Below are 81,718 nucleotides of genomic sequence, written 5' to 3' on the forward strand. Positions count from 1 at the left end.
ACGGCATCAGCGTGTCGACCCAAAGGCTGAACTGATGGGCGGCCAGGTAGATCAATCCGACGAACAGCACCAGGTTGATCACCAATGGCAACAGCACAAACAAGCGCAGACCCGGGCTTAGGACCAGTTTGAGTCCTTCTCGCAAATATTGCGGGCCGGACAGGACGGGGGCGGGCATAAGAGGCTCCGAGCGAAGATTAACGCGCCGACCATACCGGCTTTGCCTGGCTCGGGAAAGCATCGACATGGCGTGTAACAACGTTTGCCGAGTTTATTGAACTGACCGATCTGGATAGAGCTCACCTATGAGCTGGATTGTTAAACCGTATTTCCTTAATCTTCGCTCCCTCGATACGCTGCACCCATTCTTTTCAGGACTGTCGAACCCAAGCCTTCCCCAAGTGCGTCGACAGTCCCTTTTATTCGCGCCGCTCACCCGGCGTTCCGGCCCGCAAGGGCCGGTCAACAGGAGCAGGTCATGTCTGAAGTGCGTCATTCGCGAGTGATTATTCTCGGTTCCGGCCCTGCCGGTTACAGCGCTGCGGTTTATGCCGCCCGTGCCAACCTCAAGCCGTTGCTGATTACCGGCATGCAAGCCGGTGGTCAATTGACCACCACCACCGAAGTCGACAACTGGCCGGGCGATGTCCACGGTCTGACCGGCCCGGTGTTGATGGAGCGTATGAAAGAGCACGCCGAGCGCTTCGAGACCGAGATCGTTTTCGACCACATCAATGCCGTGGACTTCGCCGCCAAGCCGTACACCCTGACCGGTGACAGCGCGACCTACACCTGTGATGCCCTGATCATCGCCACCGGCGCCAGCGCTCGTTACCTGGGTCTGCCATCGGAAGAAGCCTTCATGGGCAAAGGCGTTTCCGCCTGCGCCACCTGCGACGGTTTCTTCTACCGCAACAAGCCTGTGGCTGTGGTGGGTGGTGGTAACACCGCCGTTGAGGAAGCCCTGTACCTGGCCAACATCGCCAGCACGGTCACTCTGATCCACCGTCGCGAAACCTTCCGCGCCGAGAAGATCCTGATCGACAAGCTCAATGCCCGTGTGGCTGAAGGCAAGATCATCCTCAAGCTCAACGCCACCCTGGATGAAGTGCTGGGCGACAATATGGGCGTGACCGGTGCCCGTCTGAAGAACAACGACGGCAGCTTTGACGAGATCAAAGTCGACGGCGTATTCATCGCCATCGGCCACACCCCGAACACTTCGTTGTTCGAGGGTCAGTTGGAACTCAAGGACGGTTACCTGGTGGTCAAGGGCGGCCGCGACGGCAACGCCACCGCCACCAGCGTCGAAGGTATCTTCGCGGCCGGCGACGTGGCGGACCACGTCTACCGTCAGGCGATTACCTCGGCGGGTGCCGGTTGCATGGCAGCCCTGGACACCGAGCGTTACCTGGACGGTCTGCAGAACGCTTCGTTCTGATTCAACAGGCATAAAAAAACCGGCTTCGGCCGGTTTTTTTGTACTTAGGCTCCACGCAAACCCTGTGGGAGCGGGCTTGCTCGCGAAGGCGGTGGGTCAGTCAACACTGTGCTGGCTGATCCACCGCATTCGCGAGCAAGCCCGCTCCCACAGGTTTTTTGTGTGGTCAGGAGAATCTGTATTTCAAGGCAGCTTCGCCAGGCAAGCTTCCAGAATATCCAGCCCTTCTTCCAACACCGTCGCCTCAGTCGTCAATGGCGCCAGTAGCCGAATGATGTGCCGTGATTTACCGCTGGGCATCAGCAACAAGCCAGACTCTCGCGCCAGGGCCAACAATTGGGTCAGTTGCGCCGATGCCGGGCTGCCGTCGGCATGGGCCAATTCGATGCCGCGCATCGCCCCGACGCCGGTCAGGCGGCCTAGGTAAGGTGACAGCCCGCGGCTGCGCCATGACTCATAGCGGCTGACAATTGCCTCTTCCTGTTGTGTGCCCCAAGCCTGCAGGTTCGCATCGGTCATTGCCTCCAGGGTTGCCAATGCGGCGGCGCAGGCGATGGGGTTGCCGGAATAAGTGCCGCCCAGGCCGCCTTTGGGCAGATTGTCCAGCAGCGCCTTGCGTCCCACCACGGCTCCCAGGGGGACGCCGCCGGCAATGCTTTTACCCAGCAGTATCAGGTCCGGCTCGATGCCCAGTCGCGAGAACGCAAAGCGCTGGCCGGTGCGGCCGAAGCCGGACTGGATTTCATCGATGATCAGCACGATACCCTTCTCGTCGCAGAACCGCCGCAGGGCCTGGGCAAAGGCAATATCCATCGGCAGGAAACCGGCTTCGCCCTGCACCGGTTCGACGATGAAACACGCCACGTCATTCACGTCGATCTCGACGCTGAACAACCGCTCCATGGCCTTCAGCGCCTCTTCGCAGGTGACGCCGTTGTCCTTGCTGGGGTAGGGCAGGTGATAGACCGGTCCGGGCAGTACGCCGACTTTCTGTTTGTAGGGCGCGACCTTGCCGTTGAGATTGAGAGTGGCCAGGGTTCTGCCGTGGAAAGCGCCATCAAAGGCGATGACGGCTGTGCGGCCGGTGGCGCCGCGTACGATCTTCAAGGCGTTTTCCGCGGCTTCGGCGCCGCTGTTGGTGAGCATGCCGCTGACCGGGTAATCCACCGGGACAAACGCTGCCAGGCGCTCCATCAATTCGATGTAGGGCGCGTGTGGGACAGCGTTGAAGGCGTAGTGCGTCAGCCGGGTTGCCTGTTCGCGGATAGCTTCGACGACACGGGGATGGCAGTGCCCGAGGTTCAACACGCCGATGCCGCCCACGAAATCGATGTAGCGTTTGCCGTCGGTGTCCCAGACCTCGGCATTTTTGCCGTGGCTGAGGCTGACGGGGTGCACGATTGAAATCGATTGGCTGATGGTTTCGCTGCTCATGGATGACGGCTCGGAAGAAGGAAAGATTCCCTTTATCTAAGCCGCGAGCAGAGGCGCCCGGCAAACGAAATAAAGTTGCCGGGTCAATCTTAAAAGTCGGGATGTGGGAATGTGTTGGTCAGCCAGGAGGAGCGCGGCCCTTGTGGTGAGGGGATTTATCCCCGCTGGGCTGCGCAGCAGCCCTAAGACCTGCTGCCTCGGTGTGTCAGACTGATGGGGTAACTGCTTTGGGGCTGCTACGCAGCCCAGCGGGGATAAATCCCCTCGCCACAAAAGCGGATCTCACCACACAGGTAGGGGCGATCAGCGCCGTTGCAGCGGCGGCGCCTCGAACTTCACCCCGGCCAACCCATGGGCCATCAGCGCCCGGATATTACCGTGGTCGCTGCCCTCAGGCGTGGCCAGTACTGAGCGGTAATGTTCGCCGAACGCCAGCAGCGCTTCTTCATCGCTCAAGCCTTCGAGCAGGGCCAGGCCCAGGGTCTTGCAGGAACCTTCGTTTTGCCCGGCGGCGTTGTCGACGTCACCGTTTCTGAAAGCCTGAGGCTGATAGTCGTAGCCATTGGCGATAAAGGCCAGGGTGTCGGCAAAAATATGTTCGCCGCTGTTGAGGCTGGCGCGCAGGGTGTTCAGGTCAGGCATCGGGTTTTCCTTTGGCGAACGCCGCTTGCTGTTCGGCGCTGGCTTCTTTCTGGTATTGGGCTTTCCACTCGGCGTAGGGCATGCCGTACACCACTTCGCGGGCGTCATCGAGGCTGACCTCGATCTGGCGTTCATCGGCCGCAGCCTTGTACCACTTGGACAGGCAGTTGCGGCAGAAGCCGGCGAGGTTCATCAGGTCGATGTTCTGCACATCCTTGCGGCTGTCCAGGTGGGCAACCAGCCGACGGAAAGCGGCGGCTTCAAGTTCGAGGCGTTGTTGATCGTTCATGGGCGTCTCTGCGAGACAGCTTCAAGGGGCGAGCTTCAAGCTGCAAGTTTGGATTACGGTGTCAGGCTTGAAGCTTACAGCTTGAGGCTTGTAGCTGCTACGAAGCAGCCCGGCTTGCAGCTAAAGTAATCGACACCGATTCGGCAAATCGCAAGGCGTGGGGCTTGTCGACTTCGACTTCGGCATACAGCACCGATTCGTTGGCCATGACCAGATCGAGCAGCTCCTGGGTCAGACGTTCGAGCAGGGCGAAACGGTTACCTTCCACGTGGGCGATGATCGCCTTGGTGATGGTGCGGTAGTTCAGTGCGTGGTCGATGTCGTTGTCACGCACCGCGTCCTGGGCCGCATAGAGGATGGTCAGGTTGATCAACACATCCTGTTTGTTGAGGATTTCGTCCTCGTTGATGCCAATGAACGTGCGCAAGCGCAAGTCCTTGACCTTGATGCGCGCCATGGCGGGTTGAAGTTGTGGCATTTATTTGCTCCGTCGAATCAATTGCAGGAACTCCTGGCGGGTGGTGCTGGATTCGCGAAAGACGCCGAGCATCACCGAGGTGTTCATGGTCGAGTTCTGTTTTTCGACACCGCGCATCATCATGCACATGTGCTGGGCCTCAATCACCACTGCAACGCCGGCGGCCTGGGTGACCTGCTGCACCGCGTCGGCAATTTGCCGGGTGAGGTTTTCCTGAATTTGCAGGCGGCGGGCGAACATGTCCACCAGCCGGGCGATCTTTGACAGCCCCAGGACCTTGCCCGTAGGAATATAAGCCACATGAGCCTTGCCGATGAAGGGCAACAGATGATGTTCGCACAGGGAATAGAGTTCGATGTCGGCGACGATCACCATTTCATCGCTGTCGGAGGCGAACAGGGCGCCGTTGACAATCTGATCGACGCTTTGTGCATAGCCGTGACAAAGGTACTGCATGGCCTTGGCCGCACGCACCGGAGTATCCAGCAGGCCTTCGCGTTCCGGGTCTTCACCCAGGCCGATGAGGATCTCGCGATAGTTCTTGGACGATAACGCCATGGTGCATCCTCGAAGCAAGGCTATTTGACGTGCCGGCCGCCGTTGACGGTCAGGGTCGTGCCGGTGACGTAGGGGTTGTCCAGCAGATAACGCAGGCTCTGATAGATCACTTCGCTGCCGGGCTCGATGCCCAGCGCGGACTTGGCCAGGGCCTTGGCACGGTAGGCCGCGTCGTCTTCGGGATTGAACAGTAGCAGGGCCGGGGCAATTGCGTTGACCTTGATGTGTGGCGCGTATTTCGCCGCGAACGACAGAGTCAGGCTTTCGAGCCCGGCCTTGGTGGCGCAATAGGCGATATGCCGGCTGCTGCCCTTGCGCGTGACGTCATCGCTGATGTGCACGATATCTGCCGGGGTTGAGCGTTGCAGCAGCTCGGCACACTGCAGGTTGATCAGGTAGGGGGCGAGCATGTGCACGGTGAACATGGCGTTGAACGCGGCTGCTTCGTGGCCGGGCGTCTCGGTCAGCCATGCCGAGGCGTTGTGGACAATCGCGCGCAATCGGTCGGTGTGCTGCTTGAGCTGATCAATGAAGGCCAAAATCCCGGTCTCACTGGAAAAGTCAGCAAACAGCACGATCGCTCCCATATCCCGCAACGCCTGCACGCCCGGGCGCTCGGTGCGGAAAGTGGCGATGACCGGATGACCGTCTTCGAGCAGTCGACGGGCGCAGTGCAAACCGACGCGCTGGGCTGCGCCAGTGATCAGGATCGGAGCGATGGCGCTGGGCATAGGAAGGCTCGGTTCACGGCAATCGCAAAACTATAACAGCGACGCAAGGTGGCGACGACTCTGTGGGAGCAAGCCCGCTCCCACAGTGGCCCTTGTTGAACGCGAACGCTGCGGCCGACGAGAGCGGCCCGGCCTCACTGATTCTGCGTAGCCGGCTTGGCTGGCAGTGCTTTGGGCGCTGCACCGTTCAACCAACCCGCCAGCAGGTGAGTCGACATCGGAATAAACAGATAGACCATCAGTGGCGTCAGAATGAGCGTGCTGATCAGCACGCGGCTCATCATTCCCAGCTCACTGAGCAATGGCCCCAGCAGAAAGTTGAACAGTAGCGACACCGGAAAGAACGCGAGCCAGATGGCCACGGCCTGTTTCCAGCGTGGTGGACGTTGATCGCTGGCGCCAAACCAACCGTCGATACCGCGCACCCTGTGTTCCGAAGGGTGGGCAAACAGCTCGCTGCCTCGCGCCAGCCAGGCCGTGCGCGAGGCTGAGTGTTCCCAGGCGTGCAGGGTCTGCTCGTCGGCAAAGCGGAAAATAATCTGGAATTCATCGCTCTGAGGCGGTGGCGCGAGTACACCGGAACCCAGGTAGCCGGGAAAGTCGGTGGCCAATTGTTCGCCTTCACGCAACCAGGCGATCAGGTCCTGATAGCGCCCATTGGCGACACGACGGGCAACCATCAAGGTGACAGGTGAGGTAGACATTATGTATCTCCGTAAAACAGGTGCGGTACTCCGGGTAGGAGATTCGCGGGAACACCCCAGGGTGGTGGGGCGCGTCCGTTCGCCAAAAAGCACGCAAGGTTTATTCCTTCTTGAGTGAAAAGCAACAAAATCGCGCATCAGTTGTGTTGTTATTGTCATCCTATGACTCAGAGGGAGTACACTGGGATCCAATTTGCCAGCCGGAACTGTCTGCCAAAATGAGCGTAATCACTGAGGAAAACTTCGTTTTCCAGGCAACCACTGCCTTGAGGCAGGAGGAACTGTTCCCCATCCGCGAAGTCGCGCGACTGACCGGCGTGAATCCCGTGACCTTGCGCGCGTGGGAGCGTCGCTACGGTCTGATCCAGCCCACACGCACCGAAAGCGGGCATCGCTTGTACTCCTTGGGCGACATCGAAAAGGTGCGCAGCATCCTCGCCTGGATTGAGCGCGGGGTGGCCGTGAGCAAAGTGGGAAAGATCCTGACCAAGACCGAATCGGTGCAACCGGTTTCCGCGCTTATTTCCTCGGATCTGGTGAGAGCCGATTATGCCCAATGGCAACAGCAGGTGGCTGGCGCGGTTGGCAACTTTGACGACATAGAGCTGGATCGTCTCTACGGGCAGATATTTTCCACCTACGCTGTGCCGATCGTATTTCAGGACATCCTGATGCCGGTCTGGCGACAGTTGCAGCAACGCCAGCAAGAGTTCGGACAAACCAGCGAATGGGTGTTTTTCGATGGGTTCCTGCGATCACGTATCATCCAGCGACTCTTGCTCAAGCGCGAAGCCCATTCGCGGCGCGTGTTGGTTGTGGGCATTGTCGGTCAATGTCGAGAGCTGGAGTTGCTGGTCACAGCGCTGTTCGTCTCCAAGGCGGAAGTCGGCGTCAGGGTGTTGACCATTGGGTTGCCATTCGACGAACTGACCCTGGTGTGCCAGAAAATCCAGCCGTTGGCGTTGGTGCTGGTTTCCAACCATGCACCGCCTCCGGAGTTACCCAAACGCCTGAACAAGTTGGCGATGGGCCTGGACTGCCCGCTGATGCTGGCCGGTGATGCGTCCGATCTGCTTCAGGACAGCCTCGCCGGGTCGTCGATCGGTTGCCTGGGCAATGAAGGGACCTTGATGCACCAGCGGTTGCGACAGCTATTGGCGGGTAATCTGGATACCTGATAACCGGCAGGTCAAGCCGTGCACTAGATGTGCATGGCCGGATGGGTCAGGCGGTGTTGCTGAAGGATGTATTGACGCAGGCGCTCGGTCTCATCCTCGTCATTCTGGCTCAGGTGGTAGGCGTACAGGCCCTGAGCGGTTTCCCGTTCCAGTGTGCCGCGCAAGGAAATCCTTTCATAACCTGACGGGCTGAACCACAAGGCGAATTGCTTTGGCGGCTTGGTCCGACTGCGGTTCTGCAACAGGATTCCTTTGCAGGACACCTCATGGACCCAGAGCGGTCCGGGCTGGCCCTTGGCATTTTCCAGCGCCACCGGCTCGTCAAGTGTGAGGCGCCATGGCCGAATTTTCGGCCCGTCTTCGTAGATGCTGGGCACACCCAGACGCAGGTGCATTGCGTGGAACTCGTCTTCCACCAGGTGCAACGGAAAAGTCATTTGCTGGTTTTCGAAGTTGGCTTGCAGCGTGACCTGTTCGTTGGCCGCCAGGCGCGTCAGCAAGTCACGAATTTGCGACCCGCCGTTTACCAGCAAGCTCGACGTGACATCCCGCTCGTTGAGTTGCGGGTTGTGCTGCATGGTCCGGATGAAATCCAATTCATCCTGCGTCAGTAGGGCGTCGCGCTGCATGATGTGCTCGAAAAGAGGATTTACACTTTCACTGGTGATTGTAGTGACTGACCGCTAATTCGCCGGTTTGTTTGCGCCGTTCGTCGCTTCGAGTCGGGCAATGGTTGCTCGTGCTTCAGCCAGCTCCTTCTCCAGTTGGGCGACGCGTTGCTGAGCCTTGACCTGAGCGGTCACGTCTTTTTGCACACCCACGAAATAGGTGCGTCCGTCAGCCTCGTTTTTCACCGTCGACAGAGACAACTCATTCCAGAAAGGGCTGCCGTCCTTGCGGTAGTTGCGCAGTATCTCCCGGCAGGCACCGTCCTGCTTCAGGGCCGTGCGAATCTGCTCCAGGGCCGGCTGATCGCGATCACCGGACTGCAGGAAACGGCAATCCTGATAAAGAATCTCTTCACTGCTGTAACCGGTCAGGCGTTCGAATGCCGGATTTACGTAGATCAGGATATTGTCTTCGTCGCCTTCTTTTTCTGCGATGACGATGCCGTCGTTCGAGGCGTTGATGACCAGTTGCATCAGTTGAGCGTTAATCATGGGCGACATCCCTTGAACATCCCTGTATGCGCTGCATTTTAGAAGAACCTACCGCGATGTCTACTGGCCATTATTGGTTGTTGAGAGTCAATCGCAGCATTGCGTCTGAGCCTGCTACTATCGCCGCTCTTTTTATTCAGATTCAGGATCAGATTGATGAAAGTCGCCATCCTTTCGGGTTCCGTTTACGGGACCGCCGAAGAAGTTGCTCGGCACGCCGCCAAACTGCTCGGTGAAGCGGGTTTTGAAACGCTGCACAACCCGCGCGCAAGCCTTGCGGACATTCAGGCATTTGGCCCGGCGGCCTTGCTGGCCGTGACTTCCACGACGGGTATGGGAGAGTTGCCGGACAACTTGATGCCATTATATTCGACGATTTGCGACCAATTGCCAGCCTCCTTTCGTGACCTGCCTGGTGCCGTGATAGGCCTGGGCGACGCCAGCTATGGTGATACCTTCTGCGGCGGTGGCGAGCAGATGCGCGAGTTGTTCTCCGAGTTGGGCGTGCGCGAGGTGTTGCCCATGTTGCGTCTGGATGCCAGCGAAAGCGTCACCCCGGAAACCGATGCCGAACCTTGGCTGGAGGCGTTGATCGAGGCGCTGCGTCGCTAACGTAATGTGAGGTGAACGGCCACCCTCGGATGACTCGCTCGGCCAGTAAGCTGGCTGCCAATGCAACTACCGACCCCGCTGGAGCTGACTAGACTTGGTTAGCTTGTTCATGACTGTTCTGGAACAAGTACCTATAACTAGAAAGCAGAGGTCAGAGCCGTGAGCGTAGCGCCCGTCCCATCGACACTCAGCATCAAAGATCAGGTCAGTGCCGCCGAATGGCAAACCCGCGTCGATCTGGCCGCCTGCTACCGGCTTGTCGCCTTGCATGGCTGGGATGACCTGATATTCACGCATATCTCCGCCAAGGTTCCCGGTACTGATGATTTTTTGATCAATCCGTTCGGGTTGATGTTTCATGAGGTCACCGCCTCGAGCCTGGTCAAGGTCGATCAGGCCGGCAACAAGCTGATGGACAGCCCCTACGAGATCAATCCGGCCGGTTATACCATCCACAGCGCGGTGCATGAGGTGCGGCACGATGTGGTGTGTGTGCTGCATACCCACACGGCAGCCGGCGTTGCTGTGTCGGCACAGAAGCAGGGTATGTTGCCCATCAGCCAGCAGTCGTTGTTCGTATTGTCGAGTCTGGCGTATCACGCCTATGAAGGCGTGGCCCTCAATCACGAAGAGAAGGCCCGCCTGCAGGCGGATCTGGGCGACAATAATTTCCTGATGCTGCACAACCACGGTCTGCTGACCTGCGGCGGCACCATTGCCGACACCTTCCTGATGATGTTCACCTTTCAGCGAGCCTGTGACATCCAGGTCCTGGCGCTCAACGGTGGGGCGGAACTGATCGCCATTGAGCCGCAGATACTGGCCGGCGCCCGGGCGATGATTGCCGGGGTGACCAAAAGCGCTCAAGGCATGGGAGGCGCGCTGGCATGGCCGGCGTTGCTGCGTAAGCTGGATCAACAAGATTCGGGTTATAGATGCTGATGCCTCTGGTCCAGATTCCCCTGCGTATTTGGCGCCAGCGCGGCCAGACCTTGATGTTCCGCGGCCACGCTATTCGGTATTGGGTGGCGGGGCACGGCGAGCCGTTGTTGCTGATCCATGGTTTCCCCACCGCCAGTTGGGACTGGCATTACCTGTGGCAGCCGCTGGCACAGCGTTATCGGGTGATCGCCTGCGACATGCTCGGTTTTGGCGACTCGGCCAAGCCGACGGATCATGTCTACAGCCTGTTGGAACAGGCTGACCTGCAGCAGGCTTTGCTGGCTCATTTGAATGTGAAGCAAGCCGTGCATGTACTGGCCCATGATTATGGTGACAGCGTGGCCCAGGAGCTGCTCGCCCGTCACTACGAAGCGCGCATCGAACTTGCCAGTTGTGTCTTTCTCAACGGTGGTCTGTTTCCGGAAACCCATCGCCCGGTGCTGATGCAAAAACTGTTGCTCAGCCCCTTGGGCTGGCTATTGGGTCGGGCTTTTTCCCGAGAGGGTCTGGTCAAGAGCTTTCGCCAGATATTCGGCCCCAGGACCGGCCCGACCGAAAGCGAGCTGGACGATTACTGGAGTCTCGTCGAAACCCATCACGGACCGCGGATCATGCACAAACTCATCGCCTATATTCCTGAGCGGCGGGTGCAGCGTGACCGCTGGGTGCAGGCCATGCAGCGCGGCGAGGTGGCGCTGCGGGTGATCGACGGCGCGGTTGATCCGATTTCCGGCGAGCATATGGTGGCGCGCTACGAGGCGCTGATCCCCAACCCTGACACCGTACTGCTGCCCGACATCGGCCACTACCCACACACCGAAGCCCCGGTGCAGGTACTCAAACATTACCTGGAGTTTCGCGAAAACAGGACCGCGCCGGTCAGGCAGGTGGTCTGCTCATAAGTGCTGAAGGTTGGCGCACTGTCGCGAGCAGGTTCGCCCCCTGATGAGGGCCGCGGCTCCCACAGCAGAACCGACGCTCATCATCCCCTCACCTTATTGCCCACCATTCACTCCCAACCCTGATGATTGTGACGGGTCGCCCTGTGCCCGACACTCGGGGCATTGTCCTATTGCCTGCTGGAGTTCTGCTCATGAATGAGTCTGTACGCTTCGAAGATAAAGTCGTGATCGTCACGGGTGCCGGTGGTGGTCTGGGGCGAGCCCATGCCCTGTTGTTCGCCAGGCAGGGGGCCAAAGTGCTGGTCAACGACCTCGGCGGCTCTGCCCAGGGAGAAGGAGCCAACGCCTCGGCGGCGGATCGGGTGGTCGCTGAAATTCGCCAGGCCGGTGGCATTGCCGAAGCGAACCACGACTCCGTCACCGATGGTGACAAGCTTGTTCAAAATGCGCTCGACGTGTTTGGCCGGGTCGATGTCGTGGTCAACAACGCCGGGATTCTGCGGGACAAGACCTTCCACAAAATGGAGGACGCCGACTGGGACCTGGTCTACCGCGTCCATGTCGAGGGTGCCTACAAGGTCACCCGCGCCGCCTGGCCACACCTGCGTGAGCAGAATTACGGACGGGTGATCTTTACGGCCTCCACGTCCGGCATCTACGGCAACTTCGGTCAATCCAACTACGGCATGGCCAAGCTTGGCCTTTATGGCCTGACGCGCACCCTGGCCATCGAAGGTCGCAAGAACAATATTCTGGTCAACGCCATCGCGCCCACCGGTGGTACCCGCATGACCGAAGGCCTGATCCCGCCACAGATGTTCGAACAGCTCAAGCCGGAACTCGTCAGCCCATTGGTGGTGTACCTGGCCAGCGAGGCCTGCCAGGAAACCTCCGGGCTGTTCGAAGTGGGCGGCGGCTGGATGGGCAAGGTGCGTTGGGAGCGCAGCCTGGGGGCCGGCTTCGATCCAAGCAAAGGTTTCTCACCCGAAGACGTCGCGGCCCACTGGCAGCAGATCTGTGATTTCGAGGGCGCGGTACACCCCAATGACAACCTTGAAGCGTTGAAGGAAATGATGGCGAACTTGCAGCGCTACACCGTTTGACCTTGCGGCCTCGACCCGTTGCCGTCACACGCGGCAACGGTGCTCAGGGGACGTATTTCTTCACCAGCGCCGCCAGATTCGCGGCAGTCTCGATGTCCATCACACCGTCGTATTTCGCTGGACGAAAGTGCAACTGAAAAGCTCGCACCAAACGCTGAAAACCCACACTTGTGGCAGCTGCCGACGTGTCATACCCATATTTGCGGAACAAGCCAAGCAGTTGCTCGCGCGTCGGCAGGCCGTTGCATTGGTAGGCGCGGGTGTAAGCCTTCTGCGTGGGTTCATCGAACCAGGCGCCGATGCCCTTCAGATACAGCGCGTGCCAGGGGAACATCGGGCCGGGATCGCTTTTCCTGCCCGCCGCAATATCCGAGTGTCCCACCACATTGACCGGGCTGATGTCCGGATAGCGCTTGAGGATGTTCAACGCCAGGTATTCGATCGCCTCGACTTGCTGAGGCGGATAAGGCGGGAAGGTAAATTGCCCGTGGTTATCGGTGGCCAGGTTGACGATTTCAACACCGATTGAGGTGTCGTTCAGATTCGTGCGACCACCCCAACTGCTGACTCCTGCGTGCCAGGCACGTTGGTTCTCGTCCACCAGGTTGAAAATCTGCGGTTCCTGGAAACCGGCTTTCAAGTAACTCGGGTCGGTGAAGTCCGGGATGAGGTAGTGGGCGCTGACAGAGGAACCGGTCAGTGCGTTGATGGAGGATGAAAAGTTCGCGGCGGTGTAATGAAAGACTAGGAAGCGAATTCTATTGTTGTAGCCTTTTACCGAGCGATAGCTATTGTAGTTGATAAGTGTCATAAAAACTCACTGAGGTTTAAAGTCAAAACAGAATGCTGTGACTGATATTCAGCCTAACAGTGAGTTTTTGATGCGGCCGTAGTGGGATTCTTGCTTTGTTGTAGGAATAGGCCTTAGAAGGTTTGGGAGTCTACTGTTGGTAAGAGTAAGGCACAAAAATAATCTTGTGGCATTTAAAAAAAGTGTCGCTGAAATTTCAGCGGCCAAGTTGCTTGGGTACGGTATGGATCAGGTGTATCTCTTCTCTAACATGAATTTAGGTGCTTTCCAGTTTGGACCTTTGATGCATAGCCCTTTTTCACCGCGTGCCAGCACTCCTGCGTCGAAAAGTTTTATGTAAGTTTTTTCAAGTTCTCCATGCTGGATAAGCTCACGATTGTGGCGTCTGATCAGCATGTCTAAATGTGGGTTTGCTTTCAGTAACGCAAATACCGTGACGATCTCTTCCAATGGCTCGTTCTTGACTATTTGCTCAACAGTGTTCATTGCGACATCTCCTTCAGAAGCTGCTGGTAATCTCTTTCGTCCTGTAGGTTTGCTTTGGCTAAGGCCTCCGGCGTGTAGAGCAATGTCTCGCGATCTTGGATCTGATAATCTTCGAGCGTTGCGGTATGGGCATTAATTCAGTCGGGTGTAGAAACTGGCGATGAATCGAGGAGATGTTTGGTGCGTTAGTGAACTCTCAGAGGGATGGCTAAGTAGAAGCCGCGGCAAAGGCAGCGGCTAGCAAAGTCGGTTTGCGAGATCAGGTATATTTTTTTCGAGCACGAATGTTGGGGGTTTCCAGTTTGGACCTTTGATGGCAACGGGGCCTTCACCGTTTGCCAATACGCCTTCCTCAAACAGTCTTGCATAGGTCCTTAGTAACTCTCCATTTGCGACTGCTTCAAATCTATAGCGACCGATCATTCGGTCGAGCGATGGATAAGCCAAGCTGATACCGAAAGCAGAAACAATATCTGTGATCGACTCGTTTTTTACAATTTGCTCGATGCTACTCATTAATATTCTCCTTTCAAAAGGCGCTTGTATATCTGATGCATTTGTTTCTTTCCTGCCTCAAGCGCTTCCGGGGAATACAGCAATGATTCGCTGCTGCTCAGTTTATAGTCTTCCAATGTCGCAGTATGGGCGTTGTTCCATTCGGGGGAACCGCTGCTCGGATTAAAGTCGTGTCCACTGTGTTCATCGATTTCCTTTTCGACAAGTGCATTTCAAATGTCCCTGTCGGCATTCACTGTTTGCCGCCGTTCATGTTCATTTGTCTCATCGCCATCAAGACGTGAAGAAGACTATAAGTTTGATTGCACAAACTGGGCAGGTGAGAGATTCCGACCATGTTGTAGGAAACGAGAAGTTTCACGCAGGAAATAAACCCACATAAAAAAGGCCGCTGCAAAAAGCGGCGGCCTGAAAATGACGTTGCAAAGGAGCAAAAAACCAACGTCAGTGAACACGGGAGGTGATGGACCGATGCGCCAATCCATCCGAATGACGGTGCGCCGGTCGCGAGGGACGCGATGGCGGCTTGTACCTGCAGGCCCGTTGCCCTGAAAGTCCGGCCAGCATAGGGATTGGGCAGCAGGGGAAACAGCCCGGATCCGGACATGCACCGTTGCAGGGCATGCAACAGTTGAAAAGACCTGATGGGTATGCGCGGCGTTGATAACCCATCATCCAGTGCGTCCATGCGCGGCGCAAAGCCCCGTATTTCATGGGCTGTAATCCTTTCGGGGTACAGCGCGAATACCTCCTTGGTGCGCTTATCGCCCATGTCGTGCGGCAGTAGGGTGAAGGCTCTGTCACTCACCGGGGAAGACGCATGACAACAATAACAATGCGCGCCATCTTCAAGCCGCAGGCGCTGGCCGTCGCGGTGGCCTTGGGCTGCTCTGCCCAGGCCCAGGCCGTTTCATTCAACATTGGCGAGATCGAGGGGCAGTTCGACTCCTCGTTGTCCGTGGGCGCGAGCTGGGGCATGCGCGATGCCGACAGGGACTTGGTCGGCAGCGTCAACGGCGGTACCGGGCAATCCTCCACCGGTGACGATGGGCGGCTGAACTTCAAGAAGGGCGAGACCTTTTCCAAGATATTCAAAGGCCTGCACGATCTCGAGCTCAAGTATGGTGATACGGGTGTGTTCGTGCGCGGCAAGTATTGGTATGACTTCGAACTCAAGGACGAAAGCCGCCCGTTCAAGGACATCAGCGACAGCAACCGCAAGGAAGGCTCCAAGTCGTCAGGGGCGCAGCTTCTCGATGCGTTTGTCTATCACAATTACTCCATCGCCGACTTGCCGGGTACGGTGCGTGCGGGCAAGCAGGTGGTCAGTTGGGGTGAAAGCACCTTCATCGGTAACTCCATCAACAGCATCAACCCGGTGGACGTCTCCGCGTTTCGCCGTCCGGGTGCCGAGATCAAGGAAGGCCTGATCCCGGTGAACATGTTGTTCGCCTCCCAGGGCTTGACCGACAAACTCACCATCGAAGGTTTCTACCAACTGGAGTGGGACCAGACCGTGGTGGATAACTGCGGCACGTTCTTCGGCAACGACGTGGTGGCCGATGGCTGCACCAGCGGCTACACCGTGGGCAGTCCGGCGATTGCGCCGTTCGTGCCCTTGACCCAGGCATTTGGCCAGGAGATCCAGGTGTCCAGCGAAGGGGTGATCATTCCCCGTGGTGGCGACCGCGACGCTCGCGACTCCGGCCAATGGGGCACGGCGCTGCGCTGGCTCGGCGATGACACCGAGTACGGCCTGTACTTCATGAACTACCACAGCCGCACGCCGACTGTAGGCACCACCACCGCCGGCCTGTCTACGTTGTCTGCACTGCCGGGAATGGTCGCGATTGCAGAAGGGCTTGCTCCTGGCAGCGGTGCGGGGCTGGCGCAAAGCGTGATGCTGGGCCGCGGTGGGTACTACCTTGAATACCCGGAAGACATCCGCCTGTACGGCGCCAGTTTCTCCACGACGTTGCCCACCGGCACCGCCTGGACCGGGGAAATCAGCTACCGTCCCAATGCGCCGGTGCAGGTCAACACCAACGACCTGACCCTGGCTCTGGTCAATCCGATTGCCGGTGGTGCGGCTTCGCCCATCGCGACGTCACCCGGTGCGGACAATACCGGTTATCGCCGCAAGGAAGTGACCCAGATCCAGAGTACCATGACGCACTTCTTCGACCAGGTGCTGGGCGCTGATCGCCTGACCGTGGTGGGCGAGGCGGCGGTGGTGCATGTGGGTGGGCTGGAATCCAAGGACAAGCTGCGTTATGGCCGTGACTCGGTTTACGGCCAGTACGGGTTCGGCGGTGACACCGACGGCTTCGTCACCTCGACCTCCTGGGGCTATCGCGCCCGGGCAATTCTTGACTACTCCAACGTCGTTGCCGGTATCAACTTCAAGCCCAACGTCTCCTGGTCCCATGACGTCGCCGGCTACGGCCCCAACGGCTTGTTCAACGAAGGCGCCAAGGCCATCAGCCTGGGTGTCGATGCCGACTACCGCAACACCTATACCGCCAGCCTGAGTTACACCGACTTTTTCGGCGGCGACTACAACGTCCTCGAAGACCGCGACTTCCTCGCGTTGAGCTTTGGCGTGAACTTCTGATCCGGCTGACAAGGAAAAACCAATGCGCAAGATGATTCTGCAGTGCGGTGCCCTGGCCCTGAGCCTGCTGGCCGCGAACGTGATGGCGGCGGTTTCGCCGGATGAAGCGAACAAACTGGGCACCAGCCTCACACCGCTGGGCGCGGAAAAGGCAGGCAATGCCGACGGCTCGATTCCGGCCTGGACCGGTGGCATCGCCAAAGACGCTGGGGCGGTGGACAGCAAAGGCTTTTTGGCCGATCCCTTTGCCAGTGAAAAACCGCTGTTCACCATCACCGCCGAGACCGTGGACAAGTACAAGGACAAGCTTTCCGAAGGCCAGATCGCGATGTTCAAGCGCTATCCGCAAACCTACAAGATTCCGGTCTATCCGACCCATCGCAGCGTCTCACTACCGCCAGAGATCTACGAGTCGGCCAAGCGCAGCGCCCTCAACGTCACCACCATCAATGACGGCAACGGCCTGGCCAATTTCACCGGCAACCGTTACTACGCGTTCCCGATTCCCAAGAGCGGCGTAGAAGTGCTGTGGAACCACGTCACCCGTTATCACGGCGGCAACGTGCGGCGCATCATCACCCAGGCCACTCCGCAAACCAACGGCAGCTTCACACCGATCCGCTTCGAAGAAGAGATCGCTGTGCCGTTTTTGATCAAAGACGCCGATCCGGATAAGGCCAGCAACGTGCTGACCTATTTCAAACAGTCGGTCACCGCGCCGGCGCGTCTGGCCGGTAACGTGCTGCTGGTGCATGAAACCCTTGACCAGGTGAAGGAGCCGCGCCTGGCCTGGATCTACAACGCCGGCCAGCGCCGTGTGCGTCGTGCCCCGCAAGTGGCCTACGACGGCCCAGGCACCGCCGCCGACGGGTTGCGTACCTCCGATAACTTCGACCTGTTCTCCGGCGCGCCGGACCGCTACGACTGGAAATTGGTGGGGAAGAAGGAAATGTACATCCCCTACAACAGCTACAAACTGGATTCCCCCAGCCTCAAGTACGACGACGTGATCAAGGCCGGCCACATCAATCAGGATCTGACCCGCTATGAATTGCATCGGGTCTGGGAAGTGGTCGGTACGGTCAAGCCAAACGAACGTCACATCTACGCCAAGCGCCACATGTACTTCGACGAGGATAGCTGGCAGGCGGCGCTGGTGGATCACTACGACGGTCGCGGTCAACTGTGGCGGGTGGCCGAAGGTCATGCCCAGTTCTACTACGCCAACCAGAACCCGGGCTACACCCTTGAGGCGCTCTACGACATCATCGCCGGCCGCTACATTGCACTGGGGATGAAGAACGAAGAGAAGCGCAGCTACGAGTACGGTTTCGAAGCCAGGGCTGCGGACTTCACGCCCGCGGCGCTGCGCTCGACGGGGGTTCGTTAGGGCGAAGTAAGTTGTCGCATTGTTGACGTCAAGCGTACCCCCCGTAGGAGCTGCCGCAGGCTGCGATCCTTTGATCTTCAAGCATCAGGAAAAAGATCGCAGCCTTCGGCAGCTCCTACAAAATAATCGGGATGACCGGCAATCGATTTGCCGGTCTTTTTTTATGGGCGCCAATCAGCGCGCTGAATACTTCTCCAAAGGTGAGCGCCACAGGGCTAGGGTGATGAAACAATAATAAACAGGACTTCGCACATGACCGCCATGACCCCGTGTCCGGACCGTCCTGGATTGCGGCCCCGCCTGTCTTCGACCCATGTGCCGCGCAGGTCCTTGAGCGAGCCCTTGCTGGCCTCCGAGGCGCGGGTAAAACTGCTTTGCGCGCCGGCGGGCAGTGGCAAGAGTGCGTTGTTCGCTGAGTGTTTCCTGCAGGCCCCCGCCGGTTGCCGGTTGCATTGGTTGCCGCTTGGGGGCGCGACGTTGGACGCGGCGCAAATGTGCGAGCGTCTGGCGCAGACCCTCGGGCTGCCGCTGCTGGATGAAGGCGGACTGTTGGCGCACCTGGCGGGCTTGCAAGCGCCGACCTGGCTGTTCCTGGATGATTATTGTCGGGTATCCAATCCCGAACTGGACCAGTTTCTCGATCGTCTGTTGAGCATCAGCAGTCCGGCGCTTCACCTTTGGTTGAATGGTCGCCGCCGTCCTCACTGCAACTGGCCGCGCCTGTTGCTTGATGATGAACTGCATGAGTTCGATGCGCAGGCGCTGGTCTTCACCCATGACGATGTCCAGCAGTTGCTCAAACATCTGCCCAGCCCCCAGGGCGCTCGCACCGCGCGCGAGGTGATACAGCGCAGCGGCGGTTGGTGCGCCGGGGTGCGCATCGCCCTGCTTGAACGTTGTGAATGGGCGCGCAGCCACGCGTCGCCGGGGCGGCCCGGGACCCTGCATGACTACCTTGAATATGAGTTGTTCAGTACGCTGACCCCGGATCTGGCGCAGGCCTGGCGAGTGTTGGCGCATCTGCCTCGCTTCAATGCCCGGCTCTGCGAGCATCTGTTTGGCGACACGGTGGGTGCCGAATGCCTGCCCTTGTTGCTGGACCTGGGCTGTTTCATCGAGCCGTGGGAGCAATCTTCGGACTGGCTGCAGATTTTCCCGGCCCTGGCCCGACTGGTGCGTGACGAGCCCTGGCCGCAGGGACGCTCCTGGCATCGGCGGGCTTGCCAGTGGTTTGCCGCCGAGCAGGATTGGCAAATGGCATTCGAGCAGGCCATGCAAGCGCAAGAGTTCGAGGCTGCCGTCAGTTTCCTGCAGCATTTGAATTTTGAACACGTATTGCAGCGCAGCAACGTGACGCTGCTGCTCAAGCTGCATGATCAACAAGGTGAAGCGCTGACACTCGGCACGCCGCAATCGGTGGGGTTGGTCACGGCTGCGTTGCTGTTCGCCGGGCGCTTCGATCAGGCATCGGCGTGCATCGAACAACTGGCCAGGTTCATGCCGCAACCTTCGGCCTGCCTGCAGCGACAACTGCTGGCCCGGTGGCAGGTTCTGCAGGGCTGGCTGCTGCACCTTTCGGGCGATGGCGAGCCGTCCCGCGAGCACTTGCTCCAAGCCCAGGCGAGTCTGGACCGAGAGGCCTGGGCCTTGCGCCTGCTGTGCCAGTTGGGGCTGACACAGCAGGCGCTGCTCAAGGGGGAACTGGCCTCTGCGCAATGGATCAACCGCCAGGCACTGTGCCTGGCGCGTGCCCAAGGCTCCTTGGTCTTCGAGGGCTTGCTGGAACTGGATCACGCCCAAGTCCTGGAGCAACGCGGCGCCCCTCACCGGGCCGACCATCTGTTGAGCGCAGTTCAGGCGTTGCTCGATAAGCCGGGCCAGGACTTTTCTGCCTTGCTGGGACGTATTGCCCTACGCCGTGGCCGTCTGGCTTTGCGCATGGGGTTGGCCGAGCGGGCTGCCGAGCAGTTCCAGGCGGGCCTGGAAACGGGCCTGCATTGCCAGGACAAACAAGTGCTTTATGGTTTTCTCGGCAAGGCCACCCTGGCGGCCAATGGCGGCGACTATGGCGAGGCTTTCCTGCAACTGCGCGATGCCGAGCGGATCATGCAGCAGCGGCACATCCCCGACACGGTGTACCGGGGCGTGCTGTTGCAAACCAGTTGCCAGTTCTGGCTGCAACAGGGACGCCCGGAACTGGCCCACGAAGCCCTGACCCGAGTCTTGCGTCACTTTCGCGGACCGCAGGCCAAGCATGCCCCACCTGCGACCCTTGAGTTGATCCCTCGGCTTGAGTACTTGTTGGTGCTGACCGAGGTTTATCTGCATCGGGCGCAAGACCCGCAAGCGCAACTCAAGGCAATGATCGCCCGGGCACAGCACGGTGAAATGCATGGCCTGGAGACCGAACTGTATCTGGCGCTGGCTGAAGTTGTCTGGCTGTCCGCTGATCGTTCCCAGGCACGTTCGCTCGTGCAAGAGGGGCTCAAGCGAGTGGCCTGTTGGCGGGCTGAACAAGCCTTGTGCGAGTTACGCGCGCGCCAGCCCGATCTGTTGGGCTGGGCGCAATCGGCTGAGCACATCGAGCAGCCGGCAGTGGCAGTCGAAGACACGTTGCTAAGTCATCGGGAACTGGAAGTGCTGGAGCTCATTGCCCAGGGTTATTCAAATCAGCAGATTGCCGAACGTTTGTTCATATCCTTGCACACGGTAAAAACCCATTCGCGGCGGATACACAGCAAGTTAGGCGTCCAGCGGCGCACGCAGGCGGTGGCCAAGGCCAAAGTCATGGGTGTGATGAGATAAGGAATTCGCAGGTGCAAGACGATACCGGCCTGCCCAGCCTGCCCTTGCTCACGGCAATAAGTCAGTGATCAGGATTGTCCCGGATTTGCTGATCTGATCCTGCCCCCGCCTCATACCCCATTCGCCAACTCACGGCCCGGGTCGCCGCCAGCAGTCGTTGCGCCGCCGGGCCGTTCTCGTCGGCATGAAACAGGGAGGTCGGGCCGACAATGGTCATCACCGCCGTCACCTGGCCGACGGCATTGAATACCGGGGCTGACAGGGCATCCACGCCGGGCATCAGCAAGCCATGCACATGGTGCAGGCCACGACTGCGAATCTGCTGACACAGAGCCGCATAGGCCTTGTCGTCGGCCAGGGCATGGGCGGTGGAGGCGCTCACTTCCTGCTCGCGCAGGCCGATCGTCTCGCGCGCTGGCAGATAAGCGCTGAACACCAGCCCCGTGGACGAGCTGAGCAGCGGCAATACCGACCCCAGTTGCGTCACCACGGTGACTGCCCGTATGGCGGGTTCGATCCGAACGACGGTGGCACCGTGATTGCCCCACACCGCCAGGAAACAGGTTTCGTTCAAGTCGTCGCGCAGTTCGGCCAAGGGCAGGGCGGCCACTTGCAATACGTCCATGCCATTCAATGCCGCCAGGCCCACGCGCAAGGCTTCGCGCCCGAGGCCGTAGTGGTTGGTGGAGGTGTTCTGTTCAGCGAAACCGCTGGCGATCAAGGCCTGCAGGTATCGATGAACCTTGCTTGCCGGCATTTGCACGTGTTCGGCCAGGCGCGACAGCGACGTGGAGGGCGACAGCTCGGCCAGGGCCTTGAGGATGTCGGTGCCGACTTCGGCCGAGCGGACTTTCTGTTTACCGTTGCTGAGCGGGGTTTCCATGGAGGCGCGGAGTCCAGAGGCGAATGGGCGTCTTTATAGCTTGACGGTCGCTGTCGAGCAAATTACGTTATGCGTAATTGAATTACGATAAAAATAACCTGTGCGCCTGACGTTTCTTCGTGGAACGACGAGGTCGTACCCAGTCCTGTGTTCAGGAGGCTCCATGACCCTCGATTCCACAGTGTCGGACCTGGCTTATCAGTCAGGCTTTGGCAATGAATTTGCCAGCGAAGCGCTGCCCGGCGCCTTGCCCGTTGGCCAGAACTCCCCGCAAAAAGCCCCTTACGGTCTCTATGCCGAATTGTTCTCCGGCACGGCCTTCACCATGGTTCGCAGCGAAGCGCGGCGTACCTGGATGTATCGCATCCGGCCGTCGGCCAATCATCCGGCCTTCGTCAAGCTTGAACATCAGATAGCGGGCGGTCCTCTGGGTGAGGTCACGCCCAATCGCCTGCGCTGGAACCCGTTGGATATTCCCGTTGAACCGACCGATTTCATCGATGGGCTGGTGCGCATGGCGGCCAATGCCGGCTCGGACAAACCGGCCGGCATCAGCCTCTACCATTACCGCGCCAACCGTTCCATGGAGCGGGTGTTTTTCAATGCCGACGGGGAATGGTTGATCGTGCCGCAACTGGGACGGCTGCGCATCGCCACCGAACTGGGCCTGCTGGAACTGGCACCGCTGGAAATCGCCGTCATCCCCCGGGGCCTGAAATTTCGCGTCGAGCTGCTTGATCCAAACGCCCGCGGCTATATCGCCGAAAACCATGGTGCGCCGTTGCGCCTGCCGGACCTTGGGCCGATCGGCAGTAACGGCCTGGCCAACCCACGGGATTTTCTGGCGCCGGTTGCTCATTACGAAAACCTCGCCCGACCGACTGCGCTGGTGCAGAAATTCCTCGGTGAGTTGTGGGGTTGCGAGCTGGATCATTCGCCCTTTGATGTGGTGGCTTGGCATGGCAACAACGTGCCATACAAATATGACCTGCGCCGTTTCAACACTATCGGCACGGTCAGTTTCGACCATCCGGACCCCTCGATTTTCACCGTGCTGACGTCACCCACCAGCGTCCATGGGCTGGCCAATCTCGACTTCGTGATCTTCCCGCCGCGCTGGATGGTCGCTGAAAACACCTTCCGTCCGCCGTGGTTTCACCGCAACCTGATGAACGAGTTCATGGGGTTGATCCAGGGCGCCTACGATGCAAAGGCCGAAGGTTTCCTGCCGGGTGGTGCGTCCTTGCACAGTTGCATGAGTGCCCATGGCCCGGACGGCGAAACCTGCACCAGGGCGATCAATGCCGCGCTTGAACCGGTGAAAATCGACAACACCATGGCCTTCATGTTCGAGACCAGCCAAGTGCTGCGCCCGAGCCGTTTCGCCCTGGATTGCCCACAATTGCAAACTGACTACGACGCCTGCTGGGCCTCGCTGCCGGTCACTTTCGACCCGACCCGGAGATAACCCATGACTCACGTTTCCCCTACCCGTAGTTGGGTTGCCTGCGCCAACGGCCATGCCGACTTCCCCCTGCAAAACCTGCCGTTGGGCGTTTTCAGCGTTCAAGGCGACAGCCCTCGTAGCGGCGTGGCTATTGGCGAGCGGATTTTCGATTTACAGGCCGCGCTGCAGGCGGGCCTGTTTGACGGCGCTGCGCGCGACGCTGTTGAAGCCATGAGTGGCGGCCAGTTGAATGCGTTCTTCGAGCTGGGGCGTGGTGCTCGGGTGGCCTTGCGTGAACGGCTGCTGGACCTGCTGCGCGAAGACAGCCCGTTGCGGGGCAAGATCGAAGCCCAGGGCTCGAAGCTGCTGGTTCTCGCCGCTGACTGCCAGATGCACCTGCCGGCAAAAATCAACGACTACACCGACTTCTACGTAGGCATCGAACACGCGCAAAACGTCGGTAAGTTGTTCCGTCCCGACAATCCGCTGTTGCCCAACTACAAGTACGTGCCCATTGGTTATCACGGGCGTGCCTCGACCATTCGCCCGTCCGGCACCGACGTGCGCCGGCCCAAGGGCCAGACGCTGCCCGCCGGCCAGAGCGAGCCGACCTTTGGCCCGTGCGCGCGGCTGGACTATGAACTGGAACTGGGCATCTGGATCGGCAAGGGCAATGCACTGGGCGAAGCCATTGCCATCGGCGATGCCGCCGAGCACATTGGCGGCTTCTGCCTGCTCAACGATTGGTCGGCCCGGGATATCCAGGCCTGGGAATATCAGCCGCTGGGGCCCTTTCTGTCCAAAAGTTTCCTGACCAGTATCTCGCCATGGGTGGTGACGGCCGAAGCCCTCGAACCCTTCCGCCGCCCGCAACCGGCGCGTCCGGCAGGCGATCCACAGCCATTGCCGTACCTGCTGGACAAGCGTGACCAGGCCGGTGGGGCCTTTGACATCGAGCTGGAAGTCCTGCTGCTGACCGAAGCCATGCGCGAGCAGAACCTGCCGGCCCATCGCCTGACGTTGAGCAACACCCAGTACATGTACTGGACCGTCGCGCAGATGGTCGCCCACCACAGCGTCAATGGTTGCCAGTTGCAGGCCGGTGACCTGTTCGGTTCGGGCACCTTGTCGGGGCCTGAAAGTGGTCAGTTCGGCAGCCTGCTGGAGATTACCGAGGGCGGTAAAAAGCCAATCGAGCTGGCTTCTGGCGAAGTGCGCAAATTCCTCGAGGACGGCGACGAAATCATCCTGCGGGCCCGTTGCAGTCGCGAGGGCTTTGCCTCCATCGGCTTCGGCGAATGCCGGGGCAAGATCCTGCCGGCGCGGTGAGGGAACTGGGCATGGAACTCTACACTTACTACCGTTCCACTTCGTCCTATCGAGTGCGCATCGCCCTGGCCCTCAAGGGCCTGGATTACCAGGCCCTGCCGGTCAACCTGATCGCTCCGCCGGGAGGCGAGCATCGTCAGCCGGCCTACCTGGCGATCAACCCTCAGGGCCGGGTTCCGGCGCTGCGTACCGACGAAGGCGTGTTGCTGGTGCAGTCACCCGCCATCATCGAATACCTGGAGGAACGTTATCCACAGGTGCCGCTACTCAGCGCCGACCTGGCGCTTCGCGCCCGGGAGCGGGGGGTGGCGGCGCTGATCGGTTGCGACATTCATCCGTTGCACAACGTCAGCGTGCTCAACCAACTGCGGCAGTGGGGCCACGATGAAACGCACGTGGCACAGTGGATTGGGCATTGGATCGACCAGGGACTGGCAGCAGTGGAGCAGTTGATCGGGGATGATGGCTACTGCTTTGGTACGACACCTGGGGTCGCGGACGTGTACCTGATCCCGCAGTTGTACGCGGCCGAACGGTTCAATGCCTCCCTGGAGGCGTATCCACGGATCCGTCGCGTTGCGGCGTTGGCGGCCGCGCATCCAGCGTTTCAACAGGCGCATCCGGCAAATCAGCCCGATACACCTTGATTCCCCTGTGGGAGCGAGCCTGCTCGCGATGGCGGTGGATCAGATACGACGATGGTGAAGCGGCTTGCCTCATCGCGAGCAGGCTCGCTCCCACAGGGTGTGTGGTAACCATCGCCACACCCGCTCAATGCACAATGGAATTGGGCGGCAGATGCCCCAGCCGTTCCGTCAGCCGGATTCGCTGGATTGGATCGTCACTGAGCATCAGTGCATGTTCCAGGTCGAAACGTTCAGCGTTGGGACAGTCGAGCCGCTGGTACAGGCTGGCGCGGGCCAGGTAATCGGCGGCGCTGGCGTTGCCCAGTTCAAGTACCCGTTCGGCGTCGATCAGCGCCGCAATGTAGTCGTCGTTCGTCAGATGCAATTGGCGAAGATTGCGCGACAGGCGCTGGAGCATCTGCATGGGCTCGGCACTGACCAGGTGCTCGGCTTTGAGGGGCATGTTGGCGCCGTATTGGCGTTGCAGCAGTTCCCGACAGTCGTTGGGATACAGCCGGCGCCCGCCACACGGGTCGAGCAGATGATCGGCACCGGGGACCCGCAACAGGAAGTGACCGGGGAAATTGACACCGACCATCGGAATTTCCAGGCCACGAGCCAGCTCCAGGGCGATCAGGCCGAGGGCCAGGGGCTGTCCACGTTTACGCGTCAGCACCTTGTCGAGCAACGCGGCCCGTGGGCGCAGAGGGGTGAAATCGTCCTGGGCGAATCCAAGGTCATTGAGGCGGCGCAGCAAGGGTTGGCCCAGTTCGCTGACGGGCAGCATCGGCAGGTCATGGCTGACACGCTGTTGCAGATCCTTGAAATCCTTCAGCAAGGCCGGTACGTCCACTTCGCGATCATGTTCGGCAGCAATCCACAACGCCGCTTCGAACAGCGCCGGTGGGGAGCGGTGCAGGCAATCAAAAAAGGCTTGGCGCGGTTTCATCACAGTCTCCGGACTATGCCTCGTTTTTAGCTCTGCTGCGGGCTTTCGTCCAGTCTCGTCCGGCGAAGGCATCAGGTTATGCCCAAAAGACTGGCCGCCGTGGCGACTTATTCCGGCGCGCTCCAGCAAATTTTGAGCGCACGCCTATACTGGCGGAACAAACAAAAGTGATTCGGGAGCCTGTCGATGTTTGCTCTCATGCAAAGCTCCCGCCTTGAATCGCTGCACCTGAGCGTAGACCCGGCCACCGGGTTGAAGGCGGTGATTGCCATTCATTGCAGCCGTCCCGGGCCTGCTCTGGGTGGATGTCGTTATCTGTCCTACCCCGACGATGAAAGTGCCGTGGTCGACGCCGTGCGCCTGGCCCAGGGCATGAGCTACAAGGCCGCATTGGCCGGCTTGCCGGTGGGCGGCGGCGCGGCAGTGATCATGCGCCCGGCCCATGTCGAAAGCCGCGCTGCGCTGTTTGAGGCATTTGGGCGCTGCATCGAGCAGCTGGATGGGCGCTATATCACCGCCATCGACAGCGGCACCTCGGTGGCGGACATGGACTGCATCGCCCAACAGACCCGTCATGTGACCAGCACCACAGCGTCGGGAGACCCTGCGCCCCACGCGGCGATGGGGGTATTCGCCGGCATCCGTGCCACGGCCATGGCCCGCCTGGGCAGCGATAACCTGGAAAGCCTGCGGGTGGCGATCCAGGGCCTGGGTAATGTCGGTTTCGCCCTGGCCGAACAGCTGCACGCCGCAGGGGCCGAACTGTTGGTCAGCGACATTGACCCCGGCAAGGTTCAACTGGCGATGGAGCAACTGGGCGCGCATCCGATCGCCAACGACGCCCTGCTCAGTACCCCGTGCGACATCCTCGCTCCCTGCGGCCTGGGCGGGGTGCTCAATAGCCAGAGCGTGGCGCAACTGCGCTGCTCGGCGGTTGCCGGGTCGGCCCATAACCAGTTGAGCAACCTGCAGGTGGCCGATCAATTGGAACGGCGCGGGATCCTCTATGCGCCGGATTATGTGATCAACTCCGGTGGCCTGATCTATGTCGCCTTGAAGCATCGAGGTGAGGAGTTGCCAACCATCACCGCGCACCTGTCGAAAATCGGCGCCCGGCTTACGGAAGTCTTTGCCCACGCCCAGGCAGAAAAACGCTCACCGGCCAGGGTGGCCGATGAATTGGCAGAGCGTTTGTTGTACCGATAAAAAAAGATTGCAGCCTTCGGCAACGCCTACAGGTGTATTCCCTGTAGGCGCTGCCGAAGGCTGCGATCTTTTCAAGGCCTATTCAGCAGGGGCATTGAGCAGTTCGGACAAGGCATCCGGCTGACTCTTGAACGCCTTGGCGAACACATCGCGATTCTTCGCCATGTAGATACCGGCTTCTTCCACCTGTTGCTCGCTCAGCGAGGGAACGGCTTTTTGCAACACTTCGGCCAGCAATTCGGCGAGTTCCAGCATTTTGTCATGACGGTCAGCTTCGGCTTTATCCATGAACAAGCGCTCCAGATCTCGGCTGCTGCGGTATACCACTTCGACGGCCATTCACCACCTCACATGCCTTCACATTGGTTATCTTTGTGACTACTGTATTTATATACAGCCAAAAGGATAAGCGAATCCCTTGCCTTTGGATAGTGGCTTTTTAATGTAGACCGGTTTCCTCATTTGTCGCGAGGCAGCGCTGGTGTGGAAGCGAGCCTGCTCGCAACAGGGCCAGTCGCACAAAAGTGTCCGATTGCGGCCCATTGCCATCTCACCCTCAGCCGCTGGCCTTTTTTCTGCATGCAGAATAACCGTCACGTCCAACCCGCATCATCCGGTCGAGTCGACCTAAGGAAACTACATCGTGAAAATCAACTGGGCCGAGAACCTGCGCCAGAACGTACATCAGTTGGCCGAATCCCTGGGCAATCTGTTCGTCGAGACGTTCCACTACCTGGCACTGTTTGCCATTGGCGCGGTGACCGCGTGGGCGGCGGTGATGGAGTTTTTGCAGATGCTCGAGCAGGGGCACATCAAGATCGATGACATTCTGCTGTTGTTCATCTATCTGGAATTGGGGGCGATGGTCGGGATCTACTTCAAGACCAACCACATGCCGGTGCGGTTTCTGATCTACGTGGCGATCACGGCGTTGACGCGCTTGTTGATTTCCAACGTTTCCCACCACAGTCCGCCTGACCTGGGCATCATCTACCTGTGCGGTGGCATCTTGCTGCTGGCGTTCGCGATCCTGGTGGTGCGTTTCGCCTCGTCGCAGTTTCCTTCGGTGAAAATCGAGCACCCGCACCGCAAGGTTGGCGCGGGTTCCAGCGAGCATGCCGAAGTGGAGAAGGGCGAGATCTAGAGGCCCGCAGGGGCGGATGTCGCACCCTGCGTCTGCGGTGGTGGCAGCTTGATGTTGTCACCGCCGGTCATGGCTTCGAGGATCGCCACGGCGCTATGGCCCTGCTCGATGGCGATGCCGAACTGAATGCTCTGGACCAGGCGCCGCAGGCGTTCCGGGTCATTGCGTTGCTGGGCGCTGATCATACGTTTGGCGACGATGCGTCCGGCCTTGGAGAGGGTCAGCATGATGCTGCCGTCCAGGCCCTGGATGCTCAGATTGATTTGATAGTGCGGCGCAAAAGCGTCGGTAATGAGCTGAAAAGGGTTGTCCATGATGCGTCACCGCCTGATTGAACGTGCAGTTGTTGACCGGCCGTGATCGGGATTAGTTCGCGATACCGGACCACCGGCCATTCCATGATCGTGCTTCATCCAGGGCCATGCAGGTGTTGGATCGAACGATCGCAGCCTGCAGCAGCTCCTACCCAGAGGTAGCAAGGGGCATGCCGGAAAAACTGTCGGACAATGATCACGGCGCCTAGGCGCTGAAGGCCCTGGCCTGCGGCCCGGGGGGCTGCCCGTTTCTGTGCAGGAATGGGCGAATGGTCGCTGACGGTGCAGGTTGAACGCGGATTTTTCGCGGGGTAAGCAAGGCGAGGCAACTCCCGACATTAACAGCGCTTTTGTCCGTTGTCCGGCTTTATTTGCATATGAATATTTATCTTTTCGAAGGGGTTGAATTGTTCTGTCGCCAGCCCGACTCTGTATTCAAGGGGTCGTCGCGCTACCGTCGATTGGCCCCTGGCGAGCTAGCCGAAATAAGGGATGAACTATGCAAATCCAAGTCAACAGCGATAACCATATTCAAAGCAGCATCCGACTGGAGGAGTGGGTACGTACTACCATCGAAAGCACGCTCGAACGTTATGAAGAAGACCTGACACGGGTCGAGGTCCATTTGCGGGACGAGAACGGTGACAAGCCCGGTCCCCATGACTTGCGTTGTCAGCTGGAGGCACGGCCAAAGGGCCTGCAACCGATCTCGGTGACACACAAGGCCGATACGCTGGAATTGGCCATCGAAGGGGCGGCCACCAAGCTTGAACATGCCCTGGAGCATCTGTTCGGCAAACTTCGCGTTAAACGCGCCACCGTTGAGAAACCGACCGAGTCGGTGGCCTTGGCCGATGCGATGCTGGAAGAAGAATTCCTGGAGAACGAACGGGCTGCCCTCAACGGCTGAGCCCGATCATTTAAAATTACCCACCGAACAGACGGGCCTGCGATCGCAGGCCCGTCTTGTTTCAGCGATCCATCACAGCCCCTGATCAGAACGCCATGGACGTCTGCACATACAGCGTGCGCGGTTCCCCTACGTATTTGCCCCGGTTGTTATCGTCGAACGAGCGGGTGAAATATTGGGTATTGAAGATGTTCTTTACACCCACCGCCACGTTCAGGTCCGACAGTTGCGGACCGAAGTCATAGGCGGCGCGGCTGCTGAACAGCATATAACCAGGGATATTGCCGGTACTGCCGTCGGCGCTTTCGGCGCGGGTATTGGCGTTGTCGGCAAACTGCGCGCTCTGATAGGTGCTGTCCAGGTTCAATTTCCACGGCCCGTCCGTGTAACCCACGCCCAGTGTGCCTTTGTGCTTGGAAGAGAATGGCACGCGGTTGCCTTTGTTCGGTCCGTCTTCCCGAATGGTGGCATCGACGAAGGCATACGTGGCATATACGTCAAAACCGGCCAGCGCCGGACTCAGGCCGTCGAGGGCGTAGTTGATGCTGGTTTCGATGCCCTGGTGGCGGGTTTCGCCCCGGGCAATCACCGAATCGTTGGTTTGGTTGCTTTCGTACTGGTTGTCGAAGTTGATCAGGAACGCACCGATCTCCGCCCGCAGGTTGCCATTGTCATAGCGGGTTCCAAGTTCCCAGGTGCGGGCCTTCTCCGGTTTCACTTCACCGCTGCTCACTCGGTTGGGCATCTGGCTGTACTGCACACTGCCGAATGAACCTTCGGTATTGGCATACAGATTCCATTCATCGCTCAGGTGGTACAGCACATTCAATGCTGGCAGGGCGGTGTTGTAGTCGCCCTGGTATTTCACGTTGGTCAAATTGTTTGTCTGCTGCGATTCGATCATTTCGTAACGAATACCGGGCGTGATCGTCCATTTGCCAATATCGATCCGATCATCGATGAAAATTGCATTGGCTTCGGTTCCACCCCGTGTATCGCGGTCGTTTCGGCTGGAGGTTGTCGGCAATTCGTTGCTGGCGATCGGTGTGCGATAACGCAGTTCATGGCCGGCCTCGTTGATGTAGCGATAGCCGACGCCGACCTCGTGGCTGGTCGGCCCGAGGTCGAAACCTTGGGCAAAACGGGTTTCCAGGCCGCGTACCCAATATTCGCGAGGCGACAGGGACAGGAAGGAGCCCTGGTCCAGGTAGCCGCTGCGCAAAGTCTTGGTGAAAAACGTGCTGGCGGTGAATTCGCGTCGATCCTGTTGGTAGCGGTAGCCGAAATTGACCAGGGTGCGACGGCCCCAGAAGCGGTCGTTCGGACGGGTGGACTGATACGGGTTGGCGTCGTAGTCGGCCACATTCAGGCCGCCAGGCATGTCGGCCTCGCCTTCGTAGTATTGGGCCATGGCATTAAAGCTGTTGGCCTCGTCCAGTTGGTAGTTGCCCTTGAGGATCAAGTCGTCGATTTGTGTATCGCTGTGTTCGCGCCAGTCGCCGCCGCGGGTGCCGGAGTACAACAGGGCACCACCAAGGCCGTTGTCGGCGGTGCCGCCGGCCAGCAGGTTGGCGGAGGTCTTGAAGCCGTCGTGGCTGGAAGACGGGCTGGTCTCGGTCTGGAAGCCGCCCTTTACCGTCGGCGCGTTGGGAATCGCCCGGGTCACGAAGTTGACCACGCCGCCGACGTTTTGCGGACCGTAGCGCACGGCGCCGCCCCCGCGCACGACATCCACCGCGTCCATGTTGCCCATACTGACCGGCGCGAACGATAGCTGCGGTTGGCCGTAAGGTGCGAAAGGCACCGGGATGCCGTCCATCAGCACCGTGGAGCGTGAGGCCAGGCGTGGATTGAGCCCGCGGATACCGAAGTTCAGCGCCATGTCATGGCTGCCGGTGCCGTTGTTTTCCGGTGCGTTGACGCCGGGAATGCGATTGAGCACATCCCGGGCCTGGGTCGCGCCCTGGCGTTCGAACGTTTCACGACGGATCACGTCGCGGGCGCCAGGGTGTTCGAAGACGTTGGTTTGCGCGGCATCGCCGAGCCAGTCACCGACCACGGTGGTGGTGCCGATGTCCAGTGTGGTGCTGGCGGCCGGTTGCAGGCTAAAGGCGTTGTCACCCTCGGGGCGGGCTTGCAGGCCTGTGCCTTCGAGCAGCGCGCTCAGCCCTTGCTCTGGGCTGTAGCTGCCTTCCAGGCCGCGGCTTTGCAGGCCTGCGGTCGTCTGTGGGCTGAAGGAAATCAACACCCCGGCCTCGCGTCCGAATTGATTGAGGGCATTTTCCAGTGACGACGGCGCGATGTGATAGGGCTTGGCATCTGCTGCCTGTACGCAAGGCAGTGCGACGAAACTCAAGCTGGCCCCCAGGAGCAATTGACGCACGGTACGGGCGAGCGGGGTGAGACGGGTGGATTGTTGCGGCATGGAGGAGAATCCCGAGAAGGTTGTATCGAAGTGCTTTCCTTCTCTGTCACCCCAGGCGTGGAAAACGGCTCACTGGCGTATCACTTTTTTTCAGGTGGGGCGGCCATGGTTCAAGCGCGAGCTTCGACCGAGACCCAATAGCGGGTGAAACGACGCACTTGTACCGGCAGGCTGACTTCCAGCAGATCGAGGATTCGCTCGCTGTCGTCCAGCGGATAGGTTCCAGAGATCAGCAGGTTGGCGACCGCCTCGTCGCAGTGCAATTGGCCACGTCGGTAGCGGCCGAGTTCTTCGAGAAAATCCACCAGGCGCATGTGCGCCGCGACCAGCATGCCCTCTGTCCAAGCGCCGCTGTTGGCATCCAGGGCCGTGGCGGGCCCGGCGCCGTTGATGCCAAGGCTCAGTTGCCGTGACGTCGCCAGCAACAACGCCGGGCCGTTTCGGCTACGAATGTCCACCTGGCCTTCAAACACCGCCACCTGGGTGTGGTCTGGATACTCGCGTACGTTGAACCGGGCGTTGCGGCTTTCCAGCAGGCCATGGGCGGTCAGCACTTGCAGAGGCCTTGGGTCGCGGGCAGCGGTCAATAACAGTTCCCCCTCCAGCAGGTGGATCAAGCGGCGTTGAGCGTCGAAGCGAACGTCTACCGCACTGCCGCTGTTGAGCTGCAACTGGCTGCCGTCATCCAGCGTCAGACGACGCCGTTCGCCTACCGGGCTGCGAAAATCGGCCATCAATGGGGGTAACAGTTGGCGTTCACGCAGGCCCCAGGTCAACGCTGAACCGGCCCCAAGCACCCACAACATTTTGAGCGCTCGACGCCGCGCCGCGGACTTCGGTGCATTGAGGGCTGCATGGGCCAATGGAGAGGGCACGCTGCGCAGCCGCTGATTGACCCGCTGGATATGCTCCCAGGCGCGGCGATGTTCGTTGTGAGCATTGAGCCATTGCTCCCAGGCTTTCTGCTGGCGAGGATCGAGTGGGCCTTGCTGCATTTCCAAAAGCCAGTACACGGCCTGTTCGGCCACTTTCGCACTGACATCAGGTGCGCCGTTCATCGCTGGGGTCATAAGGCGAAGTAGCAGCGCATCGCTGCCTTGTTCAGATGCCGCTTGACCGTCGCCAGTGAAATTCCCAGTTCACGGGCGATTTCGTTGTAGGTCAGACCATCGACCTGGGCCAGCAGAAACGCCTGCTTGACCGCTCGCGGCAAACCATCGAGCAGTTGGTCCAGTTCCATCAGGCTTTGCAGGATGATTGCCCGTTCTTCCTCCGACGGCACCACCTGCTCCGGCAGTTGGGCGAGGGTATCGAGGTAAGCGCGCTCAAGATCCTGGCGTCGGTAATGGTTGAACAGTACGCGCTTGGCAATGGTCGTAAGAAACGCCCGGGGTTCCAGGACAGGCTGCGGGTCGCGCGCAGTCAGTACGCGCATGAACGTGTCCTGGGCCAGGTCGGCGGCACTGTCGGGGCAGCCGAGTTTTCTTCGCAACCAGCCGTTAAGCCAACTGTGATGGGCGTTGTAGAGCACTTCGACGGTGTGTGCAGGCGGCAACGAGGAGCATCCCGACAGCGATGAGCTGCGCTAGAGAACAAGAATTGTTCGCATTGTAGAGGCGCGACGGTGGCTACGGCAATCGGGATCAGTACCTGCTTGTTTCATTTGACTGGGGCACAGTGACGCCTAGCGCAAAAACGCCTGCCGATACTCGCCGGGTGTCGCGCCGAGGGCCTGCCGGAAACGATTCGTAAAGTGGCTGGCGCTGGCGAACCCGCAGGTCAACGCCACCTCGCCCAGTGGTTTTGACGTGCTGCGCAGGCAGTGTCGCGCGTGGGCCAGACGGCGTGCCAGTACGTATTGATGGGGCGGTAGGCCGAAGCTTTCGCGGAACATCCGGGCAAAGTGGTATTCGGACAGCGCACACAGCGCCGCCAGTTGTCCGAGGCTGATGGCGTCGGCCAGATGGCTGTCGATGTAGTCCACCAGCATTCGCCGCTGGTGAGCGGCCAGCCCGCCCTTGAGGCGAAGCCCCTGGCGTTGGCCGACCTGGCTCAATAGCAGATGGTTGAGCAAGTCATGGGCCAGGCTGGTGGTCAGAAGGCGTTCACCGGGCTCATCCCAGTTCAGGGCGATCAACTGACGAAAGCGCTGTGCCTGTTGCGGATCGTCGAGAAAGGTGGCTTCGCGCAGTTGCACTTGCCGCGGCTCGCGATCCAGTAGCGTGACGCAACCGAGGGCGAATTGCTCAGGGCTGAAGTACAGGTGGGCGAGGCGAATGTCGCCATTGATGACCCAGGCCGATTGATGCCCGGCCGGCAGGACGCAGAGTTTGCCGGGTGCCCCGGTGGTGTCGGGTCGTTCGCGGCGAAACGTGCCGGTACCACCGGCGATGTAGCACGACAGCGTGTGGTGCGTCGGCGCCTCGTAGTCTTGGGCGTCGTGATGGTTGCTCCACAAAGCAGCCGCCATGCCATCTCCAAGCTCGGCGCTGTGCTCGAGGCGAGCATTGGGCGAGCTGTTGAGGGCTTGAAAGACTTGCAGGGTTTGCAGTGTGGGCATGATCGCTTCTCTCCAACGCCTTGCATCCTACTCCCTCGATCGGCCCATGCCAGCCTGCAAGCCGACAAAACCGCAAGTTTACGCAAGCGCCCGGTGGTTGGTGGCGCAACACTGGCGGTCATTGTCAGGAGTTGCCGTCATGAACCTCTCGTTGTATCTGCTTACCGTGCTCATCTGGGGCACTACCTGGATCGCGCTGAAATTGCAGTTGGGCGTTGTCGCCATCCCCGTGTCGATTGTCTATCGCTTCGGCCTGGCGGCGCTGATCCTGTTTGTGATGCTCTTGCTCAGCCGGCGCCTGCAAGTGATGAACCGGCGTGGCCATCTGATTTGCGTCGCCCAGGGCCTGTGCCTGTTCTGCATCAACTTCATGTGTTTCCTCACTGCCAGCCAATGGATTCCCAGCGGGTTGGTCGCGGTGGTGTTCTCTACGGCCACGCTCTGGAATGCCCTCAATGCCCGCGTGTTTTTCGGTCAGCGGATTGCGCGTAACGTGCTGCTGGGCGGCGCCTTGGGGTTGCTGGGGCTGGCGCTGCTGTTCTGGCCGGAGTTGGCGGGTCATAGCGCGAGCCCGCAAACGTTGTTCGGGTTGGCGTTGGCGCTGCTGGGCACCTTGTGTTTCTCGGCGGGCAACATGCTCTCGAGTTTGCAGCAGAAGGCCGGTCTCAAACCGTTGACTACCAACGCCTGGGGCATGGCTTATGGTGCGGCGATGCTGGCGGCGTGGTGTCTCTTCAAAGGCATCCCGTTCGATATGGAATGGAACGCGCGTTATGTCGGCTCGCTGTTGTACCTGGTGATCCCAGGTTCGGTGATCGGCTTCACCGCCTACCTGACGCTGGTGGGGCGCATGGGCCCGGAGCGGGCGGCGTATTGCACGGTGCTGTTTCCGGTGGTGGCGTTGAACGTCTCGGCGTTGGTCGAGGGCTATCAATGGACCGCGCCAGCACTGGTCGGGCTGGTACTGGTGATGCTGGGGAACGTGCTGGTGTTCCGCAAGCCGAAGCCTGTGGCTGCGAATGTCGCCTGGGGTGCACGCTGAGATGTAACGTCTAGAGATAAACCCGTGGCGAGGGAGCTTGCTCCCGCTGGGTTGCGAAGCAACCCCAAGATGTACCTGCTACCGCAGTGCATCAGATAAACCGTAAGGGGCTGCTGCGCAGCCCAGCGGGAGCAAGCTCCCTCGCCACGGTGTGTTCCCCTGGGGGCTTTTGCGGAGAATTTATTTCCAGACTTGCGGGTTGACCAGGTTCTTCGGTCGCTCACCCAGCAAAGCGCTGCGCAAGTTTTCCACGGCTAGATTGGCCATGGCTTCACGGGTTTCGTGAGTGGCCGAGCCGATATGGGGCAGGGTGACGGCGTTTTTCAGCTGGAACAGCGGCGACTCGGCCAATGGTTCTTTCTCGTAAACGTCCAGCCCGGCGCCGCGGATGCGATTGTTCTGCAAGGCTTCGATCAGCGCCGGCTCATCCACCACCGGGCCGCGGGAAATATTGACCAGGATGGCACTCGGTTTCATCAGGGCCAGTTCACGCTGGCCAATCAGGTGGCGGGTCTTTTCGCTCAATGGCACCACGAGGCAAACAAAGTCTGCTTCGGCGAGCAGCTGATCCAGCTCGCGAAACTGTGCGCCCAACTGATCTTCCAGTTCGGTCTTGCGGCTGTTGCCGCTGTAGATAATCGGCATGTTGAACCCCAGCCGGCCACGCCGGGCAATGGCGGCGCCGATGTTGCCCATGCCGACGATGCCCAGGGTCTTGCCGTGCACGTCAGTGCCGAACAGCTGCGGGCCGACCGTCGCCTGCCATTGGCCGGCCTTGGTCCAGGCGTCCAGTTCAGCGACGCGCCGGGCGCTGCTCATCAGCAGGGCGAAGGCCAGGTCGGCGGTGCTTTCGGTGAGCACGTCAGGGGTGTTGGTGAGCATGATTCCACGCTCATTGAAGTAGGCCAGGTCATAGTTGTCGTAACCCACCGACACGCTGGACACCACTTGCAGATTCGCAGCGTTCTGCAGTTGTTCGCGGCCGAGCTTGCGCCCGACACCGATCAGGCCATGCACGTGGGGCAAGGCTTCATTGAACTGGGCATTGATGTCGCCGTTCGACGGATTTGGCACGATCACGTCGAAATCCTGTTGCAGTCGTTCGACCATCTTGGGTGTGACACGGCTGAAGGCAAGTACGGTTTTTTTCATCGCAGAAGGCTCATCAGGCAAGGAATACCAAGCACGCTAACATTCTCGATGAGGGTTAGGCGAGAGGGGGGCGTCGATTGGGGGGGCTAGACCCACCATTGATCTGTGGCGGGCTTTGATTTTGTATTCGCTGCAAAGCCCTGTGGGAGCGAGCCTGCTCGCGATGGCGTCCAGTCATTAACCTGGAGGAGACTGACAGACCGCTATCGCGAGCAGGCTCGCTCCCACAAGGGGGCGCTACACTTGTCCGACGGGCTTACGCCACCCGCAGCGAAATAAACGCGTAGTTGACCGGTGCCTCAGTGGCGACCCGCGCTCCGCTGGCCAGGACCTGGCAGGCCACGTCATCACCGGACAAATGGAATTGCCATTCGCTGGCCGCTTGCTCCAGCGGCTGCAAACGGACCTGATCGATGACGGCGGCGAATGCGCTCATGTCCGGCAGGTACGCGGTGAACCCATCGCCCTTCAGCGCGGTGGTGAGGATGCCCAGCGAAGCGCAGATGCGCTCCTTGATGCGGATTTCCTCGCGATCGGCCTGACGTGAGCGTTCGATCAACTGCGCCAGTTCCCTGTCGACCAGTTCACCGCCGAGTATCAGTTGCGGTCCGGTCTCCCACGACTCTGGCGGGCATTCCTTTACGGCAATGTTGAGCGGGATGTGCGGGTTGATTTCCATCGGATAGATACGGCACACCAAGGGGCGGCGCTCGTAGATGCGGCACAGGTTTTCTTCGTCAAGATTGCGGCAGCGACCGGCGTTATAGGCAGCGAAGGTGATTGCCACCAAGGCCTCGGTGGTGCCGCTGTGGACCCGCGCCGAACGGCGCTCAGCGTGCTCGCGTTGCGCCGGCGGCAGGCCGAGGCCGTTGGGCAGGAAGGCTTCCACCAGGACAATCACCTGGCCGCCGTCGTCAGCCCACATCCGGGCCTCGTCGAGGGTCAGGGGGACATGGTGATCGGTGCAGCATTTGCCGCAGCCTACGCAGGAAAACGTTGTGTTCATTGAGCGCCCGGTCAAAAGCTGGAAAGCGGCGACAGAAAAACGCCGCGATTAACCGTTGCGAAGCAAGTTGTGCGCCATCACCGGCTATGGTCGGCGGGGCGGATGGCGTCCCATTCGGTCACGTAGGCGGTCTTGGATTTCTTGTGGTAAAGGCACAGCTCGGTGCCCGTCGCGCCGTTCATGTGTTTCTGCGGATACTGGCCTTGCAGCAACAGCGCGGTATAACCCACCCGGTCATCGAACTGCGCGGCAGTGCCCACAGGCTCGGCATTCTTCAAGCCGCTGGCCTTGATGCAACGGGCAAGCACGGTTTTGTCATGGATGGCCCAGGCTTCTGGGCTGGAGGCGTGGGCCTGGGCGGCGAGGGCCGTGAAGCCCAAAAACATGAGTGCGTGGATTTTCATCAGCAAGATCCTTGTTCTGGGAAGCCAGGACAGGAGTATGCCTGAGGTGCCGGGATGATCATTCCCCTATACGCGTGGGAATGATCATCCGGTAGGACTCAGTGGCCTTGCTCGGCAACCGCCTTGGCGGCCGTGATCAGGCACTTGGTCAGCTCCGGTGAGGAGAACTTGGTCAACACTCCATTGGCGCCGGATAGCCGAGCCTTTTCGCTGTTCATGGCGCTGTCCAGCGAGGTGTGCAGCAACACATAGAGGTGGGCGAAGTCCGGCGTTTCCCGCAGGGTCCGGGTAAGGGCATAGCCGTCCATCTCGGACATTTCGATGTCGGAAACGATCAGGTTGATCTGTTGCGCAGTGCCTTGCAGGTCCAGCAGGCATTCGATGGCTTCCTTGGCGCTGCGAGCGGTGTGGCATTGCAGACCGAGGTTGCGCAAGGTGTGTACCGATTGTTGCAACGCCACCTGACTGTCATCGACCACCAGGATCCGCGCGTTGCCCAGGACTTCGGCGTCTTCCATGCTCAGTTCGGTGGGCGCCGTTTCAATTTGCGCCGGGGCGATACCGTGGATGACTTTTTCGATGTCCAGCACCTGCACCAGCGTGCCATCCACCGAAGTCACGCCCGTGATGAAGGCGCGTACGCCGCCTGAGCCGAACGGCGGTGGTTTGATGTCGGTGGTCAGGCAATGCACGATCTTGCTCACTGCCTGCACATGCAAACCCTGTTTGGATCGACTCACATCGGTGACGATCAGGCAGCCGCCATCCGGATCTTCCAGGGGCCGTTCGCCGATGGCGCGGCTCAGGTCGATCACCGACAGCGAGGCCCCGCGCAGGGTGGCGATGCCTTTGACGTGCGGGTGCGACTCCGGCAGTTTGGTCAACGGCGGGCAGGGAATGATTTCGCTGACTTTGAGCAGGTTGATTGCCATCAGCTTGCCGCTGCGCAAGGTAAACAGCAGAAGCGAAAGTGAATCTGCGCGGGCTTTATTGGAAGACATAAAAACCTTCTGTGGAAAAGGTGGGGCGAGCGTGAAGAACGCCAAAACAGCTTTTGATATTGGGTTATCGACCTGTTAGGGGCTGGCTTTAGGGCGAAAGCTGTCGACAGCTGGGATCGTTGTAACAAGAACCCTGTCGCAGAGAGTTAAGTGGCGAGGGCGCTTGCTCCCGCTGGAGTGCGAAGCGCTCCCCAGCCGCCGGCGCGATGGGGAATTTAGCGACCGCTGCGCGTCCGAGCGGGAGCAAGCTCCCTCGCCACGGGGTTGATCACTTGAGCCCCAGCCGCTTGGCCATCCGCCCCAGGTTCGCCCGGTCCAGGCCCAATTCCCGGGCGGCGCTGGCCCAGTTGTGCTCATGCCGTTGCAGGCTGGCGATGATCATCTGGCGCTGAAAATCATCCATGGCTTCGCGCAAGTCACCCGTGACGCCCTCCAGGGTCGGGGCAGGGCTGGCGGATGAAGGTGCCGGGTTTTCTTCCGGGCTGCGGGGCAAGTCCAGATCCCCGGCGCTGAGGCTGAGGATCTTTGGCCGAACCGGGCACCGGCCCAAGGCTTTCAAGGCGCTTCGGCCGATCAGGTGCTCCAGTTCACGCACATTCCCCGGCCAGTCATACGCCAGCAATGCGGCCTGGGCGTCACTGGTCAGGCGCAGGCTGCCCAGGCCCATGCGGGAACGGTTCTGCTCCAGGAAAAAACCGCTGAGCAGCAGTACATCGCGCCCGCGATCCCGTAGTGCCGGCACCAGCAACGGGTACACGCTCAGGCGATGATAGAAGTCGGCGCGATATCGCCCGTTGCGCACTTCTTCGGCCAGATCGCGATTGGTGGCCGCGATCAGGCGTACATCGACCCGATGTTCCTTGTCCGAGCCCAGGCGTTGCAACTGGCCGCTCTGCAACACTCGCAGCAGTTTGGCCTGCACGGTCAAGGACAACTCGCCCACTTCATCGAGGAATAACGTGCCGCCATCGGCCAGTTCGAATTTGCCGCGACGGTCGTTCGTGGCACCCGTGAAGGCGCCGCGTACATGGCCGAAGAGCTCGCTTTCCACCAGGGTATCCGGCAGCGCCGCGCAGTTGAGGCTGATCAGCGGCTGCTCGGCGCGCTTGGAGGCCGCGTGTATGGCTTGGGCGACCAGCTCTTTGCCAACTCCGGTTTCGCCAGTGATCAGCACCGTCAGGTCACTGCCCCCCACCAGGTTGATTTCTTCCACTAATCGCTTGTGGGCCTTGCTCTGGCCGACCATGTCGCGCGGTTGCTGGCCGCTGGCCTGGCGGTAGACCTCGGCGCGGCGGTGTTCGTCTTCGGCTTTCAAGGCCAGCCGATCGATGCGCTCGGCCGCGCTGACCGTGGCAGCGGCCAGACTGGCAAAGGCCTGCAAGGCGTTCAGGTCGATGGGCTCGAAGCGTTCCGGGTTCAGCGCGTCGAGGGTCAGAAGGCCCCACGGCTGCTCGTCGACGAACAGGGGGCAGCCCATGCAGTCGTGGACCTCCAAGTGCTCATCCAGACCTTCGACCAACCCGTCGTACGGGTCGGGCAGGTCACTGTCGGCGGCGAAGCGAGTGGGGTGCGGGTTGGCCAGCAGTGCCTGGAAACGGGGGTATTCGCTGATCCGGAAGCGTCTGCCCAGGGTATCGGTACTCAAGCCATCCACCGCCAGCGGCACCAGGCAGTCTGCGTCCAGGCGTAACAGCGCGGCGGCGTCGCAGGGCAGCAGGGCTCGCAGCGCGCCAAGCAGGCGACGATAGCGCTCGCCTTCAGGCAACTCACGCGAGAGGTCGGCCACCAGTGGGAGCAGGGCGGTCAGCAGGGAGGTTGCAGTCATAATGACTCCATGTTGTCTTAAAGACTATAAGGCGCGCCATGTCTTTATGACTACATGATTATTAAAGCATTGAAAAACAAGAATAAATTTTATGGCATGAAACCTGATAGGCATGGGTATCAGTTTTTCGTAATACGCCAGGAGTCACCTTATGCTCAGCCGAGAAGATCGAGCCATCATCCGCTCCACCGTGCCCTTGCTTGAAAGCGGTGGTGAAGCGCTCATTACTCACTTCTATCGCATGATGCTGTCTGAATACCCGCAAGTGCGCCCGTTGTTCAACCAGGCTCATCAGGCCAGCGGTGATCAGCCCCGCGCCCTGGCCAATGGCGTATTGATGTACGCGCGGCACATTGACCAGCTCGATCAGTTGGGCGACCTGGTGGCCAAAATCGTCAACAAGCACGTCGCCCTGCAAATCCTGCCCGAACATTACCCCATTGTGGGGGCCTGCCTGTTGCGGGCGATCGCCGAGGTGCTGGGTGAAGAGATCGCCACGCCGCAAGTGATTGCCGCATGGGGCGCTGCCTATAACCAGTTGGCCGATATCCTGATTGGTGCCGAAACCGGCATGTACGAGCAGAAAGCCGCAGCGCCGGGCGGCTGGCGGGGCGAGCGTGAGTTCATCCTGGCAGCCAGGGTGCAGGAGAGCTCGGAAATCACTTCGTTCTACTTCGAGCCGGCGGACAAGGGCGCGATCCTGGTGGCCGAACCAGGCCAGTACATCGGCATGAAACTGGTGTTGGATGGCGAGGAGGTGCGCCGCAATTATTCGCTGTCGGCCCTGGCGGACAACGGTCAGTATCGCATCAGCGTCAAGCGCGAGCCGGGCGGGCGCGTGTCCAACTACCTGCACCATGATTTCCCGATCGGCAGCAGCATCCAGTTGTTTCCACCGTCAGGGGACTTCTTTCTGACCCAGAGCGACAAACCGCTGGTGCTGATCAGCGGCGGCGTGGGCATCACTCCGACTCTGGCGATGTTGCAGGCGGCACTGAAAACCGAGCGGCCGGTGCATTTTATCCACTGCGCACGCAACGGCGGCGCGCACGCCTTCCGTGACTGGATCGATGACCTGGCCCAGCGGCATCCACAACTCAAGCGCTTCTATTGCTACGACGAGGATGACGGCTTGAGCCCGGCGGCTGACAAGGTCGGGTTGTTGAGCCAGGAGCAACTGGCGCAATGGTTGCCGCAGCAGCGTGACCTGGATGCCTACTTCCTGGGACCCAAAGGTTTCATGGCCGCCGTCAAGCGCCACCTCAAGGCACTGGGCGTGCCGGACGGGCAGAGCCGTTACGAGTTCTTCGGCCCGGCGGCGGCGCTGGAATAAAGTCGGGGCGAGCCTGGGAGAGCGGGGCGCCTGCATCGCGAGCAGGCTCGCTCCCACAAGGGGATTTGCAGTGACATGATTTTCGTGACCGCCGCGAAGAAAACGGTGGGAGCGGGCTTGCTCGCGAAGACGGCAGTGCATTCAACATCAATGAAACTGACCCACCGCTTTCGCGAGCAAGCCCGCTCCCACAGGGATTGCACAGGACTGGTGACCATCGCTGGCCCCTGTGCGAACGAGGACGGCGGCATGCTCAATCCCCGCCCCGACTGACTCTGCCAATCAAAAATTAATCCGTACTTAACCTCCCTCCTGTTTATTCCCTTCAATGTGGGCGGCAGCCGCTCGTTCTCTGTCATGGTCAGCGTGTAGACTTTGGCCATCCGATAGCGCGCCGAGACTCTTCAGGCTGCGCATCGATCCAATGCATACAAAGGGAAACGCAATGAATGAGCAAATGCTGCGCTTAGGCCGTGAACGGCGCTATCTGGTGCTGTTGGGGCTGATCTGTCTGGCGCTGATCGGTGGTGCGCTGTATATGCAGGTGGCGCTCGGCGAGGCGCCGTGCCCGCTGTGTATCCTGCAGCGCTATGCATTGTTGCTGATCGCCATTTTCGCCTTCATTGGCGCGGCCATGCGCACCCGTCGCAGCCTGACGATTTTCGAAGGCCTGGTGGTGCTCAGCGCCCTGGCCGGTGCCGCGGTAGCGGGGCATCACGTGTACACCCAGTTCTTCCCGGCAGTCAGCTGTGGCGTCGACGTGCTGCAACCGATTGTCGATGACTTGCCGCTGGCGAAGATCTTCCCGTTGGGCTTTCAGGTCGACGGCTTTTGCTCCACCCCGTATCCGCCGATCCTGGGCTTGTCCCTGGCGCAATGGGCACTGGTGGCGTTCGTCCTCACGGCGATCCTGGTGCCGTTGCTGGTGTCGCGCAATCGCAAACAATTGCCCTAGAGCGCTTCAAATCAAACGCCCCGGTTTTCTGTAGGAAGCCGGGGCGTTTTGCGTTCAGTCTTACGACATTCCAGCCTTGATCCGAGACAACAATGAGCCGCCACGGTGTGCGACACGTTGTCACACATTTGCTGTCATCCGGCCACTCGCTGCGCGAACAAGCCCCTCGTTCTGCAATGAAAAATCAGCCATTGCAGGCTCCATCCGGCTGGCTGCCTCCCCGCGGAGCAGGCATTTCTAACAATCGGGCGCCCTGCCGCCCAACCCCCGAATGACGGGGGTTATACGGTCATAAAAACCCTCTTTAATCAGCGCAAGCTGTCTAAATCGGGCGTAGTAGACCTACGTTTTCTGGGGTTCTTGTTGAGAATGAATTTCGATAAGATGCTGGCTTGTTTCGAATTCTGCGAAAGATTGTTGCTCAGTTTGATGAAAATTATTTCAGGATAAGACATGGTCTCCGGCGCCTCAGCTCACTACAATCGCCCGCACCGAATTTCCGACCCGGCTCAGGCTTGAGCCCGTGAGGTGGTCGAAGGGCGCCAGCGCCCCATGCGACCCCAGGTGTCGGTGCCTTCCAACTACCCGCACCAAATGGAATTGGGCTGTAACAAGGCCTTTGACCTACGAATTCGAATAAGAACTCACTGCTGGCCCGGGATGTGTCGAACAGCGTCTGACGCTGCGACGGTCAGCCCTTATTCAATCCAAGAAAAATGCCAACCCTTGGCAGGGTGAAGTGTTGGCGATCAAAACCCAACTGCATTGCGCAAGCTGCTTTAGAGGTCGTGAGATGAGTAAAAACAGGTACCCCCGATTACTAGGCTTGTTGCCTTTGCTCGGCACGTTGTTGCTGGGAGGCTGCAACATGACCTTGCTCGATCCCAAGGGTCAGGTCGGCCTGGATGAACGTAATCTGATCATCACCGCTACGCTGTTGATGTTGCTGGTCGTCGTGCCGGTTATCGTCATGACCTTCCTGTTCGCCTGGAAATACCGCGCGTCCAACACCAGTGCCACGTACACGCCCAAGTGGTCGCACTCGACCAAAATCGAAGTAGCGGTGTGGACTATTCCGGTACTGATCATCATTGCCCTGGGTTACATCACCTACAAGTCCACCCATGCCCTTGACCCGTATCGTCCGCTGGATTCCGACGTCAAGCCGATCACCATTGAAGTGGTCTCGATGGACTGGAAGTGGCTGTTCATCTATCCGGAACAAGGCATCGCCACGGTCAACAAGATCGTGTTCCCGGCCCACACGCCGATCAATTTCAAAGTCACCTCCGACACCGTGATGAACTCGTTCTTCATCCCGGGCCTGGGCGGCCAGATCTACGCGATGGCGGGCATGCAAACCAAGCTGCACCTGATCGCCAACCAGAACGCCGAACTCGACGGTATCTCCGCCAACTACAGTGGCGCGGGTTTCACCGGCATGAAGTTCAAAGCAATCGCCACGACCCAGGAAGATTTCGACGCCTGGGTCAACGATGTGAAGAAGGCACCTAAACAGCTTGAAAAAGCTGAATACGAAGCCCTTTCCAAACCGAGCCAGAACAACCCAGTCGAGCTCTACTCCTCGGTCACGCCGAACCTGTTCCAGACCATCATCGACAAATATGAAGGGATGAATCCGGGCAAGCCGATGCACCACGAGAAGAACGAAAAGGAAGTGGCCCACAACATGGAAGGGATGGACATGAGTTCGCATTCAGCTGCCGGGGCAGAGGAGTAAACGATGTTTGGTAAATTAAGTTGGGAAGCGATCCCGTTCCACGAGCCGATTGTCATGGTGACCCTTGCCGTGATCGCGCTCGGTGGCCTGGCGTTGTTCGCAGGGATCACCTACTTCAAGAAGTGGACCTACCTGTGGACCGAGTGGCTGACGTCGGTCGACCACAAGAAAATCGGCGTGATGTACATCATCGTTGCCATGGTCATGCTGCTGCGCGGTTTTGCCGACGCCATCATGATGCGTACTCAGTTGGCCATGGCCACCGAGGGTTCGCCTGGCTACCTGCCGCCTGAACACTATGACCAGATCTTCACCGCCCACGGCGTGATCATGATCATCTTCATGGCGATGCCATTCTTCACCGGCCTGATGAACCTTGCAGTGCCGCTGCAGATCGGCGCGCGTGACGTGGCCTATCCGTTCCTGAACTCCCTGAGCTTCTGGCTGCTGGTTTCCGGCGTGGTGCTGATCAACCTGTCCCTGGGCGTTGGCGAATTCGCCAAGACCGGTTGGGTTGCTTATCCACCGCTGTCGGGACTGCAATACAGTCCGGGCGTGGGGATGGATTACTACATCTGGGCGCTACAGCTATCGGGGCTTGGGACAACGCTAACGGGGGTCAACTTCCTGGCAACCGTGCTGAAGATGCGTACCCCGGGCATGAAACTGATGGACATGCCGATCTTCACCTGGACCTGCACCTGGGCCAACGTACTGATCGTCGCTTCGTTCCCGATCCTGACCGCTACCCTGGCTTTGCTGACGCTTGACCGCTACATGGATTTCCACATTTTCACCAATGAACTGGGTGGAAATCCGATGATGTACGTCAACCTGTTCTGGGCCTGGGGTCATCCCGAGGTGTACATCCTGATTCTGCCGGCGTTCGGGATTTTCTCCGAAGTCATCTCGACGTTCTCCGGCAAGAAGCTGTTCGGCCACCACTCGATGATCTACGCCAGCGGCGCGATCTCGGTGCTGGGCTTCATGGTTTGGCTGCACCACTTCTTCACTATGGGTTCGGGTGCCAGCGTCAACGCCTTCTTCGGTCTGGCGACGATGCTGATTTCGATCCCGACCGGTGTGAAGCTGTTCAACTGGCTGTTCACCATCTACCAGGGCCGTCTGCGTTTCACCAGCCATGTGCTGTGGACCCTGGGCTTTATGGTGACCTTCGCCATCGGCGGCATGACCGGCGTACTGCTGGCCATCCCGGGTGCGGACTTCGTGCTGCACAACAGCCTGTTCGTGATCGCGCATTTCCATAACGTGATCATCGGCGGCGCGGTATTCGGCTACATCGCCGGCTTCGCCTTCTACTTCCCGAAAGCGTTCGGCTTCAAGCTGCACGAGGGCTGGGGCAAGGCTGCATTCTGGTTCTGGATCTCGGGCTTCTTCGTCGCGTTCATGCCGCTCTATGCACTGGGCTTCATGGGCATGACCCGTCGTCTGAACGCCACCACCAACCCTGAGTGGGTGCCGTACCTGTACGTTGCCATGTTCGGCGCGGTGATGATTGCCGTGGGTATTGCCTGCCAGTTGATCCAGTTGTACGTCAGCGTGCGTGACCGCAAAAAGCCAGAGAACATGTGCGAGCACGGCGACCCGTGGAATGCCCATACCCTGGAATGGTCGACCTCGTCGCCTCCGCCGTTCTACAACTTTGCCGTGCTGCCGAAAGCCGACGTCATCGACCCGTTCACCGAAGCCAAGGAAAACGGTACCGCGTACCAGACTCCGGCCAAGTACGCGCCGATCCACATGCCCAACAACACCGCGACTGGTGTGGTCATGGGGGCACTGCTGACTGTGTTCGGTTTCGCGATGATCTGGCACATCTGGTGGCTGGCCATCGCCAGTCTGGTCGGCACCGTGGTGTATTTCACCATTCATGCCGCCCGTGACGATCAGGGCTACATGGTGCCGGTGGATGTCATCGAGCGCATCGAAGCCGAGCAGCACAAACGTCTGGTCGCGGCCGGGAAAGTCCCTGCCTCCGCCACCCGTGTTGAAACCTCGTTGGAACAGGCTTAAACCATGTCGAATTTAGTGACCACTGTTGGACACGCCCATGGTCATGACCATGGGCACGATGACCATCACCACGACTCGGGCGAGATGACCGTATTCGGTTTCTGGCTCTACCTGATGACCGACTGCATTCTGTTTGCGTCGATCTTCGCGGTGTACGCGGTGCTGGTTAACAACGTCGCCGGTGGCCCGTCGGGCCACGACATCTTCGAGCTGCCGTACGTGCTGGGCGAAACCGCACTGCTGCTGTTCAGCTCGATCACCTATGGCTTCGCCATGCTGGCGTTGTTCAAGGGCAAGAAGACCCAGGTTCTGGGCTGGTTGGCCATGACCTTCCTGCTGGGCGCCGGCTTTATCGCCATGGAGATCAACGAGTTCCACATCCTGATCGCCGAAGGCTACGGCCCTAGCCGCAGCGGCTTCCTGTCCGGGTTCTTCACCCTGGTCGGTACCCACGGTCTGCACGTGACCAGCGGTCTGATCTGGATGGCGATCATGATGTACCAGGTCCACAAAAACGGCCTGACCGCCACCAACAAGACGCGCCTGAGCTGCCTGAGCCTGTTCTGGCACTTCCTGGACGTGGTGTGGATCTGCGTATTCACCGTTGTTTATCTGATGGGGACCCTGTAAATGGCTAACGCACATTCCCACGATGGCCACGACGCCGGCCACGGCAGCGTCAAGTCCTACGCCATCGGCTTCATTCTGTCGGTGATCCTGACCGTCATCCCGTTCGGCCTGGTGATGTACCCGACGCTGCCGAAAAGCCTGACCCTGTGGATCATCCTGATCTTCGCCGTGGTCCAGGTACTGGTGCACCTGGTGTACTTCCTGCACCTGGACCGCTCCGCAGCCCAGCGTAACAACGTGGTCGCGTTTGTCTTTGCCGCGATCGTCATTGTCCTGCTGGTCGGTCTGTCGTTGTGGATCATGTTCAGTATCCACACCAACATGATGGCGCACTGAGGAAAGTCCGGATGTCCTTAAAGCACTTTATCCAAATCACCAAGCCGGGGATCATTTTCGGTAACGTGCTTTCTGTGGCAGGCGGGTTTTTCCTGGCCTCGAAAGGGCATGTCGATCTGGCCATCTTTCTGGCGGCGATGATCGGCACTTCCCTGGTGGTGGCGTCCGGTTGTGTATTCAACAACTGCATCGATCGCGACATCGACATCAAGATGGAGCGCACCAAGAACCGCGCCCTGGTCCAGGGCCTGATCCCGGTGCAACTGGCCCTGGCGTTCGCCTCGGTGCTGGGTGTGGCCGGTGTGGCGCTGCTGTACTGGGTGGCTAACCCGTTGGCTGCGCTGTTCGCGGTGATCGGTTTTGTCATCTATGTCGGTTTCTACAGCCTGTACCTCAAGCGCAAGTCGGTTCACGGCACGCTGGTGGGCAGTCTGTCGGGGGCGATGCCGCCAGTGATCGGTTACGTGGCGGTCAGCAACAGCTTCGACATGGCGGCGCTGACGCTACTGGTGATGTTCAGCCTGTGGCAGATGCCACATTCCTACGCCATCGCGATCTTCCGCTTCAACGACTACCTGGCCGCCTCGATTCCGGTGCTGCCGGTCAAGCGCGGCATCCAGGTGGCCAAGAAGCACATCCTGCTCTACATCCTGGCCTTCCTCGTGGCGACCTTGATGCTGACCTTCAGCGGCTACGCCGGCATGAGCTACCTTGCCGTCGCCGCCGCCATGGGCATGTACTGGTTGTACATGGCCTGGACCGGCTACAAGGCGGTGGATGACACGGTCTGGGCACGCAAGCTGTTCGTGTTCTCGATCTTCACCATCACCGCCCTGAGCGTCATGATGTCCCTGGACTTCAAAGTGCCGAGTGAGCTGCTGCTGACTTACGCGCCTTAAGCTTCAGACGCTGCACAAAAAGCCCCGCCTTCGAGAGAAGCGCGGGGCTTTTTGTCTAGGTGGGGCATGGATTGGCTGTCATTCGTCGCAATAGATTTTGGTTTGTTGAACTGTGCGCAATTTGCCTATAGTTTCTGCCATGCGTACCCTATTTTTTGAAACGACTACGTTCACCGCCACGGTTGGCCATTACCTGACTGACGATGAATATCGCGTGCTTCAGTCCTATATGCTGCAGCATCCAGAGGTCGGCGACGTCATGCCACGTACTGGCGGCTTTCGTAAGCTGCGCTGGTTCGATGAACGTCGTGGCAAAGGGAAGCGAGGTGGGTTGCGAGTCATTTACTATTGGCTCATGAATGATCGTCAGTTCTGGATGTTCGCGATTTATGACAAGGACGAGTTGGAAAACCTGACCTCCGAGCAAGAGAAGACGCTCAAGCGCGCCATAGAAGCAGAGTTGAAAGCACGAGGTACCTTATGAATAAACGTGATCTGTTTTCCGAGATGATGCAAGGCGTCGGGGAGATGGCCGCTCAACGGGAGGGCAAGATTACCCTTCGTCAGATATCGATCGAAGACAAGCCGGTTCCCGAGGTGTCGGCGCAAGAAATCGTAGCGTTGCGCGACAAGCTCCATATGTCTCAGGCCGTTTTTGCCAAGAGCATCAGGACCAGTCCTGGCACCCTTAGAAACTGGGAGCAGGAGAAGTCCAAACCCAACGCCCAAGCGGCTCTTCTGATCAGGCTGGTCGAGAAGTTTCCAGATATGGTCGAGCGGCTCGCAGCTGTTTGAGGCGCTCCTTTCCATGAAAAAGCCCCGCTTTCGAGAGAAGCGCGGGGCTTTTTCATGAGCATTGCCCGGGCTGCCGATGTTCCTGTGGGAGCGGGCTTGCTCGCGAAGGCGGTGGGTCAGTTGACGGTGATGGCGGCTGACACGCCGCCTTCGCGAGCAAGCCCGCTCCCACAGGTGCTATGGCGAGCACATAATCTGCGAACGCCGCTGATCCATTGTGGGAGCGAGCCTGCTCGCGATGAGGCTGGCACTTTCAGCATCGACGCAAGTGAACCACCGCATTCGCGAGCAAGCCCGCTCCCACAGGTATTGGCGGCGGGCTGATCACCGCCGAGCAAGAAGGCTTACTGCTGGGCGATGCTATAGCCGTCGAACGCTTTCTGCTGTTGCAGGGCGGTGACGATGCTTTTGCGGGTGACCGGTTGTTCGGTGCCGTCGTTGTCCAGGAAGATGTCATTTTCCAGCTCGGCCTGGTCGCCTTCGCCAACGAAACTGAAGCCCAGGAATTCGAAGGCCTCGCGGTCGACGTTCGGCTTGGAGCGTGGGGTGCGCAAGGGGAGAGTGACGCTGATGCCGTCCTTGCTGATGACAAACACTTCGGCCTCTTTCTTGGGCCGCGAAGCCTTGCCTTTGCTGCCGCTCGGGTTGCTGATGGCCTGGTGGGTCTGGTTCAGCACTTTCAGGGCCAGGCCATAAACCAGTTCCTGGAAGGTCGGGTCATCCTTGTAGCTGGACAGGATGCGGCTGATGGGGAAGCGGCTGCTCAGGTCTTCCAGTGCTGCGAAATCGGCGGCTTCGGCGTCCTTGAGCTGCTTGAGCTGGCCCATCAGTTCGTAGGCCTTGTCATCGTCGAACGCGTCATGGGCCTGGCGGATGGCGTTGCGCAGCTCACGGATCTGGTCGCTTTCGCGGTTCGACTGGAACGCATCGAGAACCATCTCACTGATGCTTTTGGCCTGAGGCAGATGCTGTGAAAGATTGATGGAGTTTTCGTATTCCGCTTTGGACGACAGGGTGACTACGGATTCAGCGGTATTGGAATCGGACATTGAAATTTCACTACTTCTGTTAGCTGGATGAGGCGAGAAAGGCGTTGAGCTTTTTTCCGGTCGCCTAATCTATTGGACCCGGGCGGCGTTGTCACGGTTGAACCGTTGGCAGGTTGGCATTTGTTGTTCAGGTACGCTTCATTGGCAGATCACATTCTTGCCGGCCACCTTGGAGCGATACAGCGCCTGGTCCGCCCGGTCCAGCAGCATCGTGTGCGGCTCATCCTCACGCCGCTGCACCACGCCAAAGCTCATGGTGACCTGGAAATCGCCCACCGGCAGCAGGTCGGACAGACTCCGGCGAATGGTCTCAGCCATCAGGCAGGCGTCGGCCAGGGAGGTATTGGGCAAAATCATGATGAATTCATCACCCCCCCAGCGTGCGAGCAAGTCGCCGTCGCGTTCGCAGCGTTTAACGGCTTGCACCACTTGCACCAGCGCTGCGTCGCCGAAAGCATGGCCGTAACGATCATTGATGTCCTTGAAGTCATCCACGTCCATGGCGATCAGTGACAACGGCTCGCGAAAGCGCTGGGCGCGCTCGCAGGCCAGCGGCAGGGCCTGTTCGAGGCGATAGCGGTTGGCGACCCGCGTCAGGGCGTCGGTCTCGGCAAGCCTGCGGTTTTCGTCGAGCTGGATCTGCAACTGGCGGTTGACCCGGGACAGTTCAAGTGTGCGCTCCTGGATGACGGCTTCCAGCGATTTGTTGCGCTGTTCCAGTTGTTCGAACAGACGCTTCTTGTCGTCAATGCTGCGATGGGCGCCGATCATGCGCGCCACGGTGCCGTCGGGGTTGCGGGCGATCACATAGCCACGGTCCTCGATCCACATCCAGGAGCCGTCGCGCATGCGACAGCGGTATTCGGCCTGGTAGTGATGGGCGCGTTGTTGCAGGTGGTCGTCGAACAAAGCCATCACCTGCCGATAGTCATCGGGATGGATCACGCTTTCCCACGTCAGCACAGTGTTATCGAGTGAGTGAGGCGGATACCCCAGCATCGTGTACCAGCCAGGGTTGCGGTAGACGAACCCGGTGTTGGCGTTCCAGTCCCAGATGCCATCGCTGACCAGCTCAAGGATGGTGTGCAGCACACCTTCGTCCAGACCGGACAGGTCGAGGCGCAGCATATCGATGTTCGAGGCGTCGCCCATCGTCGTTTCCTCAATCAGCCTTGATATCAAAGTGCTCGTCCAAGGATGAAGAGTAGCCGATGGGGCGCGAGGGGTACTAGCGGAGGCGATACCTTGAGCGTAGGAGCTGTCGAGCGAAGCGAGGCTGCGATCTTTTGATCTTTCGCTTGGGAGTCAAGCGTCTGGGGAAAGATCGCAGCCTCGTTGCACTCGTCAGCGCCTACGTTGTCACTCGGCTGGGGTTTGGGGTTTGCCCCATTTCTCCAAGGCAAACTCGACGAAGCTGCGCAACTTCGGCAAACGGTAGCGATCCTGGGCGTACATCAGGTTCATTGGGCGATGAGGCAGTTGATAGTCCTGCAGCAGCGCTACCAGTTGGCCGTCCTTCAAATCCTGCTCCACCAGCGCGTCGGGCAGCATCACTACGCCCATGCCGGCCAGGGCGGCGCGGTGCAGGCCCGAGGAACTGTTGATCAGCATCGGTCCGTTCACCGGTACTTTGATTTCTCCGTCCGGGCCGTTGATGGGCCAATGATCCTGGGCGAACCGCCACTCGTCGCCCGCCGGATAAGCGAATGACAGGCAGTCATGCTGTTGCAGGTCGACGGGTTTTTCCGGTGTGCCTCGCCGGGCCAGGTAAGCCGGGGAGGCGCAGATGGTCAGGGTGTAGTCCATCAAGGGGCGGGCGATGCATTTCGGGTCTGGATGACCCAGGCGGATGGCGACGTCGAAGCCGTGCTCAAGCAGGTCCAGGCGTTGGTTGGTCAGCACCACGTCGAGCTTGACCTGCGGGTGACGCTGGCTGAACTCGGCCAGGGCCGGCGCGAGACGTTCGGTACCGATGGTCAGCGGCGCGGTGATGCGCAAGAGGCCGGTGGGCTCGCCCTGGGTCTGCTCGGCCAGGCGTTCGGAGTCGGCCACCAGCCCCAGCACTTCTGAGCAGCGCTGATAGTAGACCGAGCCGAATTCCGTCAGGCGCTGACGACGGGTCGTACGGTTGATCAGGCGCACGCCGAGACGTTGCTCCAATGCACGAAGATGATTGCCCACCATGGTCGTAGACATTTCGCACGCTTGGGCCGCCGCAGTCAGGCTGCCAGTTTCTACCACCTTCACGTAAACGGTCATTGCCTGGAACAGGTCCATTATCAAGCTCAGCTTTTAAATGATTGAAGTAAAGCAGCATTTATCCATCAGGAGTGGCTAACCATACTGGAAAAAACCACCTGATGGAGCTTGAAGCCATGACCGCCACCTGCCTGATGACCACTTACCAACCCCTGGCGCTGAATTTTACCCATGGGTTGGGTACGCGCCTGTGGGATCAGGACGGTCGCGAGTACCTGGATGCGGTGGCGGGCGTGGCCGTGACCAACGTCGGCCATTCCCACCCTCGATTGGTGGCGGCTATCAGCGAGCAGGCTGGCCTGCTGCTGCACACCTCCAACCTGTACGGCATCGACTGGCAGCAACGGTTGGCGAAAAAACTCACTCAGCTCTCGGCAATGGAACGGGTGTTTTTTAACAACTCCGGTGCCGAGGCCAACGAAACCGCACTGAAACTGGCGCGCCTTTATGGCTGGCACAAAGGTATCGAGCAGCCACTGGTGGTGGTCATGGAGAATGCGTTTCACGGACGCACGTTGGGCACCTTGTCCGCCAGTGATGGCCCGGCGGTGCGCTTGGGCTTCAATCGGTTGCCGGGGGATTTCATCAAGGTGCCATTCGGTGATCTGGCGGCGCTGGACAATATCCAGCAGGTCCACGGCGAGCGCATCGTTGCGGTGCTGGTGGAACCGATCCAGGGCGAGAGCGGTGTGCAACTTGCACCGCCAGGCTATCTCAAGGCCTTGCGCCAACTGTGCACCCGGCGCGCCTGGTTGCTGATGCTCGACGAGATCCAGACTGGCATCGGCCGCACCGGCCAATGGTTTGCCTTCCAGCACGAAGGCATCGTGCCGGACGTCATGACCCTGGCCAAGGGCTTGGGCAATGGCGTGCCCATCGGCGCCTGCGTGGCCCGGGGCAAAGCCGCTGAACTGTTTACGCCTGGCAGCCACGGCAGCACCTTCGGCGGTAATCCGCTGGCCTGTCGGGTGGGTTGCACGGTGCTGGACATTATCGAGGAGCAAGGTTTGCTGGACAACGCCAGGCACCGCGGCGAACAGTTGCTCAATCGGTTGACGACCGAACTGGCGGACAACCCGAACGTGCTGGCGATTCGCGGCCAGGGCTTGATGATCGGCGTCGAACTCAAGCAGCCGGTCCGCGACCTGAGCCTTTGCGCCGCACGCGACCACGCTCTGCTGATCAATGTCACCCGGGGCAAGACCATCCGCCTGCTGCCGCCGTTGACGCTCGATGGACGGGAAGTGGAAATGATCGTCAGGGGCGTGAGCCGCTGCCTGGCGCAGGTGTAAGCCAGGCGAGACGCAGCGCACGGAATTTTTGCCAAATGCTGCGTTCCAACGCCAGCCAGAGTCGATAGCCTAAGCTCAGGTACTTCAGAACCAAAATACCAGGAGCATCTTCATGTTCACCTCGCGTCGCTTGATTGTTGTCGCAACCGCTGTGGCCCTGCTGTCCGGCTGCGCGTCGCCTAATCCTTATGACAACCAGGGGCAAGCCTCTACAGAGTCCTCCGGCATGAGCAAGACTGCCAAGTACGGCGGCCTCGGTGCCCTGGCCGGTGCGTTGGCCGGGGCGGCCATCAGTCACGATAACCGTGGCAAGGGTGCATTGATCGGTGCTGCGGTTGTGGGGGCTTCCGCAGCCGGTTACGGTTACTACGCCGACCAGCAGGAAAAGAAACTGCGTGCCAGCATGGCCAATACCGGTGTGGAAGTGCAGCGCCAGGGTGACCAGATCAAACTGATCATGCCGGGCAACATCACCTTCGCCACCGACTCGGCGAACATCGCGTCCAGTTTCTACCAGCCGCTGAACAACCTGGCCAGCTCCCTCAAGGAGTTTAACCAGAACCAGATCGAAATCGTGGGTTACACCGACAGCACCGGCAGCCGCCAGCACAATATGGATCTGTCGCAACGTCGTGCACAGAGCGTGGCGACCTATCTGACCTCCCAAGGTGTCAGTGGCGCCAACCTGACGGCCCGCGGTGCCGGCCCGGACAATCCGGTGGCGAGCAATGCCGACGTCAATGGCCGCGCGCAGAACCGTCGTGTCGAGGTCAACCTCAAGGCGATTCCTGGACAGCAATATCAGGGGGCGCCGGCGCAGCAGGGGCAGACTTACCAGCAGTACCCATAACCGCTGGGCTGCAAATGAACGGGGGTCGTGGAAACATGGCCCCCGTTTTTTTGGGCTGTCATTTCCCTTCAGGTTGACACCAAAGCCTGTGGCGAGGGGATTTATCCCCGTTGGGCTGCGAAGCAACCCTGAAATCAAACACCTCGGTGTGTCAGTCCGATTGAGTGGACAGCTTTGGGGCTGCTTCGCAGCCCAACGGGGATAAATCCCCTCGCCACAAAAGTGTTCACTTGGGTTCAATTCGCCTCTTTCACCGCACTCAGAAACGCACACGTACGCTCCTGCTGAGGATGCTCGAAGATCTGCGCAGGAGTCCCTTGTTCGTGGATCTGCCCTTTGTAGAAAAAGCACACCCGGTCGGCGAATTCCCGGGCGAAGCCCATCTGGTGGGTCACCATCAGCATCGTCAGGTTGTGCTCGGCCCCCAGCTTGCGGATCACATTCAGCACTTCGCCGCACAACTCCGGGTCTAGCGCCGAGGTCACTTCGTCAAACAGCATCACTTTCGGCCGCATCGCCAGCGCCCGGGCAATTGCCACTCGTTGCTGCTGGCCGCCAGACAACTGCGAAGGGTAATGGTCGAGCTTGCTGCCCAGCCCCACCAGCTCCAATAAATCGGCGGCGCGCTCCCGTGCTTCTTTCGGATTCATGCCCAGCACCTGCACCGGCGCCTCGATCACGTTTTGCAGCGCGGTCATGTGGGGGAACAGGTTGAAGCTCTGGAACACCATGCCGATCTTGCCGCGCACGCGGCGGATGTGCCGGTCGTTGGCCGGCACCAGCACGCCGTTGCGGTTGGGCATGTGGGTCAGGGAGTCATCTTCGATGCGGATCTGGCCTTGGTCGATGCCTTCCAGGGTCATCAATACCCGCAACAATGTCGACTTGCCCGAGCCGCTGGGGCCGATGATTGCGACTTTTTCACCGGGCGCGACGTCCAGATTCAGATGATCGAGTACCGTAAAGCTGCCATAGCTTTTGGTCACGTCCTGGAAACTCACGATCGGCCGGGACGGTGTCTGATCTTGCATGGCCGGGGCCTCCTGCTGCGACGCCAGTGTGTTGCGCCGGGACAAATCGGTGGGCGAGGACAGGGGTAAAGTCATTAGCGTAGCTCCATGCGCGTTTCAAGGCGCCGTACCAGCCAGGCCAAGGCGAGGCTCAGGGCGAGAAAGAACAGGCCGACCATGGTGATCGGCTCCAGGTAACGGAAATGCTCGGAGCCGATGTTCTTGGCCTGCTGCATGATTTCCACCACGGTGATCGCCGACAGCACCGGCGTGTCCTTGAGCATCGCCACCAGGTAATTGCCCAGCGGCGGTATGATCGGCCGCAGCGCCTGGGGCAGGATGATGTTGCGGTAAGCGTTGTACGGAGCGATGTTCAGCGCCGTCACCGCTTCCCACTGCGCCCGCGGCACCGCGTCGAGGCCGCTGCGATAGACCTCGGCGATGTAGCAGGCGTAGTGCAGGCCGATACCCAGGATCCCCACTTGCATGGCCGTCAGGCTCAAGCCGTAGTTAGGCAGCACGTAGTAAAGGAAATACACCTGGATCAGCAGCGGCGTACTGCGAATGAACTCGATCACGGCGGTGGCCGGCCATGACAGCCAGACTTTTCGGCTGCGCCGACCAATGGCCAGGAACAGCCCCAGGACAATCGCGATCAGAAAGCCGATCAGGGTGATGCCCACTGTGTTGAGCGAGGCGCGCAGCAAGTCCGGCAGGATCTGTGCGGCGTAGGACCAGTCGAACAGGGTCATGACAGACCTCCACGCATCCGGCCCCGGCTCAGTCGTCGTTCGACATGGCGCATGCCCAGGTTAATGGCCTGGGCGAGGATGAAATACATCACCAGCGCCAGGCTGAAGATCTCCAGGGTCTGAAAGGTTGCCTGATCCAGCTGCCGCGCGCGAAAGCTCAGGTCGGACAAGGTGATCAGCGACACCAGCGAAGTGTTCTTCAGCAATTCGATCAGCAGGTTGGTGCCCGGTGGGATCGCCGCCAGCAGGGCCTGGGGCAGGATGATCCGTTTGAAGCGCTTGAAGCCGCTGAAATTCAGCGCCGTGCAGGCTTCGTATTGCCCCTTGGCGACCGAGCTGATGGCGCCGCGCATGACTTCGGCACCATACGCGCCGATGTGCAGACCCAGGCCGACAATTGCCACCGCGTAGGGGCTCAACTCGATGTTGAACGGTGGCAGTGGCAGCACGAAGAACAACCAGAACAACTGCACCAGCAGCGACGTGCCCCGAAACACTTCGATGTAAGTGATGGAAAACCAGCGCAGCGCTCGCCACGGTGACAGTCGTCCCAGGGCCGCCAGGACCGCAGCGACAATGGCCAGCAGCGAGCCGAAAAAGGTCACCTGAAGCGTGACCCAGGCCCCTTGAATCAATAACGGAAGTAATTCGCCCATGGTTCAACCCGATATCCGATGAAGCAGGGAACAGGCATCACGCAGCGCGCGTCATGCCTGTTTCGGCTATGGCTGAGCGCAGAGCTCGGCCGCGGTTTTGCTGGTCACGTTGGACTTGTCGAAACCGAACGGCGCAACGGCCTTGAGGTGTTCTTCAGAGCCTAGCCATTTCTTCAGCTCGGCATTGACCGCATCGCGCAGGTCTTTGTCTTCGGGGCGGAAGGCCAGGGCGCCGTAGCCGATGTGGGACGGGTCGTCCTTGAACTCGGTCATCGCTTCAACCTTGTCACCGCCCTTGCTGGCCAGGCCCTTCATGGTCAGTTGCGTGCCGACGGCCGCGTCCGCGCGACCGGCGCGCACCGCTTGCAACTGCGCGGTGGTGTCGGGGACCTGAAGGATCTGTTCATCCTTGACCCCGGAATCCCGGGCGTACGCCAGGTTTACCGTGCCGGCCATGATTGCCAGCTTCACGTCCGGTTGCTCGGCGATGTCTGCATAGCTGTGCAATTGCTTGGGATTACCCTTGGCCACGAGCAGGGCATCGGGCAATTGATATTGCGGATCGGTGAACAACACCTGCTTGCAGCGCGCCGGGGTGATGTACATGCCGGCGGCAATCACGTCGAAACGGCCAGCGCGCAGCCCGGGAATCAGCGAGCCCCATTCGGTGAGTACGCCGTTGACCTGCTGGATGCCCATTTTGGCGAAGATGATCTTGGCGATTTCTGGCGATTCACCGGTCACGGTGCCGTCGGTTTCGGTGAAGGCGAACGGGGTTTCGTTGGCGTAGCCGATCCGGATGCTGCTGTTGCTTTTGACGGTATCGAGGGTGGCGGCGTGAACGCTGCCGGCCAGGCCAAGTACGGCACAGGTCATTAAGAGCCGACGCAGGGGCGCGCTGGTGACGGGAAGGAAATTGCTCATCGATAAAATCTCCTGTTTCTTGTGGATCCGTCGTTGGACGGCTCTGTGGTAGGAGGCAGTGGTACAAGAGCAAAGCGTACAGCGGCTGATCCGGCCTTGGCCTGGAATCGGGAACGGCGCCGGTACAGGTCGATCCGGCTTTTTTGTCGGGGGGTGAACCCGCCTGGATGACGACCTTGGACCGAGCATACAAAAGCCCCGGCACCGATTGTATTGCACTAGGACAATTGCTTTGCCGCGATAGCCGCGGGATGCTGTGCGCACCAGAACACAGGCGGGTTGCAGCGTCATGGATAAGTGGAAATCAGCCTTGGAAGTCGCCCGCAGCGGTGAGTCCAAATACAAGATTCTGGTCCAGGCCATTGCTGACGATATCGAGCAGGGCGCCCTGGCCAATGACCAACGCCTGCCGCCGCAACGGCAAGTGGCGGACGCCATGGGCATCAGCGTGCAGACCGTCACCAATGCCTACAAGGAGCTGGAGCGCCAGGGGCTGGTGCGCTGTGAAGTGGGGCGCGGCAGCTTCGTTTCGCGACGCATGAGTGACCGGGTCGCGACCTACATTCTCGACAGCCCCGAGCGCGCGCTGGTGGATTTTTCCATCACGCGAATCATGCACACCCGCGAGCACGACCAGTTCTGGCGCGACACCTGCCTTGAATTGAGCACCGAAGAAGACCAGCCGTGGATTCATGCTTTTCGTCCGATCGCAGGTTTTGAATCCCATCGCGAAGCGGCCGCCCAATGGATTGGCCGCCAGAGGTTGAAGGTTGATCGCAACGACATATTGATCACCAACGGCGCGGCCCATGGGATCTTCCTCGCCCTCGCGTCCCTGGCGGGGCCCGATGATGTGGTGCTCTGCGAAGGAGTGACCGACCACGGAGTGATCGGCAATTCCCAGGTGCTGGGTTTCACCCTCAAGGGCCTGGAGATGGATCGCTATGGCATCGATCCTGAACACTTCGAGGACATGTGCAGCAACGAGCGCATCACCGCGCTGGTGTGCACGCCGAACCTGAACAACCCCACCACCAGCCTGATGCCCGACACCCGCCGCCGGGAAATCGCCGAGATTGCCCGGCGCTTTGGGGTGCACATCATCGAAGACGACGTATACGGTCCGCTGCTGGATGAACGCCGTGCGCCGCCCATCAGTCACTACCTGCCGGAGCTGTCGTTTTATTGCACCAGCATGACCAAGTCGGTGCTCACGGGGCTGCGCATCGGTTATCTGGTGGTGCCCAAGCGCCTGGCGCTACGCACCGAGAGCATTCTGCGGGTCAACAGTTGGATGGCCACGCCGATGGTCTCGGAGATTGCCGCGCGCTGGATCCGCGATGGGCGTGCCGAGTCGCTGGTGCATTTGCAGCGCCGGCTATTGGCGGGGCGTCAGGCGATGGTGACGGAGTACATGGGCGAGCACGTGCTGGGCCAGCATCCCCACGCGTTGAACGCCTGGATCGGCATCCCGCCCCATTGGGAGGTGGACAGCCTGGTGCGGGCGCTACGACACAAGCACATCGCCGTGACCTCTCCCGACCCGTTCACCGTGCGCGGCACCCCCAAACCGCGTGCGGTGCGGGTCTGCGTAGGCGCCGAATGCAGCGATGAGGAAATGCGCCATGCGCTGATCGGCATGCGGGACATCTTCAACCAATACCCGCAGATCCATGATTTCTGAAACGCCGAATTTGTGAACGACACATCCCCTGTGGGAGCGAGCCTGCTCGCGATAGCGGTGCGACAGTCAGCAGAGATGTTGAATGTGGTGGCCTCATCGCGAGCAGGCTCGCTCCCACAGGGGGCTGCACTCCATTTGCCGACGGGCGTGAATTAAATTGCCCTAGTACATTCATCACCACAATCCAGCCCTCTTAGACTGCGCCCAACACATCAGCTCGGGACGCGGTCATGGCAGTGTTGCAGCTACAGGATGTCTATCTCGCTCGCCAGCGCATCGAATCGCGGGTGCGGCGTACGCCCATGGAGCATTCCCCCAGCCTGTCACGGCTGATGGGCGTGGCGGTGTACCTCAAGCTCGAATCCCTGCAAGTCACCGGCAGCTTCAAGCTGCGCGGCGCGACTAATGCCGTGGCCCAGCTCAGCCCTGAGCAAAAGGCCCTGGGGGTGGTCACCGCATCGACCGGCAATCACGGCCGTGCGCTGGCTCATGCTGCTTCGCAGCAAGGGGTCAAGGCGATTGTCTGCCTGTCGAACCTAGTGCCGCCCAATAAGGTGCAGGCGATCCGCGACTTGGGGGCCGAGGTGTGCATCGTCGGCCAGTCCCAGGACGATGCCCAGCGCGAAGCCGAACGCATCGCCAGAGAACAGGGTGCGACCTTCCTGCCGCCTTTCGACCATCCGGCGATCATCGCCGGTCAGGGCACGCTGGGCCTGGAGATCCTCGAACAACAGCCGGACGTGGCCCAGGTGCTGGTGCCGTTGTCCGGTGGCGGCCTGTTCGCCGGCGTGGCTCTGGCGCTCAAAAGTGCGAGTCCGGCGATTCAGGTGCATGGCATCAGCATGGCCCGAGGCGCCGCCATGGGGGCCAGCCTCGCCGCCGGGCATCCGGTGGAAGTCGAAGAGCTGCCGACGCTGGCGGACTCCCTGGGCGGCGGCATCGGCCTGGACAACCGCTACACCTTCGACATGACCCGGCAACTGAGCGATGACCTGCACCTGCTTTCAGAAGCTTCCATCGCCAATGCCTTGCGCCACGCCTATCACGAGGAACGTCTGGTGCTTGAGGGCGCTGCCGTGGTGGGCATTGCCGCGCTGCTCGACGGCCTGATCGAACCGCGCGGCCCCATTGTGCTGGTGATCAGCGGGCGCAACGTCGACACCGCGCAACATGCCCGCGTGATCGCCGGGGCCCATCAATAACCCTCAGCCGCAACGGAGCCAGCCATGAGTGAAGTCACCCTATTGAGCGAAGCGGATCTGCGCAGTTGCGTAGCCCTCGACTTGCCCAGCATCGATGCCATCGAGCAGGCCTTCGTGTTGCTGGCAACGGCGGCCGTGGCGATGCCGCCGATCCTGCGGCTGGACATCCCCGAACATAACGGTGAGGTGGACGTGAAGACCGCTTACCTGCCGGGCCTGGAACGGTTTGCGATCAAGGTCAGCCCAGGCTTTTTCGACAACCCGAAACTCGGCCTGCCCAGCCTCAACGGCATGATGATGCTGTTGTCGGCGCGCACCGGTTTGCTGGAGGCGCTGTTACTCGACAACGGTTACCTCACAGCCGTGCGCACGGCGGCGGCGGGCGCAGTAGCGGCGCGCTGCCTGTCTCGTGAGGCAAGCCGCCGCGTGGCGCTGATCGGTGCTGGAGAACAGGCGGCGTTGCAGCTCCAGGCGCTGCGGCTGGTGCGACCCATCGAAGAGGTGCGGGTCTGGGCTCGCGATGCACAAAAGGCCCAGGCCTTCAGTACCGAACTGGCGCGTGAGACGGGGCTTTCGGTGACACCATGCGCAACGGTCGACGCCGCGCTGGATGGCGTAGACATCGCCATCACCTGCACCCCCAGTCGTGAACCGCTGATCGAAGCCCGGCACCTGCATCCGGGCCTGCATATCACCGCGATGGGCTCGGACGCGGAACACAAGAACGAGATTTCCCCGCAAGCCCTGGCGGCCGTCGACTGCTACGTCGCCGATCGTCTGAGCCAGACCCGCGTGCTGGGCGAACTGCATCACGCCCTGGCGGCCGGGGTCGTCGGCGATGAGTCGGCGTTGCTGGAACTGGGCCAGGTGCTGGCAGGGCAGCGGGCCGGGCGGACCGATGAGGCGCAAGTCACCTTGTGCGACCTCACCGGCACCGGCGCCCAGGACACCGCTATCGCCAACCTGGCTTTCGAGCGGGCGCGGGCGGCGGGCAAGGGGTTTCCATTCGGTCGTTGACCGATCTTTTATTCGTGCGTCATTGATCAGAGGGCAGGTGGATGTCAGAGATAGTCGTCAATCTTCCGTTCCAGCGGGAGGAATACGCCCAGCGCCTGGCGAAGGTCCGCGTGGCCATGCAGGTCCAGGGCCTGGAGCTGTTGCTGGTCACCGATCCGTCGAACATGGCCTGGCTCACCGGCTACGACGGTTGGTCGTTCTACGTGCACCAGTGCGTGCTGTTGGCACTGGATGGCGAGCCCGTGTGGTTCGGTCGCGGCCAGGATGCCAACGGTGCCAAACGCACGGTGTTCATGCAGGCCGATAACATCATTGGCTACCCGGACATCTACGTGCAGTCGCGCGAACGTCATCCCATGGATTACCTGTCCCGGGAAGTGATCACCGCTCGTGGCTGGGGCGCGCTGACCATTGGCGTGGAGATGGACAACTACTACTTCAGCGCCGCCGCGTACCTGTCGCTGCAAAAGCATTTGCCTCAGGCCAAACTGGTGGACGCGGTGGGCCTGGTGAACTGGCAGCGGGCGGTCAAGTCCCCGCAGGAAATCGCCTACATGCGCATCGCCGCGCGCATCGTCGAGAACATGCACGGTCGGATTCTGGAGCGGATCGAGCCGGGTATGCGCAAGAACGAACTGGTGGCCGAGATCTACAGCAGTGGCATTCTCGGGGCCGACGGCCATGGCGGCGATTACCCGGCCATCGTGCCATTGCTGCCCACCGGTGCCGACGCCAGCGCGCCGCATCTGACCTGGGACGATTCGCCGTTCGAGAAGGGCGCCGGGACTTTTTTCGAGATCGCCGGTTGCTACAAGCGTTACCACTGCCCGCTGTCGCGGACCATCTACCTGGGCAAGCCACCGCAGCATTTTCTCGACGGCGAAAAAGCCGTGGTCGAGGGCATCGCCGCCGGCTTGGACGCGGCCAAACCGGGCAACACCACCGGCGACATCGCCGTGGCGTTTTTCAAAGTACTGGAGAAGTTCGGCATCCATAAGGACAGTCGGTGCGGCTATCCCATCGGTATCAGCTATCCGCCGGATTGGGGCGAACGCACCATGAGCCTGCGCCCCGGCGACACCAGCGTGTTGCAACCGGGCATGACGTTCCACTTCATGCCGGGACTGTGGATGGACGACTGGGGGCTGGAAATCACCGAAAGCATCCTGATCACCGAGACTGGCGTCGAGACGCTGTGCAATGTGCCTCGTCAATTGTTCGTGAAGGATTGAGCCATGACTGACTTGCCTGCCAATCCCATCAGCGCCACGGTTGATTTCACCCGCGAGGGCGTCCAGCACGGCTTTCTCAAGCTGCCGTATTCGCGAGACGATTCGGCCTGGGGCGCGGTGATGATTCCCATCACCGTGATCCAGCGCGGCAGCGGCCCGACGGCGCTGCTCAGTGGTGGCAACCATGGCGATGAGTACGAAGGCCCGGTGGCCCTGAGCAAACTGGCGCAACGGCTGACCGCGCAAGAGGTGAGCGGAAGGGTGATTATCGTGCCGTTCATGAACACCCCGGCGTTCCATGCCGCACGCCGGACTTCGCCCATCGACAAGGGCAATCTCAACCGCAGTTTTCCCGGCAAGCCGGACGGTACCGTCACCGAGAAAATCGCTGACTATTTCAACCGGACGTTGCTGCCTTTGGCCGATATCGTTCTGGACATCCACTCCGGTGGCCGGACCCTGGACTTCCTGCCGTTCGCCGCCTGTCACGTGTTGCCGGACAAGCAGCAACAGGCCCGCTGCGAGGCAGGGATGCTGGCGTTCAATGCGCCGTATTGCATGCGCATGCTGGAACTGGACGCCGGGGCGATGTACGACACCGCCGCCGAATCCCAGGGCAAGGTGTTTGTCACCACCGAACTGGGCGGCGGCGGCTCATCGACGGCTCGTAGCGTGGCGATTGCCGAGCGCGGCGTGCGCAACCTGCTGATCCACGCCGGCATCCTGCGCGGCGAAATCGAGCTACAGCCATCGTTGATGCTCGACATGCCCGATGCCAGCTGCTTTATCGCCAGCGAACACGACGGCCTGCTGGAAATGTGCCGCGACCTGGGAGAACACGTGACCCTGGGCGAGGTGGTGGCGCGCATCTACGACGCCACCCGCAGCGGCGTCGCCCCCATTGAATACCGCGCCGCTCGCAGCGGTCTGCTGGCGGCCCGGCACTTTCCAGGGCTGGTGCGATGTGGCGATACCTTGGCGGTGATTGCCGATGTGTTGGTGTAGGCCTGACTGCACTCCGCACCTGTGGCGAGGGGATTTATCCCCGCTGGGTTGCGCAGCGACCCTAAAACCTGACACCTCGGTATGTCAGGTAAATTGAGTCTGCAGGTTGTGGGGCTGCTCCGCAGCCCAGCGGGGATAAATCCCCTCGCCACAGTAATCGGTGTGATGTCTGAACTGCCTGGAGAGCCCCGGCCCATGCACAAGCTCGACCGCTATGACCTCAAGATCCTGCAGGTCCTCGCCGAGGACGGGCGGATCACCAAATCGAGTCTGGCCGAGGCGATCAACCTTTCGGTGACGCCGGCCTGGGAGCGGGTGCGCAAGCTGGAAATGGCCGGGCTGATCAGCGGCTATCGGGCGCAGATCGACTGGGGCGCGGTGTTCAAACGTCAACAGGTGCTGGTGGAAATCACCCTGGCCCGGCACACCGCCCAGGACATGCGCCGCTTCGAGCAGCGCATGGCCACCGCCCCGCAAGTGGCGTTCTGTTACGCCACCGGTGGCGGGGTGGATTACCTGGCGATGATCCAGGCGCCTGACATTGATCAGTACCAGCGCTTTGTCGATCAACTGCTGCTCGAAGACCTCGGCATCGAACGCTACTTCACCTACGTCGTCACCAAAACCATCAAGACCAGCGGCGCCTTGCCGGCGGAGTTGGCCGAGCCATCCTGAGCACCGCAGAAAATCCGTTTTTGCCGCCTCGATTCAGAAAAAAACCAGGATTTGCTCCACGGCAAACCTCCGATTACTCAAGCACCGCTGCCCTAGCATGGTTCCACGCACACGGTCTGGAGTGAACGTCATGACTTATCAACATCCGCTGCTGTTCAAAGCGCTTTGTTACATCGACGGCCAGTGGGTCCACAGCGACAGCGGCCACAGCATTGCCGTGCACAACCCCGCCACCCGCACGGTGATCGGCCATGTGCCGATGCTGGATCAGCCGCAGATTGTCGCGGCGGTGGACGCGGCACAGCAAGCTTTCCCGGCCTGGCGTGAACAGAGCCTGGATGCCCGGGGCAAAATTCTACGACGCTGGGCGGCGTTGATCGTCGAACACAGCGAAGACCTGGCGCGCATCCTCAGCCTCGAGCAGGGCAAATCGTTGGCCGAGTCCCGCGGCGAAATCGCCTATGCCGCCAGTTTCATCCCGTGGTTCGCCGAAGAGGCCCGGCGCTTGTACGGGCAGAATATCCCCAGCCATATTCCCAATGCTCACCTGGGTACGGTCAAGGAACCGGTGGGCGTCTGCGCGCTGCTGACACCGTGGAATTTCCCTTCGGCGATGATCACCCGCAAGGCGGCCGCCGCCCTCGCTGCCGGTTGCACCGTGGTGATCAAACCGGCCCACGAAACGCCATACTCGGCTTTGGCCTTGGCCCAACTGGCCGAGGAAGCGGGATTTCCCGCCGGGGTCTTCAACGTGGTATTGGGTGAGCCGCAGATGACCATGGAAACCCTGGTCAAGGATCGCCGTGTCCGCTCAGTGAGTTTCACCGGCTCGACTCGGGTCGGCAAACTGGTGCTGCAAGCCGCCGCCCATGACGTGAAGAAAGTCGCCCTGGAGTTGGGCGGCAACGCGCCGTTCATTGTCTGCGCCGATGCTGACCTGGCGCTGGCGGTGAAAGTCGCCGTGGAGGCGAAGTTCCAGACCTCGGGCCAAGATTGCTGCGCGGCGAACCGGATCATGGTGCAGCGCCCGGTTTACCAGGCGTTTCTCAGCCGTTTCGCCGCGGCGGTACGGGCCTTGCGGGTCGGCCCGGCCATGGTCGATCAACAGGAACAGGACGTGGACGTCGGCCCGCTGATGCATCAGGCCGCGCTCGACGTAACGGCCGATCGGGTCGCCGATGCGCTGGCCCTTGGCGCCCAGCGCCTGGTGGGAGGAGAAGCCCATGCCTTGGGCGGGTTGTTCTATCAGCCGACGGTGCTGGCTGATGTCACGCCGCAAATGCGTATCTACCGCGAAGAAAATTTCGCGCCCATCGCCGGGGTTATGCCCTTTGACACCCTGGATGAAGCCATCGAAATGGCCAACGACACCGAATACGGGCTGGCGGCCTATATTTGCTCCAACCGCCTGGACCTCATTTATCCACTGATTCGCCGTCTCGACCACGCCATGGTCGCGGTCAACGGCGTCAAGTTCACCGGCCATCCGATTCCCTTCGGTGGCATGAAAGCCTCGGGCCTTGGCCGCGAGGGTGGCAGCGAGGGCTTCGAGCCTTTCGTCGAAACCAAATACTTTTGCCTGCACCATCAAGGCCAGTTCCCAGGAGAACCCGCATGAGCCAGGAATTCAGCACACTGTTCGAACAAGACCGCGCGCATTTCATGCACCCCTCGACCCACGCCCACGACCACGCCAGCGGTGCGCTCAAGGGCCGGATCATCAAGAGCGCGTCGGGCATCCGCATTCGCGATCATGAAGGCCGTGATTTCATCGACGCCTTTGCCGGCCTCTACTGCGTGAACATCGGCTACGGTCGCACCGAGGTGGCCGATGCCATCTACCAGCAGGCCAAGGAGCTGGCCTACTACCACACCTACGTCGGCCACTCGAGCGAGGCGATCATTGAACTGTCCAGTCGCATCATGGACTGGGCACCAGAGGGGATGAAGAAGGTCTACTACGGTCTGTCCGGTTCCGATGCCAACGAAACCCAGGTCAAGCTGGTGCGTTACTACAACAACGTGCTGGGCCGGCCGCAGAAGAAAAAAATCATCTCCCGCGATCGTGGCTACCATGGCTCGGGCATCATGACCGGCAGCCTGACTGGGTTGGCGACCTTCCACCAGCATTTCGACCTGCCAGTGGAAGGGGTCAAGCACACCGTGTGTCCCCACTGGTATCGCAAGGCCCCGGCGGGGATGGATGAAGCGGCGTTTGTGCGTTACTGCGCCGATGAGCTGGAAAAAATGATCCTGGCTGAAGGGCCGGACACCGTGGCGGCGTTCATCGGTGAACCGTTGATGGGCACCGGTGGCATCATTGTTCCGCCGGTCGGTTATTGGGACGCGATCCAGGCGGTGTTGAACAAATATGATGTGCTGTTGATTGCCGATGAAGTGGTCTGCGCATTCGGCCGTCTGGGTTCGAAAATGGGCAGTCAGCGCTACGGCATGAAGCCGGACTTGATCACCACCGCCAAAGGCCTGACCAGCGCGTATGCACCGTTGTCGGCGGTGATCATCGGGGAAAAGGTCTGGAGCGTGGTCGAAAAAGCCTCTCAGACCGAAGGTGCCATGGGGCACGGCTGGACCTATTCAGGGCATCCGATCTGCGCGGCGGCGGCATTGGCCAACCTCGACATTCTCGAGCGGGAAAACCTCACGGCCAACGCCGAGGATGTCGGCGGCTACCTGAACCGCCGGCTGCGTGAAAGCCTCGAAGGTCATCCGCTGGTGGGTGAAGTGCGCGGTGATGGCATGCTCGCGGCGGTGGAGTTCATGGCCGATCGTGAGCAGCGCAGCGCTTTTGATCCGGCGCTGAAAGTCGGCCCCAGGGTCTCGGCCGCCTGCCTGGAACGCGGCATGATCGCCCGCGCCATGCCCCACGGCGACATCCTGGGCTTCGCTCCGCCACTGATCCTGACCCGCGAAGAGGCGGATCTGATCGTTGACATCACCAAAGGCGCAATCGATCAGGTGGCGGGTGAAGTGTTGGCTTAAGCCTGCTTTAAATGTGGGAGCGAGCCTGCTCGCGAAAGCGGTGTGTCTGAACCGGCGATGTTGGATGTGCTGGCGCCATCGCGAGCAGGCCCGCTCCCACAGGGAGCTTGTGGCGGACGCAGTATTTGCGCACACCCCGATCAAAACTGTGGGAGCGAGCCTGCTCGCGAAAGCGGTGTGTCTGAAACGGTGATGCTGGATGTGCCACCGCCTTCGCGAGCAAGCCCGCTCCCACAGGGGGATTTTCTTGAGCCAATAAAAAGCCCGCCCGATCATGCGATCGGGCGGGCTTTTGGGGGTTGCCTGGAAATTACTTCTTCAAACCGTAATGCTCATCGAGCATGCCGGGTGAGTTTGGCGCCTTGGGGGCATAGTCCCGGGGTGGTTCCTGGACCTCTTTTGGCGGGGTCAGGCGTTCCCGTGGCGTCTGCGCCGCATCAGCGTGCAGGGCGGCCAGCAGGCGTTGGCGAGTCTGCTCGTCCAGGGCCAGGCGATTGGCACCCTCGGACAAATGATCCTGGACGTCCTGGTAGCTCTGGGTGAGTTTTTTCACCAGAGAAGCGGTGCTGTTGAAGTGAGTGACCACTTCATTCTGATAACTGTCGAAACGTTCCTGAATGTCGTCCAGCTGACGTTGCGTGCTGTTAGGCACCGCATTGGGCAGCAGTCGGGCAAGCAGGAATCCAATGGCGACACCGGCAACCAGGGCAAGAGTCGGCAACAGCCAAACTAAGAGCGAGTGTTCCACGAGTCCTTCCTCTATAAACGGCTTTGCTTTACGTTAACGGCTCGGACCTGCGCTGTATACCGCGAAGAACATCGCAATCATGCCAGGCACAGACTTTTAGCTAGACGAGTCGACCCTATTCGAGGTCACGGAGTTCTTTCCCTTGCTTATGCGCGAAACCCCTGTAGTCATTGATGGCCCCGTGGGCCAACTGGAAGCCTTGTACCTGGACAGCGAAGCGCCCCGTGGCCTGGCGCTGATCTGCCACCCCAACCCGGTGCAGGGCGGGACCATGCTCAACAAAGTCGTCTCGACCTTGCAACGCACTGCCCGTGATGCTGGCCTGGTTACGTTGCGTTTCAATTATCGCGGCGTGGGCGCCAGTGCCGGCAGCCATGACATGGGCACCGGCGAAGTCGACGACGCCCAGGCCGCAGCCGATTGGCTGCGGGAAAAATACCCGCAACTGCCGCTCACCCTGTTCGGTTTTTCCTTTGGCGGATTCGTTGCCGCAAGCCTTGGCGGACGTCTGGAAGCCCAGGGCCAACCACCCAAGCACCTGTTCATGGTGGCCCCGGCGGTGATGCGCCTGGACGCGCAATCGCCCTTGCCGATGAGCGGCGAGTTGACCGTGATCCAGCCGGAAACCGACGAAGTAGTCGATCCCCAGCTTGTTTACCAATGGTCTGACACGCTCCAGCGCCCCCATGAGCTGCTGAAAGTGGCAGAATGCGGACACTTTTTCCATGGCAAGCTGACCGATCTCAAGGATCTGCTCCTGCCGCGCCTCTCGAATTGACAGCAGTCTGACAAGCGATAACCCATGACGACTCGTACCCGCATCCTGACCGGCATCACCACCACCGGCACCCCGCACCTGGGCAACTACGCCGGCGCTATCCGTCCGGCAATTCTCGCCAGCCGCGACAGCAACGCCGATTCGTTCTATTTCCTGGCCGACTACCACGCCCTGATCAAATGCGATGACCCGCTGCGCATCCAGCGCTCGCGCCTGGAAATCGCCGCGACCTGGCTGGCCGGTGGCCTGGATGTGGACCGCGTGACCTTCTATCGCCAGTCCGACATTCCCGAGATCCCGGAACTGACCTGGCTGCTGACCTGCGTCGCCGCCAAGGGCCTGCTCAATCGCGCCCATGCCTACAAGGCGTCGGTGGACAAGAACGTCGAAGCCGGTGAAGACCCGGATGCCGGCATCACCATGGGGCTGTACAGCTACCCGGTGCTGATGGCCGCGGACATCCTGATGTTCAACGCCCATAAAGTACCGGTCGGTCGCGACCAGATCCAGCACGTGGAAATGGCCCGCGACATCGGCCAGCGCTTCAACCATCTGTTCGGCCAGGGCAAGGAGTTTTTCACCATGCCCGAGGCGCTGATCGAGGAGAGCGTCGCCACGTTGCCGGGCCTTGATGGCCGCAAGATGTCCAAGAGCTACGACAACACCATCCCGTTGTTCAGCAGCGCCAAGGACATGAAGGACGCGATCTCGCGGATCGTCACCGACTCCCGCGCACCGGGCGAAGCCAAGGATCCGGACAACGCCCACCTGTTCACCTTGTTTCAGGCCTTCGCCACACCGGCGCAGTCCGCCGAGTTTCGTAGCGAACTCCTGCAGGGCCTGGGTTGGGGCGAAGCCAAGAACCGCCTGTTCCAGTTGCTCGACAGTGAACTGGGCGAGTCCCGCGAACGTTATCACCAGTTGATCGAACGCCCGGCGGACCTAGAAGACATCCTGCAACTGGGCGCGAAAAAAGCCCGAGCCGTGGCTACACCCTTCCTCAACGAACTGCGCGAAGCCGTCGGCCTGCGTTCGTTTGTCAGCCAGGTACAGGTGGCGACCAGCACGAAAAAGAAAGCGGCCAAAGCTGCACGTTTCGTCAGTTTTCGCGAAGACGACGGCAGTTTCCGCTTCCGTCTGCTGGCCGCCGATGGCGAGCAATTGGTGTTGTCGCGCAATTTTGCCGATGGCAAGACCGCAGGCCAGGTCACCAAGCAACTGCAAGCCGGCCAGCCACTGGACGTGCGCAGCGACGAGCTGAGCTTCAGTGTCTGGCTTGACGGCGCATGTGTGGCCGACAGTCCGGCTTTTGCGGACAGCGCCGCTCGGGATGCTGCCATCGAGGCTCTGCGCGTGGCCCTGACGCCGGTTCAGGACTGAGCCGGGGCGATTCCGACCATCGGCTCGAATAAGGGCCGATTGCCATTCCCGCGGGCCGTCGCTACAGTGACGGCCCGTTTTTGTTGCCTTGCTAACGAATATGACGCCCCTAGAACGATATCAAGCTGATCTGAAACGCCCGGAGTTCTTCCACGACGCAGCCCAGGAAACGGCAGTGCGGCATTTGCAGCGCCTGTACGACGATCTGGTCGCCGCGTCGAACAACAAGCCGGGCTTGTTGGGCAAACTGTTCGGCAAGAAGGACCAGGTGCCGGTCAAGGGCCTGTACTTCTGGGGCGGTGTCGGCCGTGGCAAAACCTACCTGGTCGACACCTTCTTCGAGGCGTTGCCGTTCAAGGAGAAGACACGGACGCACTTCCACCGCTTCATGAAGCGCGTGCATGAAGAGATGAAGACCCTGGGCGGCGAGAAGAACCCGCTGACCATCATCGCCAAGCGCTTCTCCGATGAGACCCGGGTGATCTGCTTCGATGAGTTTTTTGTGTCCGACATCACCGACGCCATGATTCTCGGCACCTTGATGGAGGAATTGTTCAAGAACGGCGTGACCTTGGTCGCCACCTCGAACATCGTGCCGGACGGCCTTTACAAGGACGGCCTGCAACGCGCGCGTTTCCTGCCGGCCATTGCGCTGATCAAGGAACACACCGACATCGTCAACGTCGACAGCGGTGTGGACTATCGCCTGCGCCACCTGGAGCAAGCGGAGCTGTTTCACTTTCCCCTGGACGCCGCCGCTGAAGAAAGCCTGCGCAAGAGCTTCCGTGCCCTGACTCCGGAATGCACCCAGGCGGTCGAAAATGATGTGTTGGTCATCGAGAATCGCGAGATCCGCGCCGTTCGCACTTGTGACGACGTGGCCTGGTTCGACTTCCGTGAACTGTGCGATGGCCCTCGTAGCCAGAACGACTACATCGAGCTGGGCAAGATCTTCCACGCGGTACTGCTCAGCAACGTGGAGCAAATGAGCGTCACCACCGACGACATCGCCCGCCGCTTCATCAACATGGTCGACGAGTTCTACGACCGTAACGTGAAGCTGATCATTTCGGCTGAAGTCGAACTCAAGGATCTGTACACCGGCGGTCGCCTGACCTTTGAGTTCCAGCGAACCTTGAGTCGTTTGCTGGAAATGCAGTCACACGAATTCCTGGCGCGGGCGCATAAGCCGTAATTCGGTTCGGATAAAAAAAGCCTGCGATTGCAGGTCTTTTTTGTGCGTGCGAGATCAACGGCGCACCGCATAACCCTGTGGGAGCGAGCCTGCTCGCGATAGCGGTGTATCAGTCAACATCAATGCTGGCTGACACACCGCTATCGCGAGCAGGCTCGCTCCCACATTGGACTGTATTCAACCCTTGGCTCACGCCGCCTGCTGAAATTGCTGTCGATACTGGTTCGGCGACAGCTCGGTATGTTGGCGGAACAGCCGGGCGAAGAAGCTCGCATCGTCGTAGCCGACTTCATAGCTGATGGTCTTGATGCTTTTGCGGCTGCCGGACAACAAGCCCTTGGCGGTTTCTATCCGCAGCCGTTGCAGGTAATGCAGCGGTTTGTCCCCCGTGGCGGTCTGGAAGCGGCGCATGAAGTTGCGGATGCTCATACCGTGCTCCCGGGCGACGTCCTCAAAGCGGAACTTGTCGGCGAAGTGCTCTTCGAGCCAGTGCTGGATCTGCAGGATGATCACATCCTGATGCAGTTTCTGGCCCCCGAAGCCGATTCTTCCCGGTGAGTAGTTGCGCTGCACTTCATACAGAATGTCTCGTGCCACGGCCTGGGCCACGTTGGCGCCGCAGAACCGTTCGATGAGGTAGATATAGAGGTCGCAGGCTGAGGTCGTGCCGCCGGCGCAGAACAGGTTGTCGGCGTCGGTCAGGTGCTTGTCCTGGTTCAGGTGCACCTGAGGGAAACGCTCCTTGAAGGCGTTGAAGAACCGCCAGTACGTGGTGGCCTCCTTGCCATCGAGCAGCCCGGCCTCGGCCAGCCAGAACACCCCGGTCGCCTCGCCGCAGAGCACTGCACCACGGGCATGCTGTTCCCGCAGCCAGGGCAGGACCTGTGGGTAACGTTGGCAGAGGGTGGCGAAATCATCCCAAAAGGCCGGGAGGATGATCACATCGGTATTTTCCAGGCCGCCGTCCACCGGCATGATCACGTCGCTGAAGCTGTTCACCGGTTTGCCGTCGGGGCTGACCAGCCGGGTTTCGAACGCCGGTGTCAGGCCGTAGCCCAGTTGTTTGCCGTAGCGCAGGCTGGCCAGGTGGAAAAAATCCTTGGCTTGCATGAGGGTGGAAGCGAAAACCCGGTCGATAGCCAGGATGCTGACGCGCCGCAAGGGCGTGGAGATGTGCTTGGACATAGTTGATCTTTATTTTTATAGGGGAAAGTGGTCACCAGACGGCTGGATCGTCTTATTTTTTGTCGGATGTGTCCAGTGTCCTGTCATCCCTCGCAGGCTTAGGCTCTGTTGGATAACCCCATCGAACAATAATGCAAAGGTGCGTCATGATCCCAAGAACCCTGTTCAGTCCCGAGCACGAACTGTTTCGCGACAGCGTACGAACCTTCCTCGAAAAAGAAGCGGTGCCGTACCACAGCCAGTGGGAAAAACAGGGGCATGTGGATCGTCAGTTGTGGAACAAGGCGGGGGAGGCAGGGATGTTGTGCTCGCATCTGCCAGAGGCTTATGGCGGGCTGGATGCCGATTTTCTCTACAGTACCGTGGTGATTGAAGAAATCGGCAGACTGGGGCTGACGGGCATCGGCTTCTCGCTGCACTCCGACATCGTTGCGCCTTACATCCTGCACTACGGCAGCGAAGCGCTGAAACACAAGTACCTGCCCAAACTGGTGTCCGGTGAGATGGTCACGGCCATCGCCATGACCGAGCCGGGCGCCGGTTCCGACCTGCAGGGCGTGAAGACCACGGCGGTGCTGGACGGCGATGAATATGTCATCAACGGCTCGAAGACGTTCATCACCAACGGCTTTCTGGCCGACCTGGTGATCGTGGTGGCCAAGACCGATCCGAAGGCCGGCGCCAAGGGCACCAGTCTGTTCCTGGTGGAGGCGGGCACGCCTGGCTTCGAAAAAGGCAAGCGCCTGGAGAAGGTCGGGATGAAGGCTCAGGACACTTCGGAGCTGTTCTTCCAGGATGTTCGCGTGCCCAAGGAAAACCTGCTGGGGCAGGCTGGGATGGGTTTTGCCTACCTGATGCAGGAACTGCCCCAGGAACGCCTGACGGTTGCTATTGGTGGCCTGGCGTCAGCCGAAGCGGCGTTGCAATGGACGCTGGACTACACCCGCGAACGCAAGGCTTTCGGGAAAACCATCGCGGACTTCCAGAACACCCGGTTCAAACTGGCGGAAATGGCGACCGAGATCCAGATTGGTCGGGTCTTCGTCGACCGCTGCCTGGAACTGCATCTGCAAGGCAAGCTCGACGTGCCGACGGCGGCGATGGCCAAGTACTGGGGCACCGACCTGCAGTGCAAGGTGCTCGACGAATGCGTGCAGTTGCATGGTGGCTACGGGTTCATGTGGGAATACCCGGTCGCCCGGGCGTGGGCCGACGCGCGGGTGCAGCGCATCTATGCCGGGACCAATGAGATCATGAAGGAGATCATTGCGCGGTCACTTTGATGTTGTGTGACGGTTAGGCCGCTATCGCGAGCAGGCTCGCTCCCACACTGGCTTTATGTCTGACCACACCATTGTGATCGACACAGAGCCCATGTGGGAGCGAGCCTGCTCGCGATTGGATCTATGTATTGATCAAGGCGCCGGGTTCGGCTGATCCTTGTGAATCGCCTCGATCCCCGCCAGCACTTCATCGGACAGCTTCAGGTCGAAGCTTTCGATGTTGCTGTCCAGTTGCTCAAGGGTCGTGGCACCGATGATATTGCTGGTCACGAAAGGTTGCCGGGTCACGAAGGCCAGGGCCATCTGCGCCGGGTCCAGGCCGTGTTCCCGAGCCAGGGCCACATAACGACTGCACGCCGCTTCCGATTGTGGATTGAAATAGCGCGTGAAGCGGCTGTAGAGCGTCAGGCGGCCCTTGGCTGGCCGTGCGCCACCTTCATACTTGCCCGACAGGAAACCGAACGCTAATGGCGAGTAAGCCAGCAGGCCACATTGTTCACGGATGGCGATTTCCGAAAGCCCGATCTCGAAACTGCGGTTGAGCAGGTTGTAGGGGTTCTGGATCGACACTGCCCGAGGCCAGCCACGGGCTTCGGCCAGGGCGAGGAACTTCATGGTGCCCCACGGCGTTTCGTTGGACAGGCCGATGTGGCGGATCTTGCCGGCCCGGACCTGCTCGTCCAGGGCTTCGAGGGTTTCTTCCAGTGGGGTGAAATCTTCATCGGCCTTGTGCTGGTAGCCCAACTGGCCGAAGAAATTGGTGCTGCGTTCCGGCCAGTGCAGTTGGTAGAGATCGATCCAGTCGGTCTGCAGGCGCTTGAGGCTGGCGTCCACCGCTTCGACGATATGGCGGCGGTTGTGCTTGAGGTTTTTGTCGCGGATGTAGTCGATGGTGTTGCCGGGGCCTGCGATTTTGCTCGCCAGGATCCAGTCCGCGCGGTCGCCGCGGCGCTTGAAGTAGTTGCCGATGTAGCGTTCGGTGGTGGCGTAGGTCTCGGCCTTGGGCGGCACCGGGTACATCTCGGCGGTGTCGATGAAATTGATCCCGGCACCCTTGGCGCGTTCGATCTGGGCGAAGGCCTCGGCCTCGCTGTTTTGCTCACCCCAGGTCATGGTTCCGAGGCACAGGGCGCTCACGTTTAGATCGGTACGGCCTAGCTGGCGATAATCCATCGGGAACTCCTTGGGCAAAACAATCATAAAAGCAGGTTGAATTATTTTTCGCAATCTGCATAATTGCGCACCTCTTTCTGCAGTGGAAGTGATGCGCCGCCGCCGAAGAATCTTGCCGTTGAACGGACGCGCCGACCCGAGCCCCCGAAAGCGTCTGTATCCGGCTGCCTTTGACTTGTCAAAGTACGCACTATTCAGTAAGATCCGCCGTCTAATTTACAGGGCGGCCCCTGAGGCTATAAAGAATGAAAACTTTTACTGCTAAACCGGAAACAGTAAAGCGCGACTGGTTTGTCGTCGACGCTGCTGGTCAGACCCTGGGTCGTCTGGCCACCGAAATCGCGAGCCGTCTGCGTGGCAAGCACAAGCCTGAGTACACCCCTCACGTCGACACCGGTGACTACATCGTAGTGATCAACGCTGAGCAAGTACGTGTTACTGGCGCTAAAACCACTGACAAAATGTACTACTCCCACTCCGGTTTTCCTGGCGGCATCAAGTCGATCAACTTCGAAAAGCTGATCGCCAAAGCCCCTGAGCGCGTGATCGAGACCGCGGTTAAAGGCATGCTGCCTAAAAACCCACTGGGTCGCGACATGTATCGTAAGCTGAAGGTTTATGCGGGCGCTGCTCACCCTCATACTGCTCAGCAGCCCCAAGAACTGAAGTTTTAACGGAATAGTTCATTATGTCGGCGACTCAAAATTACGGCACTGGCCGTCGCAAGACTGCAACCGCACGCGTTTTCCTGCGTCCGGGCACTGGTAACATCTCCATCAACAACCGCTCCCTGGATAACTTCTTCGGCCGCGAAACTGCCCGCATGGTAGTTCGTCAGCCGCTGGAACTGACCGAGACCGTCGAAAAATTCGACATCTACGTCACTGTTATCGGTGGTGGTGTAAGTGGTCAGGCTGGCGCAATCCGCCACGGCATCACTCGCGCCCTGATGGATTACGACGAAACTCTGCGCGGTGCACTGCGCAAAGCCGGCTTCGTAACTCGCGATGCTCGTGAAGTTGAACGTAAGAAAGTCGGTCTGCGTAAAGCGCGTAAGCGTCCGCAGTACTCGAAGCGTTAATTTCGCTTCCGCTTTCAAAAGGCGCCCAGTTCCTCACGGAGCTGGGCGTTTTTTTTATGGGTGAAATAATTGCTCTGTGACAACTTGCCACATTCGCGAAGGCCCTATACTGCAAGGCTTGGCGGTTGGGTCGCTTGGTAATTACCTTGTCAGAACTGGGGCTTTTCATTACCATTCGGCAAAATTTTTATAAGTTCAGATTTTTACTTAGTAGACGCCTGATTTAACAGGCCACAAAGCTGATGGGAGAGGACTGAATGAGCAATGACGGCGTGAATGCAGGCCGGCGTCGCTTCCTGGTAGCAGCCACATCCGTGGTGGGTGCTGCAGGAGCGGTGGGGGCTGCGGTCCCGTTCGTGGGGTCATGGTTTCCCAGTGCCAAGGCGAAAGCTGCAGGTGCACCGGTGAAAGTGAATGTCAGCAAAATCGAGCCAGGCCAGCAGATGATTGCTGAGTGGCGCGGTCAGCCGGTATTCATCGTCCGCCGTACGGAGGAGATCCTGGGGAATCTGAAAAAGATCGAGGGCCAACTGTCCGATCCCACTTCCAAGAACTCGGACCAACCGGAGTACGTCAATCCCGAAACGCGCTCGATCAAGCCGGAAGTCCTGCTGCTGATCGGAATTTGCACGCACCTGGGTTGCTCGCCAACGTTCCGTCCTGAAGTAGCCCCTGCCGACTTGGGCAAGGACTGGGTCGGTGGTTATTTCTGCCCTTGCCACGGCTCCCACTACGACCTGGCCGGTCGCGTCTACAAGTCGCAGCCTGCACCTTTGAACCTGCCAGTTCCCCCGCATTCCTATGAGACCGACGACATCATTGTCGTTGGCGTCGATACGGAGAAAGCGTGATGAGCAAATTCATGGATTGGGTTGATGCGCGCTTTCCCGCGACCAAAATGTGGGAAGACCATCTCAGCAAGTACTACGCTCCAAAAAACTTCAACTTCTTCTACTTCTTTGGCTCCCTGGCACTGCTCGTTCTGGTCAACCAGATCGTCACCGGTGTCTGGCTGACCATGAGCTACACCCCTTCGGCGGAAGAAGCGTTTGCCTCCGTCGAATACATCATGCGCGACGTCGAGTACGGCTCGATCCTGCGTCTGCTGCACTCCACAGGCGCCTCGGCGTTCTTCATCGTGGTTTACCTGCATATGTTCCGTGGTCTGCTCTACGGTTCGTACCAGAAACCACGGGAGCTGGTGTGGGTGTTCGGTATGCTGATCTACCTGGCGCTGATGGCTGAAGCGTTCATGGGCTACCTGTTGCCTTGGGGCCAGATGTCTTACTGGGGCGCCCAGGTGATCATCTCGTTGTTCGGTGCAATCCCGGTCATCGGCGATGACCTGACCCAGTGGATTCGCGGTGATTACCTGATTTCGGGCATTACCCTGAACCGCTTCTTCGCCTTGCATGTGGTGGCCTTGCCGATCGTGATCCTCGGCCTGGTGGTGCTGCATATCCTGGCGCTGCATGAAGTCGGCTCGAACAACCCCGATGGCGTGGACATCAAGAAGCACAAGGACGAAAACGGTGTACCGCTGGACGGCATCGCCTTCCACCCGTACTACACCGTCAAAGATATCGTCGGCGTGGTGGTATTCCTGTTCATCTTCTGCTCCATCGTGTTCTTCTTCCCGGAGATGGGTGGTTACTTCCTCGAGAAGCCTAACTTCGAGCAGGCAAACGCCTTCAAGACCCCTGAGCACATTGCTCCGGTCTGGTACTTCACTCCGTTCTACGCGATTTTGCGGGCGGTTCCAGACAAGCTGCTGGGCGTCATCGCCATGGGTGCGGCGATCGCCGTGTTGTTCGTCCTGCCGTGGCTGGACCGCAGTCCAGTCAAGTCGATGCGCTACAAAGGCTGGCTGAGCAAAATCTGGCTCTGGGTGTTCTGCATCTCGTTCGTGATCCTGGGTGTGCTGGGCGTACTCGCTCCAACACCGGGCCGGACGCTGCTGTCGCAGGTCTGCACCTTCCTGTACTTCGCCTACTTCATTCTGATGCCGTTCTACACCAGGCTCGAGAAGACCAAACCGGTTCCGGAAAGGGTGACTGGCTGATGAAAAAGCTATTTTCTGTACTGATTCTTGCTGCTATGCCTGTCCTGTCCTTTGCGTCCGCATCCGGTGGGCCCGAGCTGGAAAAGGTCGACATCGACGTTTCCGACAAAGCTGCCATGCAGGACGGCGCACGTACCTTCGCCAACTACTGCATGGGCTGCCACAGCGCCAAGTTCCAGCGTTACGAGCGTGTAGCGGATGACCTGGGCATTCCCCATGAGCTGATGCTCGAGAAGCTGGTGTTCACTGGCGCCAAGCTGGGCGATCACATGAACATCGGCATGCAGCCGACAGACGCCAAGTCCTGGTTCGGGGCTGCGCCGCCCGACCTGACTCTGGTGGCGCGCGTGCGTGGCACCGACTGGCTCTACGGTTACCTGCGTTCGTTCTATGAAGATCCTGCGCGTCCTTGGGGCGTGAACAACAAGGTCTTCCCGAACGTCGGTATGCCAAACGTTCTGGTCGGCCTGCAGGGTCGTCAGGTGGTAGGCTGCAAACAGGTTCAAATCGTCGAGGACGGCAAGAAGCAATACGATCCGCTGACCGGCACGGCTTTGACTCATGAAGCCTGCGATCAGTTGACCGTGCTGCCGAACACCGGCAGCCTGACTGAAGAGCAGTTCGACGAGAAGGTCAAGAATCTGGTGACCTTCCTGGCCTATTCGGCCAACCCGGTGAAGCTGGAGCATCAGCGCATCGGTACTTATGTGTTGCTGTATTTGGCGTTCTTCTTCGTATTCGCTTACCTGCTCAAGCGTGAATACTGGAAAGACGTGCATTGATAAAGCTGTAAACCGTTGCTGTTAATCGTGCGCGCCCAAGGGCGTCTCTGGATGTAACGAACCTGGTCAGCCGGGTGTTACGGGAGGCGCCCTTTGGGCGCGCTCGTTTTTCCGTTTTTCGATAATTTCAACAAGCGAGGAGGATCGCCATGGGCGTGACCAATCGGTTGGCCTGTTACTCCGACCCCGCCGACCACTATTCCCACCGGGTACGTATCGTACTGGCAGAGAAGGGTGTCAGCGCCGAGATCATTTACGTCGAAGCGGGCCGTCAGCCGCCGAAGCTGATCGAAGTGAACCCTTACGGCAGCCTGCCCACGCTGGTCGATCGTGACCTGGCATTGTGGGAGTCGACAGTGGTGATGGAATACCTGGATGAGCGTTACCCGCATCCGCCTTTACTGCCGGTGTATCCTGTTGCGCGAGCCAACAGCCGTTTGCTGATCCATCGCATCCAGCGCGACTGGTGCGGGTTGGTGGACCTGATCCTGGATTCACGAACCAAGGAGCCTGCGCGGGTCGTGGCGCGCAAAGAGTTGCGCGAAAGCCTGACTGGCGTATCGCCGCTGTTCACCGACAAGCCATTCTTCCTCAGTGAGGAACAAAGCCTGGTGGATTGCTGCCTATTGCCAATACTCTGGCGTTTGCCGATTCTGGGTATTGAACTGCCGCGGCCTGCCAAGCCGTTGCTTGATTATATGGAGCGCCAATTTGCGCGTGAGGCATTCCAGGCGAGTCTGTCTGGTGTCGAACGTGACATGCGCTAAGGCTTAGGGAGCCGCTATGAACTCCAGTCGACCTTATCTGGTCCGCGCGCTCTATGAGTGGATTGTGGACAACGATTGCACCCCACATATGCTGGTTAACGCCGAGTATCCGTCGGTGCAGGTGCCGCAGGGTTTTGCCAACGATGGGCAAATAGTCTTGAACGTATCACCGGCCGCCGTGCGTCACTTGCACATGGATAATGATGCGGTCAGCTTTGAAGGGCGCTTCGGGGGTGTGCCGCATACTCTGTACGTGCCTATTGCCTCGATCCTGGGGATTTATGCTCGGGAGAATGGCCAGGGTATGGTGTTTGAGTTGGAAGTGCCGTTGGATGGTGAAGACGAGCTTGAGCCGGATGATGATTTGCCGCCACCGGATGACGAGCCGCCGCGGCCTAGCGGTCGGCCTAGTCTTAAGGTGGTGAAGTAGCGGAGCAGGTAATCTGTTCGCTGTTCGCTGTTCGCTGTTCGCTGTTCGCTGTTCGCTGTTCGCTGTTCGCTGTTCGCTGTTCGCTGTTCGCTGTTCGCTGTTCGCTGTTCGCTAAGGAAAATGCCTGTGTCGTGAGATATGGGCATTTTTTTTGGCTGTATTCACTGGTGGATTGGTGTGTATATCCGTTTCTGCGGTAATGGCTGCTTAGGGTTCCGCCCTTACGGCGGGTCACTTTTGAAAAGCCTACGCGGCCCGGCGAAAAGTAACCAAAACGCTCATGCCCCACCACTAGGTGCCTCGCTAAGGCTCGGCATGCCCTCACTCCGGCATTGCTCCGTGGGCCGCCGCGAAGGGCCATCCATGGCCCAGCGCGGCTAACCCGGCATCCATGCCGGGTTGCCCACTACGCAATGCCTGCGTTCGGCCAGCGTGGTTTAACGGGGCGTCGAGATCAAGAGCAAGAGCAAGAGCAAGAGCAGGAGCAAGAGCAGGAGCAAGAGCA

84 protein-coding genes (1 of these 84 running past the window's edge) are annotated in these 81,718 nt (G+C 60.0%); 47 read left to right on the forward strand and 37 right to left on the reverse strand.

Annotation, left to right across the window (positions count from 1 at the left end; genetic code table 11):
• Positions 1-178: the 5' portion of a sulfate transporter CysZ gene (cysZ, locus tag BM132_RS14385; protein WP_092394020.1), read on the reverse strand. It extends 578 nt beyond the left edge of the window; only the first 178 of its 756 coding nucleotides appear in the window; the start codon lies at positions 176-178; its stop codon lies off the left edge, out of view.
• Positions 179-478: 300 nt separating this feature from the next.
• Between cysZ and trxB the strand changes: the two genes are divergently transcribed.
• Complete coding sequence (trxB, locus tag BM132_RS14390) at positions 479-1,441, forward strand: thioredoxin-disulfide reductase (RefSeq protein WP_047228640.1); 963 nt, start codon at positions 479-481, stop codon at positions 1,439-1,441.
• A 183-nt stretch (positions 1,442-1,624) separates the two neighbouring features.
• Here trxB and BM132_RS14395 read toward each other — a convergent pair whose 3' ends face one another.
• The 7 genes from BM132_RS14395 to BM132_RS14425 form a co-directional block, all read right to left on the reverse strand.
• Positions 1,625-2,875 (reverse strand): 2-aminoadipate transaminase, encoded by a 1,251-nt coding sequence (locus BM132_RS14395; RefSeq protein WP_092456123.1) that lies wholly within the window; start codon positions 2,873-2,875, stop codon positions 1,625-1,627.
• A 303-nt stretch (positions 2,876-3,178) separates the two neighbouring features.
• Positions 3,179-3,517 carry a HopJ type III effector protein gene (locus BM132_RS14400; protein ID WP_177218177.1) on the reverse strand — a complete coding sequence of 113 codons (339 nt, stop codon included), beginning with the start codon at positions 3,515-3,517 and terminating at the stop codon, positions 3,179-3,181.
• A complete protein-coding gene (locus tag BM132_RS14405; protein WP_063324421.1) occupies positions 3,510-3,806 on the reverse strand; it encodes a DUF1244 domain-containing protein in 297 nt (98 codons plus the stop codon). Before BM132_RS14405 ends, BM132_RS14400 begins: the two co-directional genes overlap by 8 nt.
• A 97-nt stretch (positions 3,807-3,903) precedes the next feature.
• Positions 3,904-4,284 carry a dihydroneopterin triphosphate 2'-epimerase gene (gene folX, locus BM132_RS14410; RefSeq protein ID WP_092394011.1) on the reverse strand — a complete coding sequence of 127 codons (381 nt, stop codon included), beginning with the start codon at positions 4,282-4,284 and terminating at the stop codon, positions 3,904-3,906.
• The gene (gene folE, locus BM132_RS14415) at positions 4,285-4,842 is read right to left on the reverse strand and encodes a GTP cyclohydrolase I FolE (RefSeq protein ID WP_092456129.1); all 558 of its coding nucleotides are present in this window, start codon (positions 4,840-4,842) and stop codon (positions 4,285-4,287) included.
• A 20-nt stretch (positions 4,843-4,862) separates the two neighbouring features.
• The gene (gene folM, locus BM132_RS14420) at positions 4,863-5,573 is read right to left on the reverse strand and encodes a dihydromonapterin reductase (protein WP_092456132.1); all 711 of its coding nucleotides are present in this window, start codon (positions 5,571-5,573) and stop codon (positions 4,863-4,865) included.
• Between the two features lie 134 nt (positions 5,574-5,707).
• Positions 5,708-6,277: an antibiotic biosynthesis monooxygenase gene (locus BM132_RS14425; protein ID WP_092394003.1), complete on the reverse strand. Its 570-nt coding sequence runs from the start codon at positions 6,275-6,277 to the stop codon at positions 5,708-5,710.
• A gap of 218 nt (positions 6,278-6,495) precedes the next feature.
• Between BM132_RS14425 and BM132_RS14430 the strand changes: the two genes are divergently transcribed.
• Positions 6,496-7,455, forward strand: coding sequence for a MerR family transcriptional regulator (locus BM132_RS14430; RefSeq protein ID WP_092394000.1), 960 nt, complete (start codon positions 6,496-6,498; stop codon positions 7,453-7,455).
• A 23-nt stretch (positions 7,456-7,478) separates the two neighbouring features.
• Here the strand turns inward: BM132_RS14430 and BM132_RS14435 are convergent, their stop codons facing one another.
• Together BM132_RS14435 and BM132_RS14440 are read right to left on the reverse strand one after the other, a co-directional pair.
• On the reverse strand, positions 7,479-8,084 hold the full coding sequence (locus BM132_RS14435; protein WP_092393997.1) for a hypothetical protein: 606 nt from the start codon (positions 8,082-8,084) through the stop codon (positions 7,479-7,481).
• 54 nt (positions 8,085-8,138) lie between these two features.
• Positions 8,139-8,615 carry a PAS domain-containing protein gene (locus tag BM132_RS14440; RefSeq protein WP_092456135.1) on the reverse strand — a complete coding sequence of 159 codons (477 nt, stop codon included), beginning with the start codon at positions 8,613-8,615 and terminating at the stop codon, positions 8,139-8,141.
• Between the two features lie 156 nt (positions 8,616-8,771).
• Between BM132_RS14440 and BM132_RS14445 the strand changes: the two genes are divergently transcribed.
• The 4 genes from BM132_RS14445 to BM132_RS14460 all read left to right on the forward strand — a co-directional run bounded on the left by BM132_RS14445 (position 8,772) and on the right by BM132_RS14460 (position 12,174).
• Complete coding sequence (locus BM132_RS14445; RefSeq protein WP_092456138.1) at positions 8,772-9,227, forward strand: flavodoxin; 456 nt, start codon at positions 8,772-8,774, stop codon at positions 9,225-9,227.
• A gap of 159 nt (positions 9,228-9,386) precedes the next feature.
• Positions 9,387-10,169 carry a class II aldolase/adducin family protein gene (locus BM132_RS14450; RefSeq protein WP_092456141.1) on the forward strand — a complete coding sequence of 261 codons (783 nt, stop codon included), beginning with the start codon at positions 9,387-9,389 and terminating at the stop codon, positions 10,167-10,169.
• On the forward strand, positions 10,169-11,071 hold the full coding sequence (locus tag BM132_RS14455) for an alpha/beta fold hydrolase (protein ID WP_092456526.1): 903 nt from the start codon (positions 10,169-10,171) through the stop codon (positions 11,069-11,071). Before BM132_RS14450 ends, BM132_RS14455 begins: the two co-directional genes overlap by 1 nt.
• A gap of 191 nt (positions 11,072-11,262) precedes the next feature.
• Positions 11,263-12,174: an SDR family oxidoreductase gene (locus BM132_RS14460; protein WP_092456144.1), complete on the forward strand. Its 912-nt coding sequence runs from the start codon at positions 11,263-11,265 to the stop codon at positions 12,172-12,174.
• 43 nt (positions 12,175-12,217) lie between these two features.
• Here BM132_RS14460 and BM132_RS14465 read toward each other — a convergent pair whose 3' ends face one another.
• From BM132_RS14465 to BM132_RS14480, 4 genes are all read right to left on the reverse strand, one after another.
• Positions 12,218-12,985, reverse strand: coding sequence for an N-acetylmuramoyl-L-alanine amidase (locus BM132_RS14465; RefSeq protein WP_092456147.1), 768 nt, complete (start codon positions 12,983-12,985; stop codon positions 12,218-12,220).
• A gap of 228 nt (positions 12,986-13,213) precedes the next feature.
• On the reverse strand, positions 13,214-13,471 hold the full coding sequence (locus BM132_RS14470) for a hypothetical protein (protein ID WP_092456150.1): 258 nt from the start codon (positions 13,469-13,471) through the stop codon (positions 13,214-13,216).
• Between the two features lie 237 nt (positions 13,472-13,708).
• Positions 13,709-13,987, reverse strand: coding sequence for an immunity protein (locus BM132_RS14475; RefSeq protein WP_092456153.1), 279 nt, complete (start codon positions 13,985-13,987; stop codon positions 13,709-13,711).
• Between the two features lie 232 nt (positions 13,988-14,219).
• The gene (locus tag BM132_RS14480; protein WP_092456156.1) at positions 14,220-14,759 is read right to left on the reverse strand and encodes a hypothetical protein; all 540 of its coding nucleotides are present in this window, start codon (positions 14,757-14,759) and stop codon (positions 14,220-14,222) included.
• A gap of 48 nt (positions 14,760-14,807) precedes the next feature.
• On the opposite strand from BM132_RS14480, the gene BM132_RS14485 reads away from it, so the two are divergent.
• The 3 genes from BM132_RS14485 to BM132_RS14495 all read left to right on the forward strand — a co-directional run bounded on the left by BM132_RS14485 (position 14,808) and on the right by BM132_RS14495 (position 20,796).
• Positions 14,808-16,601 carry a DUF1302 domain-containing protein gene (locus BM132_RS14485; protein ID WP_092393979.1) on the forward strand — a complete coding sequence of 598 codons (1,794 nt, stop codon included), beginning with the start codon at positions 14,808-14,810 and terminating at the stop codon, positions 16,599-16,601.
• A 22-nt stretch (positions 16,602-16,623) separates the two neighbouring features.
• Positions 16,624-17,991 carry a DUF1329 domain-containing protein gene (locus tag BM132_RS14490; RefSeq protein ID WP_092456159.1) on the forward strand — a complete coding sequence of 456 codons (1,368 nt, stop codon included), beginning with the start codon at positions 16,624-16,626 and terminating at the stop codon, positions 17,989-17,991.
• Positions 17,992-18,243: 252 nt separating this feature from the next.
• Positions 18,244-20,796: a helix-turn-helix transcriptional regulator gene (locus tag BM132_RS14495; RefSeq protein WP_092456162.1), complete on the forward strand. Its 2,553-nt coding sequence runs from the start codon at positions 18,244-18,246 to the stop codon at positions 20,794-20,796.
• A 61-nt stretch (positions 20,797-20,857) separates the two neighbouring features.
• Here BM132_RS14495 and BM132_RS14500 read toward each other — a convergent pair whose 3' ends face one another.
• Positions 20,858-21,679 carry an IclR family transcriptional regulator gene (locus BM132_RS14500; RefSeq protein ID WP_092393969.1) on the reverse strand — a complete coding sequence of 274 codons (822 nt, stop codon included), beginning with the start codon at positions 21,677-21,679 and terminating at the stop codon, positions 20,858-20,860.
• Positions 21,680-21,842: 163 nt separating this feature from the next.
• Between BM132_RS14500 and hmgA the strand changes: the two genes are divergently transcribed.
• From hmgA to maiA, 3 genes are read left to right on the forward strand one after another with little or no spacing between them, the layout of a single operon-like run.
• Entirely contained in the window at positions 21,843-23,147 is a 1,305-nt protein-coding gene (hmgA, locus tag BM132_RS14505) for a homogentisate 1,2-dioxygenase (RefSeq protein WP_092456165.1), read from the forward strand.
• A gap of 3 nt (positions 23,148-23,150) precedes the next feature.
• Complete coding sequence (gene fahA, locus BM132_RS14510) at positions 23,151-24,455, forward strand: fumarylacetoacetase (protein WP_092456168.1); 1,305 nt, start codon at positions 23,151-23,153, stop codon at positions 24,453-24,455.
• 11 nt (positions 24,456-24,466) lie between these two features.
• A complete protein-coding gene (gene maiA, locus BM132_RS14515) occupies positions 24,467-25,102 on the forward strand; it encodes a maleylacetoacetate isomerase (RefSeq protein ID WP_092456171.1) in 636 nt (211 codons plus the stop codon).
• A 124-nt stretch (positions 25,103-25,226) separates the two neighbouring features.
• Here maiA and BM132_RS14520 read toward each other — a convergent pair whose 3' ends face one another.
• On the reverse strand, positions 25,227-26,030 hold the full coding sequence (locus BM132_RS14520) for a SirB1 family protein (RefSeq protein ID WP_092393957.1): 804 nt from the start codon (positions 26,028-26,030) through the stop codon (positions 25,227-25,229).
• A gap of 186 nt (positions 26,031-26,216) precedes the next feature.
• Between BM132_RS14520 and BM132_RS14525 the strand changes: the two genes are divergently transcribed.
• Positions 26,217-27,236, forward strand: a complete 1,020-nt coding sequence (locus BM132_RS14525; protein WP_092456174.1) for a Glu/Leu/Phe/Val dehydrogenase family protein — start codon at positions 26,217-26,219, stop codon at positions 27,234-27,236.
• A 78-nt stretch (positions 27,237-27,314) separates the two neighbouring features.
• Here BM132_RS14525 and BM132_RS14530 read toward each other — a convergent pair whose 3' ends face one another.
• Positions 27,315-27,575, reverse strand: a complete 261-nt coding sequence (locus BM132_RS14530; RefSeq protein ID WP_012722374.1) for a YebG family protein — start codon at positions 27,573-27,575, stop codon at positions 27,315-27,317.
• 304 nt (positions 27,576-27,879) lie between these two features.
• Between BM132_RS14530 and BM132_RS14535 the strand changes: the two genes are divergently transcribed.
• The gene (locus tag BM132_RS14535; protein ID WP_092393951.1) at positions 27,880-28,380 is read left to right on the forward strand and encodes a phosphate-starvation-inducible protein PsiE; all 501 of its coding nucleotides are present in this window, start codon (positions 27,880-27,882) and stop codon (positions 28,378-28,380) included.
• Here BM132_RS14535 and BM132_RS14540 read toward each other — a convergent pair.
• On the reverse strand, positions 28,377-28,694 hold the full coding sequence (locus BM132_RS14540) for a DUF3509 domain-containing protein (RefSeq protein ID WP_092393948.1): 318 nt from the start codon (positions 28,692-28,694) through the stop codon (positions 28,377-28,379). The two genes, BM132_RS14535 and BM132_RS14540, sit on opposite strands and share 4 nt — an antisense overlap.
• 499 nt (positions 28,695-29,193) lie before the next feature.
• Between BM132_RS14540 and BM132_RS14545 the strand changes: the two genes are divergently transcribed.
• Complete coding sequence (locus BM132_RS14545) at positions 29,194-29,604, forward strand: HPF/RaiA family ribosome-associated protein (protein WP_092393945.1); 411 nt, start codon at positions 29,194-29,196, stop codon at positions 29,602-29,604.
• A gap of 85 nt (positions 29,605-29,689) precedes the next feature.
• Here the strand turns inward: BM132_RS14545 and fecA are convergent, their stop codons facing one another.
• The 4 genes from fecA to BM132_RS14565 form a co-directional block, all read right to left on the reverse strand.
• A complete protein-coding gene (gene fecA, locus BM132_RS14550; RefSeq protein WP_092393941.1) occupies positions 29,690-32,029 on the reverse strand; it encodes a TonB-dependent Fe(3+) dicitrate receptor FecA in 2,340 nt (779 codons plus the stop codon).
• A gap of 110 nt (positions 32,030-32,139) precedes the next feature.
• Positions 32,140-33,087 carry a FecR domain-containing protein gene (locus BM132_RS14555; protein ID WP_256244264.1) on the reverse strand — a complete coding sequence of 316 codons (948 nt, stop codon included), beginning with the start codon at positions 33,085-33,087 and terminating at the stop codon, positions 32,140-32,142.
• Positions 33,088-33,095: 8 nt separating this feature from the next.
• Positions 33,096-33,584, reverse strand: coding sequence for a sigma-70 family RNA polymerase sigma factor (locus BM132_RS14560; protein WP_047228610.1), 489 nt, complete (start codon positions 33,582-33,584; stop codon positions 33,096-33,098).
• Between the two features lie 129 nt (positions 33,585-33,713).
• Complete coding sequence (locus BM132_RS14565) at positions 33,714-34,589, reverse strand: helix-turn-helix domain-containing protein (RefSeq protein WP_092456177.1); 876 nt, start codon at positions 34,587-34,589, stop codon at positions 33,714-33,716.
• A 139-nt stretch (positions 34,590-34,728) separates the two neighbouring features.
• Between BM132_RS14565 and BM132_RS14570 the strand changes: the two genes are divergently transcribed.
• The gene (locus BM132_RS14570; RefSeq protein WP_092456180.1) at positions 34,729-35,631 is read left to right on the forward strand and encodes a DMT family transporter; all 903 of its coding nucleotides are present in this window, start codon (positions 34,729-34,731) and stop codon (positions 35,629-35,631) included.
• A gap of 180 nt (positions 35,632-35,811) precedes the next feature.
• On the opposite strand, the gene BM132_RS14575 is transcribed toward BM132_RS14570, so the two are convergent.
• From BM132_RS14575 to norR, 5 genes are all read right to left on the reverse strand, one after another.
• Positions 35,812-36,783: a 2-hydroxyacid dehydrogenase gene (locus tag BM132_RS14575; RefSeq protein ID WP_092393930.1), complete on the reverse strand. Its 972-nt coding sequence runs from the start codon at positions 36,781-36,783 to the stop codon at positions 35,812-35,814.
• A 256-nt stretch (positions 36,784-37,039) separates the two neighbouring features.
• Positions 37,040-37,789: a YkgJ family cysteine cluster protein gene (locus BM132_RS14580; RefSeq protein WP_092456184.1), complete on the reverse strand. Its 750-nt coding sequence runs from the start codon at positions 37,787-37,789 to the stop codon at positions 37,040-37,042.
• 77 nt (positions 37,790-37,866) lie between these two features.
• Positions 37,867-38,193 (reverse strand): hypothetical protein, encoded by a 327-nt coding sequence (locus BM132_RS14585; protein ID WP_092456187.1) that lies wholly within the window; start codon positions 38,191-38,193, stop codon positions 37,867-37,869.
• A 98-nt stretch (positions 38,194-38,291) separates the two neighbouring features.
• Positions 38,292-39,194: a chemotaxis protein CheV gene (locus BM132_RS14590; protein WP_047228604.1), complete on the reverse strand. Its 903-nt coding sequence runs from the start codon at positions 39,192-39,194 to the stop codon at positions 38,292-38,294.
• A gap of 268 nt (positions 39,195-39,462) precedes the next feature.
• Entirely contained in the window at positions 39,463-41,019 is a 1,557-nt protein-coding gene (gene norR, locus BM132_RS14595; protein ID WP_092456190.1) for a nitric oxide reductase transcriptional regulator NorR, read from the reverse strand.
• Between the two features lie 151 nt (positions 41,020-41,170).
• Between norR and hmpA the strand changes: the two genes are divergently transcribed.
• The 10 genes from hmpA to BM132_RS14650 all read left to right on the forward strand — a co-directional run bounded on the left by hmpA (position 41,171) and on the right by BM132_RS14650 (position 49,742).
• A complete protein-coding gene (gene hmpA / locus BM132_RS14600) occupies positions 41,171-42,352 on the forward strand; it encodes an NO-inducible flavohemoprotein (RefSeq protein WP_092456193.1) in 1,182 nt (393 codons plus the stop codon).
• A 75-nt stretch (positions 42,353-42,427) separates the two neighbouring features.
• A complete protein-coding gene (locus BM132_RS14605; protein ID WP_092456197.1) occupies positions 42,428-42,625 on the forward strand; it encodes a hypothetical protein in 198 nt (65 codons plus the stop codon).
• A gap of 172 nt (positions 42,626-42,797) precedes the next feature.
• Entirely contained in the window at positions 42,798-43,307 is a 510-nt protein-coding gene (locus tag BM132_RS14610) for a disulfide bond formation protein B (protein WP_092456200.1), read from the forward strand.
• Between the two features lie 793 nt (positions 43,308-44,100).
• The gene (gene cyoA, locus BM132_RS14620; protein ID WP_092393907.1) at positions 44,101-45,048 is read left to right on the forward strand and encodes a ubiquinol oxidase subunit II; all 948 of its coding nucleotides are present in this window, start codon (positions 44,101-44,103) and stop codon (positions 45,046-45,048) included.
• A 3-nt stretch (positions 45,049-45,051) separates the two neighbouring features.
• The gene (cyoB, locus tag BM132_RS14625) at positions 45,052-47,082 is read left to right on the forward strand and encodes a cytochrome o ubiquinol oxidase subunit I (RefSeq protein ID WP_092393904.1); all 2,031 of its coding nucleotides are present in this window, start codon (positions 45,052-45,054) and stop codon (positions 47,080-47,082) included.
• A 3-nt stretch (positions 47,083-47,085) separates the two neighbouring features.
• Complete coding sequence (locus BM132_RS14630) at positions 47,086-47,712, forward strand: cytochrome o ubiquinol oxidase subunit III (protein WP_014340103.1); 627 nt, start codon at positions 47,086-47,088, stop codon at positions 47,710-47,712.
• Complete coding sequence (cyoD, locus tag BM132_RS14635) at positions 47,713-48,048, forward strand: cytochrome o ubiquinol oxidase subunit IV (protein WP_025211927.1); 336 nt, start codon at positions 47,713-47,715, stop codon at positions 48,046-48,048.
• Positions 48,049-48,059: 11 nt separating this feature from the next.
• Complete coding sequence (gene cyoE / locus BM132_RS14640; RefSeq protein ID WP_092393901.1) at positions 48,060-48,947, forward strand: heme o synthase; 888 nt, start codon at positions 48,060-48,062, stop codon at positions 48,945-48,947.
• 139 nt (positions 48,948-49,086) lie between these two features.
• Positions 49,087-49,431, forward strand: coding sequence for a toxin (locus BM132_RS14645; RefSeq protein ID WP_092456203.1), 345 nt, complete (start codon positions 49,087-49,089; stop codon positions 49,429-49,431).
• Positions 49,428-49,742 (forward strand): helix-turn-helix domain-containing protein, encoded by a 315-nt coding sequence (locus BM132_RS14650; protein WP_092393895.1) that lies wholly within the window; start codon positions 49,428-49,430, stop codon positions 49,740-49,742. The genes BM132_RS14645 and BM132_RS14650 overlap by 4 nt, the downstream gene beginning before the upstream one ends.
• A 344-nt stretch (positions 49,743-50,086) precedes the next feature.
• Here the strand turns inward: BM132_RS14650 and BM132_RS14655 are convergent, their stop codons facing one another.
• From BM132_RS14655 to BM132_RS14665, 3 genes are all read right to left on the reverse strand, one after another.
• Positions 50,087-50,791 (reverse strand): hypothetical protein, encoded by a 705-nt coding sequence (locus BM132_RS14655; protein ID WP_092456206.1) that lies wholly within the window; start codon positions 50,789-50,791, stop codon positions 50,087-50,089.
• Between the two features lie 138 nt (positions 50,792-50,929).
• Positions 50,930-51,943, reverse strand: a complete 1,014-nt coding sequence (locus BM132_RS14660; protein ID WP_092456209.1) for a GGDEF domain-containing protein — start codon at positions 51,941-51,943, stop codon at positions 50,930-50,932.
• Positions 51,944-52,150: 207 nt separating this feature from the next.
• Positions 52,151-53,068 (reverse strand): LysR family transcriptional regulator, encoded by a 918-nt coding sequence (locus BM132_RS14665; protein WP_092393886.1) that lies wholly within the window; start codon positions 53,066-53,068, stop codon positions 52,151-52,153.
• A gap of 98 nt (positions 53,069-53,166) precedes the next feature.
• Between BM132_RS14665 and BM132_RS14670 the strand changes: the two genes are divergently transcribed.
• Positions 53,167-54,342: an aspartate aminotransferase family protein gene (locus BM132_RS14670; protein WP_092456527.1), complete on the forward strand. Its 1,176-nt coding sequence runs from the start codon at positions 53,167-53,169 to the stop codon at positions 54,340-54,342.
• A 112-nt stretch (positions 54,343-54,454) separates the two neighbouring features.
• The gene (locus BM132_RS14675; protein ID WP_092456211.1) at positions 54,455-55,192 is read left to right on the forward strand and encodes a YiaD family glycine zipper/OmpA-like lipoprotein; all 738 of its coding nucleotides are present in this window, start codon (positions 54,455-54,457) and stop codon (positions 55,190-55,192) included.
• Positions 55,193-55,428: 236 nt separating this feature from the next.
• Here BM132_RS14675 and ehuA read toward each other — a convergent pair whose 3' ends face one another.
• The 4 genes from ehuA to ehuB all read right to left on the reverse strand — a co-directional run bounded on the left by ehuA (position 55,429) and on the right by ehuB (position 58,534).
• A complete protein-coding gene (gene ehuA, locus BM132_RS14680; protein WP_092456214.1) occupies positions 55,429-56,298 on the reverse strand; it encodes an ectoine/hydroxyectoine ABC transporter ATP-binding protein EhuA in 870 nt (289 codons plus the stop codon).
• Entirely contained in the window at positions 56,298-56,954 is a 657-nt protein-coding gene (gene ehuD, locus BM132_RS14685) for an ectoine/hydroxyectoine ABC transporter permease subunit EhuD (protein WP_092393876.1), read from the reverse strand. Before ehuD ends, ehuA begins: the two co-directional genes overlap by 1 nt.
• Positions 56,951-57,610 carry an ectoine/hydroxyectoine ABC transporter permease subunit EhuC gene (ehuC, locus tag BM132_RS14690; RefSeq protein WP_092456217.1) on the reverse strand — a complete coding sequence of 220 codons (660 nt, stop codon included), beginning with the start codon at positions 57,608-57,610 and terminating at the stop codon, positions 56,951-56,953. Before ehuC ends, ehuD begins: the two co-directional genes overlap by 4 nt.
• Positions 57,611-57,676: 66 nt before the next feature.
• Complete coding sequence (gene ehuB / locus BM132_RS14695) at positions 57,677-58,534, reverse strand: ectoine/hydroxyectoine ABC transporter substrate-binding protein EhuB (protein WP_092456220.1); 858 nt, start codon at positions 58,532-58,534, stop codon at positions 57,677-57,679.
• A gap of 289 nt (positions 58,535-58,823) precedes the next feature.
• Between ehuB and BM132_RS14700 the strand changes: the two genes are divergently transcribed.
• From BM132_RS14700 to BM132_RS14735, 8 genes are all read left to right on the forward strand, one after another.
• Positions 58,824-60,218, forward strand: a complete 1,395-nt coding sequence (locus BM132_RS14700) for a MocR-like ectoine utilization transcription factor EhuR (protein ID WP_092393867.1) — start codon at positions 58,824-58,826, stop codon at positions 60,216-60,218.
• A 230-nt stretch (positions 60,219-60,448) separates the two neighbouring features.
• On the forward strand, positions 60,449-61,420 hold the full coding sequence (gene eutB / locus BM132_RS14705; protein ID WP_092456223.1) for a hydroxyectoine utilization dehydratase EutB: 972 nt from the start codon (positions 60,449-60,451) through the stop codon (positions 61,418-61,420).
• A gap of 24 nt (positions 61,421-61,444) precedes the next feature.
• The gene (locus tag BM132_RS14710; protein ID WP_092456226.1) at positions 61,445-62,437 is read left to right on the forward strand and encodes a cyclodeaminase; all 993 of its coding nucleotides are present in this window, start codon (positions 61,445-61,447) and stop codon (positions 62,435-62,437) included.
• Between the two features lie 41 nt (positions 62,438-62,478).
• A complete protein-coding gene (gene doeA / locus BM132_RS14715; RefSeq protein ID WP_092393858.1) occupies positions 62,479-63,669 on the forward strand; it encodes an ectoine hydrolase DoeA in 1,191 nt (396 codons plus the stop codon).
• A 3-nt stretch (positions 63,670-63,672) separates the two neighbouring features.
• Entirely contained in the window at positions 63,673-64,674 is a 1,002-nt protein-coding gene (gene doeB, locus BM132_RS14720; protein ID WP_092393855.1) for a N(2)-acetyl-L-2,4-diaminobutanoate deacetylase DoeB, read from the forward strand.
• A 195-nt stretch (positions 64,675-64,869) separates the two neighbouring features.
• Complete coding sequence (locus BM132_RS14725; protein WP_092456229.1) at positions 64,870-65,349, forward strand: Lrp/AsnC family transcriptional regulator; 480 nt, start codon at positions 64,870-64,872, stop codon at positions 65,347-65,349.
• A gap of 130 nt (positions 65,350-65,479) precedes the next feature.
• Positions 65,480-66,967, forward strand: a complete 1,488-nt coding sequence (locus BM132_RS14730; RefSeq protein WP_092456232.1) for an NAD-dependent succinate-semialdehyde dehydrogenase — start codon at positions 65,480-65,482, stop codon at positions 66,965-66,967.
• A complete protein-coding gene (locus BM132_RS14735; RefSeq protein ID WP_092456235.1) occupies positions 66,964-68,349 on the forward strand; it encodes an aspartate aminotransferase family protein in 1,386 nt (461 codons plus the stop codon). Before BM132_RS14730 ends, BM132_RS14735 begins: the two co-directional genes overlap by 4 nt.
• A gap of 310 nt (positions 68,350-68,659) precedes the next feature.
• Here the strand turns inward: BM132_RS14735 and BM132_RS14740 are convergent, their stop codons facing one another.
• Positions 68,660-69,097 (reverse strand): Z-ring associated ZapG family protein, encoded by a 438-nt coding sequence (locus tag BM132_RS14740; RefSeq protein ID WP_047228581.1) that lies wholly within the window; start codon positions 69,095-69,097, stop codon positions 68,660-68,662.
• Positions 69,098-69,245: 148 nt separating this feature from the next.
• Here BM132_RS14740 and BM132_RS14745 point away from each other — a divergent pair, with 148 nt between their 5' ends.
• From BM132_RS14745 to zapE, 3 genes are all read left to right on the forward strand, one after another.
• A complete protein-coding gene (locus tag BM132_RS14745; protein WP_092456238.1) occupies positions 69,246-69,875 on the forward strand; it encodes an alpha/beta hydrolase in 630 nt (209 codons plus the stop codon).
• Positions 69,876-69,899: 24 nt separating this feature from the next.
• Positions 69,900-71,255 carry a tryptophan--tRNA ligase gene (locus BM132_RS14750; protein ID WP_092456241.1) on the forward strand — a complete coding sequence of 452 codons (1,356 nt, stop codon included), beginning with the start codon at positions 69,900-69,902 and terminating at the stop codon, positions 71,253-71,255.
• A gap of 100 nt (positions 71,256-71,355) precedes the next feature.
• Positions 71,356-72,450: a cell division protein ZapE gene (gene zapE / locus BM132_RS14755; RefSeq protein ID WP_092456244.1), complete on the forward strand. Its 1,095-nt coding sequence runs from the start codon at positions 71,356-71,358 to the stop codon at positions 72,448-72,450.
• A gap of 189 nt (positions 72,451-72,639) precedes the next feature.
• Here the strand turns inward: zapE and BM132_RS14760 are convergent, their stop codons facing one another.
• Positions 72,640-73,536 (reverse strand): GlxA family transcriptional regulator, encoded by an 897-nt coding sequence (locus tag BM132_RS14760; protein ID WP_177218180.1) that lies wholly within the window; start codon positions 73,534-73,536, stop codon positions 72,640-72,642.
• Positions 73,537-73,781: 245 nt separating this feature from the next.
• On the opposite strand from BM132_RS14760, the gene BM132_RS14765 reads away from it, so the two are divergent.
• Entirely contained in the window at positions 73,782-74,918 is a 1,137-nt protein-coding gene (locus BM132_RS14765) for an acyl-CoA dehydrogenase family protein (protein WP_092456250.1), read from the forward strand.
• A 132-nt stretch (positions 74,919-75,050) separates the two neighbouring features.
• Here the strand turns inward: BM132_RS14765 and BM132_RS14770 are convergent, their stop codons facing one another.
• Complete coding sequence (locus BM132_RS14770; protein ID WP_092456253.1) at positions 75,051-76,091, reverse strand: NADP(H)-dependent aldo-keto reductase; 1,041 nt, start codon at positions 76,089-76,091, stop codon at positions 75,051-75,053.
• A gap of 245 nt (positions 76,092-76,336) precedes the next feature.
• Here BM132_RS14770 and rplM point away from each other — a divergent pair, with 245 nt between their 5' ends.
• The 7 genes from rplM to BM132_RS14805 all read left to right on the forward strand — a co-directional run bounded on the left by rplM (position 76,337) and on the right by BM132_RS14805 (position 81,213).
• Entirely contained in the window at positions 76,337-76,765 is a 429-nt protein-coding gene (rplM, locus tag BM132_RS14775; protein WP_003205365.1) for a 50S ribosomal protein L13, read from the forward strand.
• A 14-nt stretch (positions 76,766-76,779) separates the two neighbouring features.
• On the forward strand, positions 76,780-77,172 hold the full coding sequence (gene rpsI / locus BM132_RS14780) for a 30S ribosomal protein S9 (protein ID WP_003205364.1): 393 nt from the start codon (positions 76,780-76,782) through the stop codon (positions 77,170-77,172).
• 257 nt (positions 77,173-77,429) lie between these two features.
• The gene (gene petA / locus BM132_RS14785; protein ID WP_092393824.1) at positions 77,430-78,023 is read left to right on the forward strand and encodes a ubiquinol-cytochrome c reductase iron-sulfur subunit; all 594 of its coding nucleotides are present in this window, start codon (positions 77,430-77,432) and stop codon (positions 78,021-78,023) included.
• A complete protein-coding gene (locus tag BM132_RS14790) occupies positions 78,023-79,234 on the forward strand; it encodes a cytochrome b (protein ID WP_092393821.1) in 1,212 nt (403 codons plus the stop codon). Before petA ends, BM132_RS14790 begins: the two co-directional genes overlap by 1 nt.
• The gene (locus tag BM132_RS14795; protein WP_092393818.1) at positions 79,234-80,016 is read left to right on the forward strand and encodes a cytochrome c1; all 783 of its coding nucleotides are present in this window, start codon (positions 79,234-79,236) and stop codon (positions 80,014-80,016) included. The genes BM132_RS14790 and BM132_RS14795 overlap by 1 nt, the downstream gene beginning before the upstream one ends.
• Positions 80,017-80,165: 149 nt before the next feature.
• Positions 80,166-80,783: a glutathione S-transferase N-terminal domain-containing protein gene (locus BM132_RS14800; RefSeq protein ID WP_092393815.1), complete on the forward strand. Its 618-nt coding sequence runs from the start codon at positions 80,166-80,168 to the stop codon at positions 80,781-80,783.
• Positions 80,784-80,799: 16 nt separating this feature from the next.
• Positions 80,800-81,213, forward strand: coding sequence for a ClpXP protease specificity-enhancing factor (locus tag BM132_RS14805; protein ID WP_092393812.1), 414 nt, complete (start codon positions 80,800-80,802; stop codon positions 81,211-81,213).
• Positions 81,214-81,718 lie beyond the last annotated feature (505 nt).

It is taken from the genome of Pseudomonas sp. NFACC45, assembly GCF_900113505.1.
Lineage (GTDB): Bacteria > Pseudomonadota > Gammaproteobacteria > Pseudomonadales > Pseudomonadaceae > Aquipseudomonas > Aquipseudomonas tehranensis.

What these genes read in the sequence shown, in the direction of transcription:
- trxB (WP_047228640.1), top strand. Translation starts at nt 479, where the DNA reads ATGTCTGAAGTGCGTCATTCGCGAGTGATTATTCTCGGTTCCGGCCCT.
- BM132_RS14395 (WP_092456123.1), bottom strand. Translation starts at nt 2,875, where the DNA reads ATGAGCAGCGAAACCATCAGCCAATCGATTTCAATCGTGCACCCCGTC.
- BM132_RS14400 (WP_177218177.1), bottom strand. Translation starts at nt 3,517, where the DNA reads ATGCCTGACCTGAACACCCTGCGCGCCAGCCTCAACAGCGGCGAACAT.
- BM132_RS14405 (WP_063324421.1), bottom strand. Translation starts at nt 3,806, where the DNA reads ATGAACGATCAACAACGCCTCGAACTTGAAGCCGCCGCTTTCCGTCGG.
- folX (WP_092394011.1), bottom strand. Translation starts at nt 4,284, where the DNA reads ATGCCACAACTTCAACCCGCCATGGCGCGCATCAAGGTCAAGGACTTG.
- folE (WP_092456129.1), bottom strand. Translation starts at nt 4,842, where the DNA reads ATGGCGTTATCGTCCAAGAACTATCGCGAGATCCTCATCGGCCTGGGT.
- folM (WP_092456132.1), bottom strand. Translation starts at nt 5,573, where the DNA reads ATGCCCAGCGCCATCGCTCCGATCCTGATCACTGGCGCAGCCCAGCGC.
- BM132_RS14425 (WP_092394003.1), bottom strand. Translation starts at nt 6,277, where the DNA reads ATGTCTACCTCACCTGTCACCTTGATGGTTGCCCGTCGTGTCGCCAAT.
- BM132_RS14430 (WP_092394000.1), top strand. Translation starts at nt 6,496, where the DNA reads ATGAGCGTAATCACTGAGGAAAACTTCGTTTTCCAGGCAACCACTGCC.
- BM132_RS14435 (WP_092393997.1), bottom strand. Translation starts at nt 8,084, where the DNA reads ATGCAGCGCGACGCCCTACTGACGCAGGATGAATTGGATTTCATCCGG.
- BM132_RS14440 (WP_092456135.1), bottom strand. Translation starts at nt 8,615, where the DNA reads ATGATTAACGCTCAACTGATGCAACTGGTCATCAACGCCTCGAACGAC.
- BM132_RS14445 (WP_092456138.1), top strand. Translation starts at nt 8,772, where the DNA reads ATGAAAGTCGCCATCCTTTCGGGTTCCGTTTACGGGACCGCCGAAGAA.
- BM132_RS14455 (WP_092456526.1), top strand. Translation starts at nt 10,169, where the DNA reads ATGCCTCTGGTCCAGATTCCCCTGCGTATTTGGCGCCAGCGCGGCCAG.
- BM132_RS14460 (WP_092456144.1), top strand. Translation starts at nt 11,263, where the DNA reads ATGAATGAGTCTGTACGCTTCGAAGATAAAGTCGTGATCGTCACGGGT.
- BM132_RS14465 (WP_092456147.1), bottom strand. Translation starts at nt 12,985, where the DNA reads ATGACACTTATCAACTACAATAGCTATCGCTCGGTAAAAGGCTACAAC.
- BM132_RS14470 (WP_092456150.1), bottom strand. Translation starts at nt 13,471, where the DNA reads ATGAACACTGTTGAGCAAATAGTCAAGAACGAGCCATTGGAAGAGATC.
- BM132_RS14475 (WP_092456153.1), bottom strand. Translation starts at nt 13,987, where the DNA reads ATGAGTAGCATCGAGCAAATTGTAAAAAACGAGTCGATCACAGATATT.
- BM132_RS14480 (WP_092456156.1), bottom strand. Translation starts at nt 14,759, where the DNA reads ATGGGCGATAAGCGCACCAAGGAGGTATTCGCGCTGTACCCCGAAAGG.
- BM132_RS14485 (WP_092393979.1), top strand. Translation starts at nt 14,808, where the DNA reads ATGACAACAATAACAATGCGCGCCATCTTCAAGCCGCAGGCGCTGGCC.
- BM132_RS14490 (WP_092456159.1), top strand. Translation starts at nt 16,624, where the DNA reads ATGCGCAAGATGATTCTGCAGTGCGGTGCCCTGGCCCTGAGCCTGCTG.
- BM132_RS14495 (WP_092456162.1), top strand. Translation starts at nt 18,244, where the DNA reads ATGACCGCCATGACCCCGTGTCCGGACCGTCCTGGATTGCGGCCCCGC.
- BM132_RS14500 (WP_092393969.1), bottom strand. Translation starts at nt 21,679, where the DNA reads ATGGAAACCCCGCTCAGCAACGGTAAACAGAAAGTCCGCTCGGCCGAA.
- hmgA (WP_092456165.1), top strand. Translation starts at nt 21,843, where the DNA reads ATGACCCTCGATTCCACAGTGTCGGACCTGGCTTATCAGTCAGGCTTT.
- fahA (WP_092456168.1), top strand. Translation starts at nt 23,151, where the DNA reads ATGACTCACGTTTCCCCTACCCGTAGTTGGGTTGCCTGCGCCAACGGC.
- maiA (WP_092456171.1), top strand. Translation starts at nt 24,467, where the DNA reads ATGGAACTCTACACTTACTACCGTTCCACTTCGTCCTATCGAGTGCGC.
- BM132_RS14520 (WP_092393957.1), bottom strand. Translation starts at nt 26,030, where the DNA reads ATGAAACCGCGCCAAGCCTTTTTTGATTGCCTGCACCGCTCCCCACCG.
- BM132_RS14525 (WP_092456174.1), top strand. Translation starts at nt 26,217, where the DNA reads ATGTTTGCTCTCATGCAAAGCTCCCGCCTTGAATCGCTGCACCTGAGC.
- BM132_RS14530 (WP_012722374.1), bottom strand. Translation starts at nt 27,575, where the DNA reads ATGGCCGTCGAAGTGGTATACCGCAGCAGCCGAGATCTGGAGCGCTTG.
- BM132_RS14540 (WP_092393948.1), bottom strand. Translation starts at nt 28,694, where the DNA reads ATGGACAACCCTTTTCAGCTCATTACCGACGCTTTTGCGCCGCACTAT.
- BM132_RS14545 (WP_092393945.1), top strand. Translation starts at nt 29,194, where the DNA reads ATGCAAATCCAAGTCAACAGCGATAACCATATTCAAAGCAGCATCCGA.
- fecA (WP_092393941.1), bottom strand. Translation starts at nt 32,029, where the DNA reads ATGCCGCAACAATCCACCCGTCTCACCCCGCTCGCCCGTACCGTGCGT.
- BM132_RS14555 (WP_256244264.1), bottom strand. Translation starts at nt 33,087, where the DNA reads ATGAACGGCGCACCTGATGTCAGTGCGAAAGTGGCCGAACAGGCCGTG.
- BM132_RS14565 (WP_092456177.1), bottom strand. Translation starts at nt 34,589, where the DNA reads ATGCCCACACTGCAAACCCTGCAAGTCTTTCAAGCCCTCAACAGCTCG.
- BM132_RS14570 (WP_092456180.1), top strand. Translation starts at nt 34,729, where the DNA reads ATGAACCTCTCGTTGTATCTGCTTACCGTGCTCATCTGGGGCACTACC.
- BM132_RS14575 (WP_092393930.1), bottom strand. Translation starts at nt 36,783, where the DNA reads ATGAAAAAAACCGTACTTGCCTTCAGCCGTGTCACACCCAAGATGGTC.
- BM132_RS14580 (WP_092456184.1), bottom strand. Translation starts at nt 37,789, where the DNA reads ATGAACACAACGTTTTCCTGCGTAGGCTGCGGCAAATGCTGCACCGAT.
- BM132_RS14585 (WP_092456187.1), bottom strand. Translation starts at nt 38,193, where the DNA reads ATGAAAATCCACGCACTCATGTTTTTGGGCTTCACGGCCCTCGCCGCC.
- BM132_RS14590 (WP_047228604.1), bottom strand. Translation starts at nt 39,194, where the DNA reads ATGTCTTCCAATAAAGCCCGCGCAGATTCACTTTCGCTTCTGCTGTTT.
- norR (WP_092456190.1), bottom strand. Translation starts at nt 41,019, where the DNA reads ATGACTGCAACCTCCCTGCTGACCGCCCTGCTCCCACTGGTGGCCGAC.
- hmpA (WP_092456193.1), top strand. Translation starts at nt 41,171, where the DNA reads ATGCTCAGCCGAGAAGATCGAGCCATCATCCGCTCCACCGTGCCCTTG.
- BM132_RS14605 (WP_092456197.1), top strand. Translation starts at nt 42,428, where the DNA reads ATGATTTTCGTGACCGCCGCGAAGAAAACGGTGGGAGCGGGCTTGCTC.
- BM132_RS14610 (WP_092456200.1), top strand. Translation starts at nt 42,798, where the DNA reads ATGAATGAGCAAATGCTGCGCTTAGGCCGTGAACGGCGCTATCTGGTG.
- cyoA (WP_092393907.1), top strand. Translation starts at nt 44,101, where the DNA reads ATGAGTAAAAACAGGTACCCCCGATTACTAGGCTTGTTGCCTTTGCTC.
- cyoB (WP_092393904.1), top strand. Translation starts at nt 45,052, where the DNA reads ATGTTTGGTAAATTAAGTTGGGAAGCGATCCCGTTCCACGAGCCGATT.
- BM132_RS14630 (WP_014340103.1), top strand. Translation starts at nt 47,086, where the DNA reads ATGTCGAATTTAGTGACCACTGTTGGACACGCCCATGGTCATGACCAT.
- cyoD (WP_025211927.1), top strand. Translation starts at nt 47,713, where the DNA reads ATGGCTAACGCACATTCCCACGATGGCCACGACGCCGGCCACGGCAGC.
- cyoE (WP_092393901.1), top strand. Translation starts at nt 48,060, where the DNA reads ATGTCCTTAAAGCACTTTATCCAAATCACCAAGCCGGGGATCATTTTC.
- BM132_RS14645 (WP_092456203.1), top strand. Translation starts at nt 49,087, where the DNA reads ATGCGTACCCTATTTTTTGAAACGACTACGTTCACCGCCACGGTTGGC.
- BM132_RS14650 (WP_092393895.1), top strand. Translation starts at nt 49,428, where the DNA reads ATGAATAAACGTGATCTGTTTTCCGAGATGATGCAAGGCGTCGGGGAG.
- BM132_RS14655 (WP_092456206.1), bottom strand. Translation starts at nt 50,791, where the DNA reads ATGTCCGATTCCAATACCGCTGAATCCGTAGTCACCCTGTCGTCCAAA.
- BM132_RS14660 (WP_092456209.1), bottom strand. Translation starts at nt 51,943, where the DNA reads ATGGGCGACGCCTCGAACATCGATATGCTGCGCCTCGACCTGTCCGGT.
- BM132_RS14665 (WP_092393886.1), bottom strand. Translation starts at nt 53,068, where the DNA reads ATGGACCTGTTCCAGGCAATGACCGTTTACGTGAAGGTGGTAGAAACT.
- BM132_RS14670 (WP_092456527.1), top strand. Translation starts at nt 53,167, where the DNA reads ATGACCGCCACCTGCCTGATGACCACTTACCAACCCCTGGCGCTGAAT.
- BM132_RS14675 (WP_092456211.1), top strand. Translation starts at nt 54,455, where the DNA reads ATGTTCACCTCGCGTCGCTTGATTGTTGTCGCAACCGCTGTGGCCCTG.
- ehuA (WP_092456214.1), bottom strand. Translation starts at nt 56,298, where the DNA reads ATGACTTTACCCCTGTCCTCGCCCACCGATTTGTCCCGGCGCAACACA.
- ehuD (WP_092393876.1), bottom strand. Translation starts at nt 56,954, where the DNA reads ATGACCCTGTTCGACTGGTCCTACGCCGCACAGATCCTGCCGGACTTG.
- ehuC (WP_092456217.1), bottom strand. Translation starts at nt 57,610, where the DNA reads ATGGGCGAATTACTTCCGTTATTGATTCAAGGGGCCTGGGTCACGCTT.
- ehuB (WP_092456220.1), bottom strand. Translation starts at nt 58,534, where the DNA reads ATGAGCAATTTCCTTCCCGTCACCAGCGCGCCCCTGCGTCGGCTCTTA.
- BM132_RS14700 (WP_092393867.1), top strand. Translation starts at nt 58,824, where the DNA reads ATGGATAAGTGGAAATCAGCCTTGGAAGTCGCCCGCAGCGGTGAGTCC.
- eutB (WP_092456223.1), top strand. Translation starts at nt 60,449, where the DNA reads ATGGCAGTGTTGCAGCTACAGGATGTCTATCTCGCTCGCCAGCGCATC.
- BM132_RS14710 (WP_092456226.1), top strand. Translation starts at nt 61,445, where the DNA reads ATGAGTGAAGTCACCCTATTGAGCGAAGCGGATCTGCGCAGTTGCGTA.
- doeA (WP_092393858.1), top strand. Translation starts at nt 62,479, where the DNA reads ATGTCAGAGATAGTCGTCAATCTTCCGTTCCAGCGGGAGGAATACGCC.
- doeB (WP_092393855.1), top strand. Translation starts at nt 63,673, where the DNA reads ATGACTGACTTGCCTGCCAATCCCATCAGCGCCACGGTTGATTTCACC.
- BM132_RS14725 (WP_092456229.1), top strand. Translation starts at nt 64,870, where the DNA reads ATGCACAAGCTCGACCGCTATGACCTCAAGATCCTGCAGGTCCTCGCC.
- BM132_RS14730 (WP_092456232.1), top strand. Translation starts at nt 65,480, where the DNA reads ATGACTTATCAACATCCGCTGCTGTTCAAAGCGCTTTGTTACATCGAC.
- BM132_RS14735 (WP_092456235.1), top strand. Translation starts at nt 66,964, where the DNA reads ATGAGCCAGGAATTCAGCACACTGTTCGAACAAGACCGCGCGCATTTC.
- BM132_RS14745 (WP_092456238.1), top strand. Translation starts at nt 69,246, where the DNA reads ATGCGCGAAACCCCTGTAGTCATTGATGGCCCCGTGGGCCAACTGGAA.
- BM132_RS14750 (WP_092456241.1), top strand. Translation starts at nt 69,900, where the DNA reads ATGACGACTCGTACCCGCATCCTGACCGGCATCACCACCACCGGCACC.
- zapE (WP_092456244.1), top strand. Translation starts at nt 71,356, where the DNA reads ATGACGCCCCTAGAACGATATCAAGCTGATCTGAAACGCCCGGAGTTC.
- BM132_RS14765 (WP_092456250.1), top strand. Translation starts at nt 73,782, where the DNA reads ATGATCCCAAGAACCCTGTTCAGTCCCGAGCACGAACTGTTTCGCGAC.
- BM132_RS14770 (WP_092456253.1), bottom strand. Translation starts at nt 76,091, where the DNA reads ATGGATTATCGCCAGCTAGGCCGTACCGATCTAAACGTGAGCGCCCTG.
- rplM (WP_003205365.1), top strand. Translation starts at nt 76,337, where the DNA reads ATGAAAACTTTTACTGCTAAACCGGAAACAGTAAAGCGCGACTGGTTT.
- rpsI (WP_003205364.1), top strand. Translation starts at nt 76,780, where the DNA reads ATGTCGGCGACTCAAAATTACGGCACTGGCCGTCGCAAGACTGCAACC.
- petA (WP_092393824.1), top strand. Translation starts at nt 77,430, where the DNA reads ATGAGCAATGACGGCGTGAATGCAGGCCGGCGTCGCTTCCTGGTAGCA.
- BM132_RS14790 (WP_092393821.1), top strand. Translation starts at nt 78,023, where the DNA reads ATGAGCAAATTCATGGATTGGGTTGATGCGCGCTTTCCCGCGACCAAA.
- BM132_RS14795 (WP_092393818.1), top strand. Translation starts at nt 79,234, where the DNA reads ATGAAAAAGCTATTTTCTGTACTGATTCTTGCTGCTATGCCTGTCCTG.
- BM132_RS14800 (WP_092393815.1), top strand. Translation starts at nt 80,166, where the DNA reads ATGGGCGTGACCAATCGGTTGGCCTGTTACTCCGACCCCGCCGACCAC.
- BM132_RS14805 (WP_092393812.1), top strand. Translation starts at nt 80,800, where the DNA reads ATGAACTCCAGTCGACCTTATCTGGTCCGCGCGCTCTATGAGTGGATT.